The following is a 111586-nucleotide window of genomic DNA, read 5'->3' as shown; positions in this document are numbered from 1 at the left end:
GGGAACTCTTCTCCCCTAGAATGACCGGGATTCTATTTCTTGGCAAGTCCCTAATCAACGTCATGCAGCAAGTCTTCGATCGCCCCCCGCTCCCCTTCGATCCCAATCGGCAATCGCTCAAAGCCTGGACAAAGTACTGCTTACAAGATCGGGGCTTTAGGGTGATTTACGCGCAAAATGCAGACTTTGCGATCGAGACCAACACCGGAGAAAAAGCCTACTTCAAAGTCAGTGACCGTGCTGAAAATCTCGATCCCTCAGTTGGGTGGATTGTAGTTGACCCATCGGGACAGAAGGCGATCGTCATTGCGCCTCAGAGTTAACCAGCCCTTGCTCGACGCGGTTTGACCAGTTTGGGTTTGGCGGATCGTAAGCGTCTGATTCGCAAATCTTCGCGGGGGGCAAAATTGCGGGAACTGAAGGTCAGGATTCCGGTCATCTCTTGCCAAAAGGGACGATCGCTCTGATGCAAATCGAGCAGCACGATCGCCACGCTAAACAGTAAAATCCCCATGCCTCCAATAAAGAACGCCATCGCCACCGAAATGAGCCAGGTGCCCTCGACAACCGTTCTCATGGCTAATGCAAAAGTGCTGGCGACAAAGACCATTAGCGCGTAGTGAAGTGCCAGAATGCCGTTGCGAGAGGATTGAATCTGTTGTTGCAGGTGACGCAGTTGTTTTTTGAGCAGGAGGAGGCGATCGTTCTTGGAGTCATACGCCAAATGCAGCACTTGATAATATTCCAAACTTGTCGTCTGCAACCGATTTTCTAGGGCACTGCGCCGCAGCATCAAGCCCCCCAACACAAACGCACAAGCCACAATCATCAGCACCGAGTTGAGGATTAGCTGAATCAATTGGGTGGTCTGTTCGACACTCATAAGGCTTCCTCTCCACGACTTAGCGTGACATGAGGATAGCATATTTTAGTACAGATTTACTAGATAGAGGGATGAAATGAGGAGACCTTAGACTTTGGACTTCACACCTCACACCTCACTCCTCCTCACCCATTCCAACACTGCCTGAGTCAATCCTGGTAGTGTAAATTCTTGAGCCTCAACATCGACTCTTCCCAATAGCATCTGGCAATCTTTGGAGGTCTGAGGGCCGATCGAGACCACCCCAACGCCTTCTAAATGTGTCAGCCAATCTTGACCAAACTCACCTTCGAGTAGCTGGCAAAAGTGGCGCACCGTTTTGGAACTCGCAAACGTGACGATCTGAATTTCACCATTTTTGAGCGCCTCAAGCGCAACGGGATCGATCGCCGTCGGACAAGCCGATTGGTAAGCCGCAACCTCTGTGACTTGAGCAGCCCGATCGCCAAACTCCTTAATCAACACATCTCGCCCCCCACTCTCGACGCGCGGAAACAGGAACTTTTTGCCCGTCACAGGTTCAGGGAAATTGAGCACCATCGAATCTGCGACAAAATCGGGAGGGATAAAATCGGGCTGTAATCCTCGCTGCTTCAGTCTTTGAGCCGTTTTTTCGCCGACGACTGCAATCTTGATTTCTGACAAGCCTCGCACGTCTTGAAGCTGTGACCCCAACCGTTCAAAAAAGTAATCGACGGCATTCGTTGACGTGAGAATCAGCCAATCAAAATCATTGAGACGCGCGATCGCCTGATCCAATTCTTCCCAGCTTGAAGGCGGCACAATTTCTAACGTCGGCATCTCGACCACCGTCGCGCCCTGACTTTGCAACAATCGGGAAAACTGACTGGATTGAGACACCGATCGCGTCACAAGAACGGTTTTACCAGAAAGGGGAAGGGTAGACACAGGAAACACAGGGGGAACGACGGGGGGCTGAAACGTGGGGAGGAGAAAGGAGCGCAGTCCGACAACCTCGCCAATAACGATCACACAGGGAGAAAGTGAATGGGGATCTGTGTGTGACAGAATTTCTGCTAGAGTGCTGACCCAAATTTGTTGCGCTGGATGCCCCGCCCAACGAATGATGGCGATCGGCGTCTGGGGCGATCGTCCCTGTTTTTGTAATTGTTGCAGAATAATCGGGAGATTTTGTCCACCCATCAGCATCACCAGCGTCTCGATTTGAGCGATCGTTTGCCAGTCCAGACTTTCGGTATCGTGGGCACTCAAAACTGCAAAACAACGGCTCAAAACGGGGTCAGTTAATGGAATTCCTGCCAGAAGAGGGGCGGCCAGCGCCGAAGAAATTCCGGGAATCACCTCAAATGGACAGCCTGCCGCATTCAACGCTTGGATCTCAGAGGACGATCGCCCAAAAATAAACGGATCGCCACTCTTGAGCCGAACGACCTGCTTTCCTTGCTGACACTGCTCAACGAGAAGGCGATCGATTTGGGGCTGTTTCAGGCTGGGCTGTCCCCCACGTTTGCCGACATTTAGTTTGAGACAGGTTTCTGGCACGACTTCTAAGAGTTGTGAATCGACTAGCGCATCGTAGACCAGCACCTCTGCTTGAGTCAGCAACCGATGAGCGCGCACCGTCAGATAGTCAACGCCTCCAGTCCCCGAACCGACGAGATACACCTTTCCATTCATAACTTTCTATTCATAAAGCGTTTGAGTTCTCCTACGATGAGTTTTGCAAAAAAAGTTCGCGAAGTGGCAGCTTATTGGGGGGCAGCCAGAAAGACCTTGGTCTGGTAGGTGAGACAAACGCAGCCCTGCTGATCTGCCCAGCGTTGATGAAGCGCCGTCAATTCTGTGGTTAACCGATCGTAGGCAGTTCCTTGACGAGGCACATAAGAGGCACTGCGCGATCGTCCGATCAGTCCCTCCAGATCTAGAATCTGCTGAGAAGGAAAGACAAACGATTGCACATTGGTAAAGCTGGAAGCAGCGTATAGCGCATCGCTGGCGGTGAATCGCTCTAGTGCAGGATGCTTGTTTGAGACTTCTCTTAACAGGGCTTCGTAGCTTTCTGAGAACTCGTTGGACTGATCACGATCGTTCCACACCAACGCCAGTCGCCCCGATGATTTGAGAATTCGTCGAAACTCTGCCAAAGTCGGCTCTGGATCAAACCAATGAAACGATTGAAAACAAGTAATTAAGTCAACGGAAGCGTCGGGTAAATCGGTCTGTTCTGCGGTGGCGGCGCGATAGGTCACATTGGGATGGACTTCGGCAACCTGACTCATCGCAGCGTTGGGTTCGATCGCCCAGACTTGCAGCCCGCGATCGCCCAACAACCGAGCCGAGATTCCTGTTCCCGCGCCGATGTCAGCCGCCACCAATTGAGACGGCGTACCCAACCCTTCGAGAATCTGGTCGATCGATTCAGCGGGGTAAGTCGGACGATATTTCACATAGTCAGAGGCGCGATCGGAGAACCGATTCAATGGATCAAGCTGATGCAGTGGTGTAGACATAGGCATGAAAACAGCATGAGTGCGATCAAGTTAGATCCAAGTTAGATCAATTATGACCTCATCCTACGTCGCCAACTTTTTCATCCCTCCTCGCGAAGCGGATTACCCCCAAAGGGGGAACAGATCATCGAAGTTCTCCTTCATCCCTCCAATAAAAAACCCCCAACCGAAGTCAGGGGTAATCATCAGGGTGCATCTACCATCCCTATATGCCAAAAAAATTGGACGTTCTCCGGAGAAGATTTGGGGAATTGCATGAAGTTCATATGAACTAGCTGTGAGATTTGCATAAAGGAACGATCGCTTTAACCCTGGCCAGCCGCTTTCCTAATAGGTTCCAGCAGTTCCAGAGGAATATTTAGACTGTTGAGTGACCGATATTCATCCTTCTGAGTTGCCAAATTGGGGCCGTGGTAGTCACTGCCGCCCGTGATCAAAAGCCCGTATTCTGTGCAGAGTTGAGTGAGGCGATCGATACCCGCCGCTGAGTGACTGGGATGAAACACTTCAATTCCCAAAAGTCCCGCTTTCACCAAATCTGGAAGAATTTCCTCAACGGCTCCCCCGCGAAACAAGTAAGGATGCGCCCATACCGGAACCGCCCCACAAGACCGTAACAGCGCCACCCCTTCAGTACTCTCAAACTTTTCGTAATGGACGTAGGCAGGTTGATCATCACCGAGAAAGCGATCGAACGCCTCCCGCGACGAATTGACATAGCCCGCTCTGACCATCGCCGTTGCAATATGAGGTCGCCCTGGAGCCATGCCTTCTCCCATGTCGGGCAGTTGGATGGGATAGCCCAAGTCAGCAAGTTTTTCGACAATCTTTTGAGCGCGGCGTTTGCGACCTTCGAGCCGTTCCATTAGCGGAGCGTGAAGTTTTTGGCGATCGGGATAAAAGCCCAAAATATGTAGAGAGCGATCGTTGCAAACGGTACTCAGCTCCAGTCCAGGGACGATTTCCAGGTGATCAGGAGCCGCCGCAAACGCCTCATCCCAGCCGCTCATCGTGTCGTGATCCGTAATCGCCAACGCCCGCACCCCGACGGAAACCGCCCGATTAACTAGCTCAACGGGTGTCAGCGTCCCATCAGAATAAGTCGTGTGACAGTGTAGTTCTAACATGCTTCTATTCTAAAGAAACGTGAATTCAATGGAATCTTTCGCTACGGTGATTAATCCGGCAGCCCCCTAAATTCTCCAATGCTGGGGGACTTTGAACTGGAAATCTAATCTAAAAGTCGCCCACAATTGGCACTTTGGGGGACAGAAGCGCTAAACAACGCCGTGAAAAAACTTCATCGAATTGACGTTAAAGAAGAGCGTCAATGATAGGGAGTAACAATTTCTGATAAAACGAGCCGCGAACTATCGTAGCGGTAACAAAATAAGAATCAGAAAACGTGCCATGATTTGCACCATGAATTAGCAGAAAAACTAGCAGACAAGGAGCGTGACAGTAATGGGAAAAGGAAGACTAGAAGCCTTTAGCGACGGAGTGATCGCCATCCTTATTACCATTATGGTCTTAGAACTCAAGGTGCCGCACGGGGCTGATTTAGCGGCTCTGCGTCCACTCATTCCAATCTTTCTGAGTTATGTCCTGAGTTTCATCTATCTCGGCATCTATTGGAACAATCACCATCACTTGCTACAAGCAGTCCGACACGTCAACGGGCGCATTCTTTGGGCCAATATGCATTTGCTATTTTGGTTATCGCTCATTCCCTTTGTCACAGGCTGGATGGGTGAAAATTTTGCCCCTGTTCCGGTTGCCTGCTATGGTGTAGTTCTCTTGTTGAATGCCATTGCTTACTTTATTCTCACTCGCGTTCTGATTGCTTATCACGGTCAAGATTCTACCCTGGCGATCGCGATGGGGCGAGACGTTAAAGGCAAGCTATCGTTAGGCTTTTATGTCACAGCGATTCTGTTTACTTGGGTCAATCCATTGATCGCTTGTGCAATTTACGCTTCGGTGGCAGCAATGTGGCTCATCCCCGATCGTCGCATTGAGAAGACGCTAACTTCATAAGCTGAACCATTCATTAATTTAAACAGTCAACGAGGAATTCAAAACTCTTTTCATCCCTCCTCCCTCCTCTCTCCTCCCTGCCCCCATGCCCGAAGGCCCCGAAATCCGACAAGCCGCCGATGAGATTGCCAAAGCATTGGTCGATCGCCCCGTCACTGAGATATTTTTTGCGTTCGATCGCCTCAAGCCGTTTGAAGAAGAACTGATTGGGCAAACCGTAACCGCCATTCGGACGCGGGGCAAGGCGATGGTGATTTGTTTTGAGAAGCCGCTCTACATCTACAGTCACAATCAGCTTTATGGGCGGTGGTATGTCCGCAAGCTGCATTCTTACCCGACCACAAACCGTCAGTTGCGAATGGCAATTCACACCCCCAAACACTCGGCTTTGCTTTACTCTGCGTCAGAGATTCAGGTGTTGAATGAGGAGGAGTTAGCGGTGCATCCGTTTCTCAGCCGAGTTGAAATGGATGTGTTGGATCAAGCGGTGACCGTTGAAGAAGTTGTAGCCCGCTTTCTCGACAAGCGATTTTTTCGTCGTCAACTCACGATTCTGCTGCTCGATCAACATTTCTTAGGCGGATTGGGCAACTATTTGCGGAGCGAAATTCTATTTGTGGCGAAGGTTCATCCCGCTTTGCGTCCGGTTGATTGCACTGTTGAACAAATTCACGCCCTCGCTCAGTCCGTTCTCTCGGTGACGCTGCAATCCTACAGAACAAAAGGCATTACGAACGATTTGCAGATTGTCGATCGCCTCAAAAAACTCGGCTATTCGCGCAGTCGCTATCGTCACTATGTCTTCAATCGAGAGGGACAGGACTGCTTTGTGTGTGGAAGGGCGATCGTCAAAGAAATCTTCGCTGGACGACGGCTCTATTATTGCCCCACTTGCCAAGCTCTCGGTTGATGGCTCTTCGGGGTCTTCAACTGAAGCTGAGAAATTTATCGAATTCACATTGACTTATGATTGTTTGCATTTAGACAATCGCTGTGTTATTCTAAATTTATAGAAAGTACGAGCTAGAACATTTAAGCACCAAACAATCCTCGTACTGCACATTTTCATTTAGGAGGAACTATGTTGACGCTTCGTAAGGCCGAAGATCGAGGACACGCAAACCACGGTTGGCTGGACTCTTACCACACCTTCTCCTTTGCGAATTACTACGACCCTGCTCACATGGGCTTTCGCACGCTGCGGGTGATCAATGAAGACCGCGTAGCCCCCAGCCAGGGATTTGGCCGCCATCCTCACCGCGATATGGAGATCATTACTTATGTGCTAGAAGGGGCGCTGGAGCATCAAGACAGTATGGGCAACCGGGCGGTAATGCTTCCGGGAGAAGTGCAGCGCATGACAGCCGGGACGGGCGTGACCCACAGCGAATATAACCACTCCGATCGCGATCCTGTTCACCTTTTACAAATCTGGATCTTGCCTGAGCAAAGGAATCTGGAGCCTGGATATGAGCAAAAAGCCTATTCAGACGATGAGAAACGGGGCCATCTGCGGCTGATTGCGTCTCAAGACGGGCGAAATGGGTCTGTCACCGTTCACCAGGATTTGAATCTGTACGCGACGGTTTTAAGTGAAGGTGAGAAGGTGAGTTTGACAGAGACCGATCTCTCCGAGTCACCCGCAAGGGGTCGACACTTCTGGGTTCAAGTAGCTCGTGGAGCCGTTTCGCTGAATGGTGAGTTGCTCAATCAAGGTGACGCGGCCGCCTTGGACGGTGAAACACTAGAACTGGTCGGCAAAGAAGACGCTGAAGTGTTGGTGTTTGATCTGGCGTAGAAGGCGAGAGACAGAAGATATGAGTTTTGAGTGATGAGGTTTGAAGGACAGACGCTTAAACTCAAAGCTTGAAACTCATAGTTCAATGTGAATTCGGTTGGATTTTTCGCTTCGTTACCCAATTTTTCAGCCCTCCAACCCCCCAATTCTGGGGGACTTTCGGATAGGATTTTTTGTTCAAAGTCCCCGAAACTTGGGGGATTTAGGGGGCTGCCCAGAGTGATAACCGCAGCCAGGGATTTCATCGGATTCACGTTATCTCAATTCATAGCTTTTTTGGAGGTTCTGATGGCACTTGGAATGATGGTCGATGGCAAGTGGACGACTGAATGGACGGAGCGAGATGAAAGCGGTAAGTTTAACCGGATGCCGACTAAGTTTCGCGATCGCATTACCGCAGATAATTCAAGCAGCTTCAAAGCAGAATCGGGACGCTACCATTTGTATGTTTGTCTAGCCTGTCCTTGGGCCCACCGTACGATGATTATGCGAAGCCTAAAGGGATTAGAAGATGCGATCGGGCTGTCGATCGTCGATCCCATTCTCAGCGACAAAGGTTGGGCGTTTTCTCAAGAACCGGGCACCATTCCTGATTCGGTCAATCATGCTCAGTATTTGCAGGATATTTACCTCAAAGCTGATCCCAAGTACACAGGTCGAATTACCGTTCCAGTGTTGTGGGACAAGCAAACGGGAACGATCGTCAACAACGAGTCTCGTGAGATCATTCGCATGTTCGATTTAGAATTTTCAGAGTTTGCAAAATCTGATATTGATTTGTATCCCACAGCATTAAGAGAAGCGATCGACAAAACGATCGAAGCCATCTACATGCCGATTAACAATGGTGTCTATCGATCGGGTTTCGCCACCACTCAAAAAGCCTACGAAGAAGCGGTAACAGAACTGTTTGAAAACCTCGATCGCTGGGAGTCGGTTTTGAATCTACAACGCTATCTCTGCGGCAATCAACTCACCGAAGCAGATATTTGCATGTTCACGACATTACTCCGGTTTGACTCGGTATATCATGGTCACTTCAAATGTAATCTTCGTAGAATTGCAGACTACCCCAACCTTTGGAATTATCTCAAAGATCTCTACCAGCATCCTGACATCCAAAAAACCTGCAACTTAGATCACATTAAGCGTCACTACTACATGAGTCAGACGCAGATCAATCCAACGCGCATCGTTCCCAAAGGCCCGATCATCAACTTCGACGAACCGCACGATCGCCATCGCTTCGTCGAGTAATTTACGAATCCTTCCATAAAGCAATCCCACCCAAAAGCCCTGAAACATTGGGCACAATCTTGACGTTGGGCGGCAGCGCGATCGTAATCTTATCGGTATTGCCGCCCCCAATATAGAGCGTGTCGTAGTTAAAGAGATTTTGCAGGGATGCGATCGCCTTCTCTAGTCGTCGATTCCACTTTTTCTGACCCACACCATCCAAAGCAGCGCGCCCTAACTGCTGTTCATAGGTGTTGTCATTGCGAAAAGGATGATGGCCCATTTCGAGATTGGGAATCAGCTTGCCGTTGAGAAACAGAGCAGACCCAAACCCAGTGCCCAACGTGATCACCAGTTCGACTCCTTGACCTGCGATCGCGCCCATCCCCTGAATGTCAGCGTCATTAGCCACCCGCACAGGCTTACCCAACCGCTCACTCAAGACCGCTTCTAGATTAAAACCAACCCAGTCAGGGTCAAGATTTACCGCTGTCTCCGTCACGCCCAACCGCACAACCCCCGGAAACCCAACCGAAACGCGATCGAATTCACTTTGTTGACTTACCAACTCTACGATCGCCTCCATCACCGGACTGGGCTTTGCGGGTTGAGGCGTTTCGACACGGGCACGATCGCTGACAGGCGTTCCTTGCTCATCCAAAATCATGACTTTGATGCCACTGCCACCAATGTCGATCGCCAGCGTTTTTTTCATCAGCTCTATCCTTTGTCAGTCGTTCCTCATTCTTTGTAACGTACTAACGGCGGACAACTCAATCAAACCAGCCAATATCTTGTTCAGACAGGCGACTGGGCGCAGGATCGTTGGGGAAAACCGGATGGGCGAGATTGGCGGCTTGTTGGCGGAGGAAGCGATCGTGTTCACTCATTTCGGCCGGAACGGATAGCTGAGAAGCTTTCTTGGCTTCGGGTGGCTGAAGGGTGAGTTGGGAGGCTTTTTTAGAAGATTCGGCCTCGGCGTGGGCGGCTTTGAGCGCTTTGTTTTCGTCAATCAGCTTTTGATTAGACTCAGCTAATTGCAGGGCGGCTTTTTGCGCTTGTTCAAGCTCTGCCTGAATTTTACTCGCCTTTTCTAAACTGGTTTGTAAGCTTTTCGCCAGCGATTTTTGCTCATCCAATTGAGACTGCAATTCATCAATTTTCTGCTGAAGCGACTGTTCTTTTTGATGAGAAGCTTCGAGAGAATTTTTGAGATCGGTGACTTTTGACTCTAATTTTGACTCTAATTCAGAATGAGCGGGTTCAGAAGGGACGGGCGCAGCTTCCTCAGTCGGGGCATCATCCCAAGGTTCAGCTAACACGTCGATCACATCGTCAGTCGAAGCAGGTTCATTATTGTCATGGCCGGTGGCTTGATCCAACGCTTGTTTTGCCTCCTCGATCGCTTCACCCTCCACCACAGGCACCTCCGGCGGCTTACGGGGGCTGGTTTTGCGCGTATTGGCTGTTTGTCTTCTCACCATAACCTTACTCCTGGACGATCGGCCTCATGCCGTGACTATACCGTGTTCTCCAGTGCCAAAATACAGTTTGTTACGGTTTGTTTTCTAATGTTTGCAAGAAGTGAGAACAACCCATCGGCAAGTCAAACATGTGTAATTCAAATTGACGAGATAACTCCTCACAAACTTTAATCCCGCGCACGCTGTTGCCATTCGCATCTAGCGGAGGAGAGAAAACCGCAATGCCAACCTGATTGGGAATGACAGCGAGAATACCACCAGACACGCCACTCTTAGCAGGAATGCCAACCTGATAGGCCCACTGCCCCGCATAGTTATACATTCCGCAAGTGTACATCACAGACAAAACATCGCGAATGCAATGAGCAGGAACGGCCCGATCGCCCGTGATCGGATTTACACCCTTATTGGCCAACGTCGCTGCCATCACTGCCAGATCACGACCATTCACCATCAAAGAACACTGCTGGAAATACAAATCCAACGCTTCATCAATGTTTGCGTCAATCATTCCGAAATGCCGCATCAAATGGGCTATGGCTCGATTGCGGTGTCCCGTCGATCGCTCTGACATAAACACCGACATATCGATATAAACATCATGACCAATGTAGCCACGAAACATCTCCAGCATTCGATTTAAGCGATCGGTTGGATCACTGCCCTGAATCAAACTGGTAGTGGCGATCGCGCCTGCATTCACCATCGGATTGTCGGGTCGTTTGGAGTATTCATCGAGTCGAATAATCGAGTTAAACGGATCGCCCGTCGGCTCAACGCCAACCTTCGACAAGACCTTTTCGCGCCCATGTTCGGCCAGGGCCATGCCATAGACAAACACCTTCGAGATCGACTGGATTGTGAATAGCTGATCAGCATTTCCGACTTCAAAAATTCGCCCATCGACGGTGACAATACAAATGCTAAAGCAGTCTGGATCGGCCTTCGCCAATTCAGGAATATAGCTGGCCAATTTGCCTTCATTCAGCGGCTTATATTTGAGGTAGAGCGTTTCGAGATATGCCTGAAGGGGATGTGCTTCGCCCATGAGTTTTATTTACGTGGGGGATTGGTCGGTGGCTTCTCAGGTGGTGGTGAAATTTCTCCTTCTTTTAGGGCTTTCTTGATCGCCACTTCGATCAAGAAAGCGCCAAAATTCGCGAGCGGTCGCCCTTGTTGATTAGAACATCGTTCCAAAGCTCCGTAAACACAATCTGGCGACGTAACAAATATCGATTGATTGTCCTGTTAGATTACACATATTAAAAGTATTCATTCGTCATGTTTTAACTCATGCAGAATACGGCAAATGAATTGAACCAGGTCGAAGCTGAGAACGGGCGCTAACCTAATATGATCACCACTACAATCGATCGTCTCCGAAGTTGTCAACGGTCAACGCAAACTAACAGTCAATCACATCAAAAAACTGGCTGACTTCTTTCATATTTCTCCCGTTGCTTTTTTCGAGTCCTCTGATAAATGATTGCCAGCAAAAAGCCCTCCCTAATGGTTAGAGAAGGCGTTCACATTGCAATCAAAACTTTTTAGTAACTCTCTTCACCAGGAATACAATCTCCTTGAGATACCCACCAGGGGTCGCCCTCTCGCTCCGGCACAAATTCCTTCAAAGACGCTTCTCGAATCGCTTGCCAATGACGAATCAGTTCTTCACCGCTAAAATCACTCGCCTGAAACTGCTTTACTGCCTCGTCGAGTTCCTGTAGCGTTTGGGGAACGGGGACGGCTGTTAGTTTTAGCATCGGTTATCTCCTACGATCGGGGCATTCCACAATGCCTTGAGTTGATGCCAACTATTGTAGTGAACTCTTTCTATAGAGAGTATTAAATGATACTGAACATTTCAGAAAATCAACAAATTATCACAAAAGTGTAACGGATTGTTGTTTTCATAAATAAGCTCTGGGCTGCTGAAAGGCGTGAACTTCTTTGAGCACCGCGACCCAACCATCCGCCAGCGTTTGTAGAATGCGATCGCCCTTCTCACTTGTCGCCGTCGTCGGATCGCCCAAAACCCCACTCTGGCTCAAATCTCGCGTTGTCCAGGCAAACGGTAGCGCCCCTTCCATACTCAACAGTCCCGCTCTTGGCTCACCCAGGGGATATTCGGCAACGGCGCGATCCATCTTCACCTGATCGGGCAAAATCGACAGCAGCAAACTCGTTTCGCCATCGCCTGCATGAATGCCGAGTTCGAGTTCTTTAGGGGTGAGCAGATCTTTGGCGATCGTTCCAATTCCCGGTACGCGCCAGGTAAAGAGGGGAAACACCATGAAATCCTCATACTTTTGGTGCAAATCTCGCGCAGCGATTTCGATCACTTGCGGCTGTCCCCCATGAGAATTCATAAAAACCAGCTTGCGAAATCCTGCTCGATAGACGCTTTCGGCCACATCAGAGAGAACCGCCAGCAGCGTTTGGGCACTCAGCGTAATCGTTCCGGGAAAGTGCCAGTGTTCGTTTGACTTGCCGTAGTCGAGACAGGGCAGCGCATAGGCGGGAATGCTGGCATCAAGCTGACTCAGCGCCTTTCCCAAGACAGACACACTGATCGCAGCATCGACGACTAGCGGCAAATGAGGGCCATGTTGCTCGATCGCGCCCATCGGTTGCACAATCACCACATTCTCTTTGTCAGGCATCGCTTGAATATCCGTCCAGGTCAGGTAGGGGAAGAAGCGATCGGGGGGAATGAAACCGTGGAGCATAGGAAGGGATGAGGGATGAGTTTGAAATTAATTAACATACGCTAAATCGGGAGGCGAGGGATGATGTTGGGAGTACATTCCTGATGGTTCAAGTCGGAGCGGACACGTAGTGAAGCGATACTCCACTTCAAACAGAAAAATTCTCATCTCAAACAGGAACATTCTCATTTCAAGTAGGAACATTCTCACTTCAAACAGGAACGATCGTGTTCCAAACAGAAAAATTCTGACTTCAAACAGGAATGTTCTTATTTCAAACAAGAACACTCCCATCTCAAACAAGAACGATCGTGTCCCAAACAGAGAAATTTCAGGTTTCAAGGAGAACGAACAGTAGTGAGGCGAAGCTAACCGCTTCCAAAACCCCAACCTTCCTCGCTATGATGACTACTTCATCCCTCCTCGCGAAGCGGATTACCCCCAAAGGGGGAACAGATCATCGAAGTTCTCACTCATCCCTCATCCTTCATCCCTTGAAACAGCGTCTCGACACATTACTGGTAGACCTCGCCCTCTGTGATTCTCGGCAGCAGGCACAGCGATTGATTCAAGCAGGGGAAGTGAGAGTCGATCGCCAACTCATCGACAAACCCGGCACCGAAGTCAACGTAACGGCCCAGATCGAAGTGAAAGCCAGATCGCCCTACGTCTCTCGCGGCGGTGAAAAATTGGCAAAAGCGCTACAAGAATTTGGAATTGAGGTGAGCGATCGCATCTGTCTCGACGGCGGCATCTCTACAGGCGGATTTACAGACTGTCTGCTGCAAACGGGCGCAAAACAGGTGTATGGCATCGATGTCGGCTACGGGCAAGTCGCCTGGACACTGCGCCAAGACCCGCGAGTCATCCTCAAAGAACGCACCAATCTGCGCCACCTTCAGCCAGAAGATCTGTATTCAGTCGAGCGACCGCTTCCCGATTTGGGTGTCGTGGATGTTTCGTTTATTTCACTCACCAAAGTTTTGCCTGCAATGTGGCGACTGCTGCAAGTTCCGCGAGAAATGGTGCTGTTGGTGAAACCCCAGTTTGAAGTGGGTCGCGATCGCGTCGGCAAAAAAGGAGTCGTGCGAGATGTCAAAGATCAAGCAGGGGCGATCGCTCAGGTTCTCACCGCATCTCAACAACTCGGTTGGGGCTATCGGGGGCTTACCTGGTCGCCGCTCGTCGGGCCCGCCGGAAACATTGAATATTTGCTCTGGCTGAGTTTGAATGACACCATTCCTGCCCCAGACTTTACGACAATCAAACAAATCGCCCAATCCGCCGCCAAAGTTTTGAACACTCAATCTGACGGCGGAGTGTAAGGAATACCATCCTCTGTCTCGTAGGCATTATTCCGAGCGACGATCGCCTGCACCGATTCCGTTTCGCTGAGATTGCGCGGCTGATGAGGCACCCCAGGCGGCACAAACATAAAATCTCCAGCTTCATGAATCACAGAATGCTGAAGCCGATCGCCATAGTGCGCTTCGACCCGTCCCTTGAGGATATAGATTGCGGTTTCAAAGCCCTGATGAATGTGAGGTTGGCCAACCCCTCCCGGTGGAATCTCGACCAAACTGAGAGAAAGACCTTTGGTGCCTGCTGTCGCGCCAGAAATCCCGATGAAGTAGGGCAACCCTTGACGAGTCATCGTCTCGATCGTGGGACGCACTGTAATAATCTCGTTTGGGACATCATTGAGGTTAGAAGAATTTAGTTCAGTCATGATAATTGAATTGGAAAAGTGACGACTTAGGACTGTATCTACCTACACGACCGAGCAAATTCCTTTATGCACCGTCCTCATTAGCCTGCAAAATCCTGTAGAAAAATCGCCTTCAATCTCGATCGCTTAACTCGATCTTAAACTAATCAAACCTAGACAGCATCTACAGTTCGGGTACTCTTAGTTCAATCAAAAATTAAGCAATGGAGTGTTGCAGATGCAATCACGTCTTAGCCGTTTTCTAGTCCCAAAAGTTGCTCTGACCTTGATTGGCTTGGGTGCCCTGGTGACATTGGTGAAATCGATCGCCTTCATTCCCACTGGGCAGGTTGGCGTGGTCGATCTGTTTGGGCAGGTATCAAACCAAACGCTTGATCCAGGCGTTCATCTCAGGCATCCGTTTGCCAAAGTCGTCACCTTTTCGACCCAGACCAAAGAAATCAAAGAAACGACTCAGGCTCCTTCCAAAGAAGGCTTAATTGTGAACGTCGATGTCAGCGTTTTGTATCGGCTCGATCCAGCCAAAGCCAAACAAATTTATCAAACGATCGGCACCAATTACGAAGAGGTGATTTTGATTCCTCAAGTGCGATCGCTGATTCGGGCGGCCACTGCCAGCTATGAATCTACGACACTATACACCACCAATCGCGAAAATCTATCTCAACAACTGCGCGATAGTTTGAATAAAGCCTTGAGCGATCGCGGCGTGATCATCGAAGAAACGCCCCTGCGAAATGTCACTCTACCTGAAAGTGTTCAGCAATCGATCCAAGCCCGACTGCAAGCCGAGCAAGACAGCCAGCGCATGGAATTTGTCTTGCAAAAAGAGCGCAAAGAGTCCGATCGCAAACGCATTGAAGCTCAAGGCAACGCCGACTCTCAACGCATTTTGTCTCAAAGCTTGAGTGATCGTGTTCTGCAATTTCGTCAAATCGAAGCCACCCAAAAACTAGCCGAATCGCAAAACGCCAAAGTGATCATTCTCAACGGCGACTCCAAAGGAACACCCATGATCTTGCAGCCTTGATTTGCAGCTTTGATAGAAAAGCGATCGTGCGTCCTATTTGTGTTTTCTAAACTCGTCAAGGGCGGCCAACTCATCTGTTTCGGACATGAGGACGCATCGAGTCAGTAAGTCAATATCCAGGTCTTGCAAGCCAGGTAGCTGACTTTTTTTGACTTGCACATACTGACCCGCAACCAAACGATAAAGCGTAAAGATTCCGTCTTCCCAAAACCAGACTTCGGGGACTGCGATCGCTTGATATCGAGGTAGCTTGCTCTCACCGCCGCTTGTAAAAACAATTTCAATTGACAAGTCAGGAGTCGGCTTAGAACTTCCGATACAGTAAGACTCATCCGCCTGCACTGAGCTGACACCCTCCTTTTCTTGCGTCATCGACCCCGTAGGAATGCAGCGAACGCCTTTCTCAAACAAAAAGGTCATTACCAGATATCCAATAAACCGAGAGAAAAATTCGTGGTCGCGTCCTGGCATGAGAAGTTCGATCGTGCCCTCAAAATAAAACAAGCGAATCCCAGCAGCATTCTCAAATCCTTTCTGAATCTGCTTAAACTGCTCCCAGGTGCGATCGCTCACCAAAATTCGCTGATCCGATTGGCTTTTAACAAGCGTTTGAGTCATGGCAACTAGCGGGTATATTTGCGCGATCGCAGCACTCCAATTTCTCTCAACAATCCTTCTTGCTCTTTGGAGTCGTTGATCGTTTGGGCCACCTTGAATGCCTGCTGATAGTAGCTGTCGGCAGCCGTGTAGTCACCCTTGGCGTTGTAGAATTTTGCCAAATCTTTGAGCGTCAAGATGAGTTGTCTAGAGTCGTTTTGCTCCACTGCGAGAGCCAGCCGTTGATCCAGAGTTGTCGAAGCGTTGGAATTTTGCCCCAGTCCATAGAACGCAAGCGTCAATCCATTGAGGGCCCGAAATTGACTGGGACGATCGACACTATTTTGCGACACAAACAACGCTTGACGATAGCTAACTAGCGCCGATCGATAGTCTTTGACTGCCCGATACGCATCGCCTAAACTGTTGAGCGTGTTGGCTTCGCCGGGGTCGCCTGCCTGTCCGCGAAGGGTTCTAGCTTGCTCGTAGAGGGCGATCGCCTGATTGTAATCACCCAAACTGTAGGCGACGAGTCCCAGATTGCTTAGAGATAGCCCTTCTCCCGCATAAAACCGGGTATCTTTGGCGATCTTCAGCCCGTCTGCAAACGTTTTTTGAGCTTCTGAAATGCTGGCCCGTTGAAGCAAGAGCGTTCCGAGATTGTTGAAGCCAAACACCTGTCCCTGAAAATCTTTGAGGTCACGAGCGATCGCCAGTCTGCGTCTGAGTGCGTCTTCAGCTTCGGTAAACTTGCCCACTTGAGCGTAAGTCTTACCCAGCGCATCGTAGGTTAGCGCCTGAGCCTCCACTTCTCGAATGTCACGGTAGAGACTGAGCGCCTGTAGGTAGGAGTCGATCGCTTTGTCAGAAAATCCGGCTCGTTCTTGCTCTTCACCCTGACGAAAGAGGCGATCGGCTTCCTGTCTAGGAGTGCCCTGAGTGCCGTTGTATTGACGAATCAACAGTTGCGTATTGAGATCTGCATTCAAATCGGCCGCGAGGCTAGAAGGAGCCATCAGCACCATTCCCCCGACTAAGAGTTGAACTGCAACCATCCTTCTCGCCTTCATCCCGCGCATCTCAAAACCTCCGATCGGCAAATAATTCAAAATTAATCCAGGGTAGCCTCTAAAGACGAGGCATCCAAGTTAGCGAACCCAGATTGTCCATTAGCGTTCCCACCCAGATAGATGGCTCTAATATCTTCGGGCAAAGTCGTTTCGAGCAGTTGATAGCTTTCTTGCAGGTGGGCTTTGACTTGAGCAGGCGGAATATGTTCTCCTTCGGCTTGCAGGTAGGCAGAAATCCGGGTTTCGCTCCAGTGAAAGGTTTGCGCCATCAGCACCATCAGACGAGTGATTGGGGGAAGCTGTTCGAGGGCGCGATCGAGGTAGCACCAAAACGGCGGAGAGGCGGCCTTAATGTTGTAGTGAATTTCCTCAACCGGGGGCAACTCGGCCTGATTGATACAGAGCGCCGTGACGTTGATCAGCCAGCTTTGAAAGGTGAGGCCTTCTGATCCAAATGCCCGCAGATCCAACCCGCCTAATTCATGAAAAATATGTCGCCAAATCAGCGCAAACAGATAGTCAGCCTGGACAGGCGATCGCGCCGAATGCTGAATCAGCGTGTAGACCATCGGACTATAGCGACAAAAAACCGCCGTAAAATATTGCCCCACATCAGGATATCGTTGAAACAGCGTCAGCAATTCCTGATCGTTGTAGTGTGACAGTGACTTGATAACCGGATGGTTCGCTTCAGGAAAGGTAGGGATGGGCACGAGTTTAATCCACAGAGGAAAGGTGCTGATAGAGGGCCTCTACCACTATATACAGCGTCTTTGTCTAGTTGCGATCGTTTTTCGTCAAAAAAAGTTATCGATCGAGAAGACTTTGGACAGAAGGGACGTTGGACAGAGGGGACTTTAGACGTTGGACAGAAGGGACGTTGGACTTTGAAAAATGAGCTTTTAGTCTCCCTGTCTCCTGTCTCCCTGTCTCCCTATCTCTTTCCAATTCCCAGAATGTTTACAGACTTTGTTGCGGATTCTCGTCAATCCCTGTTGATAGAATGAATTAGCTTAGTAATACTGAGATCTAAGTTTGTCAATCAGTTTATCAATCGCGATCGTCTACACTTCTTGATTTATGGATAGCTTACTCTCGACTCAGGGCATCATGATTATGCTGCTGGGTGCTTATGCGGCGGCGATGTGGATGTTTTTGACCAGCGCTCCCAAGGTCTACACAGTCATGGTGTCGGATGTGGAGTTGGCACGAGACTTTTATGAAGGCATGTTGAGTCTGGCGGCGGCTGAGGTGCCGTTGCACTATTACTATAACTATGAGCAGTCGTTGGGCACTGCGGGTATCAACCCCATGTATCTGTCTGGCAATGTGGGCAGCACGACGGTACGGGGCACGGCGAATGATGGCTTGTGGTATCAACTCAAGAAAAATACTCAGCTACACATCATTTCGGGCGCTAGTCTCGGAGAAAAAGATCGCCAGCGACATGTGTGTTTCGATCGCGATTGTCTAGACCAAATTCTTTTACGAGTTCAGACGCGCGGCGTTAAGCATAAGATTCGTCGCGAAAAACCGTTGAACTTTTTGGTCAAAGATTTCGCAGGAAATGTCATTGAGTTGTCAGAGGTTTCTAACTAAACGTCAGTTCGATGAACGCTTCGCTTTTAGATCCAGGAACGCCCCCTAAATCCCCCACGAGTGAGGGACTTTGAACCAGAATTCCTCTCTTAAAGTCCCCCAAAATTGGGGGGTTGGGGGGCAGGAGGCGTGAACAACGAAGCGGAAAAACTCTCATCGAATTCACGTTAACTAAAGTTTCTGATTTGTGAGTCAAGTCGATCGAAGGAGTGGATCTAAAAAGTCTGCTCCTTTTGTGTTTGATTTCACGTTTGAGAAGATGAGAAGATAAGCTCAAAAAGATGTGTTTAAGAACACCTATTTAAAAAGAATAGCCCCCTCACGAGAGCTATACAGTTATGGTGATTTGACTCTAGGACACAACTCTATTGTTACGATTCACGCAGATGAAAAACTGTATAAAGGACTGCTTTAACGTAAGATTTACGCAACTTTAAGAATCAATCGGTTGTAACGCTCAAAATTGTTGGAGCGATCGCGCTTTTTCCAGCCCTTTATCAGACATTCAACGGCTTGCTGTGACCGAAACTTATTGCTCATGCAAATCGAAATTTGGCACTCTAGACGATTTTGGGTAATTGCGAGACGATGGAAAGACTAGAGGCAATTTCTTAAGATCGTAGCTGTGCGATCGACAATGAACTTTCATGCAAAATCAAGGCAAAATTGAACCCAACCCAGCGTCGCTCAATAGAGCGTTTGAGATTCCGACCGAGGCGGGGATGGTGTTTCAACTATCAGACGGCACGATCCAGGCGTGTAATGATCAAGCAGAGCAGCTTTTGGGAGTGACCGCCAAACAAATTCAGGGCTGCACCTCGATCGACCTTCACTGGCAGAGTGTGCATCTAGATGGCTCTCCTTTTTTGGGCGAGCATCCCGCGATGGTAGCTTTGCAGACGGGGCAGCCTTGTTTTGATGTGCTGATGAGGATTTGTCGGCCGACCGGAGACGTGATCTGGCTGACGGTGAGTTCAAGTCCGCTGTTTTTAGCCAACAGTGCAACTCCCTACGCAGTGGTGACAACGTTTGTAGAAGCTGCCTCAGAACAGTCAGGCTGTCAGGAACCGAGCCATTCTCAACCGCCTCAAGAAGACCACTATCGATCGCTGTTTGAGTCGATCGACGACGGCTTTTGTCTGATCGAAATGCTGTTTGATGAAAATAATCAGCCGATCGATTACCGCTTTCTAGAAACCAATCCAGCCTTTGAAACGCAAACCGGACTCACTCAGGCAGTTGGCAAAACGGCACGTCAACTTATTCCAACCCTCGAAAATCATTGGGTCGAAATCTACAGCAACGTGGCGCTAACGGGCGAACCCCTGCGGTTTGAGAATGGCTCTGAAGCGATGAACCGTTGGTTTGATGTGTACGCCTTTCGCTTTGGGCCGTCAGATCGAGAAGTCGCCATCTTCTTTAGAGATATTAGCCAACGCAAACAGACCGAACTCGCCCTCCAGAAAGCCAATCAAACCATCAGCCGAATTTTAGAAAGTATTACCGATGCCTTTGTCGCGTTTGATCCTGAATGGCGCTTTACCTATGTCAATCAGGCAGCAGAACGGCTTCTCCAACATTCCAAAGCTGACTTGCTGGGTCAATCAGTCTGGACGCTATTTCCGGCTGAAGAACAGGCCGATTCAATCTCGTATCGAGAACTGCACCGATCACTGGCCGAGCAGGTTCCCGTCAGTTTTGAATATCTGTCGCCAGCGCTCAATCTTTATCTAGAAGCCAACGCTTATCCTTCAACTGAGGGAGTTTCGGTTTATTGGCGCAATACTAGCGATCGCAGACGCATCGAACAAGAACTGCAAGAGAGCGAAGAGCGGTTTCTCAACTTGGCTGACAATATTGCTCAACTGGCATGGATAGCCGACGAGAGCGGCTGGGTCTTTTGGTACAATCAGCGCTGGTTTGACTACACAGCAACCACACTAAAAGAGATGCAGGGTTGGGGTTGGCAAAAGGTACATCATCCCGAATACGTCGATCGCGTGACGGAGAAATTTCGTCAACACGTAGAGGCGGGCGAAGTCTGGGAGGATACGTTTCCGCTGCGCGGTCGAGATGGGCAATATGGCTGGTTTCTCTCGCGAGCGATTCCGATTCGAGATGCCCAAGGTAAGGTCTTACGCTGGTTTGGCACCAATACCGATATTACCGATCGCGTTCGCATTGAGGAAGAACTGCGGCAAAAAAATGCCATTCTCAACGTGATCAATGAATCGGCACCCACGCCCATCTTCGTCAAAGACCGCCAGGGACGCATCATCTACGCCAATCCCGCGACACTCACCGTGTTGGGCAAAACGGCCGAAGAAGTGATCGGGCGATATGACAGCGATCTCTACCCAATTCCTGAAGATGCCGCTAGAGTCATGGAAAACGATCGCCGCATCATGGAATCGGGCAAAACCGAAGTCGTCGAAGAATCCCCCGATGGCATCCGCACCTTTTTGGGCATGAAAGCGCCTTATCGCAACGAAGCTGGCGAAGTAATCGGACTGGTAGGCATCTCAAACGACATTAGCGATCGCATTCAGATTGAGCGCGATCGAGAGCGCATTCTCCAACAAGAACAAGCCGCACGAGAAACCGCCGAACGAGCCAACCGCATCAAAGACGAATTTCTAGCCGTCCTGTCTCACGAATTGCGAACGCCGCTCAATCCCATTTTGGGCTGGTCAAAACTGCTGCAAACGGGCCGCCTTGATGCCGAAAAATCCGCCGCCGCCATCGCCACGATCGAGCGCAACGCCAAACTTCAATCTCAGTTAATTGAGGATTTGCTGGATGTTTCCCGCATTCTCCAGGGCAAGTTGGCGCTCAATCAGGTTCCGGTGAGTTTGGTGGCAACGATCGAGTCCGCGTTAGAAACCATGCGGCTGGCAGCAGAGGCCAAAAATATTCAGATTGAAGCCAGCTTTGATCCGAGTGTGGGGCAGGTTTTTGGCGATGCGGGTCGCTTACAGCAAGTGGTTTGGAATCTTTTATCGAATGCGGTCAAATTTACGTCCACAGGCGGCCGGGTTGAGATTCGATTAACGCAGATCGATCGCGTGGTTCAGATGCAAGTCATCGACACGGGCAAAGGCATCCACGCGGATTTTTTACCTTATGTCTTTGAGCATTTTCGTCAAGAAGACGGAGCGACGACGCGCAAATTTGGCGGACTAGGATTGGGGTTGGCGATCGTCAAACAACTCGTCGAACTCCACGGCGGCACCATTCAAGCAGACAGCCCCGGCGAAGGACAGGGAGCCACATTCACCATCAAGTTGCCCTGTCTCTCGCAAACCAGCGCCCCGATCGAATCGGCTGCTGACTCAACCCTCGATCACTGCCCCCTTTCAGAGCTACACATTTTGGTTGTAGACGATGACGAAGACTCTCGCGAATTTGTGGCCTTTGTGCTGGAGCAAGAAGGAGCCACGGTAAAAATGGCCACAGGAGCGATCGCGGCACTCCAACTGCTCGATCAAGACTCTTTTGATCTGCTAGTCAGCGACATCGGAATGCCCGAAGTAGATGGATATGCATTGATTCAACAGATTCGTCGCCATCCTAAGTATGGGGAAATTCCAGCGATCGCCCTAACAGCCTACGCAGGAGAAGCCAACGAACGCCAGGTCTTACAAGCCGGATTTCAGCAACATTTGGCGAAACCGATCGACCCGACAGAGTTGGTAGCTCGACTGCGACAAGTGATGGGTTAGCCGCTCACCCCTTATCCCGATTAATTAGTTTGGGGATGAATATCTGAGAAGGACAATCGGGGAGACTTTGAGCAATGATTCGCATCAACCAATTAATGATGGGGGTTTCGGTAAGCGTTGGAGTGATGATTTTGACGATTCAAAACGCCCCCAAACTCTGGCACAGTTTTCAGCTTTGGAGAAACCACGGAGTCGTGTGTGAGCGATCGACGATCGACGGTAAGCAAACCCGATACGGCGATGATTGTCAAGGATGAGAGATGAGGGATAGGGATGAGGGATGAGCTTCGCTTCGATTGTTGAGGAATGCCCCTTAAATCCTTCGCAAGTGAGAAACTTTGAGCCAGAACGCTTGTCCGAGAGTTCTCCAGAATGCGGGGTTAACGTGAATTCGATGAAATCTTTCGCTGCGGTTAATCCAGGCAGCCCCCTAAATCCCCCAATTTTGGGGGACTTTGAACCCAAAATCTTGTCTTAAAGTCCCCCAATTTTGGGGGGTTGGGGGGCAGAAGCGCTGAAGAACGAAGCAAAAAAACTTCATCGAATCCACGCGGGGTTGGGGGGCAGAAGCTTGACAACGAAGCGAAAAATTCAACTAGCATCCATCAAATCCGTTCATCAAATCGTCGGCTCAAAATCTAGCGTCTTGACCAAAAACGCCCATTTGTCCGCAATTTCTTCGATCACTTTGGTAGTCGGCTTTCCGGCACCGTGTCCTGCTTTGGTTTCCACCCGAATCAACACAGGCCGATCGCCTGAATGAGCCGCTTGCAAGGCTGCTGAAAATTTGAAACTGTGGGCAGGCACTACGCGATCGTCATGATCCGCCGTCGTCACCAACGTTGCAGGATAAGCCGTTTCCGGTTTCAGATTGTGCAACGGAGAGTAAGCATAGAGTGCCTTGAATTCTTCTGCCTCTTCAGGGGAACCGTATTCAGGCATCCAGGCCCAGCCGATCGTGAATTTGTGAAAGCGCAGCATATCCATCACCCCAACTGCCGGAAGTGCCGCCGCAAACAGATCAGGTCGCTGAGTCATACAAGCTCCGACGAGCAAACCGCCATTACTGCCTCCAGCGATCGCCAGCTTTTTCGACGACGTGTAATTATTGTCAATCAGCCACTCCGCCGCAGAGATGAAGTCATCAAACACATTCTGTTTCTTGAGTTTGGTGCCTGCCTGGTGCCAGTCTTCGCCATACTCACCACCGCCCCGCAAATTGGGAACGGCATACACGCCGCCCAACTCCATCCACACCAAAAGCCCCACCGAAAATGAAGGCGTTAGTGATATGCCAAATCCGCCGTAGCCATAGAGATAAGTCGGATTGCTGCCGTCCAGTTTTAGCCCTTTTTTGTGGGTGATGAACATCGGAATCTGAGTGCCGTCTTTGCTGGCATAAAAAACCTGTCGAATCTCGTAATCATCAGGATTGAAATCGACTTGAGGCTGACGAAACACGGTACTCTCATCGGTCAGCAGGTTGTAGCGATAAATTGTGGTCGGCGTGGTGAAGCTAGTAAAGCTATAGAAGGTTTCCGTCTCGTCGCGCTTGCCCCCAAATCCGCCAGCCGAGCCGATTCCAGGAAGCGCCACTTCACGCACAAAGGCTCCATCGAGTCCAAAAATCTTGACCTGACTGCGAGCATCCTTGAGATAAGACGCAACAAATTGATGATTGAGAATGCCGACTCCTTCCAGTGTTTCAGCCGTTTGAGGAATGACTTCTTGCCAATGGGCCCGCTCGCTCTGCTGCAAGTCGATCGCAATCACCCGTCCCCGTGGCGCATCCAAATCCGTCTGAAACCAGAAGCGATTGTTCTCGTGATCAATAAAGCTAAAACTCGCCTCAAATTCGCCAATCAACTCCACCACAGGCGCGTCAGGTGTTGCCAAATCTTTGTAGAACACGAGATTACGCGGATCAGTGCCCAACCAGACAGAAACGATCAGATAGCGTCCGTCTTCACTCACACTGCCCTGAAAGCCCCATTCTTTGTGATCGGGACGATCGTAGATCAACAGATCTTCAGATTGGTCAGTGCCCAGCCGATGATAGTAAAGCTTTTGGAAATAATTTACGTCTTCTAGCTTAGTCTTTTCATTTGGCTCGTCGTAGCGCGAGTAAAAGAAGCCCTGATGGTCGTGTGTCCAGGATGCGCCCGAAAATTTGATCCATTTGAGATGGTCGATCGTATCCTTACCCGTTTCAATATCTCGCACCCGCCACTCTTGCCAATCTGACCCCGAAGCAGACAGCCCATAAGCCATGTATGCACCATCTTCGCTGATCGATAAGCCAGAGAGGGCGATCGTTCCATCTTCAGAAAGCTTATTAGGATCAAGCAAGACGATCGGCTGGTCATCCAACGACTTCAAGGTATACAAAACGCTTTGATTTTGCAGTCCATCGTTTTTGAAGTAAAAGTAGCGATTACCTTCCTTAAACGGGATGCCATATTTCTCAAAATCCCAGATCTTTGTGAGACGGTTAGCGATCGCTTCTCGACTCGGAATCTGCTGCAAATAGCCAAACGTCACCTGATTTTGCGCTTCGACCCAGGCTTTTGTTTCATCAGAATCGGGATCTTCTAGCCACCGATACGGGTCAGCGATCGCGACACCATGATATTCGTCAACTTGATTCGTTTTTTGGCTGGTGGGATAAGAGGTCATAGAACAATCAGAAATGAGTGAGCAACCCCTCAAGCCTACACATTTCCGAGAGCAGCGATCACTCGATTCCTGCTCACATCAGCCTCGTATTACCCAACCGACCAGCTAAAAGGCTGTCGTATCGTTACACATAACCAGCGTGCAATCTCCTTACCAAATCTTTGCCATCTTCAGCGCAAACATTGGCATCTCAGGTTCGCAACTGACAGACTCAGGGTTGTCCAGAATTTCTGGAGGTCGATCGACTCGATAAACATGAACTTGACAATGCTTTCTGTCGATCAACAACCCCAACCGCACCCCATTTGCAATATATTCCTCCATCTTTTCCTTCAGGCTGAGCAATGTATCGCTACTAGATCGCAATTCCACCACAAAGTCGGGAGCGATCGAGGCAAAAGATGCCTGTTGTTCTGGCGGCAAAGCATTCCAGCGATCGGACAAAACCCAGGCGGCATCAGGCGATCGAGTTGCCCCATTAGCTAAGGTAAAGCCTGAACTAGAATCAAATACCTCTCCAGTCCCATCCGCTTCAGACCAGACATAGAGTTGCCCAAAGACTCTGCCATTGCGGTTTCCAGTATCAGCAAATGCAGGGGGCATTACAACGATTTCTCCGGTGGCGTTCCGCTCGATTCGCAAGTCGGGATTCGTGCGACAAAAACCATAAAACTGCTGATCACTCATCTTCGACAGGGTGATCAGCGAAGAAAGATCGATCGGCATTGACATCTGTGCAGATTTAACCAACAGGCTAGTCATCGGCAACCTAGCTCCATCCAGAAAAGTCTTTTTTCACTATAGCGAATAGCCCTGATTGACTAACAAAACGCCTAAACTCCTTCATCTTCTATAGGTTGGTGTTGAACAATGCGAAACCTTCTAGCGTTAAGTTTTACCAATTTCAACCTCATCCCTCATCCCTCATCCCTCCGATCGCCTCCACCACCTGCCGAGACACAAACGGCAAAATCGCCTCATTGGTGCTGTGGGGTTTGCCTTCGGTGAAGACGACCAGCAGATAGGGGCGAAGGTTGGGCAACTCAATATAAGCGGCATCGTGACGAACTTGACTCGTCAATCCTGCCTTTGACCAGAGTCGAGCCACTTGCGGCAACCCTTCACCCAAAAAGCCCGTCACTTGATTTTCAGGGTTGGCTTTTAAGTCAGTGGGATTAAGCGATCGCCGCATCAAATTCATCATGGACTGCGATCGCGCCGCCGAAACCGTTACTCCACCAATAATGCTGTGCAGCAATCGAGCCGAAGCATTGGTCGTCAACAGGTTGCGATTTTCATAAGCCTCCCCCAAAAAGGCTCGTTCTCGTCCGTATGCGCCATCGCACCAGGTTTTCTGATTCATGTTCACGGTGGCCAGGTCAGGCCAGCCGATCGATTGAAAGTAGCGATTCACAATATTGCGCTGTTGTTTCCACGTCTCAAACGGGGCACTCGGAATCTCTGGGCCGCTCGTCGTTCCCGTCAACACATCCACCACCAGACTCGTCGCGTCATTACTCGAATCGATGATCATGTCAGCGATCGCCCGCTCTAACTCAGTCGAAGTTTGAATCATGCCCTTCTCTAGCCACTCATGAGCCGCCACCAGATAAAACAGCTTGACCACACTAGCCGGGTAAATCCGCTCAACTCCTCGATACTGAAAGCCACGCGGCGATCGTTGCCAAAAATCATCCACATTCACCGCCCCTCCCGTATTCACGAACACTGGCGCATCATAGACAATCCAGGTCATCGCAATCTGATTTTGTGCCAACGCCGGAAACTCACGCCAAGTCGCTTCGAGAATGCGATCGCCCAAAGTTTGCAACGTTTCGTCTTTGTGAAAGAAAGTCATGGTAGAAAGTCTTGAGTTTGAGCTAAAAGCAACAAGGAATTGATCATTAAAGAATCCTAACCCTTACTTCACCCTTCATCCCTCCTCCCTCCTTCCTCCTCCCTCCTCCCTCCCACCATGCAGTATCTCACCAGAACCAACCTCAATCTTTACGATTCTCCTGAACTCAAAAGTCTGGCAACTCAGGCTGCGATCGGACGTTTTTTAAAAATTCTCTCTCCCACGCCGCTCCAGGTCATGCTTTGCGAAGATGACTACTCCGGCTGGCTGGCCGTTGAAGATTTGCAGTATTTGCAGGAAACGAGAACTTCGTATCAAGCGCCGATTCTATCTGAGGCAGAAATCCAGCAGCAAATTCCTCAAGTCATTGAGTTTACAAAAGCGGCGATGAATGTACCCAATCACTATCTTTGGGGAGGAACCGTTGCCCCGAATTATGATTGCTCTGGCTTGATGCAAGCGGCCTTCGCTTCGGCGGGAATTCGTTTACCCAGAGATGCCTATCAGCAAGAAGGCTTTGTAAAAAAGGTTGAAATCGAATGCTTAATTCCCGGTGATCTAATCTTCTTTGGTACACCTGTCAAAGCAACGCATGTCGGCTTGTATTTAGGAAACCAACAATACATTCACAGCTCAGGCAAAGATCAGGGACGCAACGGTATCGGAATTGATATCTTGTCGGCAGAAGGCGACTCCATTAGTCAAACCTACTACGCCCAACTACGAGGAGCCGGACGAGTCACCACCAGCTACCAACCTCAGGAGAAGTAAGCGATCGTCTGTTCGATAAAGTTTTTTCGCTTCGTTGTTTGCATCTTCTGCCCTCCAAGCTGCCAATTCTGGGAGACTTTCGGACAAGCATTTTGATTTAAAGTTCTCCTCCCTCCTCCCTCTCCTCTCCCCTTTGCTGATAGACTAAAAGCCAACTTTTCTCTCGTCCCCATGAGCATTTCTCCTTTTCCTTACGGAACGCCAGCGACTTTTGGCAGTGACCTTCAGCCTGATCTGTCTGTTGTGGTGCCCATCTACAACGAGATTGAGAGCATTCCTGCTTTACTGGACGCGATCGCCCTTCAAATTCAGCATTTACACTACGAAATCATTTGTGTGGATGATGGTTCGCAAGATGGATCTGACCAACTGCTGAAGCAACAGGCTCAGACGCGCCGCGACCTACGAGCCGTGATTTTGAGAAAGAACTATGGACAGACGGCCGCGATCGCCGCAGGATTTAGTCACGCGAGAGGAAGCGCGATCGTCACACTAGACGGCGACTTGCAAAACGACCCGGCAGACATTCCCATCTTGCTGGCCAAACTCGAAGAAGGCTATGACCTGGTAAGCGGCTGGCGCAAACATCGTCAAGACAACTCGCTGACGCGGATTTTGCCCTCCAAAATTGCCAACTGGCTGATCGGATGGGGCACCAGTGTTCATCTTCACGATTACGGTTGCTCACTCAAGGCGTATCGGGCTGAACTGGTGGCGGATATGAATCTCTACGGCGAACTGCATCGATTTCTCCCCGCACTCGCCTTTATTGAGGGAGCCAGAATTACCGAAATTCCCGTCCGCCACCATGCTCGACGATTTGGCAAAAGTAAGTATGGATTAGACCGCACCTTTCGCGTGATCATGGATCTGCTGACGATCGCCTTTATGCGAAAATTTCTCACCCGTCCCATGCACGTTTTTGGTGGAGTTGGCTTGCTCTCTTTGCTAGCAGGCACCGTTTCGGGCGCTTACCTGGCTTATGTCAAATTGGGTTTAGGAGAAGACATTGGGCAACGTCCCTTACTCATTCTCACGGTCTTGCTGCTCTTGTCAGGACTGCACCTGTTTAGCTTTGGACTGCTCGCCGAACTTTCGATGAGAACCTACCACGAATCACAAGGCCGACCCATCTATCGAGTCAGAGAAGTTGTCGGAGACGCAACCAAATTACTCTCGTGACCCCGACGATCGCGAAACCTCAGTCGAGTTGCGTCGAGCCAGCCCCAGCAGCCCATAGACAATCAATAAATAACCCGCAGCCAACACTGGAATAATCAGAGGAATGTCACGATAAACCATAGCGCGATCGACCTATAAAAAACTAAGAAACAGCAAAAATATTGAGGCAAGCCGAAACCTGCCGGACTCTGAGCAATTTAGCCACGTCGAGAACATAAGATGCGTCAGCGCCGATCGACACAAACCCGCGTTCTACACTGTGTTCACATATGATTCAACAATCTGCAACGATGGAGCAGACTTCCTGACTCAGTACAGAGAGGCTTTCTCAAATTGGTGAAAATTAGTAAAAAGCTCTCATAAATGCAGACCTCTCTCTACCCAAAAGCCAAACCTTAGAAAACCTGGCTCAAGAACTCGAAATCGCCTACATTCTCGATTCGTACCGAACGTTATGAAATTTTTGAAATGCCTACAAACTAGACTAACACAGCACTCTAGAGGTTTAGGGACTTTCTGGGAACGAACTTCAAAAATCTATACAATCTTCAGCGATCCGGCTGATCCTTCAGTCTTAAGAAGTGATGAGGAAAAAGCAGTCTCCCTCAGTTCTTCTCATAAATCTGTCATTAGTCAGATAGCTTTTAGCCTAAATTTCTAGTTCTCTTACCCAATAACCGATGATTTGCGCCCAATTCCCAAACTTTTTCTGCGTTTCTATTCCATGTAGAAAACCCTTAGCTTAGAATAAGTTCAGAACCTGTAAAGTTTCTTAACCATGTAGCCCCTTAGTCGGCTTATCCATGACCTCAGCAACATCCCTATTCTCCCCGGTTGAAGCAGACCTCTGTGTGCTGACGGAGAACCTCAAAAATCTCATCGGTGCGCGTCATCCAATTTTGTACGCAGCCGCAGAACACCTCTTTGGAGCCAAGGGGAAACGGGTCAGACCCGCGATCGTCTTCCTGGTTACACGGGCAACGATGCCGGATCAGGGGATTACCGAACGTCACCGACGACTGGCCGAAATCACCGAAATGATCCACACTGCCAGCCTCGTCCATGATGATGTCGTCGATGAATCAGACGTGCGGCGCGGCATTCCCACCGTTCACAGCAGCTTTGGTAGTCGGGTCGCTGTGCTGGCTGGAGACTTTCTCTTTGCTCAGTCTTCCTGGTATCTGGCAAATTTAGACAATCTGCAAGTCGTCAAGCTGTTGTCTGAAGTGATCAAAGACTTTGCAGAGGGCGAGATTCAGCAAGGGTTAAACTGCTTTTCTACAGTCTCGATCGAGGCCTATCTGTCTAAGAGCTATTACAAAACGGCTTCTTTGATGGCCAACAGCGCCAAGGCGGCCGCCGTTCTCAGCGAAGTTTCAGACGCTCAGACTCAAAGCATGTACCACTATGGGCGACATCTCGGTCTCGCCTTTCAGATTGTGGATGATATTTTAGATTTCACTGGCTCGACAGAAGGGCTGGGTAAGCCTGCCGGGTCTGATCTTAAAAGCGGCAATTTGACGGCTCCGGTGCTTTATGCATTAGAAGAAAAGCCTTATTTAGAGGCCTTAATCGAGCGCGAGTTTGCTCAAGAAGATGACTTAGAGCAGGCGTTGGCTCTAGTAAAAGATAGTCGAGGCATTGAGCGATCGCGCGAATTGGCCGCCAGTCATGCGCGGATGGCTGTAGAACATCTGTCTGAGCTTCCCGTCTCGGAGCCTCGGCAGGCACTGATCAAACTAGCTGACTACGTTCTCAGTCGTCTGTATTAGATCGGGTACTCTATCATCAAAATAGTTCTGAAGGGTAGGTGATCATCTGCCCTTGTTTTTCGTGCGATCGTATGAGTGAGAAAAAAGAGAGCTGGAAGGGACGATCGCAGCCAGATTAAACGGCAAAAACTCTACAAAGTGGCAACAACTCAATCGCTTCAAACAGGTTTATTGTCACTCAAAATTTCGTATCCGCTTAAGTATGTACTTTTGTCAACCCTCTAAAGTTAGGCAAGTGGAATAATACTTTGGGGTGATCTAAATTTAGGTAAATCAAATTTTAATTAAACCAAGCAAAATCAAAAACGTAGCTCGTTTGACTATTTAACGTTCCTGAGCCTGATTGAATCGTTGACAGATTGAATGACTCAGATGCAGAAGAGAAAAGGTAAGTTGTTTACTGTTTACTAGAGCGACCTTTTCGATTAGAAGTTCCTCAATGTTGTTAATTTCATCGTTAATTTCATCGATTTGATAGTTCTCTTTCCTAAAGCTTCGCAGGGTAGCGCTTAGTCAAGTCCAACGAGGCTTTTCAGCGATAAATATAACTGGAGCGCAGCAAAAGAAAGCACTTGATCAAGTCATTTTTTAGCCAGTTGTGGCGCTATTTTGCTCATCAAAAATTTCCTGAAAGTAGTTCTACCGATGAGAATAAAGGGCACGTTCTCATCCCAGGGTGGTCAACTTTTTGATCGTCTTTTCTTACCCATGACTGATTAAGGTAAGAAATTTCACCTGTATTCTATGACTTATAAAGCTGTGAAACATTGATTGATTTCAATTTTTAATGTGCCCTCATTCACCGCATCTTGGGAAATAAAACTATGTTTTTTCTAGGTCAAAAGCAGCCTCGCATTGCGTTGATTTCGGAACATGGCGACCCGGCCATTGAGATTGGTAAAGAAGAAGCTGGCGGGCAAAATGTCTATGTGCGTCAAGTCGGAGAAGCACTAGCTCGTCAAGGTTGGCAGGTTGATATGTTTACTCGTCAATCGGATGCAGACCAGCCTGCGATCGTTCAGCACAATCGTCACTGCCGTACCATTCGCTTGACGGCGGGGCCAAAGACGTTTATTCCCAGAGATGATTTGTTTCCCTACATGCCAGAATTTGTTCGAGCATTCCAGCGATTTCAGGCAGAGAACGGCGTTCAATACAAGGCGGCTCACACCCACTATTGGATGTCTAGCTGGGTGGGCATGGAGCTGAGAAAGCACCAATCTCTAAAGCTGTTGCACACTTACCATTCTCTCGGTGCGGTCAAATATCAATCGATCGCTACGATACCAATGATTGCCAAAACTCGACTAGCCACTGAGAAACTCTGCCTGGAAACGGCCGATCGCATCGTGGCCACCAGTCCTCAAGAACGTGACCATATGCGATCGCTGGTCTCGACTCACGGCAACATTGATGTGATTCCTTGTGGCACCGATATTCGTCGCTATGGCTCCGTTTCTCAGTCCGAAGCGAGACGGCAACTAGGCATTCCTCAAGATGAGAAAGTAGTGCTGTATGTGGGGCGATTCGATCGACGCAAAGGCATCGAAACGGCAGTCCGAGCGGTAGCGCAATCTCAACTACGCAGCCAAATTAAACTGATCATCGGGGGCGGCAGTCGGCCTGGTCAGAGCGACGGGATTGAACGCGAACGGATTGAGGGCATCGTCTCAGACGTGGGGCTGCAAAACGCGACTCAGTTTCCGGGTCGCCTGGGCAATGAGAATCTGCACCTGTATTATGCGGCGGCCGATGTCTGTCTGGTGCCGAGTCACTATGAGCCGTTTGGATTGGTGGCGATCGAAGCCATGGCCAGCCATACACCTGTGATTGCCAGCGATGTGGGCGGCTTGCAGTATACGGTGGTTCCTGAAGTGACGGGGCTTTTGGCTCCTCCCAAAAATGATGCCGCCTTTGCAGAGGGTATCGATCGCATTCTCTCTAACCCTGAGTGGCGCAATCAGTTGGGCAAGGCGGGTCGCAAGCGAGTCGAAGAGAAGTTTAGCTGGGATGGCGTTGCGTCTCAGTTGGGTGACCTCTATAGCCAGGTGATGGAAGAGCAGACTGTTGCGGTCAAAAGTCGTTCTGCGGCAGTCAGCGCATAAATTTCAGCAAGTAAAGCAACCGGGCAAATTTGGCTGAGATGAACAACTTGATCTCGGCAAATTTGCCCAATTTTTGTCAGAACCTTTAGTGATATTCACCAAAAGCGGCTCACTGTACTTGCCAATCTTTGATGCGCCACTGATTGTCTTGACGAATCAGAGAATAGCGAACCTTGAGATTGGTGTCTGTTTGGGTATCAAAAAGGCTGCCACCTCTATAGTATTTTCTGACTTCAGACGCGGTGGCGGTGACGATCGCTTGATTGGGATCAGTCGAATTTGCCTCAACAGAATCGACTTTTATAGTATGTTCATACTGAATGTGCAGCCCTTCACGTTTGGCTTCTTCAGAAGAGGCGCGCCATTCTGCGAGTTTGGGTTCTACCAAGATCTGATTGAGTTTAGTCGTTGCATAAGACTCACCCATCGCCTCTTTTTTGGTGTTGAGCCAAAATTCTAAAACTCGTTGAGCCGTCGCCTCATTCATATCACCTGCCAGTGGCGAATCGGGGACGACTTCAGGGATGGCAATTACGGGCTGATCAAGTTGTACCAAAAGCTCATTGCCAGCAGACTGCCCAGTGAGGGCCCGCAAGCCTCGAATGAGCAAAAACCCCAAAGCACCCACGGCAAGAATGCCCAACAGAACTAGGGGAAGGGAAAGCCTCGACTTTCTACGAGTTTTAGCAGGTCTCCCGTCCGATCGTCGCGGCGGCAAATCATCTGCATCTGGAATGCGGTGGCCGTTATTGAGTTCTCCACGGGGGCGATCGACTCTGGGACGAGTGCGCGTTCCCACTGGGGGAGAGGAGTCGGTTTGCAAACTGCCTTCGGGCGAAAGTTGAGAGAGACGCTGGGCAGCAGGCATCGCCAGAACGTCATCAGTGAGTCGATCGTCAGTCGCGATCGTCGCTGTCGAGGCGCGACTCACAGAATGGACGGACTGATCCACTCTGCCATTTTGCCGGGTCGGGGTCGATCGCCCGATGGGATTTGCGCCCCACTCGATCGGTTCAGCTTCGACGGGCAGTTCTTCTAAGTATTCCTGAACCTGGTCATTGGCAAAGTAATCTTTGAGCGCTGCTTTTTGTTGAGCGAGGTCACGAAAATGGGGAAACACCTCATCCTGAAGCCAGCGTTCTGCATAGAGACACAAGCCAGGTAAGAGGTCAGGGGCCCCTTGAGAATTTTCGCGGATGAAGGCGAGCGGCTCGTATTCCTGGCTAAGTTCTAACGCACGGCTGGCTTCTTCGGTCTGCCCCAACAAAAGCGAACAAACAGCCTGCTCTAAATGCACATCTTGCCGACTGCCGAGCCGCACCAGCATCAACTTCGCCCGTCGAATCAGGGCCGGCTGTTGTCGAGCAAACCCACGAGCCATCAGCGCATAAACCGCCAGATAGGTAGCAACGGCCGAGGGACGACGCGCCTCTTCTTCAAAAAGCGTTTGCTGTTCTTCGGCGGTCAGGTAGCCGCGCAGTTGTTGAATAAATCGCAAAAAGTCATCAATGCTTAACCCCGATTGATCGTTGCCCGTGCCATCGATGCCGCCGCGCTCTCGCAGCATATCTTGAAGCAGCCGCAACCCCCGGTGGCGATCGGGTGACTGTTCATCCGGGAGGGCCAACAGTTCCAAAATTCGATAGGGACGCAGCTTAAACAGGTCAGCCTGAATTTCGCCTCGAACGCTGGCAAACAGACCTTCTCTAAGCAACAGTTCTTGCCCCGTTTCGAGGGCTTCGGCGGCGTTTTCATACTGTCCTTGCTGCCACTGTTCTCGACCCAGTTCTAAGCAGGCCAGGGCAACGGTCAGCACGATGTCTGATAGAACAATCTTGGGATCGCCCAGTTTACCGTCTCTGAGATTGGCGCTGCCACTGGTGAGATAAGGTCGGCCGAGTCTGAGAACGAGTTCATATTCGCCCAGTTCTTGCAAAATCAGCAGTGCCCCGATCAGTTGTCTATCTTGAATCTCAATACTAGGGGACGGATCAGCCGCTTCGGGTCGATTGGTGCTTTGTGATACACCAGATGAACTGCTCGCCTCCAGGTCTGACTCATAAGTTTTGGCCAAAAAACCTTCGTCATAGTCCCGGCGTTTTTCTGGACTCGACAACACGGCGTATGCTTCGTCAATCAACTGCCGACGAGTGGCGATCGCTCCCTCCGAGTACTCACGGCGCGGGAGTTGCAGCGTACGATCGCGATGTGCCTGCTTGAGTTGTTCGGCAGTCGCCTGGATGGGCAGACCCAGAATTCGATAATAATCGAGCGGAATACGCACGGTTGACTTCCCCAGCAGTGAGCGACAAGAGCAAAAATTATAACCGCAATCGAATGACTGTCATGATAACCCGTAGATACAAAGTCGGCTGTTTACCTTTAGAAAACTCTAGTTTGGGCGATCGCTTGATTTCTCACAATTTCTCACAATAGAGGTTTCTGGATTGTTGTGGAAGCACTATTCACTTAATAGAGGGTTAAGTTTTCAAGTTTTGCCACCAGACAGCAGAGAATTCTCTAGTTCAGTTGTTTGATCTTTGATCCAACAGGGCGGTATTTTAGATTAAATTGAGGGTGCGATCGGGTTAGCGCTTAACGCTCTGGATGAAACCCTGCCTTGTCCAGTGTCCAAAACCCAGCGTCTAACGTCCCGCATTTAAAGTCCAACGTCTAAAGTTCAACGTCCCCTCTTTTTGGGTATTGCAGCGAGGTTACTACAAGCAAATGGTACAAGAAAGAGCTTTACCGAAAATTCAATCTGCTTCTGCCCAGATCACAAAAGAAGAAGGGCTGGTACTTTATGAGGATATGATCCTGGGGCGCTTTTTTGAAGACAAGTGCGCTGAGATGTATTATCGCGGCAAAATGTTTGGGTTTGTTCACTTGTACAACGGTCAAGAGGCCGTTTCGACGGGTGTGATTCAGGCGATGCGGCCGGGCGAAGATTATGTGTGCAGTACCTATCGCGATCACGTTCATGCGCTGTGTGCGGGGGTTCCGGCTAAAGAGGTGATGGCCGAGCTATTTGGCAAGGCGACGGGCTGTAGTAAGGGTCGCGGCGGCTCAATGCACTTGTTTTCGGAGAAGCATCGGCTGTTGGGGGGCTTTGCGTTTATTGGTGAAGGGATTCCTGTGGCGACGGGGGCGGCCTTTCAGTCTAAGTATCGTCGAGAAGTTATGGGCGATGAAAGCGCAGATCAGGTGACGGCTGCCTTCTTTGGGGACGGGACGACCAACAACGGTCAGTTTTTTGAATGTTTGAATATGGCGGCGCTCTGGAAGTTGCCAATTTTGTTTGTCGTAGAAAACAACAAATGGGCGATCGGGATGGCCCACGATCGAGCCACTTCTCAGCCTGAAATCTACAAAAAAGCCGCCGCCTTTGGGATGCCCGGTTACGAGGTGGATGGAATGGACGTGTTAGCGGTGAGAGCGATCGCTCAAGAGGCGGTGGCTCGTGCCCGTGCGGGAGAAGGGCCGACGCTGATCGAATGCTTGACCTACCGTTTTAGAGGACACTCGCTGGCTGATCCCGATGAGTTGCGATCGAAGGATGAAAAAGAGCGTTGGCTGGCCCGTGATCCGATCAAAAAGCTGGCGGGCTATCTGTTAGAGCAAAATTTGGCGGATCAGTCTGAATTAAAGGCGATCGAGAAGAAGATCCAGGCGATCGTCGATGAAGCGGTCGAGTTTGGCATCAACAGTCCTGAACCCGATCCGAGCGAGTTGTACAAGTACATTTTTGCTGAAGATTAGACCGAAGATTAGGTAATAACAGAAATAGGTAGACAATAAAAAAGGGGGCCTCTGCTCCCTTGCTGTCCGCTTGTCTACGAAAAAATATTGGGATCAAGCGATCGCTCAACTGGCTCGTCTGCGAGGGTTAGTCACAACTAGCTCAAGTTCCCAGTTGGGGATTTCTTCGACCAGTTTGGTCATGCGGCGCAAATCTTCGGCACCGTTGAGGGTCAGAGTGTCTCGGTTACGAACTTCGACGACGATCGTCTTGTTAGAGGTCTTAGCAATCAGGTCAAATCGACATTTTGCTAAAGCAGGCGGCAAGTCTTCAGGGGAAGGGTTAACGATCACAGCATATCCTTGCTCTCGGTATTCTTTAGCCAGCGTTAAAAGTCGCCGATGCTCTAATGGGGTTGGGTTGTTTGAGTGATTCATAGGAACTCAGTGGAGAATCTTAATCTAACTCTTCGGGATTGGGAGCAACTTCTACTCTTATATGTAGAAATTCTACTCCTAGACAAAATCCCTCTGCAAGAACAGGAGAGATGCCCTTTATCCGAAAAGATCCATTAAGACTACGCCGACGACTCACGAAATCCGTGATCTGGTAGTCATCTACATAGATTAGCCCATTCAGAGCGTCTCTCATAGGCTTTACAATATTATCACTGTCGGGAACCCAGTTTTCGTTACCCGGCTCTGCATCGTAGTAATGTGTAATGACCACTCGAACGTAGTTGCCGATCGGGGGTTTGTTTTGCCAACAGGCTTCGGCGGTTCTACGAACGGTTTGCTTCCAGTCTTGAAGGCGCTTTTTGTCTTTTGTTTGATGAGAAACTGGCTTCCCAGTCACGACGAATTCAAAGGGTAGCACTGGAGGTATTCCTTTGCGGAAGTTCTGGCGGATCAGCTACAAAAATTGAGATTAGAAATACACCCCAAAAGGTTCCTACCCATCGGTAGAGACTAATTTCGTCCATCTCCTATAGTAAGTCTGCACTCTATCGTTTGTGTGTGATGCAAGTCAGTAAAATCGCCTGCACTATGCGCTTTGAGCAAAAATTTTGACTGTTGAGATGGCAGACGAGATCTCTGGATTTTAGACGTTGGACGCTAGATTAAAGTTCAAGCCCGATCGCTGGTTCAAAATAAAATATTGAATGCTTTGAATGCTTTTCCGGATGAGGAGGGCTAATTGTGTATAGGGGAATGGTAGATGCACCCTGATATTACCTCTGGCGTTCGCGCTGGGGGTTTTTTATTGAGCGCTCGTTTCCTCCAAAAGGTTCACTCCTCGGTTGGGGCACAAGGTGGATCGAACACAACGTAAAAATTTCCTTGCTTGACGCTGCGGTTTAGAAATCTAGCAAACGCTTCGGCATCCGATCGAGTCACCGTACGAACAATTTCACGAGGTCTGTGTCCTGGAAAGATGGCCACGATCGCCCAAGGTCGGTAGCTCATAAAATATCCTTTATACGCCTTATATGCAAAAAATTATAAGCGTATCAGGCGCATTTGAGATGTGCGCTTCGTAGAAGATAATTGGGACGATATACGCACCTATGAGCTAGAAGTTTTTGTGAGTCCGAGAGCAAGTTCGGGAGCCAGAGGCGAAAACAGAGACAAGCTAAATCTGACCGTGACACCGACCGCAAAAGCAAACCTCTCGGTCATGGCAAGTCAGCGCAATCTCAGCATGTCAGAGCTAATCGAGCAGATTGCACGACAAGAAATCAGCCTCAAGCCTGGAGCAAAAATTAGTGAGAGAGTATTGAGTGAATTGGTTGCAGAAGTGGAAGATCAACTAGCTGATATTGAGGATGACATTCAGGTATTGCAGCAGCAGCGCGATCGATTGAGGGGAAGACGCGATCGATTTAACCGCCTGTTGACCGAGATCCAGCAACAAGTGAACGAACAATCAGAAGAGCGCTAATACACGCTTAAAGTTCCTGACCTGTAGGAGATTTAGGAGGCTGACCTCATACAGAATTAACTTTTTCTAACAGCGCAACGACGGCTAGTTCTTCACACTTCAAAGCGTGAGAATCGGCAATCACGATCGCTCCATATTCTCTCATTACATCATGCAGCGTTTCATCCAAATATGCCTCAAAGACTGCTGGATGTACATAATATTTGCGGCAGGTTGCAGGGCGATTTCCCAGGTGAGCGGAGACTGTTTTTAGGGCTTGCGTAATGTTTTTTTTAGCCCCCGTTTGGGACGTAAACCGACCAATTTCTACCAGGTGAGAGGCCGCAAGAACAGTGCCAGCCCAAGTGCGAAAGTCTTTGGCAGTAAAGTCTTGACCTGTGACTTCTCTTAGATAATCATTCACGTCGGTCGAAGTAATATCCTGCGGCTGTTTGTTTTCGTCTAGATATTGAAACAACTCTTGACCGGGGATTTCTTGACAGCGTTTGACAATTTTGGCGAGACGACGATCGCTCACTTCAATCTCATGATCAACGCCACTTTTTCCGCGAAAACTAAACTCGATTTTTGTCCCTGAAACATTTACATGATCATCTTGAAGCGTCGTCAAACCATAGGAATTGTTTGCTTTAGCGTATTCCTCATTTCCCACTCTAATTCTAGTTAGCTCCATCAATTTGAGAATGGCGGCTAACACTTTTTGTTTGAGCAATCCTGGCAGCGACAAATCGTGATCCAACCGCTTGCGAAGGTCAGGTAACGCTTGACTAAACGCAATCATGCGCGTAAATTTTGTTTGATCACGAATCGATCGCCACAGTGGATGATATCGATATTGTTTGCGTCCCTTGGCATCGCGTCCCGTCGCTTGCAGATGACCATTTTGATAAGGACAAATCCACACTTTTTTGTAAGCAGGTGGGATCGCTAAAGACTCAATGCGACTAATTTCATCGCGATCTCGGATCTGCTTGCCGTCTACACCCAGATAAATAAAACCCTTTTTGCCAGAAGGTTTGCGCTGAATCCCTGGAACATCATCCGTCACATATCGCAGTCCCACCGCCTCAGCAGACTCAACTGGATCAGTTGGAATGACAGACTCGATCGCCTCCTCAACAGAAGCTTGCTCAACCTTAAGCTGCATAATTCACAAGAAGGCTGAAACCGTTCGCAGAAACCTTCTTTTCTCAAAGTAGCGAGTTCTAAACTATTTGTAATCTACACAACAGCCTACTTACAAAGACTGAAATACTTCACAAAGCTAATCCATCAAACTTACTTACAAAACAGACTAGTACTGAGTCCCTGTTTGTCTGCCACATAACAAGTCGTCACCCCATCTCGAAAGCGATAAACTCGCACATTTCCTGTCTGGTAAACCATATCTTGTTGAGTCGCTCTATCTTGACTCACATTAGACATAAAGCGATCGACATTCCCCTTCACAAAAGGATAAAACAGCACCAATCCATAGAAAATCAATGAAAAAAGACCTACCCAACCCAATCCTCTCAGCGCTCTAAGCAAATTCATCTCTTGAGCCTCTCTTTTAGAAATAGGATTATCTACGCAGAGACTTCAGTCAAACTGTAGTAAATTCCATAGGGTATTCGTTCGCCGCTCGACAGTCTAATGGCAAAACTTATCCTGATTCGGCATGGGCAAAGTATCTGGAACGCTGCCAACAAATTTACAGGCTGGGTCGATGTGCCCTTGAGCAAATTGGGGCGACTCGAGGCCGCCAAAGCCGCTTATCGATTGAGAAACTATCAAATCGATGTCTGCTACACCAGTTTGTTGATTAGAGCGATCGAAACCGCCGTCATCTGCCTGACCGAATATCCTGAAGTCTGCGCGGGTCACTCTCCAATCATTCAACATGCTGCCAACGACCCCGACTGGCACGGCTGGGATCAGTACGAAGGCAACTCCGACGAAGAACTGCCGATTTTTCTCAGCCCCGCCCTTGATGAACGCTACTACGGTCAGCTTCAAGGACTCAACAAAGCCCAAACCGCCGAACAATATGGGGCAGACAGGGTGCAACAATGGCGGCGATCGTTTTCCACTCGTCCTCCCCAGGGCGAAAGTCTGCAAGACACCCTGAATCGCACCATTCCCTATTTTCAAAGTCGCATTTTGCCTCACTTGCAGGCAGGCGAAAACGTTTTGGTCGCGGCTCACGGCAATTCTCTACGATCGATCATCATGATTTTGGACAACCTCAACAGTCAAACGATCGCCAATTTAGAACTTATGACAGGTGTACCGATCGTTTACGACCTTGATGAAGCAGCAAAAGTGACAGACAAAATCGTTTTGAATGAATCACTGTAGAGCGATCCTCTATTGATCAGGAAAGGAACTCCGAAATGGAAATCAACCACCCAGACACCTTGACCGAAATCAAAAACGCCTTTGAGCGCTACGAAACGGCCCTCGTCAACAACGATCTCACCGTCCTCAACGAATTATTTTGGGACAGCCCCCACACCATCCGCTTTGGAGTCACCGAAAATCTGTATGGATACGAATCAATTACAGCTTTTCGCAACGCACGGGATATTTCGAGTCTCGATCGCATTCTCAAAAACACCGTAATCACCACCTACAGCCACCACTTTGCCACCACCAACACCGAATTTCAGCGCAAAGGATCGGGTCTGATCGGCAGACAAAGCCAGACCTGGGTACGCACGCCCGATGGTTGGCGAGTCGTCGCGGCTCATGTGTCGCTCATGGCTTGAGCATCTCTGTAAATTTTTGTTAAAATAAGTCGTCAATCAAACCTAGAATTGAGGAGAAAGACAGCATTTCTAGGGATATTGCCCTGAGTCGCTTTGGCATGATCGAGACCCTGTTTCACGCTTACACCCCCTTGCTCGTCTGGACAGGGTTGGGCATTCTCTCTTTTCGCTTTCTACCAGAAAATTTTCCGCGTTTCTTGGGTCGCACCCTCTACTGGGTGGGCGTTCCCTGGCAGATTTTTGCCCTAGCGAGACAGACTGATTTTTCTCATCAAGTAGAGTTAGCTCCCGCCATCACGATCGCCACCCTGGGTACTGGGCTACTCCTCGCCTGGCTCACCCTCCAAATCTTGATCTCATTCACCAGAGATTGGAGCATTCAAGCCAAAGAAGAACTCTCCTTAACGTCTCACGCCTCACTCAGATCCTGGATTCCACCGCTTGATCGCCCTCATCAAGGCACCCTGATCATCGCCAGCACGATCGGCAATACGGGCTTTGTCGGTCTGGGGATTATTCCTGCCCTGTTGACGACGGGCGATATGAGTTGGGCGGTTTTTTTTAGCGTTACCCAAAATCTAATGGGCACTTACGGCGTTGGGGTATTAATTGCCAGCCACTACGGACGACCTGAGCAACCCAACCACGGCTGGCGACTGCTCAAAGATCTGGTCACAGTGCCCTCACTTTGGGCATTTGCGATCGGCTATTCTACCCAGTCAATTCCATTTGTCGGATGGGCAGAGCAGACGATCGACGCTTCTTTACTGTTCGTGATTCCTGCGTCCTTTCTGTTGATGGGAATGCGGCTCAGTCAGCTTCAAGGTCTTCAAAGTCTAAAAGCTGCATTGCTCCCGGTGCTGCTCAAAGTGCTGCTATTGCCCGGTCTGGTTGGCATTGGCACGACGCTATTGGGGTTGTCTGGTGATCCCCGCCTGTCACTCGTCTTGATGGCCGGAATGCCCAGCGCCTTTGCAAGCCTGATTTTGGCGGAAGAATATAACCTTGATCACGACTTGGCAGCCAGCAGCATTGCTTTAAGTACGATCGTGCTACTGGTCATGATTCCGCTATGGCTGGCTCTTTTTGGGCAATGAGTCTGGGCGATCGAGCGGGCTTTCTTAAAGAGACGTGAATTCGCCAGAGATGTTTCGCTTCGTGATTCAGCACTTTCGCCTCCCAATCCCCAAAACTGGGGGCCTTCCGGACGGGATTTTTTGCTTAAAGTCCCCCAAACTTGAGGGATTTAGGGAGCTGCCCGGAGTGATGACCGCAGCGAAGGATTTCATCGGATTCACGTTAAGGAGACAGATGAGAAATAATTAACTGTAGAAAATGTATAAAACCATACTGCGATTTTAATCAATGGTAGAATCATCATGGAAAAGCTCGCCTCCAGCACATGTATGCTATCCACGCCTTCGCTCGAAGTTAAGAAAGTCCAGCCCAACATGAAAATCGGTCGGGTTCTGGTCGTCGAAGATGAAGATTTGATTCGCGACACGATCGCCCTCACCCTCAGCGAGGAAGGCTACGAAGTGCTAACGGCCGCCGACGGTCGCAGTGCTTTAGAGATGATTCAGACGGCGATCGGCAAAGGGAATACTCCCCCGCGATCGTTTCCTTCTGCTGCTCAAGAATCCGCCAAGTTTGATCTGATGATTTTGGATCTGATGTTGCCCTACGTCAACGGTCTAGACTTATGTCGGTTTGTGCGCCGAGAAGGAAACAGCATCCCCATTCTGATGTTGAGCGCTAAAGGGACGGAGACCGATCGCGTCGTCGGGCTAGAAGTCGGGGCCGATGATTATCTCACCAAACCCTTTGGTATGAGAGAGTTAGTCGCTCGCTGTCGAGCCTTGCTGCGGCGGCATCAACAATTTCAGTCTTCGACTCAGGCTCCTACGCTTAAGTTTCAAGACATCACTGTTTTTCCTCAAGAATGTCGCGTCACGGTGCGCGGAGAAGAAGTCAATTTCTCGCCCAAAGAGTTCAAACTGCTCGAACTGTTTATGAGCCACACCAAGCGGGTCTGGTCAAGAGAACAATTGCTAGAACGCATCTGGGGGCCTGACTTTATCGGAGACAGCAAAACGGTCGATGTCCATATTCGCTGGCTCCGAGAAAAGCTGGAGATCGACCCCAGCAACCCTGAGTATCTGGTGACGGTTCGGGGATTTGGCTATCGGTTTGGCTAGATCTGTGTGAGAAGGGTTAAAAATGTGAGAAAGGTTAAAAATACGTCGGTTTGACAGACTTTTCGCGCTTCGTCGGTCTGTTCTTTTGCCCCCAACCTCCCCAATGGGGGACTTTTAGGCAATATTTTTGGAAGGCTCTTACTTAGGGCGAGTTAGGAACGTTTCCAAACCTGTATTTGAGGCCAAGTATTTCGTCGAATTTACGTTAACAGCAGGTAGAACGATCGCTTTATCAAGTTGGTCTACTCGTTTTGGTTGACTTTCTATAGGATCGTGAATTGAATAAGATCGATGATTGCCTGGTTGCTTCGCCCCCTAAATCCCCCATTCTGGGGGACTTTGAGAAAGCAGACATTCTAGAATTTAAGGCAGTTTCGCGGTTCAAAGTCCCCCAAATTTGGGGGATTTAGGGGGCAGAAGCCGAATCAAACGACGCGAAACCGCGAGAATTACAGGTTGTTTAATTCACGATCCTATAGCGTTTCTCAAATGCCACTCCCTGGGTTCGGTTAAGCTAGTAGGCGTTGATCAGTGCAAATTGGTCAATTGCCCCCGTGACCCTGTGGCTAACCTGTGGAATTTTTGTGGTTTCTGCTCGGACTCGCGATCGGACTGCTGCTACTGAGTTGGTTTCGATATCGACTCACTTCAAAACTCAAGCAGTTAACTCAAGACCTGAGTACAGACAATGTGGATGCTGGGCTATCACTGACGTCTCAGTTGACCTTGGCGGTAACTCATCATCAGCGATCAAGCAGACAGCTAGAACGCCGCCTCGAAACCTGGAAACAAATTGTCGATCTAGCCCCGATCGGCTATTTGCAGGTTGACGAAGAAAATCAGCTTATTTGGTGCAACCCCTACGCCTGTCAAACGCTGCATATTCAGTCCCATAATACAAATCAGCCCCGATTATTGTTGGAGCTGGTGCGATCGTATGAGCTAGATTCTCTGATCGAGCAGGCACGAGACAGCCAAAAGCTTTGTCAGCGAGATTGGACGTTTTACGCAGCTTCTGTCGATGCGGTGAATATGTCTGAGCAGCAGGCGATCCCCTTACGGGGGGTAGCGTTTCCCCTGGCAGAAGGAGACGTGGGCGTATATCTAGAAGACCGTCAAGAAGCCTTCACCTTGACTCAACAGCGCGATCGCTGGGCCTCCGATGTGGCCCACGAGCTAAAAACCCCACTCACCTCTATTCGTCTGGTTGCCGAAACCCTTCAATCTCGTCTGGAACCACCTACCCGCAACTGGGTCGATCGCCTGCTCAAAGAAGCGGTGCGTCTAAGTACCTTGGTACAAGAATTGCTCGATCTCGGCCAGTTAGAAATCAGTCCGACTCAACGCTTAAATTTGAAGACGATCGACCTGGTAAATCTGATTCAGGCAGCGTGGCACAGTCTAGAGCCGTTGTCTACCGAAAAGTCAGTCGAGCTGGACTATCAAGGGTTGGATCACTTGCTGATTCGAGGCGATGAGTCTCGCTTACATCGAGTTTTTCTCAACCTATTCGACAACGCCCTCAAATATAGCCAGCCTCAGCATTCGATCGCGGTTCGTCTTGGTCTGCATCCCCTAACTCAACCCTCTAAACAAGCGACCCACGAAATTCAAATCGACATTATCGACGCAGGACAGGGCTTTCCAGACAATTCTCTACCCTTTGTGTTCGATCGCTTTTATCGAGCCGACCCTTCTCGATCGCGCAGTGACACTGAATGGCAACCTAACGCTGACATCGCCTTACAGCCTGTCCAATTAAGTAGCGGCAGCGGGTTGGGACTGGCGATCGTGCGGCAAATCGTCGAAGCTCATCATGGAAAGATTAGTGCCAAAAATGATCCCGGTACCGGAGGCGCGTGGTTACAAATCTTGCTACCTTGGTCAGAGCAGTTTGAATAGTCAGCCCTTATGCTGGACTTTGGGAAACATTGTGCCGCTGATTGAGGGATTGTGCCAATCACCATCTCATGTAATATTTGTACATAATAGTGGTTCTACATAGCTGCTTTGACACTACGGTTTTTGATTCCGCAATTTTAAGGATGTGTGTAGCCTCTGATTTATGTCTGAGAGAGTGCAAAAAATTCTGTCCCAGTGGGGCATCGCCTCCCGTCGTCAAGCCGAGCAACTAATCCTGGAAGGTCGAGTCTTGCTCAACGGGCAAGTCGCTCATCTGGGTGACAAAGCCAGCTTAGGAGTCGATCGCGTTGAAGTAGACGGCAAGCTGGTTCAATCGACCTCCACACCAGCAGGCGACATTTCGCGCCCTAAATCCCTTTATTTTTTGCTTAACAAACCAGCCGGAGTGGTCTCGACCTGCGCTGATCCCCAGGGACGAACCACTGTGATTGACCTACTACCCAACTCCTTGCAGAAGGGTCAGGGGCTTCATCCTGTAGGGCGATTAGATGTAGAATCAACCGGAGCGATCCTCTTGACTAACGATGGTGAATTAACTTACTATCTCACCCACCCCCGTCACATCATTCCTAAGACATATCAAGTCTTGGTAGCAGGCTCACCTTCGTCAGCAGTCTTGCGACAGTGGCAGCAGGGAGTTATGTTAGAAGGTCGAAAGACGTTACCCGCTCAAGTAAAATTTCTTCAGCGTTCAGATGTCCAGACTTTGTTAGAGGTGATTCTCATTGAAGGGAGAAATCGCCAGATTCGCAAAGTTGCAGAACAATTAGGGCATCCAGTGCTACAGCTTCACAGAACCGCGATCGCCACGATCCAAGTCGATCGTCCTCCTGTACGGAGTGGCCAATATCGCCCTCTAAAAAGTTTTGAAGTCCGTTTGTTGAAAGACCGATTTGACCTAACATCGATTAGGTTGCCAGCAGAGATCAAGGAGCAGAGCGTATGAATAAGCAAGTCCTCCAGGCAAACCGAGAGCAAGCAGAACGGCTGGCAGAGTTGGGAATGCGCTTGGCTCAGTTACGTCAGCAGCAAGAAATTTCTCTCGAAGCAGTCGCTCGGATTACTCGCATCCAGCCCAGACTTTTGAGGGCGATCGAGGAAGGCAATCTCAACATTTTGCCTGAGCCTGTCTACATCCAAAGTTTTTTGAGACAGTATGCCGACGCGATCGGACTGGATGGCGTAGAGTTTGCGAGTGCCTTTCCGACTCGGTTTGGTCTGCCCGAAATTCGTCCTTCGTGGCGCAGTTTGCCGGGGGCCCAGTTGCGCCCAATACATTTATATTTGCTTTATATGTTTTTGATCGTCTCTGCGGTCAACGGTCTTTCTTATTTTCTTAATCGTTCGTCAACTCAGGCGCAGCTACCAGAAGTACAGCGATTGCAGTCCGCACCAGGAACGGCGATCGGGCCGGCCAGTCCAATGCGAAACCCAACGACTCCGGTCGCCAACGTAGCCGCCAAACCTGGAACGCAAAAGCCCATTCGAGTCGGGTTAACACTGACTTCTCAATCCTGGGTGCGGGTAGTTGCCGATGGCAAAACTGAGTATGAAGGCGTTTTGTCAGAGGGCGCTCAAAAAACCTGGATGGCTGAGAAGCAGGTTGTCGTCCGCGCAGGAAATGCAGGAGGCGTGATGGTCACTTACAACGATAGTCAGGCAAAACAGTTGGGTCAGCCCGGTGCGATCGAAGAAGTAGCCTTTCCGCCTGATCCCCGCTTTGCTAATTTGCCGCCCGTGGTCAATGAGATGAACGTAGATTCACCCGATCGCGCCTTTTAGACTGATCGAAACAATCCTGGTAAATAGGTAACTAAAGGTCGCAGCTATCCGAACAAATTCCGTCTTCGCAAACTCAAGATTCCTGAGATCTTTGAGCTTGCGGTGGCGTTTGTTCACCTGTCAGGGGGTTCAACCGTCATATCTAGTGACTGTTTGCCGCGATCGCTTCGATACAGTCTGGCTGATCGTGAGTGGGGCGATTGACCAGGGGACTGACCGCATAAGATTGCATCGCTTCCGATTCATAAGGACGAAGCAGGGCTTGTAAAGCATCTGTGTCCTGATTTTGGGGATCGAGCCAGCGATCGTAATCTTCGGGGTGCAGCATCACAGGCATCCGATCATGTACCTGACTCAGAAGTAAGTTGGCATCGGTTGTCAGAATGGTGCAGGTCTGCCATAGATCGCCCTCTGGGGACGACCACTGCTCCCACAAGCCAGCAAATCCAAACGTCTGACCGTTTTCTAGCCGAAAGTAAAAGGGCTGCTTCTTGCCCTGGGTTTTCTGCCATTCATAAAATCCGTCCGCCGTGATTAAACAGCGTCGTTTTTTGAAGGCTGATCGAAAGCTGGGTTTTTCGGTGACGGTTTCCGATCGCGCATTGATCAGTCTCGCGCCGATTGCCGGATCTTTTGCCCAAGTGGGGATCAGCCCCCAGCGTAAGGCTTTGAAGGTACGATCGCCCGATTCGCTCAAGATTGCCGGAACGGTTTGCGTCGGTGCAATGTTGTAGCGGGGTGTCCAGTCAAGGATGTCATCGAGATCAAAGGCGGAGGCGATCGCTTCACCTGTCAAGCTTTGAGTAAATCTGCCACACATAGTTAAAAAAGAGGTTGGTTAAAAAAAGAGGTTTAAGAAAACGACTCAAAAAACTTGTGCAAAAAAGGTAACGAGCCAAGCCTGACCCATTACCTGATAACTAAACCTATAGAAGAACAATCCAATTAAACGCTCTAAACCTGTTGTTTGAACTTACTTAAAGTTGATTTTTTGCGTATCTGCGTGATGCTTCACCTGAGAAACCACATTGTAGGCATGTTCGCCGGGTTCTTCGCGTGCATCAACATTGCCTTCGGTAGACCCGCCGATCGCTCGCCACTGAGCCAGTCCGCCTTTGATTTCTGCAACGCTCTTAAATCCAGCTTCACGAAGTAGTTGAGCAGCCTGAGAAGTTTCTTCAGCGCTGTTTCCGTAAACGTAGATATCGCGCTTTGACTCCAGATTCTTTTGCGCCATGTCCACCAACTCACTCAGGGGGAAATTCATTGCGCCCATGATTTTGCTGTCGTTAAACGCTTCACGGGATCTGACATCCAAAATCGTCAGAGCAGGTTCGCCCCACTCTAAGCGCGACTTGAGATCATGAACTGAAGACTCTCTCTTCAAATCTGGGGGCGTAGGCGTGACATTAGGAAGTGCGTCTTTAGCGTCTTTAATAAGATCTTGTGGGTTTTTCATAATTGCCTCTGTGTCTAATCAATTACTCAGAAACTTTACTGAAAAAGCGATCGGGATCTAATCTTTCTCAGGTGAGAGGAAGTGATTTTCTTTAGGCATAAATGAGCGCGATCACGACAGATCCCCAACTTCAAAATCAGGGATCTGTACCGTCAATTATTCAGAATCACAAGCTTGCTGATCTGCGGTTAGTTAAAGCTTTGAGTTCGCCACGGAGTCGGATCAACTGACAATCCTTGAACGTAGAATCCCCAGTGTAAATGCGGGCCGGTCGCGGCACCCGTCCCCCCTAGGCCCCCGATCGTTTGTCCAGCTTTGACGAAATCGCCTTCTTTGACGTTGATGCGGCTCAGATGGAGATAAATGGTAGAAACGCCCTGACCGTGGTCAATTCCAACACAGTTGCCGTGAATTTTGAAGCCGTTTGCTTCTCGTCCCACTAGCGCCACTCGACCATCCGCAGGCGCGATAATGGCAGATCCAGAATTGCCCGCATAATCCACCCCCCGGTGATAGTAGTCCTGAGCAAACACGCCATTGTAGTAGCGACGTACTCCATACCCTGTGGTCGTTTCACCATTGTTGGGCCGCAGAAACTTACCTGACCAAAACTTTTGAGGACTGACAATTTTTTTGAATTCATCTACGCGATCGAATTCAAAATCGGTGCCGTCGTCACCTTTGCCCGGTGGAAGCCAGATGCGCTGCGTGGGAAACGATCGCTTCTTTAAGTTGACCGTCAAATTTTGAGTTTCACTGCCATCAGTGACCTTAAGAGAGAGGCGACCGGGACGATCAAGGGGAGTCGTCGGTAAGAGGGCGCGAAATTTCTGACTTCCGACCGCAAAGGTGGGATAGGATTTGTTCCCCAGCGTCACCGTCGGCGTAGCGCCTTGAGACTGTACCAAAACCGTGAGCGTATCGCCCAATTGAGGATTAGCAGGTGTGATCTGAGCTTGTAGAGCGCGGGAAGGATGGGCAATCAAAATCGTCGCGATCGCCACACAGCCAGCCAAAATCACTTTTACAGGCGTTGAAAGTTTAAGTAAATTGAACATTCGTGGTGTGAGGAGTTGAGAAGAGGTGACTCAGTATCAGATTCAAGTCATTCTAGAATTGTTTCTCTCTAAAGTCGCATCATCCGCAATCTCGTCTAGAAAAGTTCAACAGTCTGTACGACTAGAGACGGTCGATCGCCCCCTGCATCCCCTAAACTTTTTCTAGCCTCAAGATGTATTTGCATGAAAACATACGACTGGATTGTAGTGGGCGCAGGCATTACAGGAGCCGCCCTGAGCTACGAACTCGCCAAACAAGGATTTTCAACGCTGCTTTTAGAACAGTACGATCCCCTCCAGGGTGCGACTCGCTATAGCTATGGGGGGCTGGCATTTTGGTCAGGCACGACGGACTTAACGCGCCAACTGTTTGCCGAAGGCATTGAGATGCACCGTCAGCTATCGGATGAGTTGGACACAGACACACAGTTTCGAGAAATGGATTTGCTGCTGACGATCGCCGCCCACAACGATCCCCAAAAAATGGCAGAAAATTACACTTCGTTTGCCATCCCACCTCAGTTACTCACCGTTGACGAAGCCTGTGAATTAGAGCCGCTACTAAATCGGGAAGCAATCTCCGGTGCCCTGACGGTCAAACATGGACACATTGAGGCAGAACTGACCACTCAGGGCTATTGTCAAGCCTTTCAAAAATTGGGCGGAGACTTCAAAATTGCTCACGTTACAGGGTTGGTGAGAACCGGGGATCAAGTTTCTGGCGTGACGACTCGTGACCAACCCTTCCACAGCGCCAATGTCGTCATGTGTACTGGGGGGATCAGCCGCCAATTGCTCAAAGAAGCAGGAATCTCCGTCAAGCAATTTTTTACTCACGCAGAATTAATCGAAATGCCGCCCGTCAAAGTCAAGCTTCGCACTCTGGTCATGCCTGCCGAAGGAGAGCGCTTTCAACTTGAAGCAAAATCGACCCAGCCCACCGTCGAAGACCTGTGGAACGAACCTGGACACGAGCCAACCCCAGCTATTCTTGACGCGGGAGCCATTCAGTTTCTCAACGGCACGATTCGTCTGGGACAGGTCAGCCGCACTTTAACTGATCCCCATGCGGCGATCGACCCCCTTCAAAGCGAGTCCGATCTGAGAGCCAAAATCAGAACCATTCTCCCCACACTCGGCGACCTACCAGGAACCTGGCACCATTGTTTGATTGCCTTTAGCAGCGATCGCCTTCCTCTCATCGGCTCAATTCCGGGCACGCGGGGCATCCATGTCTTCTCAGGCTTTAGCAATCCGCTGGTGGTGGTTCCCACAGTCGCCCGACGATTTGCGGCTTGTATGAATGGAAAAACCGACGAGGCGATCGTTCAATTGTCGCCCGGCCGGTTTGATGAGAAGGTCGTGTGAACTCGATAAGATTCTTCACTTCGATATTCAGCGCTTCTGCCCCCAACCCCCATTCTGAAGGACTTTAAGACGAGAGTTCTAGTTCAAAGTCCCTGACTGGTGGGGGATTTAAGGGGCGAAGAAGGCTTGAACGTATCGAAAAATTTCATCGAACCTACGTTAATGTCTAGAAGCTAAACTGCGTTCGGAAGCTGCCCACAAAGATCGTTGGATTGACTTCAAAGTTGTTGGGGTTGAAGATCGCGTAGAACGTCGGCACTACAGCAATATTTTGAGTCAACGGATAAAAATAGGACGCTTCTAACTCATACTGGGTGCCACCGTCGCCACCCCCCGATGCAAAGAATCGCCGCCCCCTTGTGATATCCATCGGCATCAAGAAAGTGACCGTACCCAACGCACCTTTTTTACCCAGATCAGGGAAGCCGACCCCCACCTGGAAGGACTGAGTTCTGACTCTTCCATCCACCGGATTCAGATCAATATTCGCGAAGCTGTAGCGCCCAAATACACCAATCCCAGGAGTCAGCGCCCAGTCAAAGTTTACGCCAAACATGTCTGCTGAGGCGTATCTCAGTCCACCCCCAATTCCCCCCTCTGAGAAACCAGGGCCCGCATCCAGGTAGCCATAGGGAATGGGTTCTCCGATCGCTCCGCCCACCTGTCCGCCGTAGGCCTGAATGCGCGAGTGGTTGTATTGAAAGCGTAGGTTGATCTTGTCGTTGGGCGAGAAGGTGAGTTCTGCGGATGTCGTGTTGGTGCCGCCAAACAAGCCAAACTGGGGATTGCTCGACGTATTAAAGCCAAATTGAGCAGGCAAGAATTCGGTGTTTTCACCCAAATAGCCGAGCGCTAGACGAAACTGTTTGCTCAGATTGATTTCAACGACGGCTCCTGAACCCCGGTCGATCGAATTGGACTGAGTGCTGTTGGAGGTGTCAAAGCTGGCTCCCGAATTGAAGACAAAGTTAAAGCGATTGAAGTCAAAGTGACGATACCAGTTGATGCGAGGGCCAACGGTGACTTTGACATTTTCGCCCACCGGAAAGCTGTAGAAGAGATCGTGAATTACGACATCAGGACGACCGTTGACCGTTCCCGCTGATTGGTCGAAGAAAGGAACACCACTCGCATTAAAAAAGCCAGCCGACGCATATTGGTTGTAAGGAGAAATCGAGTTTCCAGCCGCCAACTGAGTCACCAGCAGATCTTTTCCGCTAAAGGAGGTGTTGAGGGTCAGCCAGGTCAGGAAGCCTAGCGTGATGTTGGGATCGGTGGCGGTTAGGGTCGTAGGCAGTCCTCCAGTTCGGGTTGCAAAAAATCGACCGTTCCCCGGATCGTTGGCTCCAGAAACGGGCCCTTCATACAAGACTCCGCGCCCGGCGGTCGCGCCTGTGATGTTGACCCAGACATTTCCTTGCAGCTTGGTGGTGGTTGAGAACTGCTGCTTTTCTAAGGTGGTGGCTCGCGCTTCGAGGGCATCGACCCGTCCGCGCAGGGTGGCTAACTCGGCGGCAAATTCTTCTTGTAGTTTTTGCAATGTGGCCAGGTCTTCTTTTTTGACCAGATCTGCCGTAGCTGCGGCGATCAGTTCATTGACGCGATCGAGACAAGCATTCAACCCAGCCGCAAACTCATAGCGAGTCATGGCCCGATTGCCGCGATAGGTTTTGTCGGGATAGCCCGCAATACAGCCGTAGCGCTCAACCAGCGACTGAAGTGCCTGAAACGCCCAATCTGTGGGGCGCACATCGCCCAATTGAGAAACAGAAGTCACCTGCGACATGGGGGTTTCTGGAGTCTCTTCGGCTTGATCTAAAGAGGCAATGCTTTCGATCGCATCCAAACTTGAGGTTGTGGGAACCGTCGCATCGGCAACCTTGAGCGGAGAAGCAGGAGCAACCGCAGTCTGAGAAGAATCAGCAACCACCAGATCAACTTTCTCTAGCAGATCTTGGGTATCAGTCGGCTGCGCTGCGGAACCGATCGTAGAGTTGGATACCACTAACGTCGCCCAAACGACTGGAGAAAGCAGCAAGGGCTTCCAGAAATTAGACTTACTCAACATACAGCCTCACACCTATCCGAACATAACTTTGGTGTGTATCGTACCAAACAAGTGTTGTCGAGACTGTAACTTTGTGAACAGAAAAAAGTGAGGAGTGAGGAGTGAGGTGTGGTTTGACACTCCCCGGCGTGAACGCACGGGGATTCTTTAATCTACGAGCCAACTTGCTCAAGCAGGATTGCTCCAGCCAAAGTAGAGGTCGATTCTCCTAAAGCGTTGCTTGGTTCAAGACCAAAGGTTCCGGTATGCCCTACCGTACCCAACCCCCGGCTGAGGATGTTTCTCGCTGCATTATGGTCTCTATCCAACACACACCCACACCGACAAATATGAGTGCGCGTACTCAAAGCTTTCCTGACCACTTCACCGCAGCGAGAGCATTCTTGGCTGGTGTATTGAGGATTCACGGCTATCGTGATTCGTCCAAACACCTTTCCAAAGTATTCAATCCAGACTCGGAACTGATACCAAGATGCGTCGTTAATCGACTTGGCAAGACAATGATTCTTCGCCATATTTTTGATTCTCAAATCTTCGTAGGCGACTACATCGTTAGATGTGATGACGCACCGCGCCAGCTTAATGGCATGGTCTTTACGCTGCCTACTTATTTTGAGATGGCGCTTACCTAAAACCTGTCTTGCTTTCCGCCTGTTGTTTGACCCCTTCACCCTGCGAGAAACACGTTTTTGGGAACGCTTGAGAACTCTTTCACCTTTACGGAGAAAGGTCGGATTCTCAATCATTACACCCTCTGAGTCAGTGTAGTACTCTTTCAAGCCCACATCTAACCCGATAGTGTTTCCCGATGGCTCTAACATCTCTGAACGATTCACATCTACGCAGAACTGAACGTATACGCCATCTGCCCGTTTTACCAATCTCACCCGTTTAATTTGGTCAGGTTGATAGAAATGCAAATCGCGGGTTCCTTTCAGTTTCAAGCGCCCAATGTTCTTTTTGTCCGTGAACGTGATGAACTTCTTATCGTCTGCCAGCTTCCATCCAGAGGTTTTGTACTCAACCGAGCGACAATCTTTTTGGAATTGCGGAAACCCTTTCTGACCGGGGATTCCTTTCTTGCAGGTTTCAAAGAACCGATTGATGGATGACCAGGCTCGTTCTGCACTGGCTTGCCGAGCCATGCTGTTAAGTTCATTTGCAAACGGGAAATTCTTTGCTAACACCGCGCAGTATTTTTGCAAATCGTTTTGTCCTGTCCCCTTAACATCCATCCACAGCCGAATACAGCTATTTCGGATGAATTGGGCAGTGCGAATTGCTTCGTCTACTGCTTTGAACTGGCTTGATTTCCCGTATGTTTTGAACTCTAAGACCAGCATCGTTTTGACCCACCCACGATATTCTTATATTAGCACAGTCAATATAAGATGTATAAGATGTGTTGAAAATCTCTTGGTCTGCTGCCTGAGAGATTGGCGCTATCGCGCCGTTGCTCTGCATCCCCGTCCTCAAGGAGCGGGGCTTTCCGCAAAATCTCGGTAAAGTCGCAACCAGGAACAGCCTCCCGTCGGAGGTTCTCGCCGAATACTCCCGTGCCAATTGCCCAACCAGAGTCCAAGTTTTTCAGACCAGAGCCATCCTTGAGAATTGGGAGTCAAAGGCTGATAACGCTGTGAAGCATCCAAATGCCAACCTTGTAGAGAGGTGGGGTCAAATGGATTGTAGACAAAGTAGTCTGCGGTGCGAAAGGTGCGTTCGTAGAGGTGTCTTTTCTCGTTGAGGTCGATGTTAGCAGTAGATGGGGACATGAATTCGACGATCACATCAGGGTAGCGTCCTTGTTCTTCCCAGGTAATCCAACTGCGCCGCTCTCGATCGCCATCCACCTCCAGAGCCACAAAGTAGTCGGGCCCTCGAAAGTCTCGATTCATGGCTTGGTTTTGGCTGTAGTAGACAAACATGTTGCCGCCTGCAAAGTAGTCTGTCCGGTGACTGAGGGCTTGTAGGGTCGAGTCAATCAACACATTCATGGCGATGCGGTGGCGGTTGCTTTCCAAGGGTTCTCCGTCGTCGTAAGGCAGATCGGTCGGCGGTGACGGAAATTCCCATTCTGGGTCAGGCTCAGGATCAGGCTCATAACCAGCGAGAAGGGGTTCTTGAGGGTTGAGCGGGTTGGTCAGGATGGGGTCGAGTGACATAGCCGTTCTCCTGTGTGTCACAGTCTCTTTTTAGTATAAGAACTGGGTACGCTAAAGCAAATCTTAATTACAGGGCAAAATGTTAGTTCAACAAAAGATGAGAGTTGTTGTTGCAGCGTTATTTTTTGCGATCGCAACCCCTTACTCCGAACGTGGAACTGAGCAGGCTGTAGCGGCTAATGTAAAAGCAGAACTTGCACAACAATCACCCGTTTCTGATAAAGAAGAGTATGTGACTCGTTTATTTGATTTGTCTGGTAAAAAGCTCGCTGAGTTTGAAGGACGGATGTATCGCTTTAGTCCAGATGGGCGGCGACTGGTAACCGAATCAAGATTTGGGCTGGGGCGCTTTTTTTTGTTTGATCTATCTGGTAAAAAGCTGCTGCAACTTGAAGGAAGCACGCTAGAGTTTAGCCCAGACGGACAACGAATTGCTTTAGGCGGTAAAGATTATTTTCAGCTATACGATGCACTAGGGCGCAAACTGGCTCGACTACCAGGAAGAACTGCGTCATCGCCTATGTTCAGTCAAAATAGTCAACGAATTGTTACGCTTACAGATGATAGTGCCTATTTATTTGATGCTTCAGGTTGGCAAATGGCTCGAATGCAAGGGCTATTCCTTGACTTTGTTAGTGGGTTTGATGCGACTGGAGAACGACTAATTCTAAATCGATTAGATTCCACAACTTGTACTTTGTTTAACTCGTCGGGTCAGACGATCGCTCAATTGCCAAAAGCATGTGCGGGTGTTAGTCCCAAAGGACGAAGATTCTTCTCCTCAGTCGGAACTTTGGATGAGCCATCCCTTCACCTGTATGACTTTTCGGGTAAGAGAATGGCTCAACTATCCGGTTTTTTTGGCATCTTCGATCGCAGTGAACAATTCATTCTGACCACTGATTTTAGAGAAGACTCAAGCTACTTATACAATGCGACGGGCAAAAAGATTGCTCAACTGCAAGGAAGAAATGGAAGATTTAGTCCGACTGGTAAGCGGTTGGTGACCGTTTTAGGCAATACAGTTTATCTATATGATGTGTCAGGAAAAGAACTTGCTCGCTTGCCAGGAAATTATGCTGCTTTCCTACCGCAGGGTGATAAATTTGTAACCTTTCTAACTGGAAAGAACAAACAACCCAATGATATTTCTGGTGGACAAAGCCGCTTGTTTGATGGCTCTGGTCGAGAACTTGCCAAAATGACTGGAGATCTTTCTCCGGCTGAGATGGTTTTATATGGGGCTGGTGGCACTCCACTCCCTTCGGAAGCGATCTACAGCAAATCTTTCTCATTCTCAAGCCCGGATGGACAACGTTTAATTACAAGTGATTCTCAAAAAAGCTATCTCTATAATTCATCCGGTAAACAAGTTGCTCAACTACCAGGACTTGCTCCAGAGTTTAATTCAACTGGTCAATTAAGTACTACTTCAAAAGAGAAGATCTACCTATTTAATCGCTCAGGTGTCAAGGTAATGGAAGTTCAGGGCGAGTTTAAAGTTTTTAGTCCTGATGGTCAGCACTTGGCGATCGTCGAAAAAAGGGAAAAGCCGTAACTTCCTCTTGAACGTTTTGAATGGATTATCAACTTGTAAGTTATCAACTTGTAAGCTTCTCAAAGTGCGTTAGCGGTTTCTCAGTTTTACGCCGATGCCAGGGAGATTAGTGGGGACGACGCGACCGTTTTGGAAGGTAGCCCCAATGAAGGGATCGTCTGATAAATTCAAATGACTGTCTAGGTCGAGGTGATCCGCTAACGGCGACAGGTGAGAGAACGCGGTGTTGAGTAACAAACTGTCAGAATAGCAGCCAAACATCACCTTAAAGCCAAAGGCTCTGGCCGCGTGAATCATGCGTAACGCTTCTGACAGACCGCCTGACTTCATGAGTTTGATATTGATGCCGTGAGCGCGATCGACCAACAAAGGCAAATCCCGACTCGTCCAGCAGCTTTCATCCACAAAAATCGGCAACGGTGATTGATAGTAAAGCTTCGCTAGATCAGCTTCTTGTCCTTTGGGCAACGGTTGCTCAATGTAAGTCACGCCTTGATCTGCCAGCCAGAATGCCATTTTTAGCGCGGTTTCTACTGTCCAGCCGCCATTGGCATCGATGCTAATTTGCGAAGTCTGAGGAGCCGCTTCTTTGACGGCCAGCAACATGGCACGATCGGCTTCGATTCCTTCTGGACTGCCCAATTTCACTTTCAAGGCTTGAATTCCGAGAGATGGTTCGGCGACCCCTTGCGGGTAACTCGAAGAGATCGTGCCTTTGCCCAACCAATCTAATACTCGCTGTCTTGCCGCTTCTGGAGAACTGATGCCGATCGTCACTGAAGTCGGAACAATCTTCTCTCTTTCCAAGCCCCACAGTTGCCAGAGCGGGAGGTTGATGGCTTTGCCTACCCAATCATGTAGGGCGACATCGAGCGCGGCACAGGCGGCAGAGGGCAGGTGAGACTGTTGGGCTAGTTGGTTAATGCGGCTACGTTCGAGGGGATGCAAGGATTTGAGCAGGGGTGCGATCGCTTGGAGAGACCGCGCAATTTTCTCGGTGGTTTGGGGCTGTTCTCCGATCGAAAACGGCGACGCTTCTCCCCAGCCTTCGATGCCATCTTGCTCAATTCGGATCAGGACATTTGTGGTTTGGGCAGTGGTTCCGCGACTAATGGTGAGGGCAAACCGCTTATGAACGGTAAAGGTTTGGATCTGAATTTGCATTGTTAGAGAGTTCGATTAAATTGCCGTCAGGGTCACGCAGATAAATCGAGAGAAGGTTGCCCGTTGCGCCTGTTCGCTCAATCGGCTCTCCGAGAATGTCTACCTCGCACGATCGTACATGACGAATGATCTGCTGCATCGGGATTTGGGTGATGAAGCACAAATCAGCAGAACCGGAGGTTGGATGGAGTGCTTTTGGCTCAAATTCTTGACCAACCTGATGTAAATTGATTTTCTGACAACCGAACTTTAGGGCTTTACGATTCTGTCCAAATGTAATGACTTGCATTCCTAAAACTTTTGTATAAAATTCGCAAGTCACTTCAATATCTTGAACAGTGAGAACTAAATGATCGAAGCGATCGACGTTCATAAAATTTTTGTATTACTTAATCACGGCAACTGGATAATCAAGATTCTTTGGATTGGGAATTAATCGCTGTTTTTTGCAATCTGCCAGCAAGTCTAGCTTCTCTAAAATCACTTTACCAATGAGAAGATTATCTTTAATAGATCGATAATGGCTTTAACCTAGCACTCTAGACTCAGAATCTTCTCAAATCAAGGGTTAGACCAGAAGCCGCTATAATCCAACTATCGAGGCGATTTTACGCTAAAGCTTATGAATCTCCCAATCACCAAAAGTCCGAGTCAGCCTACCGTCAAGCGTTTCACTGTAGACGAATATCATCGTTTGAGTGAGCTTGGTTTTTTTGCGGAGGGCGATCGCATCGAATTAATCCGAGGAGAACTGGTCTATATGGCAGCAAAAGGAACTTCTCATGAGGTCTGTTTGACCAAGCTGATTCGAGCGTTGCCTCAACTGCTGTCCGACCGTGCAACTGTAAGATGTCAGTCTCCTATTATTCTCTCTAACAGTGAGCCAGAACCCGACTTTACGATCGTTACAAATCGTTCTGATGACTATTTAGAGTCGCATCCAAAGCCAGAAGATGTATTGTGGTTGATTGAGCTTTCTGACGCTTCTCTGACGTATGACCAGGAGACAAAGCTAAATCTCTATGCAGAACACAATATTCAAGATTATTGGATTTTTAATCTACTCGAAAATGTTCTAGAAACCTATCGTGAGCCTTATCAAAAATCGCAGGGATTTGGTTATCGAGTTAAGCGGGTCTTGTTGCCAAATGAAGGGCTTACTCTTCCTTATTTCCCTGATCTAACGCTGGATTTGTCTAAAGCCTTTCCGACCAAACTCACTTGATCATCGCAACGGGGGAGTCAGGGCGACTTGGCACCAGACGTTGATTTTTGCAATCTGCCAGGAAATCTAATAACTCTAAAACAACCTGACCAATTAAAACTTCATCCCCCACAATTAGCGCAGGAAGGGAAGTTTCGCGGCCCTCACACACGATCGTCACAGGTTCCGAAACGCCAACTTGCTCCTCAAACCCATCGGCATATCGAACAATCTGCTGTCTTTCAATTTGTAAACCTAGTGCTTCTGCAATATCTGGCGGAATCACCAGCGTCAACGCGCCTGTATCGACCAGTCCTTCGCCTTGGTATTCACGAAGATAACGCGGTGCAAGTGATCCACGCTCGACTAATCGTTTATCGATCGCATTAGTAAGACTAATCTTGGCTCGAATCGCTCCCATTGGTTCTGACATATTCCATGACTCCAAACAGAAGTATTCCCAACACTTTCTTCAGTATAGAAAGAAAACAGACAAAAAAGAAAAAGAGACGCAACGAATTACGCCTCTCTTACAAATGATTCAATGATTTGAAATCAAGAATTAGTCACGACCGTTAATCGCAATCAGCAATCGCAGAATGAACACAAACAGATTGATGTAAGTCAAATACATCGACAGCGCAGCAGGGAGATACTGTTCATCGGTGTAAGTGCGCGGCAGAATAAAAAAGTCAACCACCGCAGAACCGACAAATAACAGAACACCGATCGCTGAGATAGCTACTTCTAAGAATCCAGGAGTGTATACCCCAAAGACCGATAGAAGGAACTGACCCAACAGCACTACACACAGCGCGATGATGCCTAGCTGGATCGTTTTTGACAGCGCCATCCCGTCTTTTTCGGACAGATTGGAGCCGATCGGTTTTGCTGCAATAAACGTGACACCACAGCCCAAAGCCGCAAATCCTACTCCTGCAATCCCGACTCCCGAAGTTTGCAGTGCCAAAAAGACCAACCCACTCAGGGTGTAGCCCGACAGCAAACTATAAGTTGCCAACAACGGCAGTGCAACGCTATTGTTTCCTTTTTGGGCAACGCTAGAAGCCACGAAAAACAAAATCAATTCGAGAATAACTGCCCCAATAAACGTGGGCATAAAAATCTGCGGATTGTTGGCAATGACTGTCAGACCGCCGTAAGTGCCCAACGCCGTGAGCATCAGACCGCCGCCCAACCAGGGAAGGGCATTGGCAATCACGTTAGGGCCGACGAGCGCCTGCCCCTTCGCATCGCGGATCGCTTGACGGAAATTACTGGTATTACTCATGTGCTTCCAGGTAAATAGAGTTTGTCATTCTTCTATTTTCCTCCGATTTTTGAGAATCGACCAAAAAGTATCAAGAAAATAAAGGATGTAAGCCTGTTACAGTAATTCTCCTTGCAGCAGCCACAATTGAACTGCTCACTTACATCTATTTTTTGCTGCCTTTGTCTAAATACACCTTATAGATATAGCTATCCTATTTGAGTTGTGAGAACTTAGTTATCAACATTGTTGCTGCCATAAGAAAATTTACCTTTAACCCGCGCCCCCAAACTTGTAGCCCAGCGACGCATTGATGCTACACCTCAGACTAAAGTCAATTTCAACATTGATCGATCGCAGGGTGGTTTGCTTAAAAAATCTGGCGTTTCCACTGACTGCTCCATGCCCGATCGCCGTTGAGCAGATGTAGACGGGAGCGTTTCTAAACTTTGAGCAACCTGTGTCTGAGCCACGATTGGTTGAAGCGCGTCTTGAGTGTGCTGATTCAAATCTAAATAGCTTGTCAGTATTCGTCTGAGTATTACGACTCGCGACGGGTCGAGCTAATTTTGAATTCTAATAAAGGTCTGAAATTCTTAAAGATTTTGTAAAAGCTCCCCTCAACTTTGGGTTTTAGAACTGTCATCCCGTACCATCTCCTGTAAAAGATAGGTCAGTAGAATTGCGGCCGCTTCCCTTTTAGAGTCAGCACTTTTGCTGAGAGAAGTTCGTGGAGTGTGTTGATCTACTGAGCTTTAGCGAATTCAGCCATGTGGCAATTAAAAAGTAGTTGAATAATTAAGCTCTCTATTGAATCGGGAAAGAACTTATGGTGATTCGTCAACCTAAAGAAGCTGATGAATAATTGGCAAATCAAACTGAGAAAAGTAGCGGCTCGTCGCTCCAAATTTCCGCTTCCCCGGTACGTTCACACCCTTGCCGAAATCGAGCCAGACCTTTTGCAGTACCATCGCATCAAAGGAATCATTCTCGACTTAGATAATACAGTGGTGTCAGAAGACGATCGCTACCTCGCCCCTCACGCCGAAACCTGGATTGCTACAGCCCAATCATTGGGATTCAGCTTCTTCATTCTCTCCAACGGTAAACGTCAGCACCGCGTTGATTATTGGTCAGATCGCCTCAAAATGCCCACCCTTAGTCCTGCCCGCAAACCCTTTCCGCGCAGCTTTCGACGCGCCCTGCGATCGATGGGGCTACCCTCCAGTCAGGTTGTGGTGATCGGCGACAGTTTGCATACCGATTTAATTGGGGCGTGGATTGTAGGATGTCGATCGATTCAAGTTGCGTCTCTCCCCCATCCGCCTCGCTGGTGGGAAAAAATTGCGGGCTGGCTGATTCAAAAACCCTACACTCGACCTCAAGAACTATGGAACTTTTCGGAGCAGGAATACGCTCGTAAACAGGTTTGATGACGACGATCGCACCTCAACTTCTCGATCCAGGGTCAACTACTAGAGTCAAGCAAATGATTTCTACCATGCTCAAAGACATCTCAAAACCTCGCCAAGATCTGCTGGCGGTGATGCTGGTTGGAAGTGTGAGCGGGCTGATTACTTATTGGCTGGCTCATCAAATTCCCGCTAATCTTTACAACTTCTTTGATGTTTGGTTTCAAGCTGATCTGCCGCTGCAATTTCAACGGGCTGCCTACCCAGTTCACCAAGCTCACTACACCAAGCTGCACCCCTTGTTTTCGCTGGTTGTCTTTCCGGTGGCTGCGGTGTTTCGACTCATTCCAGGGGTTGACGTGATTGAGTCGATTCGGCTGTTGGTAAGCCTGGTAGCAGGGGTTTGGAGTGGCGTTCTGTTTCTGGTTGTGCGAAATATGGGTTGCCGTTTGCTGGATGCCAGTTTGTTGACCTGTGTGGCGATCGTCAGTGCGACTTCTCTATTTTGGGGAACGATTTTAGAAACCTGTCAGTTTGCTGCGTTGGGATTTTTGCTAACGTTTTGGGTGGCGTTGGTCAGTGAATCTCGTCCCGTTTCGCCCATCTGGTACGTTGTTGCGAATGTCGTTGCGTTAGGATTTACCATCACTAACTGGCTCACAAGTATTATCGCTACGCTGATCTACAAAACCTGGAGACCTGCGCTAGGCATTCTATCAGCAACGGTAGGTCTGGTGCTGGTACTCTATGTGATTAAAGGTCTAATTTTGCCAGTCGGATCGGCAACCATGCCACCTGCGGCTCAAGCTTCATTGACGCCGACAAGTACCGCCTCTTCAGAATCACCCGTCCAAAAAACTCGGCTTAAATTTCTGACCGTCCCTTCTCCTGAGCGCATTGGGCAAGTTTTGGGTGCTGCGATCGCTCACACAATGGTTATGCCAGAGGTTATGCCAGAAATCACAAAGCTCCCCCACGCCAATTCTCCCGAACTGTTGAGCATCCAGCGGTCGCGACCGGGATCAGGCAGTGTTTTGGGCGGAGTCGCTGTCGGGTTGTGGACAGCCATTCTGGGTTTGGGCGTTTGGAATTTCTTTAAGGTCGATCGTAACCCACGATTCAAGCTCGTTCTAGGAGCGTCTGTTGTGACGCAGTTGGGACTCTTTATTCTCTTTGGCGAGGAAACCTTTCTCTATGCGCCTAACTTTTTGGCTCTGTTGCTGCCCGTTGCCGCCCTGAGTACGATCGGTCAAACTCGTAAAGTCGCCCTGGGTTTGATTCTTTGTCTATTGCTGAGTGCAGGTCTCAATAATTTCTGGCAATTTCAAAAGACAACCGCCCTCCTAAACCAGGCTCAATACAACGCCCTTGCGTCACGATCGTCTTTCTAGTCGTCCATCAACAATGCAGTCAACAATGTAGTGAGAAATCTTAATCCCCCCAACCAATAGAAGCAATTCCTTCCTCCCTCCTCCCTCCTCCCTCCTCCCTCCTCCTTCCCCCAAAGTACCAGCATCCTACTTACCCAAAACGCCCATGAACTTCTCACTTATTCTCCTCACAGCCAGCGCCCTGATTTGCGGCATCGTCGATGCAGGCACCCGCCTTCGAGGAGGTTCGTTTAGCATTCAAGCTGGTTGGACAATTTTACTGGGGGTGTTCAGCCTCGCGTTTGTGGTTCTACGAGCCAAGATTCCTAAGCAAGTTATAGGGCCAGGTGCTCTACTGATGGGATTTCTCAGCTTAGGGGTCGCCTCACTTGTATTTGACCCCGCCGCCCTCAATCTTTCTTTGCGCGATCAGGCTCAAAGTCTACTGGTGTATTGTGGCTTTGTTGGGTTGCTGCTGCTGGGGGCGATCGAGACTTATCGAGCAAAAGATCAGCTTTGGTATTTGCACACGGGATTCCATCGAGCTTGTCAGTGTGCTGGGCTGATTTATGCCGCGAGTCTGGTCGCAGGGCCGGGCAGCAATCTATTTATTGGGGCGCGATCGTTTGCGCTGTTTGCTTTGATTGCCGTCTCCTGGTTTTTGGCCAGCGCCCGTTACCGATACTCCAAAGATTTGCTGTGGGCGATTATTTTGATTGCCTTGATTGGCATGAGTTTGTCACGCACCGCTACTGTAATCGCGCTTGTGATCTTTCCGTTCTCACGAATCTCGCCGCACAACTATAAAACCTGGATCAGGTTCTTTTTGTGGGCAGGCTTTATTGCTCTGGTTGCTTATCTAGCCTTCAATTTTGTTGAACCGATTCGGGCACGCTTTACGGAAGTGGGAGACAGCGGTCAAATTGGGGGCATAAGCCTCAACACGTCGGGGCGAGAATATTTATGGCAGGCGGTGCAAAACTCGATCGCCAGAGCGCCGCTGTTTGGGAAAATCATTGGGTTAGGGCCGGGCGCGACCTCACTGGTGATTGAAGGGGGACAACCTCACAATGACTATTTGCGGCTACAGCATGATTTTGGCTATCTGGGACTCAGCTTTTGGGGACTCGGCTACGCTTGGCTCATTGCCATCACGTTCAAATCCTGGCTGTGGGCCGATCGCTACGATCGTGACAATGCCCATGTTCAACTTGCGGCTTTTCTGGCGCTGGTCAGCATTGGGCTTTCGATGGTTACGGACAACGTAATTGTTTATGTGTTTGCGATGTCTCCTCTGGGGCTATTGACCGGAACGGCGATCGGTCTGCAAGCAGCGCACTACAGAATGAGAAATCAATATCTTCAAGAACTGCGATCGCTGCCTGACGAATCTGAGACCGAGGAGTGGACAGTCGCCGAGCAGCCTTAAATGAGTCTTAAATGAGTGCGTATTCAACACAGCAAATTGTGAACCAAAATGCTTGTCTTAACGTGGATTCGATCAAATCTTTCGCTGCGGTTGTGAATCCGGGCAGCCCCCCAAATCCCCCACGAGTGAGGGACTTTGAACCCAAGATCTTGTCTTAAAGTCCCCCAATTTTGGGGGGTTGGGGGGCAGAAGCGCTGAAGAACGAAGCAAAAAACCTCATCGAATTCACGTCAAAATTGGCAGCTTGGAGAGCAGAAGCCGTCAACAACGAGGCGAAAAATTCTCATTGAATTCACGCTGACTTAGGTGAGTCTTGAGAAGCTTGCGTGAGTTCCTGGTAGATTTGGGTGAATCGCTGCTCCTTGCTCTCCAAGCTGTAGGCTTCTCGAATCCGCTGCTGTCCGGCTTGACCCATGCGATCGCGCAACTCTGAATTATGAGCCAGTTTTTTCATCGCCTGCGCTAAATCTTGAATCGCTTGTTCAGGAGATTGAGCCGCCACCTTGATTCCTACTTCATTTGTCACCATCTCACCGGGCCCGCCTAAATTGAGACAGAGGATTGGGCGGCCCGTCGCCATCGCCTCAATGCACACCCATCCACCTGAGTCGTGCAGACTGGGATGCACCAACACATGAGACTGCCCTAACTTTTGCAGGGATTCTTCTCGTGACAGGCGCTCCCAAAACTTAACTCGGTGGGCAATGTTCAAAGATTCTGCTAAATCTTCTAACCGCTGCTGCTCTGGCCCGATACCCAAAATCCAATACTCAGCGTCAGGGAGATTGGCCTCCGCAAAAGCCTGTAAACCCAGGTGAAACCCTTTCCAATGCAGCAATCGACCCATGCTGATAAAGCGGATCGGCGCATCTTTGACCGCAGACTGCTGCTTTAATTGATTGATTTCTAAATCAGGGAGGCTGAGAGCGCTCATCACTTCGACAGACCTGGCCCCCAGCTTGTACAGTCGTTTTGCGGTGTCATCGGTGGTGGCCCAGACGATCGCACTTCTCCGAATCGTCATCTTCACAAATGGGTCAAACTCTCCTATCCGTTGGGCGGCCGCCCGCACAATTTCATAGATTTTATTCTTGAGGCTAAAGTCTTTCCAAAAAGGCTGAGGCGCTAACTCTGCACCACCCACCGGCCCCAACACAAAGGGAATCGGCAGCAGCGATAAAAAACTGGGACTTTGATATTTTCCATAAGTAACATGGTGGACGAGATCAAACTGGATGGCTTGATGCAGCGATCGCCCCACAAAATATGCCCAGATCTGCCACAAATAGTAGTGTAAATGCACCCCCACTAAAGGACGTTTACCTTCTTGACTCCAGTCATAAACCCAGCCCAGCGGATCAAGGTAAGCCACCTTAAGATTGGGAATCGGATTTTTGGCCAATTCTGCTTCGATGGCTGCCCGATGGGTATTGGAGGTCAAAATGCAAACCTGGTGATGCTTGGGGATAGCCTGCGCCATGTTCCAACCGATTCCTGGTTCAGAACCGCGATTTGGTTCACAGGCATAAGCAGATAGCAGAATTTTCATAAACGTGAAAGTTAAATGACTAAAAATCAACTCTGGCAGGCAGATGAGACGGAGACGATTTTGTAGAAGTTTGAGAGGCCGAAAAGCCACAAAGAGACTGATATTGCTCTAGAGCACGGGCGGCGATCTGGTTCCATTGCAGGTACTCTAGCGCATAGCGTCGTCCTCGCAAACCGAGATTCGGCCACTCACCGCGACGCTGAAATAACTGCAAAAGTCCGGCTTTGATTGCCTCAGTTTCTGGTGCAACCACGACTCCACACCCACTCGATTCGACATGGGGCGCAATTCCCGCAACTTCTGACACCAACAAAACGCGACCCGCTAACATCGCCTCCAATGCGGACAAACTGAACCCCTCAAATCGAGAAGTCAAACAAAAGATATCGCGATCGCCCATCAGCATAGAGGGTGAGTTTTGATAGGCTGCTTCTAAGAAGGTGACGCGATCGTGAATGCCGAGTCGAATGGACTGGGTTTGCAGGGAGGCGCGATCGCCCCAGTCTGGCCCCTGAATTTCGAGCGTCGCGTTTGCAACCTGGACAATCTCAGCAAAGGCATTCAGTAAAATATCTAATCCTTTGTTGTAGGCATCTAATCGACCCAAAAAAAACAGTCGAGGCGGGCGATTACTTGTCCAGTTCAGCGTCGCTTCGGGGTGAACATCCTGGGGTGAAAAACCGTTGGGGACTTCCACGATCGTGGTGGCAATGCCCAGGTGTCTCAGCCATTCTCCATGTCGGCAATCCAAAACCTGCACGGCCCTGGCCTGTCTCAAAAGCCGCCGCTCTATCAAATACCAATATGTCCACTTGAGAAAAGACCTGGTGCCAAAGATGGCTGGATGATAGGGATCGTGAGGAGCAACCACATAGGGAATGCGCGATCGCATCAAGCAGCGAGACATCGCATAGACGCTAGGGTGAAAAATGCCGTTGAGAATTACCAGATCTTCAGCATAGATGTGATGTTGAATATATCGCTTGAGGGCAGCGGAAAGGCTCAGAGACGGATGAGTGTTGGGACTTGCAAAACAGCGAATTCGGTAGCCTGCTTCTGTCTGAAAACACCCCGGTGTTGTCCCTTCACAGAGAATCGTCACACTCACCCCACAAGATGCCAAACCTGATGCCAAACCGTGAACTGCCTTAGAAGTGCCCTCATGAGCAGGATTTTCCTGAGCCGGAAAGTGCTTGAGATACAAGTAAAGATTCATTCAATCTGACCCATTTTGCGATCCCTTCCATCCAAGAAAACAGTCTCAGGAAGCAGTTCCAGACACCAACGCCTGTGGTTTCCTCCCTCCTCCCTCCTCCCTTCTCCCTCCTCGCGCAGCTCTCCCTCACCGACCCTTGTGAGCAAATTCCACGACCTGAGTTAGAAACTGGGCAACTCCTTCAGGCTCATAGCTTTCGATGATTTGCTGCGATCGCGCTCCCATCGTTGGCGCAAGATTGGGATCTTTGATAAACCGACTCATCCGTTCTGCTAGTGCTTCGGGGTCATTGGGATCGATCACATAGCCGTTTTCACCGTCTGCTACCATCTCGGCGGCTCCCGCACAGTTTGAGCAGAGGATAGGTTTCCCAAACACCATTGATTCCAAAACGACCATGCCCCAGGTGTCTTCTAGCGTTGGCAAAATAAACACATCGGCGTTGCAGAAATAGGAGCCAAGCTCGTCATAAGCGACCCACCCTTCCCAGCGAACGTTGTCAAGTTCTCGATTGCGGCTGAGGATTTCTAGCTCATCGCGATCGCAGCCATCCCCTACCACGACCAGCGTGTAATCTTGATAGCCCCAGGCTCGCAAAACGGCACAGGCTTCGAGCAACAAATGTAAGCCCTTACGACGAATCAGTTGCCCAACAAACAGAAAAACTGGGCGTGAGGCATCTTTAAAGCTGTCAGGTTCTCGCTCTTTGACGCGACCCAGGAGGGCTTGTGCGTCGGGCACTTCATAGGGTCGAGCAAAAACGCGCTCTGGCGGGGTCTTGAGAACATCAATCAGATAAGTCTGCCCTGCGTCGCTGTTGGTAATGCAGGCATCCGTAAACTGAATCATGCGCCGCCGAAAAAACAGCCGAATCGGATCGTCTAAAAAGTCAAAGGCCGGAGAACAGCCCTCATAAGCAATAATGACGCGCCAGCCCGCGATCGGCTTTAACAACAGGATCAAAAGCGTCCACATTGAGAAGCCACTCGCAAAAATCACATCAGGTCTGAACCGCAGCAACTGGGGAACAATGCGAGGCGAGGCGACGGTGATGTTTCGCACATATTGCCCAGTGTCGGCTTCGGTCGGAATGAACTTTGTCTCTCCAACAATCTCAACCGTAAAGGCGTTCTCAAACCCTGGGGCAAACCCAGTCCAGACTCCTGTAAAAATCTTGGTCTGCTTGATTCGCTTAGTAAACTGAGTAAAAACCGGATGCCAGTAGCTACCCAGAGCCAGCGAAGGAAACACCCACGCCACCTTGAGATTGGCAAGGTCTGACTCGATCGGGGTTTCAGGATGGGGTAGAGGCAAGTGAGTGGGCGACTTTGCTAGAGCGTTTGAGGCTGACCTGTCCATATCGTTTCAAAAATAACGTTGGCGAATCGTTGGGCTGAGTTTTGGGCGGCGAATGTCTGCATTTTTTGGCGATCGCCCATCTGGTCTATGGGGTTTCGCAGTAGAGACGTTATCCCGTTTGCAATGGCGTGAGGGTCAGTAGAATCAACGGCAACTCCTAACTGGTGGCGACGAGTAATCTCGCCCATTAGTCCATAGTTGGAGGCTAAAACAGGCTTTTGAGCCGCGGCTGCTCTGACTAAAATGGCGCTCATTCCTACATGGCGCTGATAAGGTGCCAGTACTGCATCAGCTAGTTGAAAGTAAGGCTGAATGTCGCGATCGATAACAAACTGATGAGACCCCACAATCTGAACGGGCAGCGATCGCCGAAGCGACTCAATCTGACCGTCGAGTTGAGATTTTTCTGCGGGGTCGATCGGGCCGACTAGCAGCAGACAGAGTTGCTGACAATCTTCAGGAGGGAGTTGCGCGATCGCCTCTAGTAGCTGATGGATGCCCTTGCGCCCATCTAATGCACCAAACAACAAAAAGACTTTTCTGTGTGGCTCGATGCCTAAGCTTACTTTCAGGCTATCTGTAACTTCAAGCGGTTGATCATAAATTTGCACGGGATCGGGCAAATAGACAGGCTGCACGTTGGTGTGAAACTGCTCCCAGTGTTCTAGGACAAAGGGATCGAGACAAAACAGGGTTTGCAGTTGAGGATTTGCCAACACGCGGTTCATCAAAACCTTGTCGCGCAACTGTTGTGCCCAATCGTGGCGAGACGAATGATTCTCGAAACTGGGGTAGTGAAACGTGGGACGAAAATAGATTCCAGAAAACGAGCAGGGCAGCGTCGCCCCCAGCGCTAGAGGAAACTGTCGAGTGTCAAAGTAGGGGATCAGACAGTGATCCGATTTCAGCGTTGTTGCATAGTGCCGCAGCAGCTTCCATTCTTGAAAGGCGCGAACGAACCGAGATCGGGCCGACGAGCGAGGACTGAGAACCGCCGCCTCTGAGGGAGCGATCGCCCTAAATTGAATTCTAGAATGGTCTCCCGCTTCCGCTACGACCTCTGAGTGCCGCTCCAAAAATTCTGGCGAAACCACGACATCTAGATGCCCGATCAGCGATCGTTCTCGCCAATAGCGCACGAGATGCTGAATGTATCCCGGATAGTGCCCACCAACCGAAAGCTCAAACATCATCAGCCGCGAATCAGGGGTGCGGTTTGACTGAGTATTCAGAGTTGGGGGTTGAGTGTTGAGCGACCCTAAAGCCTCCCGTTCTTCTGGGCTGCGATCTCCGACTTCAGGCATTAACATAGCGGGATTGCTCCACCGTGACGATTTCTTGCAGAATGTCGGTAACGCTGCGCGTCAGTTGCCAGTTGGGAAAATGGGCTTTAAGCTTTCGCAGGTCGGACATGTAGCAGATGTGATCGCCGATGCGGTTTTCGTCCATGTAGACCCACTTCATTTTGCGATCGGTCAGCTCTTCAACCACGTCAAAGGCTTCGAGAATCGAAATGCTGTTTTCTCGGCCGCCTCCCAGGTTATACACTTCACCCGGACGGGGACTGTTGCGAAACGCTTCAAACGCCTGGATCACGTCGTAGCTGTGAATGTTGTCTCGCACCTGCTTCCCTTTGTAGCCAAATACTTTATAGGTGCCGCCGTTAATTGCGACTTTCACCAGGTAAGAGAGAAACCCATGTAGCTCAACGCCCGAATGAGACGGCCCGGTTAGACAACCCCCACGAAAGATGCCCACATTCATGCCAAAGTAGCGTCCATACTCTTGAGCCACAATGTCGGCTGATGCTTTAGAAGCGCCAAATAGGGAATGGAGACAGCGATCGATGCGACAGGTTTCTGGGATGCCATGATAGTCTGACTGGTTGGCATAGTCGTAGCGCTTTTCGAGTTCTACCATTGGCACTTCGTTAGGAGCGTCGCCGTAGACCTTGTTGGTGCTCATGTGGATGAAGACCGCTTCGGGACAAAACTGGCGAGTCGATTCTAGAAGATTGATGGTGCCGAGGGCGTTAACTTCAAAGTCGAGAATGGGAATCTGGCAGGCTTTGTCGTGGGAGGGTTGGGCCGCACAGTGAATGATCAAGTCAAACTTGTGAGTGCGAAATAGCTCAAACAGACTTTCTCGATCGCGGATGTCGATCGTGTAGTGTTCAAACTGGCTGGTTTTTTGCTGGAGACGGCTTAAATTCCAGGTAGTGTCGCCTTGAGCGCCAAAAAACTCAGCCCTCATATTGTTATCGACTCCGACGACGTGATGCCCCTCCCGATCGTAATATTCCACTGCTTCAGACCCAATCAAACCACTCGAACCCGTCACTAAAACTCGCATCTAAGATCACTCCTGGATTCATTACGGAATAGATTTCACCCTGGGAAGAACGATCTGCCTGATTGAGCCGAGACGCGATCGCTGAGAATCTGCGCCCAGAATTGTTCAGGGATTCGCCAAATGTCTACACCAAGTAACGCTATTAAATCAGCCAGCTTTGTGATTTTGCTAGGGATTGTCGGCGGTTTCACTGCTTCTTTAAGGAATGAACCTGACACTTTCCGGTAAATTCACGAATTCTGAACCCGGCTGACTGTAATATTTGTGACAAAAATAAAGAGAGTGTAAGTGTGATCGCGTAATCAGGTTTGACTTACCCTATCGCTTTTTGTTTAGGGTAGAACTGTGACTGGGTTAACAACCTATTAAATCTTTGACGCTAAAAGGGCTTGAAACAACCGTTGGTAGCGATCGGCTTGCAGCTTGACGCAAAAGGCTCGGAGGGCTTTTTCTCGTGCAGATTGAGAGAGGAGTTGGCGGCGATCGTCCGCTTCTAGCACCCAGGCGATCCCCCGCGACAGATCCTCAATCTCAAACGGTTTTGCCAGATAGCCATTTTGCTCGTGATCCACAATATCTCTCAGCCCGGTCGCGTCAAAAGCCACAACAGGTGTGCCACAGGCTAACGATTCAGAAGCCGTTTGCCCAAAAGACTCTTGCAGCGAAGGCACGACCATCACATCGGCAGCAGAGTAAGCCAGCGCCAAGGTCACATCGTCCGCCAGCTTGCCTAGGTAGTGCGTTTTGAAGTCTAAGCGGGCGGAATCAGACTGAGATGTGCCAAACAAGACCACTTCGCTCTGCGCTGCCCAACCCGACTGACTCAAGTTTTGTAAAGCGGGCAACAAGAGATGAAATCCTTTGCGCTTGTCGGTCATGGCTCCGGGTGCGCCAAACAAGATGAGTTTTTTGTCCTGTGGCAAATTCAGAACTTCACGCGCGATCGACTGAGGAATCGGACGATATTTTTCGGTATCTAATCCGCCGTTGATCACCTCGATTTGCCGCTCTTTAAACAGAGAACTTTTAGCCGCACAGTCGGCAATCCATTGACTGGGAGCGACCAGACTTAAGTTCAACTGTTTCCAGGCACGGGACTTGCGCTGCCAAATCCAGCGAGACAGATCAAATTCTCGATGACTTGCCAACTGAGGGCAACTTCCGCAATTGGACTGGTAACGATCGCACCCTTCGTTGTAGTTACAGCCTCCCGTCATCGGCCACAGGTCGTGCAGCGTCCAGACGAGCGGTTTGTTAAATTGGGCGATCGTTTCGATTTGTAGAAAGCCGTTGCAAACCCAATTGATATTGACCACATCGGGATTGATTTGGCGTACCGCAGACCGCAGATCGTCAGGCAACCACTGGGCTGAAAAAAGTGTCTGAGTTTTGGGATAGAGCTTGAGGGGAATGCCATTTAGGGGCGGCCCAAGCTTAGTCAAGATCGTTTTGTGAGCGGTCACCGTCTGATCACTGCTAAAGCGATCGCGCACCAGCATTGAGGAATTTACGCCGATCGTCTGCAATCCTTGATGAAGCCGATATGCGCCCCGTGCTGCCCCTCCGTTGATATCAGACTCGTTGAGCAGTAGCACCTTCATAATTCTTATTTAACGTTCTCAGTGAATATTTTGATTGATTTTTAATCAGTGGTGGCGGCTTCAGAACTTGGAGCAGAGGGATAGGCGGTTGTTATAGGAATGCTGCGAATCGTTTTTGAGGGTTCTGGAATGAAGGGAGTCCCCCAGGTAAGCTGAAAGTATTTTCGCATCAAGCGACGAAGGCTTCTACGAACCAGGCGATGGGGCACCCAAACCGTCGAGGCGAGAATATACAAAACGCCCTGTTGATGAACCTGAGCATTAAAAATGCCCTGCTCAAACCCCAACGACCAGATTTCCAGCGCTTCTTTTTTGAATCCTTCACTCGCAAGGGGGTCAATAAACCCGAAGTAAAGCCCACCAATTCGGTGTCTGCGCTGTTTGGTTAATAGTCCTGCTCGATCGAGATTTTTCTGCAATTCAATCAGCAATTTTTTGTGAGAGTTGAGATGCGCCGTGCCTCGTGCTTTGTCGCTGACTGATCCAGCGTGACAGACTCGCCAAAAACAATCTGGATAAGGGAATTTTTGATAGTTGAAACCCAACGCAAGCGCACGAATATGATATTCGACATCCTGCCAGCTTGAGAGTGCTTCATGCCAATCCCCCAATCGATTTAGAGCGTCTTTTCTCCAAATTGGACACATGGTTTGCCAGGGCAAATCAAAAGAGAGAAAACGATCGACATCTTCGACTTCTTTATCCACATTCAAAAGTAGCTGTAAGTCGTTAGGATGCTCCCGAAAAATGATGCAGGGAAACACTCCAAAATCAAGTTTGGGTGACATCTCCATACAAGAAAATCTCTTTTCTAAAGCATCTTGGGACAGACAATCGTCTGAGTCTAGATAAATCAAATACTTGCCTTTTGATAATCTCGTTCCCAGGTTGCGACAGGCAGGTGCGCCCGAAGGTGTCTCAGACCGTTTGACATAGCGAATTCTGGGATCAATTTGGTTCAGTTGAAGAACCTGTAATTCGGTGTCATCTTGAGAACCGTCATCAACGACTAATGCCTCCCAGTTTTCAAACGTTTGCTGCTGTAAAGAAGTTAGCGTTTCTAGTAACAGAGTCGCCCGATCGAGGGTGGGGATAATGACAGAAATCTCAGGTGAATTCATGGGCAATTGTCAAGTTTTAAGCAAGTTTTGAACCAGCATTAGGATTGAGCCGAAGCCTGTTTACTCAGCACGACCTCTTGATAGCTTCCTGACTTGGTAATGCGTCCTTTTTCAACTTGATAGATGCGATCGCAATGTTCCAAAGTTGTCAATCGGTGAGCAATGAGAATAATTGTTTTGCTGCCTCCTAATGATTTAACGGCTTCACTGACTAAACTTTCGGTCTCATTATCTAATGCGGCCGTGGCTTCGTCTAAAATGAGCAGTTGGCGATCGTGATAGAGCGCTCTAGCAATTCCAATTCGTTGCCGTTGCCCCCCTGATAACCGAACGCCTCGTTCTCCAATAACGGTGCCGATTCCTTCAGGCAGTTGCTCTACCAACTCAGTTAATTGAGCAACTTGAATGGCTTGAATTAGCTTCTCTTGACTAATGAGATGGTCGGGAACTCCAAAGGCAATGTTTCGCTCTAACGTGTCGTCGATCAAAAAGATAGATTGTGGCACATAGCCAATCAGATTTTGCCAGGCTCTAAGATTGTTGTAAACAGAAACGCCGTCTACTTTGATATCTCCACTTTCTGGCGTTAGCAGTCCTAAAATGACATCGACTAGCGTTGTTTTCCCGGCACCCGATCGCCCAATCAGCCCAATTGATTCTCCTTTTTTTAAGGTTAGAGAAATTCGATCCAGCGCCTCTTCTTCAACGTTGGGATAGCGATAGGTGATCTGATCTAAAACAAGCTGTTCAGAAAATGGCATCGCCTGTTCTTCAGATCTTTCTGGTAACTTTGGTGACTGCTTTTCTAGAGACTGTAGATCAAAGTAGAGCTTGTCCATTGAGTAGCTGGCATATCGCACATCATTGAGCGAGTTAACCACATTGCCAACCGCTGGCAGCAGGCGAATAGAAGCCATCGCAAAGATGCCCAAAACCGAGCTTAAACTTTGACTATTTGCCGGATTAAAGACTAGAAAGATGGCGGTAAAGCCGACTAAGAAAGTGATGAGAAAGGCTTCGATCGCATAGCGAGGCAAATTAGTAAACGACATGTGCGCCGCACTCGAAACGGCAAATCGATCCATCTGAACGCTGGCTTGTTCTTCAAAGTAACCTTCACAACCAATCACCCGAACTTCTTTGAGTCCACCTAAACTGTGATTGATAATTCGCATCATCTCTTCGTAGGACTCCGATCGTTCCTTCCCCCAAAAAACGAGCTTGTGTCTAAACTGATAAAACAACCCAGATGCCAACAACACGATGCCAATAATAATAAACATCGCCATTGAATTGGTGCTAACTAATAGAAAGATGATCGCCAGCGTGACCACACTATTAGAAATTGCAAACAACATCGGCATCACAACTTTGTAGCTAAACAACTCAGTTTCGTTGAGCATGTTTTGCATCAAGGTCGATGAATTTCGAGTGAGGTGATAGGTGTAAGGGGCTGCTGAGTAGGCATGAAGTAACCGAGTACAAAGCTCTCCTCGCTGCTTGAATCCAAACTCAAAAATGTATCTTTGAATGTAAAAACTCAAGAATGACTTTAAGTAGAAGATTCCAACCACCACCAAGCCGACCGCAATCAAAAAATTAAATTCTTGACCTGGTGTAAACCCAAAGCGTTGATAGAGCCAACTCAGTCGCTCATTTTGTTCAATAAACTTCAAATTGGTGGCGATCGAAATGAAAGGGCCAACCAGTCCAATCCCCAGGGTCTCTAATAAAGAAGTAAATATAAATAGAGACACGAGCAGAAATAATTGGTTTCTTCGTTCTCCCAGAAGATAGAAAAACTTGGACAGATAACTCATCATCTGGTCAGCACCTCATTGCTTGTAAAAAATAGTCCTGTTGTGAGTCTCAATTTAGCAGCGGTGTACTGGGGAAAGTTGCCACTTTTCATGGTTCATTTTCTATGAAAGGCCTCTCAATTTGACAAGACTGAGCAGGGTAATTACGGAAGATCTTCAAGGAAGTCAGCATGATTTGTAAGCCACATTTTGGTTGGCGAAAACCTGAGTTTTCAAGACTTTAATCGATTTGATGGCCTTCTAAAAACGTTTCAACAGGCGCAATTGCTTCAAAAATGACTTCACTTGATCTTCATAGAGGGGTGCGCTGCTCAGGGGGTCTGATTGGTTTGCTCAGTATATCAACTACCACAGAGGCAATCGTGTTTTCTTGGAGTAGAAAAGAGGCTTTCTCCAAACATAATGTATTTTTTCGGTAAAGACCCCGTAGAAGCACTGGCTTTTCTCACGCGCTTTTTGATAATCGTGGAAAGCACAGGTCATTCAGTTTCGCGATCGTCCCGTTTCTCAATTTGCGATCGCGCTTGTACTCAAGTTGCATAAATTTTAAGCATAAGTTTTAGCAATCATGCTGCATCAGAAGGATCTCAGATGATGGATCAAACAAATAATCGTACCCGTGTCAGTATTGGCATTCCTGTTTACAACGGGGATAACTATCTGGAAGCGGCAATAGACTCGCTGCTCGCCCAGACTTTCAAGGATTTTGAAATTATTATTTCAGACAATGCTTCGAGCGATCGCACTGAGGAAATCTGTCGATCCTACGCGGCAAAAGATGCCCGAATTCGCTATTACCGCAACGAGGTCAACCTGGGAGCCGCCCCCAACTTCAACTGCCTAATTGACTACGCTCAGGGAGAATATTTCAAATGGGCTGCCCACGACGATGTTCATGAGCCGACCTATCTAGAGCGCTGTGTCGAAATTCTCGATCGCGACCCCGGTGTGATTCTCAGTTATTCATGGACGCGATATATCGACGATCGAGGGCTGCTCTGTCCTGAAGTGTATGCGTTTGACGGCAAGCTGAGACTCAATTCTGAAAAGCCTCACGAGCGGTTTCACGATATTGCCTGCACTCATCAAGAATGCTTTCCGATCTTTGGGCTGATGCGGTTGAGTGCTTTGAGACAAGTGCCTCTCTATGGTTCCTATGGTCACGCAGATGGGGTGTTGCTGGCTCGAATGGCGCTGTTAGGTCGATATTACGAGATTCCAGAATATCTCTTTCTCTCCAGGCAACATGCAGAGCAGTCCTGTAAGGTTTTTGCCAAGGAAGACAGCGACTACGACTACTTTGAGTATGCTGCCTGGTATGACCCCTCCAAGACCGGAAAATTTACCCTGCCGCATTGGATTTTGTTTATCGAATATTGCCGATCGATTTTGCAAGCGCCCATTAGCTTTTCTGAAAAAATTACCTGTTTTCGCCAACTCAAAGTTTGGGTCAACTGCTATTGGACACATATGGTGAGAGACGTTTTGGGCGCGGTCAATTACTCGCTTCATTCTCTCAAGCAGGGCATGAGCCGTCATCAGCCTTCTCAGGCAAATTAGTCCAACCCGTCCGGTGTCGTCAAACAGGTCGATTTGGATGTCTGATTGCGATAGGGGAGTGATGAAAACGATCGCGTAGCCTTCTAAGTCATCAGCCTGGAAGTCACAGAGACCTTAGAAAAAGAAAAGAAAAGAGAATTTTTTGGGCGATCGCTTTCAAGTTGGTCAGAGGATGTTAGCAAGAACGCCCACTTTTCTCAATTGGCTCTGTACAATTTCTCCATAAGATGATCAATTTGGTGTCAAGTTGTTGAAAGCTGCCCCCCTCAGCGATGTGGAGAAAATACCCAGATGACGCAGACAGTTCGTGTAAGCATTGGCATTCCTGTGTATAACGGTGAAAATTACTTGGAGGCAGCGATCGAGTCGTTTCTAGCTCAGACGTTTAGCGACTTTGAACTGATTATTTCGGACAACGCTTCGAGCGATCGCACCCAAGAGATTTGTCGAGAATACCTGACAAAAGATGCGCGAATTCGCTACCACCGCAATGAGACCAATATTGGAGCCGCTCGCAACTATAACGGGCTGGTCGCGCTGGCAAGAGGCAAGTATTTTAAGTGGGCAGCCCATGATGATATGTGTGCGCCAACCTATCTAGAGAAGTGCGTTGAAGTGCTCGATCGCCATCCTGACATCATCAACTGCTATCCGTGGACTCAGTTTGTAGATGCAAAGGGTGACCCTGATGCGCGTCACTATGATTACGATGGCAAGCTGCGACTCAATTCTGAAAAGCCTCACGAGCGGTTTCACGATATTGTCTGCACTCATCAAGAATGTTTTCCGATTTTTGGGGTAATGCGAATCAGTGCGCTCAGGTCAATTCCATTACACGGGTCGTATGGTCACGCAGATGGGGTGCTGCTGGCGCGATTGGCGCTGTTGGGGCGATATTATGAGCTTCCAGAATATTTATTTCTCTCCAGACAACACGCAGAGCAGTCCTGCAAACTGTTTGCCAAAGAGAATAGCGATCAGGATTACTTTGGCTACACGGTTTGGTTTGACCCCTCTAAGTCGGGTAAATTTATGCTGCCGCGCTGGACATTGTTTATTGAATACTGTCGATCGATTCTACAAGCCCCCGTCAGCAGCGCCGAAAAAATGGCCTGCCTGGGTCACATGCGCGAGTGGCTAAACTGCTACTGGAAACACATGGTGAGAGATGTTTTGTCCGCGACGAGTCAATTGTTGCAGGTCGGGAAGCCCGGAAGCAGTCCACCCAGCCCACCGAAACCGTCTCAAGTCAATGTCTAAATCCCAAAATCCAGCAGTGGTGTCGCACGGGTTTCATTAAGTTTGCTATGACAGCGTGCATCGTCAACAGTTTGGCATACCATTTGTGGGAGTTTTCATGAAAGTCGCAATTCTGGCAGGCGGATTGGGTTCTCGTCTTGCCGAAGAAACTGAAACCAGACCGAAGCCAATGATCGAGATTGGGGGCCGTCCGATTCTCTGGCACATTATGATGCACTACTCCACCTATGGCTTCAAGGACTTTGCGATCGCCCTCGGCTACAAAGGCGAAGTCATCAAAAAGTACATGGTGGACTATTGTTCGCTTAACAGCAATCTGACGGTAAATTTGCAAACTGGACAGATTGAAATGCACGGCGGCGTAAAGCCAGACTGGACGATCGACCTGATCGACACCGGACTCTCGACCCAAACAGGTGGACGAATCAAGCGACTGGCTCCCTATGTGGGTAATCAGACCTTTATGCTGACCTGGGGCGATGGCGTGTCTGATGTGGATCTGGGTGCACTGTTGGCGTTTCATCGATCGCACGGAAAATTGGCGACTCTGACGGCGGTGCGGCCTCCGGCGCGGTTTGGCCATCTGCAACTGGATGGAGAGCAAATTGTCGAGTTTTCTGAGAAGCCTCAGATTGGAGAAGGCTGGATCAACGGCGCGTTTTTTGTGTTGGAGCCGGGAATTTTCGACTACATTGATGGCGATACAACCCATTGGGAAAAAGAACCCTTAGAGCGGTTGGCTAGAGATGGGCAGTTGATGGCTTACAAACATACGTCTTTTTGGCAATGTATGGACACCATTCGCGAGAAGAAAATTCTCGAAAGCCTCTGGGAAAGCGGCAAAGCACCTTGGAAAGTTTGGGGAGATCAGAATGCGAGTTTTGTTAACGGGGCACAAAGGCTACATCGGCACAATCATGACACCCCTGCTAATCGCAGCCGGGCATGAAGTCGTCGGATTTGATAGCGACCTCTATCAGCGCTGTACGTTTGGTAGCCGTATCCCAAAAATTCCCTGTCTACAAAAAGACATTCGTGATGCAGAAGCGGCTGATCTGGCAGGATTTGAGGCAGTCATTCACTTAGCGGGCTTGTCGAATGATCCGCTGGGCGATTTGAATCCTGACCTGACTTATGCAATCAACTACGCAGCCTCAGTGCATTTAGCAAAACTGGCAAAATCAGCCGGGGTGGAGCGATTCATTTTCTCGTCGTCTTGCAGCAATTATGGAGCGGCGGGGGATACGCCTGTGAATGAAACTTCTGACTTTAATCCGGTCACGCCCTACGGTTCTTCAAAAGCGATGACCGAGCAGGAAGTGACGAAACTGGCAGACGATCGCTTCTCTCCCACCTTTATGCGAAGTGCGACGGCCTATGGAGTTTCGCCTCGATTGCGCTTTGATCTGGTGTTAAACAATTTAGTCGCCTGGGCCTTTACGACGGGCAAGGTGTTGATCAAAAGTGACGGCACACCCTGGAGACCGATCGTTCACATTGAAGACATTTCTCGCGCCTTTCTCGCGGTACTGCACGCGCCTCGTGAACTGGTTCATAATCAGGCGTTTAACGTGGGACGGACAAGCGAAAATTACCGGATTCGAGACATTGCTGAGATTGTGAAAGCAACCGTTCCGGGATGCGAAGTAGAATACGCCGAGGATGCGGGCCCTGATCTGCGCTGCTACTGTGTGGACTGCGACAAAATCGCTCAAACCCTGCCTGAATATCAGCCCCAGTGGACGGCCCAAAAGGGAGCCGTGGAACTTTACAACACTTACCAAAAGGTGGGGCTAACGCTGGATGAGTTTGAGGGCGAAAAGTATAAGCGGATTGCTCACATCAAGTACTTGATCAACGGTGGAATGCTCGATTCCAATTTGCGGTGGCAGAAGACGACGCTAACTGAGACGGAGTTGTAGAATTCACCCATGAGTCATCCTACTTGCCGTTCCTGTGGCAACCCTGATCTCGATATCATCATTGACTTTGGGCAAACGCCGCTTGCTGACGCGCTACTTACCCATCCCCAACAGCCCGAACTCACCGCACGGCTCGATTTTGCCTTTTGTCCGGTCTGCTCGCTGACGCAGATTACAGAAACGGTGCCGCCAGAAATTCTGTTTTGTCGAGACTATCCTTACTTTTCCTCAGTTTCGCCGTCGCTGATGGAGCATTTTGGGCAGAGTGCCCGATCGCTGATCTCATCCCGGCACCTCAACGCTAACAGTTTGGTGATCGAAGCCGCCAGCAATGACGGTTACATGCTCAAAAATTTTGTAGAACAAGGCATTCCCGTTTTGGGCATCGATCCCGCTGACGGCCCAGCAACGGCTGCTCAAAAGGTAGGAATTCCCACGCTCAACATGTTTTTTAATCAAGAATTGGCGCGAGACCTACGATCGCAAAACAAAGTCGCAGATGTCTTTTTAGCGAATAATGTGTTGGCCCACGTTCCCGATCTCAACGGCTTTGTCGAAGGGATTCGCACGATTCTCAAAAAGACGGGAATTGCCGTAATGGAAGCTCACTATGTTGTTGATCTGGTCGATCACGGTGAATTTGACACCATTTACCATCAGCATTTTTGTTATTTCTCAGTGACAGCGCTCGATCGCTTGTTTCGTCGCCACCACTTATATCTCAATCATGTGCAGCGAGTTTCTGTCCACGGCGGATCGCTGCGCGTCTTTGTCGAGCCTGTAGAAGCGGTGCGCGAATCGGTAAAAATATTATTGGAAGAAGAAAAGAATCGTCACGTCGATCGCCTGGATTATTATTTGAACTTTGCCGATCGTATTCAAACCATCCGTCAAGATCTTCTCGCCATTCTGCGGGATCTGAAGCAACAAAATAAACGAATCGTAGCCTATGGAGCCGCCGCCAAAGCAACCACGCTACTCAGTTATTTTGGCATTGACCAGCAGCTAATTGATTACGTTGTGGATTTGAATCCGTTTAAGCACGGACGATACATGGGTGGAAATCACCTACCGATCTTTCCGACTGCCAAACTGTTAGCAGACCAACCCGATTATGTCCTGATTTTAGCCTGGAACTTTGCCGAAGAAATCATGCGCCAGCAAGCCGATTATCAGCAACAGGGCGGTCAATTTATCATCCCAATTCCATCTCCCAAAATTGTTTAATCGAGAGCAATCGATCGCGGCTTAAACTTGACACTTGTGGGTGTTATTAATCACTAACCCTGTTTGATCAGCACATACTTATCGATCGTAGAAGCCATATAACCAGAGCATTTTAGGCTTTCTCAACGAATAAACTAACGCTTCCTTCGCGCCTGATTTTTCATAAGAAGCTGCCATATCAGCGAAGTGTGGCCGACAAGCCTTTGACACACAAAAGCTCCAGGATCGCCCCTATACTCACCTGAAAAGGAGGCGACAAACATGGATGCGAAAAAGTCAACTCTGGTTTCGATCGTCATTCCCAGCTACAACAATGCGTCATTTATTAGTGAAGCGATCGAGAGCGTCCTTGCCCAAACTTATCGTCCCATTGAAGTGATGGTCATTGACGACGGCTCCACCGACAACACTCGCGAAATTTGTGCCCGCTATCCCTCAGTTGCTTATCACTACCAACCCAATCAAGGGGTCAGCGTTGCCCGCAATCATGGGCTTGAGAAAAGTCGCGGATCGCTCGTACTGTTTCTGGATAGTGACGATCGCCTGCTGCCTGACGCGATCGCCACCAACGTCGCCTACCTGCAAACTCATACGGACGCTGGCTTTGTATTTGGGCTATCGAGACCCGTTGCGGCTGATGGCGCACTAATAGCCGACCCACAAGAGCCTGTTGAGACTGCCAATTATCAAGCACTGCTGCAAGCCAATTTGGGGATTTGCCCCTGTGGAGTTGTGTTGTTTCAGCGTAGCGTTTTTGAAGCGATCGGGCAGTTTAACCCCGCCCTCAGACTGGCTCAAGATTATGATCTCTATTTGAGAGTTGCCAGAGCCTTCCCCATTTATTGTCACAACCAATTAATTGCTGACTATCGCCAACATGCAGAAAATGCTTCAAGCCAGGCCACCCGGATGCTCAAGGCAGTTTTAGGCATCATCGATTCTCAGCAAGACTACATTCAAGCTCACCCCCACTACCAGGAAGACTCCGAAATTGGCAAAAAAAACTGGTCAAAATTTTGGGGATCTGTCCTTGCAGGCAAAGTTGGAAATGAAGCCAGAGCCAAGCGATTTGTACCTGCTATACGCACGATGTTGCTGCTAGTACGCTACCATCCCAGCGCTTTTCTTCAGTATTTAGGAAAGCTGAATCGGCTCATGGCTGTCTCGCTTCAAGTCAAAAACACGAAGAACAAGGTGCTTATCTTTAAATCGTCTGTGGACTACAAACTGAATGGAGTGGAATCCCTAAACTGTTTCCTGACAAGGCATTTTGAACAAGACACGCTAGACATTTTTAACCGTTAACAGAGTGAACCCTTCTAATTTTTCTGCATGTATTTTGAGTAAAGACTGTGCAGACTTGGGTAAAGATTACGTAGAAGTGCCGGACGTTGACTAGAAAATTCAGTAGAAGTACCGCAGACTTTAGACAGATGTTTAGAATCGTCCGAAGTTGTTAACGGACAGCATTGACTCTGGTAAATTAGGCTCGGCAAGTTGAGTCAAAACTTCCTAATTAAACCAGGTGATCTGAATGTTTTCCACTGCAAGGTGCACTGTCTATGAATAGTTCGAGTTGTCGATTTTGCGGATCTCCTCTGCACCACACCTTCGTTGATTTGGGCATGTCGCCGTTGTGTCAGACCCACATCACCCCCGAAGAACTCAACCACATGGAGCCGTTTTATCCGCTTCATACCTATGTTTGTGACAACTGTTTTCTCGTGCAGTTGCAAGAATTCGTCAGTCCCCAGGATATTTTTACTGAGTACGCTTACTTTTCGTCTTATGTAGATGCGCTGCTCAAGAATGCCAGTGACTATGCGGATCTGATGGTCGATCGCTTCCACCTCACCGCCGAGAGTCAGGTCACTGAGATTGCCAGTAATGATGGCTATTTGTTGCAGTATTTTCTCAAAAAAGGAATTCCTGTTCTTGGTGTCGAACCTGCGGTCAATGTGTCTCAGGTGGCGATCGATAAAGGCATTCCCGTTGTCAATCGGTTTTTTGGGAAACAGACGGCGATCAACCTGGCGAATGAGCGCGGCAAAGCTGATTTATTGTTGGGCAACAACGTTTTGGCTCACGTCCCGGATATCAACGATTTTGTCTCTGGGATGAAGGTTTTGCTCAAGTCCGATGGCGTGATCACGATGGAGTTTCCTCATCTGATGCGCCTGATGGCGGAAAACCAGTTCGATACGATTTACCACGAGCATTTCTCTTATCTGTCTTTCACGGTCGTCGAGAAGATCTTCGCGCATCATGGGCTGACGCTGTTTGACGTTCAAGAAATCCCCATTCACGGCGGCTCGTTGCGAATCTATGCCCGTCATGCCGAAGACAGTTCTAAACCTGTGGGAGAGCGCGTTACCGAACTTTTGGCACGAGAAGACGCGGCTGGCTTTAACAAGCTAGAAACCTACTTTACCTTCACCGAGCAAGTCAAAGAAACCAAGCGCAAACTGCTGGAATTTTTGGTCACCGCGAAGCAAAAAGGCAAAACGATCGCAGGCTACGGCGCTCCCGGTAAGGGCAACACGCTACTCAACTACTGCGGCATTCGGACTGACTTTCTCGACTATACGGTCGATCGCAACCCATACAAACAGGGCAAGTTCACGCCAGGAACGCATATTCCCATCCTGTCGCCCGACAAAATTCGAGAAACCAAGCCCGACTATCTGCTGATTTTGCCCTGGAATGTCAAAGACGAAATCATGAATCAGGTTTCCTACATTCGCGAATGGGGCGGACAGTTTGTGATTCCGATTCCTGAAGTCAAAATCTATTCCTAGTCGTCAATTCGTCGCTGTTAATTCAGCAATTTGAACTTACTAATCACTTCATTATCTCCCGGACACCTATGGTTGGAACGAGTAATGTGAGCGTCGATCGCCAATCCACTCTCAACGCCAAAGACATCATCACCCAGGATCTCGATTACATTTGCGCCAATCTGACTGAGGAATTTGGTCAAATGGCAGGCAAAAATCTGCTGATCACAGGCGGCGCTGGCTTTTTGGGCTACTACTTTGTGCAATCCGTTCTCCACTGGAATCAGAAAGCGGCATCTGGACAGCAAATCAACCTCACGGTCTATGACAACTATTCGCGCGGCGTTCCTACTTGGCTGACGGATCTCAAAGGCGATCCGACGCTGACGCTGCTCAAACATGACATGACTCAGCCCCTCCCGCTCGACATGGGAGACTTTCAGTACATCATTCACGCGGCTTCGATCGCTTCTCCCACTTTCTACCGCAGAGACCCGATCGGCACGATGGATGCCAACGTCAACGGTCTGCGAAATCTGCTGGAACACTTCAAAAATCAGCAGACACAGGGCAAAGAAGTCGGCGGCTTTTTGTTTTTCTCTAGCAGCGAGATCTACGGTGATCCGTCTCCAGAGAATATTCCTACGCCCGAAGACTATCGCGGCTATGTGTCTTGTACGGGCCCGCGTGCTTGCTACGACGAAGCCAAACGCTATGGCGAAACACTCTGCGTCAATTTTGCTCAACAGTATGGCTTGCCGATCAAAACCGCGCGTCCGTTTAACAACTATGGGCCTGGGTTAAAGATTACCGATCGTCGTCTCCTGCCTGATTTTGCGCGAGACGTTTTTTCGGGTCGAGATATCACGATGCTGTCGGATGGATCGCCCAAACGCACCTTCTGCTATGCGGCTGACTCGATTACGGGCTACTACAAAGTGTTGGTCAAAGGCCACGCAGGCGAAGCCTACAACATTGGGATTGAGACTCCTGAAATCTCGGTTGCAGAACTGGCGGAGCGCGTCGTTTCCCTGTCTCAAGAATTGTTTGGCTATCAAGGCAAAGTGGTTCGCAAAGTCAGTGAAGACCAGGACTATCTCGTAGACAACCCCAATCGACGCTGCCCGATCATCGAAAAAGCACGAACTCATCTAGGCTACAATCCGACCATCTTTGTCGAAGAAGGACTGAGACGATCGCTGATTTGGTATCACGACAATCAGGAAGCGGAGGACGCATAATGCAAGTTTCGATCATTGGCACAGGCTATGTCGGATTGGTGTCGGGCGTTTGTTTTGCAGAAAAAGGGCATCAAGTCCTCTGCGTCGATATTGACCCCACCAAAGTTGAAAAAATCAACCAGGGCATTTCGCCATTTTACGAACCCGGATTAGACGAACTGCTAGAACGCAACATTCACACTCGTCTCAAAGCCACGACCGAATTTCGGCAAGCGATATTGGAAACCGATGTTTCGTTGATCGCCGTGGGCACTCCATTCGATGGGCGAGAAGTCGATCTGACCTACGTCAAGCAAGCCGCTCAACAAATTGGCGAAGCGCTCAAAGACAAGTCCACGTATCATCTAGTGATTGTCAAAAGTACCGTTGTTCCGGGCACAACCGATCAAGTGGTGTTACCGATTCTGGAAGCGGCTTCTGGCAAAAAAGCGGGCGTTGATTTCGGCGTGGGCATGAACCCAGAATTTCTGACCGAAGGCGAAGCGGTGAGCGACTTTATGTATCCCGATCGCATTGTCTTGGGCGGCATTGATGACCAAAGTATCGATCTGCTGGGCGAACTTTACAGTGGATTTGAAGGAGTCGATCGGCTGAGAACCAACAACTCAACCGCAGAAATGATCAAGTACACCTCGAATTCTCTGCTGGCGCTGCTGATCTCCTTCTCGAATGAAGTGGGGAATTTGTGTGCGGCGATCGGCAATACCGACATCGTAGACGTGATGCAGGGCGTTCATAACAGCCGTTATTTGACCACGATTTTGCCAAATGGCGATCGCGTTGTCCCGCCGATTACAAGCTTTTTGGCGGCTGGCTGTGGTTTTGGAGGAAGTTGTCTGCCCAAAGATGTGAAGGCGCTGATTGCCCACGGTGAAAAGCACAATCGTCCGATGCCCTTGTTAGACGCAGTGATTCAAGTCAATCAGGATCAACCTCAACAGGTGATCGATCGACTTCACAAGCACTTCCCCTCGCTGGAAGGTGTTCGGATTGCCATTTTGGGACTCTCCTTTAGACCCAACACCAACGACATGCGCGAATCTCCAGCGATTCCTTTGATCAAAGATCTGTTGGCGCAAAAGGCAATTCTGAAGGCTTACGATCCCGTTGCCAATCAGGAAGCGGCCCATATACTCGGTTCTGACCAGCTCGATTTTTGTGACAGTTTGGCGCAAGTTCTCGAAAACGTGGATGCGGTTGTGCTGGTGACGCGCTGGGATGAGTTTCGATCGGTGCCCCAAATCCTTTCTCAGACAAATCCACAGCCATTATTTATCGATGGTCGCCGTCTATTGGAGAAGCAGAGCATTGAGCGCTACGAAGGAATTGGGCTGTAACAACCTGTGACCTCAAGAGGCTAAACGCCATGAATATCAGTGATCTCAGACGAGAACTTGATCTAGACCACACGGCACAGGAAATCTATCAGTTTGCGGCGGAGCTGTACCCGATTTGTCGCAGTATCACGGGAAACGGCTTTCGCCAAACGCTGAGTCAGATTCAAGCCCACATTCCTCTGACGCTTTATGAAGTGCCGTCTGGGACGCAGGTATTTGACTGGACAGTGCCCAGAGAGTGGAATATTCGAGATGCTTACGTCAAAAATTCGCAGGGCGATCGCGTCATCGATTTCCAAAAGTCCAATTTGCATGTGGTGAACTACAGCGTCCCCGTTCATCAAACCATGTCGCTGGAAGCTTTGAAATCTCATCTGTTTACGTTGCCCGATCGCCCTGATTGGATTCCCTACCGCACGTCGTACTACAAAGACAGTTGGGGATTTTGTCTGACTCATCAGCAGTTCCTTAACCTTCCAGAAGGTGAGTATGAGGTTTGTATTGACTCCACCTTAGAGCCTGGAAATCTCACTTACGGCGAGTATTATCTGCCTGGAGAAACGTCGGATGAGGTGCTGATTTCCTGTCATGCTTGCCATCCTTCTCTTGCGAATGATAATTTGGCTGGGATTGCGATCGCCACCTTTTTAGCCAAGCAGTTAAGTCAGATTGCGCGTCGCTATTCCTATCGATTTATTTTCATTCCAGCTACCATTGGTTCGATCACCTGGCTCAGTCAAAACGAAGATCGGGTCGCCAGCATTAAGCATGGGTTGGTGTTGAGTTGTTTGGGCGACTCAGGTAAATCAACCTACAAAAAAAGTCGGCGAGGCGATACTGAAATCGATCGAGCAGTTCTTCACGTTTTGCAGCATTCTGGACGGGAATTTGAAGCGATCGAGTTCATTCCCTACGGCTATGATGAGCGGCAATACTGTTCTCCAGGGTTCAATCTTCCAGTCGGTTGTCTGATGAGAACTCCGAATGGTAAGTATCCTGAATATCACACATCGGCTGACAACTTAGAATTTATTCAGCCTGTCTACCTGAAGGATTCTTTTGTCAAATGTTTAGCGGTTTTCTCGGTTCTGGAACACAATAGAACCTACTTAAATCAAAATCCCAAATGTGAACCTCAGCTAGGAAAACGGGGACTTTATCGGGCAGTGGGTGGCACGTCAGAGAGTGGGATTAGCGAAATGGCGATGCTGTGGACGCTCAACTTATCGGATGGTCAACATAGTCTATTGGAGATTGCCGATCGCTCTAATTCTGACTTCGATGCGATCAAAAAAGCTGCCGATGCCCTGATCAAAAACGATTTGTTAAGAGAATTGCTGTGACATCAAAAAACAGGGAATTCTTAGAGAAATTAACGCAAGGAGACTATTCTAATGAAAGTTGTTTTGTTTTGCGGCGGTTTAGGAACAAGACTTAGAGACTATTCCGAAAGTATTCCAAAGCCGATGGTGAATATTGGCTATCGACCGATTCTTTGGCATTTGATGAAATACTATGCCTACTATGGTCACAAAGAATTTATTTTATGTCTTGGCTACAAAGCTGACTTTATCAAAGATTACTTTTTGAACTACAACGAATGTTTGTCAAATGACTTCGTGTTATCGAGCGGTGGTAAAGAAGTTCAAATGTTGAATAGTGACATTCAAGATTGGAAGATTACCTTCGTTGATACAGGGTTACATTCCAACATTGGTCAACGTCTAAGAGCCGTCGAAAAACATATTGGCGATGACGAAATTTTTCTAGCAAACTACAGCGACGGGTTGACCAATCTTCCTTTAGATCATTACATTGACAACTTTATTCGACAAGATAAAACGGCGAGTTTTCTTTGTGTCAAACCAACGCAAACGTTTCATGTCGTCTCGACTCAAGAAAATGGTTTAGTTACCAGCATCCAACACGTAACAAGCTCAGATACACGAATTAATGGTGGCTTCTTTGCCTTTAAAAGAGACATTTTTAGATTCATGGAAAAAGGTGAGGAATTAGTAATCGAACCCTTCCAAAGACTCATCGAAAAAGAAGAACTGATTGCTTATAAATACGACGGCTTCTGGACTTGCATGGACACTTTTAGAGACAAACAAAATTTGGATGATATGTATTCTCAAGGCAAAGCCGTTTGGGAAGTTTGGAAAACGCCTGAAATTTTGTAACGCCACGATTCACGGAGAGCAAAAGTGCTGAAGTTACAGTTTGACCAAACCGACGATTCGACGTATCGAGTTTTGTGTCTCGGTGCCCACTGCGATGATATCGAAATTGGCTGTGGAGGAACGATTCTTAAGCTAATTGAAACCTATCCAAACCTCGTTTTTTACTGGGTTGTCTTTAGCTCTAGTGAAGTACGATCGAAGGAAGCATTTCTCAGCGCCAACCGATTTCTCAAAGATGCAAAGGTTGAGAATATTGTCGTTAAAAACTTCCGAAACAGTTTCTTTCCCTTTGTAGGGACTGAGATTAAGGAATATTTTGAGGAAATTAAGCAGGCATTTTCACCCGATCTGGTCTTCACTCATTATCGAAAGGATGCCCATCAAGATCACCGCTTAATTTCTGATCTGACCTGGAATAGTTTTCGAGATCACTTAATTTTGGAGTATGAAATCCCCAAATATGATGGTGATATTGGTAACCCCAATTTCTTTGTGCCTCTCGGCGAGACGATTTGCCAACGCAAAATTCAAACCATTCTAGATGTCTTTGAAACACAGAAAAAACGACAGTGGTTTACTGAAGATACTTTTCAGGCACTCCTGCGGCTGCGAGGCGTTGAGTCTAATTCCCCCAGCAAATTTGCGGAAGCTTTTCACTGTCGAAAGGTCGTGATGTGATCTGTAGAGCAAACGATCGAAGGTTTCAATTGATTAGCGATTTATTAGCAATTTAGGAGATCTCTGTAGGGGTCTCTTTTTCTTTGAGGGTCGATTTAATATCATCTCTTGATGAAATTTTAGAAATCTTTTATTAGCCTCCATAATACAGAGCAGCTTCACTCAACCTTTAAATTGAAAACTTCGATGAATGCTGAATATAACTGAGTGATCACCCCAAACCTTAAAGAAATTCATCCATAACCATGAAGAGTGCATGAAAGGACTTGCCCGAAGATTTACGGAAGAGATAAGGTTTTTGGAACGATCTAACGCTGGCTCAAGCTGCAAGCCAGAATTTAAGCCTAGCGTTTGAGTCTGATATTGAAGATTGATCAGAGTTTTTCCAGAGAGTTTTTCCACCGAAACGATCGCCAGCCACACCTGTCATTTTGTTGCAATCGCTGAGAGAACCCCTCAATGCATACTGTTTACTTTGATTCTGCTGTCAGTGACTCGGTAAGACGACAACGCCTTTATCAAGGGCAAATCTTCGTCTTTTCGCCGCGCCCTAGCACGTTAGCTCTGTGTCAGCTTGCCCGCGAGATGCTCGAAGCGGCCTTTGCTCCCCTCGATCCCAAAACGGCTCAATATCATCTGTCAGTTGAGGAATACGTGGCGATCGTCGCTCCTCTCAAGCCTCAGTTTATTCATCATCCCAGCACCAAGCAGTTGATTCGGGACGTTTTGACTGATTTGGCGTGCGATTTAGATCAGACTTATTTAGATGTGCCGCGCTTTCGTATGGTGACCTCAGATGGCTATCTGACGAGCGGCGTGGGCTATGCTCACCATCCCCATCGAGATACGTGGTATTCTGCACCGATGTGTCAGCTTAACTGGTGGCTCCCGCTTTATGAGATTGAGTCTGAGAGTTCGATGGCGTTTCACCCTCGTTACTGGAATCAGGCTGTAGAAAACGAATCCAGCAGTTTTAACTACTACGAGTGGAACCAAAACGGACGCAAAAATGCCTCACAGCACATCAAGTCAGACACTCGCAAACAGCCCCACGCAACTGAAACGATCGAGCTAGATCCCCAGGTTCGCGTTGTCTGCCCCGCTGGAGGAATTGTCTTATTTTCGGGCGCACAAATGCACTCAACGGTGCCCAACACGTCGGGTGTGAGTCGCTACAGCCTTGATTTTAGAACGGCACACCTGGACGAAATCCTTTCTAAAGGGGGCGCTCCTAATATTGACTCTGCGCCTACGGGCACTTCGCTGAGAGATTTCATGCGCGGCAGCGATCTTGCTCGGCTTCCTGAAGAAATTGTGTCTCTTTATGATGCGACCCCCAGCGAGGAAGGTTTGATTTTTCAGCCTGAATTAAGTTCGGTTTAAGTTAGTTCAGATAGATTTAGCCAATCCTGCGATCGTCCCATTCACAAACATTTCTCATGAGTCAACCGCCCGTTATTGAACAAGCTAACCCGATCGCACCGCAGACGACCCAGGCTTGCCCAAGCTGCGGACACTCAGCACTTGCGGTCTTTTATGAGGTGAAAAACGTCCCCGTACATAGCTGTTTGATGATGCCGACTCAACAGGAAGCGCTGGATTTTCCCTGTGGGGATGTGGCGTTGGGTGTTTGTTCGCAGTGTGGATTTATTACCAACGTGGCGTTTGATGCCCGCCATTCTGACTACTCGCCGATTTATGAAGATCAGCAGAGCTTTTCACCGACATTCAACTCTTTTGCTTACAAACTGGCAACTCGTCTAATTGAGAAGTTTGACCTGCACGATCAAGAAATTGTCGAAATCGGCTGCGGCAAAGGTGACTTTTTGGTGTTGCTGTGTGAGTTGGGCAACAATCGCGGACTGGGTATCGATCCCACTTCGGTGAGCGGACGAGTCCAGAGTCAGGCAGCCGATCGCATCCAATTTATCCAAGACTATTATTCTGAAAAATATGCCGATCGCTGCGGTGATCTGATCTGCTGTCGTCACACCTTGGAACATATTCACCAAACCGCTGAGTTGATCAAAACAATTCGTCGATCGATTGGCGATCGTCTCGAAACCACCGTCTTTTTTGAAATCCCAGACATGGGACGAGTTCTCAAAGAGCAGGCGTTTGAAGACATTTATTACGAACACTGTTCTTACTTCACCCCTGGATCGCTGGCTAGATTGTTTCGTCATGCAGGATTTGAGGTCGAAGATTTGTATCTGGACTACGGCGATCAGTATTTGATGATCGAAGCGCGTCCTGTCGTCACACCTTCTACCAAAATCCACCCAGCCGAGGAGAGCGTAGACCAACTTTTGCAAGCGGTTCAGCACTTCACAACCTGTATCGCCCCCAAATTAGCCTATTGGAAACAGCACCTAGAGGACATGCGATCGCAGGGAAAACGCATCGCCGTCTGGGGATCTGGCTCTAAATGTGTAGCCTTTCTGACGACATTGGGGACTCAAACCGCGATCGACTGTGTGGTAGACATCAATCCGCATCGTCACGGTCGATTTATTCCAGGTGTGGGGCAAGAGATTCGATCGCCTCAGTCTCTCAAAGAGTATCAGCCCGATGAAGTGATTGTCATGAATGCGATCTACTGTACCGAGATTCAACAAATGCTTGACCAAATGGGCGTTTCAACCCACCTTGTTTCAATTTAACGTCCAAAAAAATAACGAAACACCCTTTTCAATGCTAAGAACGGTTCACCGACGGTCAGGGCTACCTTATGTATGATTTTGCAATTATTGGCGGCGGCATTATCGGCTTATCGACAGCCATGACTTTGGCAACCCGCTATCCCAGCGCTAAGATTTTGCTGCTCGAAAAAGAAAGCCAGTGGGCCCACCACCAGACCGGAAACAACAGCGGTGTGATTCATTCAGGCATCTATTACCCACCCGGCAGTTTCAAGGCCAAATTTTGTCGCGAAGGCAATCGATCGCTGATCCAATTCTGTCGAGAACATCGCCTCGATCACGAAGTCTGCGGCAAAGTCATCGTCGCGACTCAACCCCAAGAACTGCCCCATTTAGAAATCCTCTACCAGCGAGGACTCCAAAACGGTCTGCCCGTCTGTCGTCTCACACCCACTCAAGTTCAAGAAATCGAACCGCATGTGCGCTGTCTGGCTGGCATCCGCGTCACCTCAACGGGAATTGTCAACTATAGACAGGTTTGTCAGAAATATGCAGAACTGGCGATCGCCCAGGGAGCCGATCTGCGCCTCAACACTCAGGTCGAAATGTTGGTCAAAACCAGCGAGGGACACGGCATCGCCACCCCCAACGGCATGTTTAACACTCGATTTTTGATCAACTGTGCGGGACTCCAGAGCGATCGCCTCACTCAACTCACCAAAACCAAACCGCCCGCCAAAATTATTCCATTTAGAGGAGAATATTATGAGCTAAAGCCAGAAAAGCGGCATCTCGTCAAAACGTTGATCTATCCCGTTCCCAATCCCAACTTTCCTTTTTTGGGCGTTCACTTTACTCGAATGATTGACGGTAGCGTTCATGCAGGCCCTAATGCGGTTCTGAGTTTTAAGCGAGAAGGCTATCACAAAACTGATTTCGATCTACGTGACTTTGCTGATGTGGTCACCTACCCTGGCTTCTGGAAGCTTGCCGCCAGACACGCCGATCAAGGGCTGCGAGAAATGGCCCGATCGTTCAGCAAAGCCCTGTTTGTGCGGAGCTTACAGCGATTGATTCCCGACATTCAATCCGACGATCTGATTCCCACTCACGCTGGAGTCAGGGCCCAGGCGCTTCTACCCGCAGGCAAACTGGTGGATGACTTTTTGATCGTGCAATCGGGGAATGCTCTACATGTCTGTAATGCCCCTTCCCCCGCCGCAACAGCCTCGCTGGAAATCGGTCAAGCGATCGCCGCTCAGGTGCCGACTACCCAATTTTCTCCCGTGTTCCTCAGCCCCACCTCGCTCAACGTCAACGCGAATTCTACTTAAAGTAATCGACAAGAAACATAATGATTTGACAAACAACCGCCCCAGACCGTCCAGAATTTACTGAAGCTTTGTTTAATTAGTTCATAGCTTCTTCGTATCTTTGCTGACTCTATCCTGTCGTATTCCGTCAAATCTTTAAATCGCCTTTCAACAACACCCTTTTCGGTCAGATATTCAGAGAGCCTAGTCAGACATGAGACCCTTCCTACCCAAGCCCATCCTTTCCCTTGCTGGATTGACCCTCCTCACCTGGGCCACAGCTTCCCCGCTCAACGCAACTCAACTACCGCCCACTCAGACTCCTGGCACCAGCTCACAAGCCTTTAGCGGCGCGTCAGTGGATGAATCTTACACCCTAGGATCGGGCGATCGCGTGCGAATCGAAGTTTTTCGGCTGCCTCAGTTCAATCTAGAAACTCAGGTGTTGGTCGATGGTTCCCTTAGCTTGCTGCAAGTGGGCAAGATCCCGGTGCGCGGCATGACGCTGACTCAAGCTTCAGAGATCGCTTCTCGACAATACGCAAAACTGCTGAAATACCCGATCGTGACCGTTACCCTGATCGCGCCTCGCCCAGTCAAAGTTGGCGTTTCCGGAGAAGTTAACCGTCGCGGTTCTTACCTGCTGTCAACGGCTGAAGGCGGCTCACAACTGCCCACTATGACACGCGCCATTCAAACCGCAGGGGGCATCACTCAGGCCGCAGACCTCCGACGAGCGCAACTCCGGCGACCCCAACCCAACGGCGGCGAACAGGTGATCAACGTCGATCTGTGGGACTTTGTGCAAACAGGCGATCTGCGAAGAGACATTGTGCTGCGTGACGGCGACTCAATCTATATTCCGACAACCAGCGAAGTCAATTTAGCCGAGTCTTCTCAACTGGCAACCACGAGCTTTTCTTCTGACCGCAACCAGCCGCTCAATATTGCTGTCGTCGGTGAAGTCTATCGCCCCGGCCCTTACACCGTCACCGGAACGGCTCGTACAGGCGCTGCTGGAATTCCGGGTGGAGCCAGTGGCGTGAATACAAACAACAATACGACCGACAACGTGCCCACGATCACTAGGGCCATTCAGGTCGCTGGGGGCATTAAACCAATGGCAGATGTCCGGCAGATTCAAGTCAAGCGCACCACCAAAACCGGAGCCGAACAAACGCTGACGATCGACCTCTGGAAACTGCTCAAAGAAGGCGATCTGCGCCAGGATCTCATTCTGCAAGACCGGGATACGATCATTATTCCCACGGCGACCTCGGTGACGGCTGCGGAGTCTGCTCAGATCGCGTCTGCTAGCTTCTCGCCAGATACGATTCGCGTCAATGTGGTGGGTGAGGTGACCAGACCGGGTGTGGTAGAAGTGCCGCCCAATACGCCGTTGAATAAAGTCATTTTGGCAGCAGGCGGCTTTGACAATCGACGCGCCAAAACCAGCACGGTAGAACTGATTCGCCTTAATCCTGACAGTACAATCTCTCAACGGACGATCGGCATTGACTTCACCAGAGGCATCGATGAAAACAAAAACCCCGCTCTGCGAAATGATGACGTAATTGTGGTCAACCGTTCTGGTATCACCAAAGCCACCGATGTCTTAGGCACAATCTTGAGTCCGTTTAGCAACGTGTTCTCAGTCCTGAACTTTTTCAATATTTTTAGATAGTCTCTATTACTGGACTGAAACACTAAGACTGAGTTAACTTTGGGGGCATTGACAATGACACAATTCAGGACACTCCACTTAAAAGATCCCCCCAGCCTTTCTAAACCCTAGGCAACAGACCTCAAAACACACTGATCAACCTGACTCAAAGGTGTGGCTTCAATCGATTTCTAGAGATACACGATCGTTATTCATCAAGCAAGTTGGAAGAGGTCAAGATGGACGGACAATATCCCCAATCGCTGCCCCCCTTATCGTCAAAAAACGGTAAACGCCCTCACTGGCTCATGACAGGCGGTCAGCCCGAAGAGGATGATGTGTTAGATCTCGGTCAGATCTTCTCGGTGCTGCGCCGCCGGGGGTTGCTGATCGCAGGTGTGGCAACAGTTGTCACCTCACTAGCACTCGTCAAAGCGGTCACAAATCCCACCTATAAGAGTGCCTTCCAGATCTTGACCCGGCCCGTAACGGCCGAATCTCAGGTCGTGACCTCCTTGCCTCAAGCGCTCAATTCCAATGCCAATGCCAGCCGAGATGTCAACAATGTGGTGCGCGGTTTTGACGATACTCGCATGAAGCTGTTGACCAGTTCTAAAATCATTCAGCCGATCGTAGACAAATTCAAACCCCAATACCCCGAACTGACCTACGAAAGCTTGGCGGCGGGTATCAGCATCAAGCCGGTGCCCAACACAGAAATTGTTGAGATTATCTACGAAGACTCCAAGCCCGAAAAAGTCAAAGCCATTCTGGACGAATTAAGCAAAAGCTACCTGGCCTACAGTCTTGACGAGCGACTCGCAGACGTGCGCCAGGGGACAAATTTTATCGAGTCCCAACTGCCTCAACTGCAAAAACAAGTCGAAACGGGTCAACAACGGCTACAACAGTTTCGCCAACAGTACAACCTGTTTGACCCCGAATCGCAGAGCCGTGAACTGTCTGAGCAGATGACCGCCTTTAGACGGCAGCGTTTAGAAAACGAAGTGGCGCTCAATCAGATTCGCTCCGGGTTTTCTGACCTGCAATCTCAGCTTGCTCAAAAGCCAGACGGCGTTGCTGCCACGACTGCTCTCAGTCAAAACGCGCGCTACCAAAGACTACTCGAACAACTGCAAACGGTAGACACTCAGATCGCGGCTGAGTCTTCATTATTTGTAAATGGCAGTCCCAACGTCAGGGTGCTGCAAGACCAGCGATCGAACCTGCTGCCTCTGATTAATAATGAAGCCCAACGGGTGCAAGACGAAGTAGCCAGTCAGATTCGAGATTTGTCTGCTCGTAATCAGGCGCTGGTCAGCACCGAAGGTCAACTCAACGATCGCATGAAGCAACTTTCTGTGATTGCTCGTGAGTACACTCGAATTCAGCGTGAACTCCAGATCGCAACTGATAACCTCAACCAGTTTTTAGCCAAGCGTGAAGCGCTAAGAATTGATGCCGGACAGCGACAAACCCCCTGGCAACTGGTGGCGGCCCCTGGTGAACCGGGACAGTCTCGCTTTAGAACAACCCTCTTGCTAGGAGCCATTTTGGGATTGTTGTTGGGGTCAGCGATCGCCCTTCTGGTCGATAAGTTAAACAACATCTTCTACAGTCCTGATGAAGTCAAAGCAGCCACTCGCCTTCCGATGTTGGGGGTGATTCCGACCAATCAAGAGCTAGACGAAATGGATCGGCTCAATGCATTACCTGATGCGGGTGGAGTCTTTCAACGAGCCAGCCAGTTTATGGGTTTCAAGCCTCGTAAGTTTGGGGCGGTGCCCTTTTTGGAAGCGTTTCGATCGCTCTACACCAATGTTCGGCTTCTGCATTCAGAGATTCCGGTGCGCTCTTTGGTGGTTAGCTCTCCAACCCCTCAAGACGGCAAATCTACGGTCGCACTGTACCTGGCGCAGGTGGCCGCCGCGATGGGGCAGCGGGTCTTATTGGTAGATGCAGAATTACGTCGCCCTCAATTGCATAACCGTCTGGGACTGGTGAATACCAAAGGACTGAGTGATCTGGTTAGCTCAAACTTGGACTACAAGCAAGTGGTGCAGCAGTCTCCTCAAGACGAAAATCTCTTCATTCTGACCGCTGGGCAGGTTTCGCGAGATCCCGTCAGCTTGCTGTCTTCTGTGAAAATGCAGCAGCTTATGGAGCAGTTTAAGTCTGCCTTTGATCTGGTGATTTATGACACGCCTCCTCTGATTGGCCTTGCCGATGCAAATCTGGTTGCTGCTAAAACCGACGGGCTGTTGCTTGTGACGCGGCTAGGTAAGACCAATCGCGATGCTCAAAAGCAAGCGCTAGAAGGGCTGAGAATTTCTCCCACGGTGATCTTGGGGACGGTTGCTAATGATTCCAAACATCATGTTGGCAATTTGCAGATGGCTTACTACTACGACACGGTGCAGACTCAGCAAGCGATCGGAGGCGCAACCCGCAGATAGTCGTATCGAGGGGGTCAAATCTTGAACTTCAAATCGGTCAATTCGTCCCCACATTCATCTCAAAACTGACAAACAGAGAAGGGTGCAGCTAATGCGCTCTTTTTTTATGAGGGTCGTTTTAGATAAAGCGCGTCATCATACACACCCCGCCAAAATCAAGCCAGGTTAGTTTTACGGAAGACTGGGGCATCTTCACTTAGATGAGTTCTACCAACTCTCATAGGAGCAAAAAACTGCATGAGACGGGAAGCTACCCCCAAGCTCAAGCTGATGATCGTAGACGATGAGCCAGATAATCTGGACTTGCTTTATCGCACCTTTCGACGAGATTTTGATGTGGTGAGAGCAGACAGTGCAATTTCGGCGCTAAAACTACTCGATCAGCAGGGCGAGATGGCCGTGATTATTTCTGACCAACGAATGCCTGAAATGCTGGGAACTGAGTTTTTGAGCAAAACGGTCGATCGCTACCCCGATACGATTCGGATTGTGCTGACGGGATATACGGATGTTGAAGATCTGGTCGAGGCAATCAACGCGGGCAAGGTTTTTAAGTACATCACCAAACCGTGGAAACCGCAGCAGCTTCAAGTCGTGGTCGAGCAAGCCGCAGAAACCTATCGAGTTCTCAAACAAAGAACAGAAGATCTGCGTCGGGCACTGCGCCGAGAATCTCTGTTTAATGCAATCACAACGGCGATTCGCGAGTCTCTCGATTACCACAGTATGCTGCAAACCATTGTAGAGACGCTGGGGCAGACCCTAAATGCGGCTTGCTGTATGCTTCATCCCGTCGAGGAATCCAGTCTTCAGCGTCATTCTGCTCGATACTGCGTGTCTCAGGAGTCTAGCCCTAAGAGTCAGGACGATCGCGAGGCTCCCCTAGTGCAAGCGGTTTTGGTAAATCGAAGGACACAAATAGATCCACCCCGCAAATCAGCAGAAAGAGAAACCCATTTAGCAGTTCCGTTGACCTATCAGCAAGATCTATTGGCGATTCTCTCTTTACATCAGGCGGAGGGCGATCGTCCCTGGTCAAAGGAGGACATCGAACTCATCGAAGGTGTCGCAGAGCAGGCAGCCCTGGCGATTTCACAAGCCAAGCTTTACCAGCGAACCCAACAGCAAGCAGAACAGATTCGGGCTGAGTTGGCCGTCGCTCGACAGATTCAAAGCAATCTTTTGCGGCAGACGTTGCCTGTGTTAGAGGGCGTGAAGGTGCAGGCTTGTTGTCACCCTGCGAGAGAGGTGGGCGGCGATTTTTTTGAGGTCTATCATCACCCTCAAGGCGATGTCTGGCTGGCGGTGGGCGATGTGTCAGGAAAGGGCGTTCCGGCGGCGCTGTTTATGGCGAGTGCGATTTCGGTGCTGAGACGAGAATTGTCTCAAGAAGGTGCCCCTGAACCTGATGTCGTCATGCGGAGTCTAAATAGCATTCTGTCTCAGGATTTGATCAGTACAAACTGCTTTATCACAATGGTTATAGCGCGATATACGCCGACTACAAAGCGGTTAGTTTACGCCAATGCGGGGCATATTTATCCGATGGTCTGGTCAAGACAGCCTGATCTCTGTGGGATCGAGCCAACTTATCTCAAAGTGCGTGGCGTTCCGTTGGGGATTTTACCGGATTGGACGGCGATCGCAGGCAGCATTGACCTTCATTCCAAAGAAATCGTTTTGTTAACCAGTGATGGCATTACTGAAGCAACAATTCATTCTGAGAAGCCGACTTGTCCGTCTAGAGCGGCGGGTGAAGGCTCGATGTTAAAACAAGCCGGACTTTGGCAATTGCTGCTACAAGAAGGGGAACGCTTAGACTTGAAACAACTGTTAGCCCAAATCCAATCCCACAATGCTGTTCAAGAAGATGACCAGACGATTTTATCTCTGGAGGTTCTTTAACTATGAGAACTGAGCTTCACATCCCAAGCGACTTAAAGTTTTTGAGCATTGCTGAGAACTGGTTGTTGAGCAGTCTAGAGATTGAGATTGGGGATGAGGTCGATTGGACTCGTCAGTCTTCTCGCTTACGGTTGGCGCTGGTAGAGGCTTACTCCAATGTGGTGCGTCATGCTCATCGCGATCGTCCTAACCTTCCTGTGCTGATTCGCCTTGAGGTCAAGGATCGCGACCTGGCGCTAGAAATTTGGGATTATGGGCAGGGGTATGACCTTTCGACCTATTTGGCTCCCTGTCCAGAGGATAAACAAGAGCATGGATATGGCTGGCTCATTTTGAATCGCCTAATGGATCGCGTGGAGTACCGTTTGCAGGTAGACGGTCGCAATTGTCTCAAGCTAGAGGCGAGTCTGATGGCAGGCATTAAGTAGGGGCGTTTGAAGAGGGAGCCTTGATCAGGATGGTTCTACCTCTGCCCACAGTCTTGTAAGCTGACGTTGCCACGCGGTCAACACCTCTTCGCGAGATTGGGCACTCATGCTTAGTTCGCCCAGCAGTCCTTCTTCATAGAAGCGATCAAGCGTTTGCAGCGTCAGTTCCAAAGATTGCCCCTGGCGTTTGGCGGCTTGAATAATTTGGCGAATTTGCTTTTCGGCGAGTGCACTAAAGCTCTCATCCAACCCTTGCTGATGTAGAAAAATGAGTCGCTCTAAAGCTGCGGTGAAGTCTGCGATCGACAGCCCATGACAACTGTGCTGAAAGACCGTCCACAAAACGCCTTGATGCAGCGCGTATCGGGCTTCTTGCGTCGTGTCAAAATTGGCTTCTAAGAGTTCTTCTAAGTAGGGTTTGGCTTCTTGAGCGGGGGCGATCGGCAATAGCACTCTCAGCCAGGATTGGTCATCTGAAAGCAACACAAGCAGCCTAAATTCAGCAGTTTCGACCTGATAGGAACCAGGCGCAAGCGTTTGAATGGTTTCACCAAACAGAGTGGTAAGGGTTGTGGGAATTTCTTCTGGTGTCATTAGTCCATCTTAATAGGAATGGTGAGGGATGAGGGAGAACTTTGTTCCGCTTCGCGAGGAGGGAGAACTTCGATGATCTGTTCCCCTTTGGGGGTAATCCGCTTTGCGAGGAGGGATGAGGGATGGACGATCGCACAAAAAATCCCCCGACCACGCGAGGGAAAGACTAGGGAGATTTAGAAAAACTAGAAAATAGGCGGAAGAAGAAGGGGATTGAAAGGCTTCATCCCTCATCCCTTCTTAGACCAACCACTCTTGCACTGCTTCTTCTTTGGTGTTGGTGCGACGACTGGGGGTTTCACGCTCAAACTTCATGTGAACTTCGCGGGTCTGTTCGCCATCCACCGCAACGGCCATGATCGGGTAGTCAATCATGCCATCTTGGAAAGACATCTGGAAACGGAACGTGCCGTCGGGGTTGAGTTTGATGGGGCGACCGCCGATCGTTACAGTGGCATCAGGTTCAGTTGCGCCGTAGACAATCAGTTCTGCATCCGCAACTAGCCAAAATTGACGAGGACGAATCGGCGGCATTGAAGCAGAAAAGCCGACTCCCGACATCCCCACGCCCGACATCGTTAAGCCAGAAGTCGTTGGCACTGCCCACATGCCTACACCCGACGGGAAGACGTAGGAACTGATGGCTTCTTCGTGAATGGGAACCTGCTGCATGGAGCCGTAGAGCGACCCGGCGATCCGTTGAGCTTCGATGCTTTGAGCCAATCCAAAAATTTCGTCGTAGATGGGGTTTCTGGTCATCGTGCCTGCGATCGCCGCTTCACCCATCATCATGCGTTTGGCAGGAGGCACCAATTCAAGGAAAGTTTTGTCGCGCAGATCTTCTTCCCACGAGACGGTGATGAACTGATCTTCAATCCAATCAGAGGGGTAGACCGGAGGCACTCGCACCGGAGTAGAACGCGCTAAGACGAGCCAACGACCATCTGCACAGCGATAGCCAATCTCAGCCATGTAATCGCGATCGCTCACCGGAATCGGCAAATACCATTCTCTCGCCAACTCATCTGAGGGATATTCTTGGACGCTGTGGGGGCTTTGAAACTGTAAGGTCAGGTCGGTAACATCGTAGATTCGCAGGGCAAGTTGTTGACCGCCTTGAGAGCGCAGCGCTTCTTTGTGTTCGTTGGAGACATCCCAGTAGGTGTAGGCCCATTGGGGATCGCGGGGCATCAGCACGATGCGGCTCTCACCATAACCCTGGGGTAAGTCTGCCAGGTCTTCATCAACGACAGCTAAAGAACCACCTGTGAGATCACTCTGTCCAACATCAAACTTTGCTGCTTCCACTTCTTCCTGTGCCTCAAGTTTACGGGATGGGTTTGTTGAAAATCGGGTGCGCTGGATTTCTTCGATCGACGCTAAAAGCTGATCTTTACGCATTCGGCTATAGCGGGAGACTCCGTACTCACTTGCAACTCGTCTCAGTTGCCGTAGGGTCATTTCTTCGAGAGGGGGACGTTCGGTTGCCATAATTATTTGCTCCAATCTTTTCTAACCGCATCAATCGTTCCTAACGACTCGTCTAAGTTTACCTTCGTTAACAATCCGGGGATCGCTCTCTACTGAGTCATAGTGCCCAAAAGTCCGGGTTGGGTCAAGGGGTCAAAGCGTTGAGTTTCAGGTCGATCGACGAGTTTTCGGGCAGATCGGGGATCGCAATGTTATGAAGTCATGACATTTCCTCTAACTTGGGGATCGCCAAATCATGCTTACAGAAGGTAAAGATCCCAAAAGAAATCTAAATGTCAGGATTTCTTGACAATCAGCACCCAAAAAAGGAATTTAGCAAAGGCAAAAAGGACGACTGTAGTTTCCTGTATGCTGTAGAGCAACCTACGATCGTCCTTAATGTTGAGGCTGTATGGATTCTTCTCAGTCTGATGTGAACTCAAACCCAGTGGAGGAGCAGACTGATCCCCCAACTCAAAAAAGTCGTCTGATTAGCAAAATTTTGTCTCCGGCGGTGAGGTTGTGGCTACGATCGCAGGTCGAACACGTCGAAGCGTTGCAGCTAGAGATTGCGGCGGGCGATCGACAAATTCTGTCGGGCTGCATTCCCAAGATCACGCTGTCGGCTTGCAAAGCGGTTTACCAGGGTCTGCATCTGAGCGAGATTTTTTTAACAGGAGCAAATATTCGCGTCAATCTAGGTCAGGTGCTGCGAGGTAAGGCTTTGGAGTTGTTGGAACCCATTCCTGTTGAGGGGTGGGTACTGTTGCACCAGGAAGATCTGGATGCGTCTTTGAAGGCTCCTCTATTGGCAAATGGAGTCAAAGAGTTTTTGATTATGCTGCTTAAGTCAGGTGATCTGACCAATTCTCTCTCTGATCCCGATTTGAATTTGCAAAACCTCCAAATTGCCCTCGAAGAGAATCAGGTTCTCATCAGTGCCTCATTAATTTCTGTAAGTGGAGCCGTGAGCGCGATCGCCATTCGCACCGGATTTGAGGTGGCTAGTCCCCATCAGCTAAAACTTGTCAATCCTCAATGGCTCCCCCATGCCAAAGCAAAACGAGGAATGGCGATCGACGACCTCAACGGCTACACGGTCAGCCTCGGAACAGAAACTCAAATTCAACAATTGACGTTGACGGCGGGACAGGTGGTGTGTGAGGCGAGATTGTTGGTGAGTCCTTGAAGAAGGGATGAGGGAGAACTTCGATGATCTGTTCCCCTTTGGGGGTAATCCGCTTCGTGAGGAGGGATGAGGAATGAGGATGAAACAAGTGTGCGGATTGGTTTGGGTGAGCACTCCTGGCTTTGTTTTTGAGGAAATTTGTGATCCGGCAATCTTGCTTAAATTCTGGCGACTCCATCTTCACGAGCGGCTCGTTGAACGGCATCAGCAACGGCAGTGGCCACACGATCGTCAAACACAGACGGAATGATATTTTCTCGGTTTAGATCACTGTCAGCAACTAGACTGGCGATTGCTAGAGCAGCACCCAAGTACATGCTAGTAGTGAAGCCAGAGGCACGACAGTCTAATGCACCGCGAAACACTCCGGGGAACGCTAACACGTTGTTGATTTGATTGGGATAGTCGCTGCGTCCGGTCGCCATCACTGCCACATCATCGTGCACCAGTTCGGGCTGAATTTCGGGGACGGGGTTGGCCATCGCGAAAACGATCGGATCTTTTGCCATCGATCGCACCATTTCAGGCGTAACCACTCCCGGCGCACTCACTCCTAGAAAGACATCAGCAGCTTTCATTGCGTCTGCAAGTTTACCCGGTTGCTCGACTGCAAAAGCACATTTTTGATCGTTTAGATCGGGACGATCGCTTGACAAAATGCCTTTGGAATCACACATTACGATTTGAGTCGCACCCGCTTTGAGGAGGAGATGAGCGATCGCAACCCCGGCGGCCCCGGCTCCATTGATCACAATCTTTACTGTAGATAGGGATTTTTTGACGACTTTTAGGGCGTTGGTCAGAGCGGCCAACGTGACGATCGCCGTTCCGTGTTGGTCGTCGTGAAAGATGGGAATGTTAAGTTCTTTTTGAAGGCGGGCTTCGATCTCAAAACAGCGCGGAGCCGCAATGTCTTCTAAATTTACACCTCCGAAGACGGGAGCAATGTTTTTCACCGCTTCAACGATCGCGTCGGTGTCCTGCGTTGCGAGACAAATCGGAAAAGCGTCCAGTCCGCCAAATTCTTTAAACAGCATGGCTTTGCCTTCCATCACGGGCATGGCGGCTTCGGGGCCCAGATTGCCCAATCCTAAAACAGCGCTGCCATCGGTCACGATCGCCACAGTGTTGCGTTTGATGGTCAATTCGTAAACGCGATCGGGGTTTTGAGCGATGGCCATACAGACGCGACCGACTCCTGGGGTGTAGGCCATGGCCAGATCTGACTGCCTGCTCAGAGGGGCTTTACTACGAACGGTGATTTTGCCGCCTTGATGGAGCGCGAAGGTGCGATCGTAGCTGTTGAGAACTTTAACGTTGGGCAGTGCTTTCACCGCTTGAATGATTTCTTCGGCATGTTCGGTGCTGGCGGTATCGACGACAATTTCTCGTGTGGAGGAGTCGCGGGTTTGTTCGACGACATCGATTTGCCCCATATTGCCGCCGCGATCGGAGACGGCTTGAGTGACGCTAGTAAGCATTCCGGGCTGATTGGGCACTTGAAAGCGGATGGAGAGGCTGTAGCTGGGATTGGGGGTGAGATTTGCCATAGCGGTATTTTAGATTTGGGAGTTTAGATCTTAGATTGAATCGGAATCTAAAGTCCAAATTAATCAATCTTTTGTAGCTTAAAGGAAGGCAAGCAGCAAGATTGTACTCAACTGCACGAATTCAGCACAAAATCGATATGGAAGTTGAATCATTGAATGACAGCAGTTCAATACCACCCATTATTGGATTGCCTTAAAACTACAACTTCATAGCGAGAGAAATACCGGGGATTTTAGCGATCGCTGCTTCAAAAGTACTCCCTAAAGTGCAATGTAGATCTGTCTCTATTTATTCTAGGCGTACTGTAGAAGCGATCGTATGAGCTAGAGTTTGGTAGTGTTTCAAAGAAGAAGTGAGATGATACGACTTTGAAGATTGTAATTATGCAATCTGTTCTCTAAGTGTCTGTTCTCTAAATGAAGGTGAATATATAAACTTTGAGAATGTGGGCGAAGCGGATGAGCAAGTATGGAGACTTAAACTAGCAGAAATCCAGCCTTGTGTTTAATGGAAGCCTCTTGACCAAGAATTTGAATTCTAGGAACTGTACATCACCAATCAAAATAGGCAATATTGCAACTATTGAATCGGTAGTCTAAAGTTTCTCAAACTGATTTCTGTGATATTTGGCATAAACTCACAAAATCTCAAGAGGCTGAAAGTAACTTTTATTCAAAAGCGTTCGGGTTTTCTACAAGCTTTGTTGCCGTCTCGCTTTGAGCTTGAGAAGATCCCAATAAGCTAAAGGCAAAACAAACGATCGTGCTCATCACAACCATTTCGCCGCCGTCTTCTAATAGCCCAATTAGAGAACTTATTTTTGTGAAGTTAAGGACACCATGAATCATGTCGATGACCACCCCAAACAGAACCAAAATAAGCAGTAACAAAGTTAAGCGTTTAGAAGTTCTTCTAAATTTAGAGTCTCCAAACTGATAGGAAACAGCAATAAAGATTAAAAATGTTAACCCAAATGCTCCAGATACAATTAGCTCTCCTAAATCAATGGCTCGTATCCCTAACAAGTCGGAAAACGCAAATCTTATTGAAATAGACTCACCTAATCTCTCATGGATATGTAGCGAATCATCTAGTAATAGATAGACAAATAGTGAAGCCCAGCTTAAATATAGAATTGAGCGTCTTTCTAGTGCAGTCAATCCTAACAAAAGAACAATCCAGTACTCTTTGATATATTGAAAAAATTCTGCATATCCACGATCGGACTCGATCGAGAAGAGATGACTATTTGCGAGGCTCGTTTGCCAGTGGACGATATGAACAAATATAAGACCGACATCTGTCGCTAGACATAAATAAAGTAATCTAGTTGCCCAATTGCTTAGACTGAGTTTTAACCAAAATTTCACTTAAGCATTCTCCAAACAGTTGAGCTAGTGGCGATCGAAACTATCAATCACTCGCCCAAAATCTGCCGCCCAAACGCTTATAGGCTTCGACAGATTAGGTTCAGTAATTGATAACTAAACTATAACCAGACCTTAACTTAATAATACCCAGGATGACAGATCTACACCAGTCTCAGGTTAGATTTTTGAGATCACTTCAGAGAGCAGTAGAGTGACTGTTATTTCTCAATTACTCTTCTCGTTCTCTAGCTGTCTGATCCTCTGTCTTCTATCTCTTCCAAACTTTCGCTGAGAGCTTGGGTCGCCTCAAATCCAGGACAATAGCCGTCGGGTGTCACCTTAAAGTTAAATAAGGGAGAACCTGGATTCCAGCAGCGCTGTCCGCGAAAATGACGACAATTTTGACAGCACTCTCTCAGCGACCAATCGGGAAGTCGATCGCCTCCCTGATTCAATAATTCACGCTGATGTAGCCCTCGCAAAACCAGTTCTTCTCCCTGCCAGCGAGCTTCGACCAGGCCTGTATCGGCTAGCGATCGCCAGCGCGGATCGGCCATCACCGAGTCAGGAAGTGTAATTGTCACCACCGTTCCCAATTCTGCCAGTTCGCCTTCATAGCTATTGTCAGGTGCAACAGGCTGCAAAAAAGTTTCGCCGATCGGCAGTTCTACCAAATTTCCGGCTGATGGCGAATGTAGATGATAGCGATTGTGCAGTTCTTCTAGCCCCGTCAAATCAGCCAAATAATTGGGCGCTCCATGCACAAACACCACATGTTGAGGGCGCAAATTGTGAATTAGCTGAGTGGTACTGGGGCCGTCACAATGTTGGGCCAGAAGATAGGTCTCGATCGCGATTTGAGACGAAGAAACTTCCTCGATCGCTTGCCCTTCTTGCTGACTAACCTGCTGCGGCAACAACACCAGCCACGAATCTTCGGGTTGACAAAACTGGTTCAAATCGACAGTGAGATCAGTGAGAACGATACAGGGATGCGTAATCGTCGATCGCTGTTCGACCTCAAGGTGACGCACATGGGGACGGACTCGCTCATCCCAAAATAGCGGTTGGTGACGGGCAAAATTTTGAACAGCGCTCGGCAAACTAGGCAGCAATTCTAGGTAGGCATCGCAGCCCGCCGCCACCGTTCCATTCACCCAAATGTCGATATTGCGTCCGGTAAACAAATGATGGCTTCGCAACAACATCAACAATTCTTGCCCCAAACCCAACGTCGGCAAGGGTAAGAGAACGGATTGATTATGAGCGATCGCGCTGCTAATTCTTTCGGCAAGCTGGTTTTCTTGTTGTCGTCGATGGGGATATCGGGCCGTGCCATAGCTGCCTTCGACAATCAGCACATCTGGCTGCAAGCTCCGCAGTTCTTCCAGGCGTAGCCCTTCGACGAGGCGAGAGTTAGAGAGAAAGAAATCCCCTGTGTAGAGCACTGTGTAGGAGCGATCGGAAACGGATGGAGGCGGCGTGTACGTCAGCAAAATGACGGCCGCCCCGGGTAGGTGTCCGGCGGGAAACAATTCTGCGGTTAGTCCATCTTGAAACTCAACGGGCGATCGCCACGGTAGGGCATGGCTAAACATCGGTGCACCAGTCCAGTTGAGCGGCAGGAGTTGAGTTGTCACCTCACTGGAATAAATGGGCAGTTTGGGAAATGCTTGATGCAGTGACAGCAATCCTCTTGCATGGTCGGCATGGGCGTGGCTGCACAACACCAAATCGGCAGGACAAACTTCAGCCCCCAAGCCAGTCAGCGCCGAAAGGTCACGCAATCCACAATCGAGCAAAACCCGGTATGGCCCCATCCGGACGAGTAAACACACCCCTTCATCCGCATGGCCCACGCCATAGGGCAAACAATCCAGTTGAATCACAGTCTAACGATCGCAATATCAGGTTATGGAAATCGCTCTTGGCGACCAACGTCCAGCTTTAATCCAAACGACTCGATTAATGGGCTGACCCGTTGCCGTGGTAGTTGTCAGAGTCGTAGAAGCCGTTGCGAGTGCCAAAGAAAAGACACGCGATCGTGAAAACGCCAGTCAGCATTAGTAAAACGAGTTTGACATCCATATGAGTTTCTATGATGAGTTTATCTGAAGTGTACCGTTGATGAGGCAGAAATGCCTGTAACCTTTGGCAGTGATCTTATACTGAACTCTCTGTAATCTTGACAAACCAAAGATTTTTCTCAGATTCTCCTAAAGTGAGAAGTGGAGTTTTGAGTTTTGGATTTTGAGCATTACGCCTTTTATTCAACCGGATTGGCTGTCTCGATCGTCTCTTCTCGTCGCGCCTGATCTGTTGGGCTGTACGATCGTGCGTCGGTTGCCAGATGGGTCACTGATTCGGGGGCTGATTGTGGAGACGGAGGCCTATACGGAGGGCGATCCGGCTTGCCACGCTTACCGCCGTCAGACTCCGCGTAACAAAGTGATGTTTGGCCCGGCGGGGATGACCTATGTGTATCTGATTTATGGGATGTATCACTGTTTGAATGTCGTGACTGATTTGGATGGCATTCCTAGCGCGGTTTTGATTCGGGCGTTGCAGTTGGAGACGATTCCGGTGTGGTGTCCTGCCGAAAAGCCGTCTCGTGTGGGTGCTGGGCCCGGAAAACTCTGTCGTGCGCTTAAAATCGATCTCACTCTAACGGCAAAACCGCTACAGCCTGGAGAGCCTTTGTGGTTGGAGCCTCGCAGCCAGGATTATCAAGATCAGATCGATCGCCACTCGATTTCCTTTGTCCAGACGACGCGCATTGGGTTGACTCAAGGAGCCGACTTGCCGTGGCGATGGTATGTCAAAGATTGTGCGGCGGTGTCGAAGAAGGGATGAAAAGAAAATAACGTAGTCATTGTTACAGTTTGAAGTCGGACACAATTCTATTGATTAGGGTAGCGTTAACGTTGGGCAAGCCGTGAACTTGGACGATTACGAACCTGGTGATTTTTACGATGAGCTTTTCATCACCAAAGGGCAACCTCGGCCCGAAGCCGTTCCTTTGATCAATCGGATTAACTCATTGACGATCGCAGAGCTACAACGCCGTCAGCAAGCGGCCCAAATTGCCCTGTTTAAGATGGGTGTGACATTTAATGTCTACAGTGACAATGAGGGCACCGAGCGAATTTTTCCGTTTGATATCATTCCACGGGTCTTGTCGGGTCAAGATTGGGTCAAGCTTGAGAAGGGGTTGAAGCAGCGAATCTATGCGCTCAATCAGTTTCTTAGAGATATTTACGGCGAGCAGAAGATTATTCGAGACAGCGTGATCCCGGAGGAGTTGATTCTCTCATCTAAGGGATTCATGAAGCAGTGTCTGGGGTTAAAGCCGCCAGAAAATATTTGGTGCCATATTACTGGGACGGATCTGGTGCGCGATCGCGATGGCGAGTGGTATGTGCTCGAAGACAATTTGCGCTGTCCGTCTGGGGTGTCTTATGTCTTAGAAAGTCGGCGCGTGATGAAAAGTACGCTGCCCCTCGTCTTTAATACGATGAAGATTCAGCCTGTGGAGGAGTATCCCAGCCATCTGCTCGAAACGCTCCTGAATCTTGCGCCCAACCATTTGCCCGATCCCACCGTCGTTTTGCTGACACCGGGAATGTATAACTCGGCTTATTTTGAGCATTCTTTTTTGGCGCAGCAGATGGGCGTGGAGTTGGTCGAAGGTCGGGATCTGGTCGTGTCTGATGGCTATTTGCAGATGCGGACGACCAAGGGCTTAAAGCGGGTAGACGTGATTTATCGCCGCATTGATGATGAATACATCGATCCCCTGGCGTTTCGTCCCGATTCGCTGTTGGGGATTCCGGGCTTGATGGAGGTTTATCGTAACGGTCGATTGGGATTGGCGAACGCACTGGGAACCGGGGTCGCTGACGACAAAGTGATTTATGCCTTCGTTCCGGCGATGATTCGCTATTATTTGGGCGAAGAGCCGATTCTTTCAAATGTCCCGACTTATCTCTGTTGGGAGGCACAGCAGCAAAATCACGTTCTTGCCAATTTGGATAAGCTCGTCGTCAAAGCGGCGGATGAGTCAGGCGGTTATGGGATGTTAATCGGCCCACATTCGACCCAGGCGGAGCAAGCTGAGTTTGCCGAGAAGATCAAAGCTAACCCACGCAAGTATATTGCCCAGCCGACTCTCGCACTGTCTCGTGTCCCGTCTCTAATCGGAGATCAGTTTGAGGGTTGTCACGTCGATCTACGCCCTTATGTCCTTTACGGCAAAGAGATTTATGTCAATCCCGGTGGTCTAACTCGCGTCGCGCTCAAAAAAGGCTCTCTCGTCGTCAATTCATCTCAGGGCGGCGGCAGTAAAGATACCTGGGTCGTCTGTCAGTGAAGAGCAGCCCATGACTTGATTTCACCGCTACTGAGTCTGACTGCTACCCTAGATGCCATATTGGTAACAAGATTCGATACCTCTGAGCATTCAGTATGTTGGAATGGTTAATAACGATCGGCGCTGCGGAAATCGGTAAAGCCATCTTTGAGCAAGCTCTGAAGTTGGGGCAATCTGCCGCAGAGGACTACGTGAAGGATTTCTTGAAGGGTTGCCTCAAGGAAGGGATCACGGCTGCCAAACCAGAGGTGGCAAAAAAAGCGGTGGCAATGGCTCTAAAAGAGTTTCTGGCGATCGTGGCAGAAGAACTGGAAGATCAAGAATTATCGAGAGCAGAAATCCGCGATCGCTACGATCCAGTCCTGATTGAGTTTGTGAAAGATGAATCGGTCAAACCTCTTTTGGGCAAAGCGTTTGAAAAAGACTGTGCGGCGATTGACACGACAGCGTTAGAAACTATTTGGAAGCGATCGAGTTTGAGAGACAAGTCGTTTCCAGTTCTGCCACAGAAATTTGACTGGCAGCAAGTCGGCAGTTTGTATCTAGAAAGAGTGCGGCGAATCGTGCGAGAAATGCCGGAACTGCGATCGCTCCTGGAAACTGAACTGCTAGAAGAAATTGTTCATAACACGGCTCAGATTTCACCCGGTTTTGATGTCGCTAAATATCGAGAGAGCTTGCAGTGTAGCTATGGGCATTTGAAGCTGTATGCGATCGACAGCACCGATCGAGGGGATGCGATCAAGCTCTGGAATATGTTCATTGAACAAACAGTAAGTAGCTAGGTGCAATTAAATATAAAACGCTCCAAGGAGTACTCCCCTATTTC

The 111586-nt window shown here is 49.2% G+C and carries 101 protein-coding genes; 53 read left to right on the top strand and 48 right to left on the bottom strand.

The genetic code is table 11. The annotated features are described in order from the left end of the window. Positions 1-323, top strand: a 323-nt coding sequence (locus ACKFKH_RS16690; protein ID WP_446859450.1) for a hypothetical protein, incomplete at its 5' end; no start/stop codon positions are given. Here ACKFKH_RS16690 and ACKFKH_RS16685 read toward each other — a convergent pair. From ACKFKH_RS16685 to ACKFKH_RS16670, 4 genes are all read right to left on the bottom strand, one after another. Further along, a complete protein-coding gene (locus tag ACKFKH_RS16685; protein WP_446859449.1) occupies positions 320-883 on the bottom strand; it encodes a DUF2721 domain-containing protein in 564 nt (187 codons plus the stop codon). The two genes, ACKFKH_RS16690 and ACKFKH_RS16685, sit on opposite strands and share 4 nt — an antisense overlap. A 108-nt stretch (positions 884-991) precedes the next feature. Then, positions 992-2542 (bottom strand): uroporphyrinogen-III C-methyltransferase, encoded by a 1551-nt coding sequence (gene cobA / locus ACKFKH_RS16680; RefSeq protein ID WP_446859448.1) that lies wholly within the window; start codon positions 2540-2542, stop codon positions 992-994. A gap of 71 nt (positions 2543-2613) precedes the next feature. After that, positions 2614-3375 (bottom strand): class I SAM-dependent methyltransferase, encoded by a 762-nt coding sequence (locus ACKFKH_RS16675; protein ID WP_446859447.1) that lies wholly within the window; start codon positions 3373-3375, stop codon positions 2614-2616. 305 nt (positions 3376-3680) lie between these two features. Next, entirely contained in the window at positions 3681-4502 is an 822-nt protein-coding gene (locus ACKFKH_RS16670) for a PHP domain-containing protein (RefSeq protein ID WP_446859446.1), read from the bottom strand. A 337-nt stretch (positions 4503-4839) separates the two neighbouring features. Here ACKFKH_RS16670 and ACKFKH_RS16665 point away from each other — a divergent pair, with 337 nt between their 5' ends. The 4 genes from ACKFKH_RS16665 to ACKFKH_RS16650 all read left to right on the top strand — a co-directional run bounded on the left by ACKFKH_RS16665 (position 4840) and on the right by ACKFKH_RS16650 (position 8467). Beyond that, positions 4840-5412 carry a TMEM175 family protein gene (locus ACKFKH_RS16665; protein ID WP_446859445.1) on the top strand — a complete coding sequence of 191 codons (573 nt, stop codon included), beginning with the start codon at positions 4840-4842 and terminating at the stop codon, positions 5410-5412. Between the two features lie 85 nt (positions 5413-5497). Then, positions 5498-6322: an endonuclease VIII gene (gene nei / locus ACKFKH_RS16660; RefSeq protein ID WP_446859444.1), complete on the top strand. Its 825-nt coding sequence runs from the start codon at positions 5498-5500 to the stop codon at positions 6320-6322. A 171-nt stretch (positions 6323-6493) separates the two neighbouring features. Continuing rightward, entirely contained in the window at positions 6494-7210 is a 717-nt protein-coding gene (locus tag ACKFKH_RS16655) for a pirin family protein (protein WP_446859443.1), read from the top strand. Between the two features lie 288 nt (positions 7211-7498). Next, entirely contained in the window at positions 7499-8467 is a 969-nt protein-coding gene (locus ACKFKH_RS16650; protein WP_446859442.1) for a glutathione S-transferase family protein, read from the top strand. Between the two features lies 1 nt (position 8468). Here the strand turns inward: ACKFKH_RS16650 and ACKFKH_RS16645 are convergent, their stop codons facing one another. From ACKFKH_RS16645 to ACKFKH_RS16625, 5 genes are all read right to left on the bottom strand, one after another. Next, entirely contained in the window at positions 8469-9161 is a 693-nt protein-coding gene (locus ACKFKH_RS16645; protein WP_446859441.1) for an ROK family protein, read from the bottom strand. Positions 9162-9219: 58 nt separating this feature from the next. After that, the gene (locus ACKFKH_RS16640) at positions 9220-9930 is read right to left on the bottom strand and encodes a hypothetical protein (RefSeq protein ID WP_446859440.1); all 711 of its coding nucleotides are present in this window, start codon (positions 9928-9930) and stop codon (positions 9220-9222) included. Positions 9931-10000: 70 nt separating this feature from the next. Then, entirely contained in the window at positions 10001-10978 is a 978-nt protein-coding gene (gene glsA, locus ACKFKH_RS16635; RefSeq protein WP_446859439.1) for a glutaminase A, read from the bottom strand. A gap of 499 nt (positions 10979-11477) precedes the next feature. Beyond that, a complete protein-coding gene (locus ACKFKH_RS16630; protein WP_446859438.1) occupies positions 11478-11693 on the bottom strand; it encodes a hypothetical protein in 216 nt (71 codons plus the stop codon). Positions 11694-11840: 147 nt separating this feature from the next. Beyond that, positions 11841-12659: a creatininase family protein gene (locus tag ACKFKH_RS16625; protein ID WP_446859437.1), complete on the bottom strand. Its 819-nt coding sequence runs from the start codon at positions 12657-12659 to the stop codon at positions 11841-11843. Between the two features lie 473 nt (positions 12660-13132). Between ACKFKH_RS16625 and ACKFKH_RS16620 the strand changes: the two genes are divergently transcribed. Beyond that, on the top strand, positions 13133-13963 hold the full coding sequence (locus ACKFKH_RS16620; RefSeq protein WP_446859436.1) for a TlyA family RNA methyltransferase: 831 nt from the start codon (positions 13133-13135) through the stop codon (positions 13961-13963). On the opposite strand, the gene ACKFKH_RS16615 is transcribed toward ACKFKH_RS16620, so the two are convergent. Continuing rightward, a complete protein-coding gene (locus ACKFKH_RS16615; protein ID WP_446859435.1) occupies positions 13942-14367 on the bottom strand; it encodes a cupin domain-containing protein in 426 nt (141 codons plus the stop codon). The genes ACKFKH_RS16620 and ACKFKH_RS16615 overlap by 22 nt on opposite strands. Positions 14368-14584: 217 nt before the next feature. Between ACKFKH_RS16615 and ACKFKH_RS16610 the strand changes: the two genes are divergently transcribed. Continuing rightward, positions 14585-15397: a prohibitin family protein gene (locus ACKFKH_RS16610; protein WP_446859434.1), complete on the top strand. Its 813-nt coding sequence runs from the start codon at positions 14585-14587 to the stop codon at positions 15395-15397. A 33-nt stretch (positions 15398-15430) separates the two neighbouring features. Here ACKFKH_RS16610 and ACKFKH_RS16605 read toward each other — a convergent pair whose 3' ends face one another. Genes ACKFKH_RS16605 through ACKFKH_RS16595 form a run of 3 tightly spaced genes read right to left on the bottom strand, consistent with a single transcriptional unit; the run spans position 15431 to position 17777 of the window. Further along, entirely contained in the window at positions 15431-16015 is a 585-nt protein-coding gene (locus ACKFKH_RS16605; protein WP_446859433.1) for a Uma2 family endonuclease, read from the bottom strand. Between the two features lie 5 nt (positions 16016-16020). After that, the gene (locus ACKFKH_RS16600; protein ID WP_446859432.1) at positions 16021-17049 is read right to left on the bottom strand and encodes a tetratricopeptide repeat protein; all 1029 of its coding nucleotides are present in this window, start codon (positions 17047-17049) and stop codon (positions 16021-16023) included. A 56-nt stretch (positions 17050-17105) separates the two neighbouring features. Then, positions 17106-17777, bottom strand: a complete 672-nt coding sequence (locus tag ACKFKH_RS16595) for an RNA polymerase sigma factor (RefSeq protein WP_446859431.1) — start codon at positions 17775-17777, stop codon at positions 17106-17108. 367 nt (positions 17778-18144) lie between these two features. Between ACKFKH_RS16595 and ACKFKH_RS16590 the strand changes: the two genes are divergently transcribed. From ACKFKH_RS16590 to ACKFKH_RS16580, 3 genes are all read left to right on the top strand, one after another. Further along, the gene (locus ACKFKH_RS16590; RefSeq protein WP_446859430.1) at positions 18145-18663 is read left to right on the top strand and encodes a glyoxalase-like domain protein; all 519 of its coding nucleotides are present in this window, start codon (positions 18145-18147) and stop codon (positions 18661-18663) included. Positions 18664-19310: 647 nt separating this feature from the next. Next, the gene (locus ACKFKH_RS16585; RefSeq protein ID WP_446859429.1) at positions 19311-22385 is read left to right on the top strand and encodes a PAS domain S-box protein; all 3075 of its coding nucleotides are present in this window, start codon (positions 19311-19313) and stop codon (positions 22383-22385) included. Between the two features lie 74 nt (positions 22386-22459). Next, positions 22460-22642: a hypothetical protein gene (locus tag ACKFKH_RS16580; RefSeq protein ID WP_446859428.1), complete on the top strand. Its 183-nt coding sequence runs from the start codon at positions 22460-22462 to the stop codon at positions 22640-22642. Between the two features lie 361 nt (positions 22643-23003). Here ACKFKH_RS16580 and ACKFKH_RS16575 read toward each other — a convergent pair whose 3' ends face one another. From ACKFKH_RS16575 to ACKFKH_RS16565, 3 genes are all read right to left on the bottom strand, one after another. Next, complete coding sequence (locus ACKFKH_RS16575; protein ID WP_446859427.1) at positions 23004-25061, bottom strand: prolyl oligopeptidase family serine peptidase; 2058 nt, start codon at positions 25059-25061, stop codon at positions 23004-23006. Positions 25062-25211: 150 nt separating this feature from the next. After that, positions 25212-25823: a Uma2 family endonuclease gene (locus ACKFKH_RS16570; RefSeq protein WP_446859426.1), complete on the bottom strand. Its 612-nt coding sequence runs from the start codon at positions 25821-25823 to the stop codon at positions 25212-25214. Between the two features lie 148 nt (positions 25824-25971). Continuing rightward, positions 25972-26919 (bottom strand): serine hydrolase, encoded by a 948-nt coding sequence (locus ACKFKH_RS16565; RefSeq protein WP_446859425.1) that lies wholly within the window; start codon positions 26917-26919, stop codon positions 25972-25974. A gap of 117 nt (positions 26920-27036) precedes the next feature. Between ACKFKH_RS16565 and ACKFKH_RS16560 the strand changes: the two genes are divergently transcribed. Beyond that, positions 27037-27690, top strand: a complete 654-nt coding sequence (locus ACKFKH_RS16560) for a C40 family peptidase (protein WP_446859424.1) — start codon at positions 27037-27039, stop codon at positions 27688-27690. A 171-nt stretch (positions 27691-27861) separates the two neighbouring features. Next, complete coding sequence (locus ACKFKH_RS16555; protein WP_446859423.1) at positions 27862-28872, top strand: glycosyltransferase family 2 protein; 1011 nt, start codon at positions 27862-27864, stop codon at positions 28870-28872. Here the strand turns inward: ACKFKH_RS16555 and ACKFKH_RS16550 are convergent. Beyond that, positions 28861-28992: a hypothetical protein gene (locus ACKFKH_RS16550; RefSeq protein ID WP_446859422.1), complete on the bottom strand. Its 132-nt coding sequence runs from the start codon at positions 28990-28992 to the stop codon at positions 28861-28863. The two genes, ACKFKH_RS16555 and ACKFKH_RS16550, sit on opposite strands and share 12 nt — an antisense overlap. A gap of 683 nt (positions 28993-29675) precedes the next feature. Here ACKFKH_RS16550 and sds point away from each other — a divergent pair. Next, a complete protein-coding gene (gene sds / locus ACKFKH_RS16545; RefSeq protein ID WP_446859421.1) occupies positions 29676-30644 on the top strand; it encodes a solanesyl diphosphate synthase in 969 nt (322 codons plus the stop codon). 824 nt (positions 30645-31468) lie between these two features. Continuing rightward, complete coding sequence (locus tag ACKFKH_RS16540) at positions 31469-32749, top strand: glycosyltransferase family 4 protein (RefSeq protein WP_446859420.1); 1281 nt, start codon at positions 31469-31471, stop codon at positions 32747-32749. 109 nt (positions 32750-32858) lie between these two features. Here the strand turns inward: ACKFKH_RS16540 and ACKFKH_RS16535 are convergent, their stop codons facing one another. Then, complete coding sequence (locus tag ACKFKH_RS16535) at positions 32859-35033, bottom strand: IMS domain-containing protein (protein ID WP_446859419.1); 2175 nt, start codon at positions 35031-35033, stop codon at positions 32859-32861. Between the two features lie 443 nt (positions 35034-35476). Here ACKFKH_RS16535 and pdhA point away from each other — a divergent pair, with 443 nt between their 5' ends. Next, positions 35477-36508, top strand: coding sequence for a pyruvate dehydrogenase (acetyl-transferring) E1 component subunit alpha (gene pdhA / locus ACKFKH_RS16530; protein ID WP_446859418.1), 1032 nt, complete (start codon positions 35477-35479; stop codon positions 36506-36508). Between the two features lie 105 nt (positions 36509-36613). Here pdhA and ACKFKH_RS16525 read toward each other — a convergent pair whose 3' ends face one another. The 3 genes from ACKFKH_RS16525 to ACKFKH_RS16515 form a co-directional block, all read right to left on the bottom strand. Continuing rightward, entirely contained in the window at positions 36614-36925 is a 312-nt protein-coding gene (locus ACKFKH_RS16525; RefSeq protein ID WP_446859417.1) for a hypothetical protein, read from the bottom strand. Between the two features lie 19 nt (positions 36926-36944). After that, complete coding sequence (locus tag ACKFKH_RS16520; RefSeq protein WP_446859416.1) at positions 36945-37364, bottom strand: RusA family crossover junction endodeoxyribonuclease; 420 nt, start codon at positions 37362-37364, stop codon at positions 36945-36947. A 413-nt stretch (positions 37365-37777) separates the two neighbouring features. Next, entirely contained in the window at positions 37778-37954 is a 177-nt protein-coding gene (locus ACKFKH_RS16515) for a hypothetical protein (protein ID WP_446859415.1), read from the bottom strand. 61 nt (positions 37955-38015) lie between these two features. Here ACKFKH_RS16515 and ACKFKH_RS16510 point away from each other — a divergent pair, with 61 nt between their 5' ends. Further along, positions 38016-38429 (top strand): hypothetical protein, encoded by a 414-nt coding sequence (locus tag ACKFKH_RS16510; RefSeq protein WP_446859414.1) that lies wholly within the window; start codon positions 38016-38018, stop codon positions 38427-38429. A 46-nt stretch (positions 38430-38475) separates the two neighbouring features. Here the strand turns inward: ACKFKH_RS16510 and ACKFKH_RS16505 are convergent, their stop codons facing one another. Together ACKFKH_RS16505 and ACKFKH_RS16500 are read right to left on the bottom strand one after the other, a co-directional pair. Next, complete coding sequence (locus ACKFKH_RS16505) at positions 38476-39576, bottom strand: DNA topoisomerase IB (RefSeq protein WP_446859413.1); 1101 nt, start codon at positions 39574-39576, stop codon at positions 38476-38478. A 131-nt stretch (positions 39577-39707) separates the two neighbouring features. Continuing rightward, a complete protein-coding gene (locus tag ACKFKH_RS16500) occupies positions 39708-39965 on the bottom strand; it encodes a hypothetical protein (RefSeq protein ID WP_446859412.1) in 258 nt (85 codons plus the stop codon). A gap of 99 nt (positions 39966-40064) precedes the next feature. Here ACKFKH_RS16500 and ACKFKH_RS16495 point away from each other — a divergent pair, with 99 nt between their 5' ends. The 7 genes from ACKFKH_RS16495 to ACKFKH_RS16465 all read left to right on the top strand — a co-directional run bounded on the left by ACKFKH_RS16495 (position 40065) and on the right by ACKFKH_RS16465 (position 47082). Beyond that, positions 40065-40769, top strand: a complete 705-nt coding sequence (locus ACKFKH_RS16495; protein ID WP_446859411.1) for a 2,3-bisphosphoglycerate-dependent phosphoglycerate mutase — start codon at positions 40065-40067, stop codon at positions 40767-40769. 35 nt (positions 40770-40804) lie between these two features. After that, positions 40805-41179: an oxalurate catabolism protein HpxZ gene (hpxZ, locus tag ACKFKH_RS16490; RefSeq protein ID WP_446859410.1), complete on the top strand. Its 375-nt coding sequence runs from the start codon at positions 40805-40807 to the stop codon at positions 41177-41179. 98 nt (positions 41180-41277) lie between these two features. Continuing rightward, positions 41278-42276 (top strand): AEC family transporter, encoded by a 999-nt coding sequence (locus ACKFKH_RS16485; RefSeq protein ID WP_446859409.1) that lies wholly within the window; start codon positions 41278-41280, stop codon positions 42274-42276. A gap of 309 nt (positions 42277-42585) precedes the next feature. Continuing rightward, positions 42586-43377, top strand: coding sequence for a response regulator transcription factor (locus ACKFKH_RS16480; RefSeq protein WP_446859451.1), 792 nt, complete (start codon positions 42586-42588; stop codon positions 43375-43377). A 573-nt stretch (positions 43378-43950) separates the two neighbouring features. Then, positions 43951-45279 (top strand): ATP-binding protein, encoded by a 1329-nt coding sequence (locus ACKFKH_RS16475; protein WP_446859408.1) that lies wholly within the window; start codon positions 43951-43953, stop codon positions 45277-45279. Positions 45280-45442: 163 nt separating this feature from the next. Continuing rightward, complete coding sequence (locus ACKFKH_RS16470) at positions 45443-46246, top strand: pseudouridine synthase (protein ID WP_446859407.1); 804 nt, start codon at positions 45443-45445, stop codon at positions 46244-46246. Beyond that, positions 46243-47082 (top strand): helix-turn-helix domain-containing protein, encoded by an 840-nt coding sequence (locus tag ACKFKH_RS16465; RefSeq protein ID WP_446859406.1) that lies wholly within the window; start codon positions 46243-46245, stop codon positions 47080-47082. Before ACKFKH_RS16470 ends, ACKFKH_RS16465 begins: the two co-directional genes overlap by 4 nt. Before the next feature lie 142 nt (positions 47083-47224). Here the strand turns inward: ACKFKH_RS16465 and ACKFKH_RS16460 are convergent, their stop codons facing one another. The 3 genes from ACKFKH_RS16460 to ACKFKH_RS16450 form a co-directional block, all read right to left on the bottom strand. Then, positions 47225-47902, bottom strand: coding sequence for an SOS response-associated peptidase (locus ACKFKH_RS16460; RefSeq protein ID WP_446859405.1), 678 nt, complete (start codon positions 47900-47902; stop codon positions 47225-47227). A 153-nt stretch (positions 47903-48055) separates the two neighbouring features. Beyond that, entirely contained in the window at positions 48056-48541 is a 486-nt protein-coding gene (locus tag ACKFKH_RS16455; RefSeq protein ID WP_446859404.1) for a rhodanese-like domain-containing protein, read from the bottom strand. Between the two features lie 188 nt (positions 48542-48729). Continuing rightward, positions 48730-49599 carry a M23 family metallopeptidase gene (locus tag ACKFKH_RS16450; protein ID WP_446859403.1) on the bottom strand — a complete coding sequence of 290 codons (870 nt, stop codon included), beginning with the start codon at positions 49597-49599 and terminating at the stop codon, positions 48730-48732. A 25-nt stretch (positions 49600-49624) separates the two neighbouring features. Between ACKFKH_RS16450 and ACKFKH_RS16445 the strand changes: the two genes are divergently transcribed. Together ACKFKH_RS16445 and ACKFKH_RS16440 are read left to right on the top strand one after the other, a co-directional pair. Beyond that, the gene (locus ACKFKH_RS16445) at positions 49625-49765 is read left to right on the top strand and encodes a hypothetical protein (RefSeq protein WP_446859402.1); all 141 of its coding nucleotides are present in this window, start codon (positions 49625-49627) and stop codon (positions 49763-49765) included. A 17-nt stretch (positions 49766-49782) separates the two neighbouring features. Continuing rightward, the gene (locus tag ACKFKH_RS16440; protein WP_446859401.1) at positions 49783-50967 is read left to right on the top strand and encodes an NAD(P)/FAD-dependent oxidoreductase; all 1185 of its coding nucleotides are present in this window, start codon (positions 49783-49785) and stop codon (positions 50965-50967) included. 166 nt (positions 50968-51133) lie between these two features. On the opposite strand, the gene ACKFKH_RS16435 is transcribed toward ACKFKH_RS16440, so the two are convergent. The 3 genes from ACKFKH_RS16435 to ACKFKH_RS16425 all read right to left on the bottom strand — a co-directional run bounded on the left by ACKFKH_RS16435 (position 51134) and on the right by ACKFKH_RS16425 (position 55197). After that, positions 51134-53035, bottom strand: a complete 1902-nt coding sequence (locus ACKFKH_RS16435) for an iron uptake porin (protein ID WP_446859400.1) — start codon at positions 53033-53035, stop codon at positions 51134-51136. Positions 53036-53187: 152 nt separating this feature from the next. Then, positions 53188-54378 carry an RNA-guided endonuclease InsQ/TnpB family protein gene (locus ACKFKH_RS16430; protein ID WP_446859399.1) on the bottom strand — a complete coding sequence of 397 codons (1191 nt, stop codon included), beginning with the start codon at positions 54376-54378 and terminating at the stop codon, positions 53188-53190. 129 nt (positions 54379-54507) lie between these two features. Continuing rightward, complete coding sequence (locus ACKFKH_RS16425; protein WP_446859398.1) at positions 54508-55197, bottom strand: Uma2 family endonuclease; 690 nt, start codon at positions 55195-55197, stop codon at positions 54508-54510. A 79-nt stretch (positions 55198-55276) separates the two neighbouring features. On the opposite strand from ACKFKH_RS16425, the gene ACKFKH_RS16420 reads away from it, so the two are divergent. Beyond that, positions 55277-56755, top strand: coding sequence for a WD40 repeat domain-containing protein (locus ACKFKH_RS16420; protein WP_446859397.1), 1479 nt, complete (start codon positions 55277-55279; stop codon positions 56753-56755). Positions 56756-56824: 69 nt separating this feature from the next. Here ACKFKH_RS16420 and ACKFKH_RS16415 read toward each other — a convergent pair whose 3' ends face one another. Continuing rightward, entirely contained in the window at positions 56825-57919 is a 1095-nt protein-coding gene (locus tag ACKFKH_RS16415; RefSeq protein WP_446859396.1) for a dipeptide epimerase, read from the bottom strand. Continuing rightward, complete coding sequence (locus tag ACKFKH_RS16410) at positions 57885-58292, bottom strand: VOC family protein (RefSeq protein WP_446859395.1); 408 nt, start codon at positions 58290-58292, stop codon at positions 57885-57887. Before ACKFKH_RS16410 ends, ACKFKH_RS16415 begins: the two co-directional genes overlap by 35 nt. A 249-nt stretch (positions 58293-58541) precedes the next feature. On the opposite strand from ACKFKH_RS16410, the gene ACKFKH_RS16405 reads away from it, so the two are divergent. Beyond that, on the top strand, positions 58542-59144 hold the full coding sequence (locus tag ACKFKH_RS16405; protein ID WP_446859394.1) for a Uma2 family endonuclease: 603 nt from the start codon (positions 58542-58544) through the stop codon (positions 59142-59144). Here ACKFKH_RS16405 and ACKFKH_RS16400 read toward each other — a convergent pair. The 3 genes from ACKFKH_RS16400 to ACKFKH_RS16390 all read right to left on the bottom strand — a co-directional run bounded on the left by ACKFKH_RS16400 (position 59137) and on the right by ACKFKH_RS16390 (position 60902). Then, entirely contained in the window at positions 59137-59556 is a 420-nt protein-coding gene (locus tag ACKFKH_RS16400) for an aspartyl protease family protein (RefSeq protein WP_446859393.1), read from the bottom strand. The two genes, ACKFKH_RS16405 and ACKFKH_RS16400, sit on opposite strands and share 8 nt — an antisense overlap. A 129-nt stretch (positions 59557-59685) precedes the next feature. Next, positions 59686-60414: a Bax inhibitor-1/YccA family protein gene (locus ACKFKH_RS16395; RefSeq protein ID WP_446859392.1), complete on the bottom strand. Its 729-nt coding sequence runs from the start codon at positions 60412-60414 to the stop codon at positions 59686-59688. Between the two features lie 302 nt (positions 60415-60716). Continuing rightward, positions 60717-60902 carry a hypothetical protein gene (locus ACKFKH_RS16390; RefSeq protein WP_446859391.1) on the bottom strand — a complete coding sequence of 62 codons (186 nt, stop codon included), beginning with the start codon at positions 60900-60902 and terminating at the stop codon, positions 60717-60719. Positions 60903-61250: 348 nt separating this feature from the next. On the opposite strand from ACKFKH_RS16390, the gene ACKFKH_RS16385 reads away from it, so the two are divergent. The 3 genes from ACKFKH_RS16385 to ACKFKH_RS16375 all read left to right on the top strand — a co-directional run bounded on the left by ACKFKH_RS16385 (position 61251) and on the right by ACKFKH_RS16375 (position 64604). Continuing rightward, on the top strand, positions 61251-61826 hold the full coding sequence (locus ACKFKH_RS16385) for a YqeG family HAD IIIA-type phosphatase (RefSeq protein WP_446859390.1): 576 nt from the start codon (positions 61251-61253) through the stop codon (positions 61824-61826). Next, the gene (locus ACKFKH_RS16380) at positions 61826-63196 is read left to right on the top strand and encodes a hypothetical protein (RefSeq protein WP_446859389.1); all 1371 of its coding nucleotides are present in this window, start codon (positions 61826-61828) and stop codon (positions 63194-63196) included. The genes ACKFKH_RS16385 and ACKFKH_RS16380 overlap by 1 nt, the downstream gene beginning before the upstream one ends. Positions 63197-63341: 145 nt before the next feature. Beyond that, positions 63342-64604 (top strand): O-antigen ligase family protein, encoded by a 1263-nt coding sequence (locus tag ACKFKH_RS16375; protein WP_446859388.1) that lies wholly within the window; start codon positions 63342-63344, stop codon positions 64602-64604. A gap of 292 nt (positions 64605-64896) precedes the next feature. Here ACKFKH_RS16375 and ACKFKH_RS16370 read toward each other — a convergent pair whose 3' ends face one another. From ACKFKH_RS16370 to ACKFKH_RS16335, 8 genes are all read right to left on the bottom strand, one after another. Continuing rightward, the gene (locus ACKFKH_RS16370; RefSeq protein WP_446859387.1) at positions 64897-66153 is read right to left on the bottom strand and encodes a glycosyltransferase family 4 protein; all 1257 of its coding nucleotides are present in this window, start codon (positions 66151-66153) and stop codon (positions 64897-64899) included. 19 nt (positions 66154-66172) lie between these two features. Next, positions 66173-67369, bottom strand: coding sequence for a glycosyltransferase (locus tag ACKFKH_RS16365; protein WP_446859386.1), 1197 nt, complete (start codon positions 67367-67369; stop codon positions 66173-66175). 126 nt (positions 67370-67495) lie between these two features. After that, positions 67496-68728, bottom strand: coding sequence for a glycosyltransferase family 4 protein (locus ACKFKH_RS16360; RefSeq protein ID WP_446859385.1), 1233 nt, complete (start codon positions 68726-68728; stop codon positions 67496-67498). After that, a complete protein-coding gene (locus tag ACKFKH_RS16355; protein ID WP_446859384.1) occupies positions 68701-70032 on the bottom strand; it encodes a glycosyltransferase family 4 protein in 1332 nt (443 codons plus the stop codon). Before ACKFKH_RS16355 ends, ACKFKH_RS16360 begins: the two co-directional genes overlap by 28 nt. After that, entirely contained in the window at positions 70025-71080 is a 1056-nt protein-coding gene (locus tag ACKFKH_RS16350; RefSeq protein WP_446859383.1) for an NAD-dependent epimerase/dehydratase family protein, read from the bottom strand. Before ACKFKH_RS16350 ends, ACKFKH_RS16355 begins: the two co-directional genes overlap by 8 nt. Before the next feature lie 365 nt (positions 71081-71445). Continuing rightward, positions 71446-72681 (bottom strand): glycosyltransferase family 4 protein, encoded by a 1236-nt coding sequence (locus ACKFKH_RS16345; protein WP_446859382.1) that lies wholly within the window; start codon positions 72679-72681, stop codon positions 71446-71448. A 41-nt stretch (positions 72682-72722) separates the two neighbouring features. Further along, entirely contained in the window at positions 72723-73802 is a 1080-nt protein-coding gene (locus ACKFKH_RS16340) for a glycosyltransferase family 2 protein (RefSeq protein ID WP_446859381.1), read from the bottom strand. Between the two features lie 38 nt (positions 73803-73840). Next, positions 73841-75559, bottom strand: a complete 1719-nt coding sequence (locus ACKFKH_RS16335; protein WP_446859380.1) for an ABC transporter ATP-binding protein — start codon at positions 75557-75559, stop codon at positions 73841-73843. A 657-nt stretch (positions 75560-76216) separates the two neighbouring features. Between ACKFKH_RS16335 and ACKFKH_RS16330 the strand changes: the two genes are divergently transcribed. The 19 genes from ACKFKH_RS16330 (at position 76217) to ACKFKH_RS16240 (ending at position 100214) form a co-directional block, all read left to right on the top strand. Further along, on the top strand, positions 76217-77182 hold the full coding sequence (locus tag ACKFKH_RS16330) for a glycosyltransferase family 2 protein (protein WP_446859379.1): 966 nt from the start codon (positions 76217-76219) through the stop codon (positions 77180-77182). Positions 77183-77473: 291 nt separating this feature from the next. Then, complete coding sequence (locus ACKFKH_RS16325) at positions 77474-78442, top strand: glycosyltransferase family 2 protein (protein WP_446859378.1); 969 nt, start codon at positions 77474-77476, stop codon at positions 78440-78442. A gap of 97 nt (positions 78443-78539) precedes the next feature. Then, on the top strand, positions 78540-79391 hold the full coding sequence (gene rfbF / locus ACKFKH_RS16320; protein ID WP_446859377.1) for a glucose-1-phosphate cytidylyltransferase: 852 nt from the start codon (positions 78540-78542) through the stop codon (positions 79389-79391). Further along, complete coding sequence (locus ACKFKH_RS16315) at positions 79315-80364, top strand: NAD-dependent epimerase/dehydratase family protein (protein WP_446859376.1); 1050 nt, start codon at positions 79315-79317, stop codon at positions 80362-80364. The genes rfbF and ACKFKH_RS16315 overlap by 77 nt, the downstream gene beginning before the upstream one ends. Positions 80365-80373: 9 nt before the next feature. Then, positions 80374-81591 (top strand): methyltransferase domain-containing protein, encoded by a 1218-nt coding sequence (locus tag ACKFKH_RS16310; protein WP_446859375.1) that lies wholly within the window; start codon positions 80374-80376, stop codon positions 81589-81591. A gap of 261 nt (positions 81592-81852) precedes the next feature. Beyond that, a complete protein-coding gene (locus ACKFKH_RS16305; RefSeq protein WP_446859374.1) occupies positions 81853-82896 on the top strand; it encodes a glycosyltransferase in 1044 nt (347 codons plus the stop codon). 257 nt (positions 82897-83153) lie between these two features. After that, positions 83154-84389, top strand: coding sequence for a methyltransferase domain-containing protein (locus ACKFKH_RS16300; protein ID WP_446859373.1), 1236 nt, complete (start codon positions 83154-83156; stop codon positions 84387-84389). Between the two features lie 68 nt (positions 84390-84457). Continuing rightward, positions 84458-85609 carry an NAD-dependent epimerase/dehydratase family protein gene (locus tag ACKFKH_RS16295; RefSeq protein WP_446859372.1) on the top strand — a complete coding sequence of 384 codons (1152 nt, stop codon included), beginning with the start codon at positions 84458-84460 and terminating at the stop codon, positions 85607-85609. Further along, complete coding sequence (locus tag ACKFKH_RS16290; protein ID WP_446859371.1) at positions 85609-86946, top strand: UDP-glucose dehydrogenase family protein; 1338 nt, start codon at positions 85609-85611, stop codon at positions 86944-86946. The genes ACKFKH_RS16295 and ACKFKH_RS16290 overlap by 1 nt, the downstream gene beginning before the upstream one ends. 29 nt (positions 86947-86975) lie before the next feature. Then, complete coding sequence (locus tag ACKFKH_RS16285) at positions 86976-88289, top strand: DUF4910 domain-containing protein (protein WP_446859370.1); 1314 nt, start codon at positions 86976-86978, stop codon at positions 88287-88289. Positions 88290-88340: 51 nt separating this feature from the next. Continuing rightward, entirely contained in the window at positions 88341-89129 is a 789-nt protein-coding gene (locus ACKFKH_RS16280) for a glucose-1-phosphate cytidylyltransferase (protein ID WP_446859369.1), read from the top strand. 24 nt (positions 89130-89153) lie between these two features. Continuing rightward, a complete protein-coding gene (locus ACKFKH_RS16275; protein ID WP_446859368.1) occupies positions 89154-89807 on the top strand; it encodes a PIG-L deacetylase family protein in 654 nt (217 codons plus the stop codon). Positions 89808-90266: 459 nt separating this feature from the next. Then, positions 90267-91190, top strand: coding sequence for a phytanoyl-CoA dioxygenase family protein (locus ACKFKH_RS16270; protein ID WP_446859367.1), 924 nt, complete (start codon positions 90267-90269; stop codon positions 91188-91190). A 56-nt stretch (positions 91191-91246) separates the two neighbouring features. Then, on the top strand, positions 91247-92470 hold the full coding sequence (locus tag ACKFKH_RS16265) for a class I SAM-dependent methyltransferase (RefSeq protein WP_446859366.1): 1224 nt from the start codon (positions 91247-91249) through the stop codon (positions 92468-92470). Positions 92471-92538: 68 nt separating this feature from the next. Continuing rightward, complete coding sequence (gene lhgO / locus ACKFKH_RS16260; protein WP_446859365.1) at positions 92539-93783, top strand: L-2-hydroxyglutarate oxidase; 1245 nt, start codon at positions 92539-92541, stop codon at positions 93781-93783. Between the two features lie 193 nt (positions 93784-93976). Next, positions 93977-95446 (top strand): SLBB domain-containing protein, encoded by a 1470-nt coding sequence (locus tag ACKFKH_RS16255; protein ID WP_446859364.1) that lies wholly within the window; start codon positions 93977-93979, stop codon positions 95444-95446. Positions 95447-95664: 218 nt separating this feature from the next. Further along, entirely contained in the window at positions 95665-97881 is a 2217-nt protein-coding gene (locus ACKFKH_RS16250) for a GumC family protein (protein WP_446859363.1), read from the top strand. A 237-nt stretch (positions 97882-98118) separates the two neighbouring features. After that, positions 98119-99786 (top strand): SpoIIE family protein phosphatase, encoded by a 1668-nt coding sequence (locus ACKFKH_RS16245; protein WP_446859362.1) that lies wholly within the window; start codon positions 98119-98121, stop codon positions 99784-99786. Positions 99787-99788: 2 nt separating this feature from the next. Beyond that, on the top strand, positions 99789-100214 hold the full coding sequence (locus tag ACKFKH_RS16240; protein WP_446859361.1) for an ATP-binding protein: 426 nt from the start codon (positions 99789-99791) through the stop codon (positions 100212-100214). Between the two features lie 24 nt (positions 100215-100238). Here the strand turns inward: ACKFKH_RS16240 and ACKFKH_RS16235 are convergent, their stop codons facing one another. Beyond that, positions 100239-100808 (bottom strand): hypothetical protein, encoded by a 570-nt coding sequence (locus ACKFKH_RS16235; protein WP_446859360.1) that lies wholly within the window; start codon positions 100806-100808, stop codon positions 100239-100241. 240 nt (positions 100809-101048) lie between these two features. Further along, complete coding sequence (locus tag ACKFKH_RS16230; RefSeq protein WP_446859359.1) at positions 101049-102299, bottom strand: DUF4912 domain-containing protein; 1251 nt, start codon at positions 102297-102299, stop codon at positions 101049-101051. A 391-nt stretch (positions 102300-102690) separates the two neighbouring features. Between ACKFKH_RS16230 and ACKFKH_RS16225 the strand changes: the two genes are divergently transcribed. Then, positions 102691-103467, top strand: coding sequence for an LmeA family phospholipid-binding protein (locus ACKFKH_RS16225; RefSeq protein WP_446859358.1), 777 nt, complete (start codon positions 102691-102693; stop codon positions 103465-103467). Between the two features lie 158 nt (positions 103468-103625). On the opposite strand, the gene ACKFKH_RS16220 is transcribed toward ACKFKH_RS16225, so the two are convergent. From ACKFKH_RS16220 to ACKFKH_RS16205, 4 genes are all read right to left on the bottom strand, one after another. Further along, complete coding sequence (locus ACKFKH_RS16220; protein ID WP_446859357.1) at positions 103626-105017, bottom strand: malic enzyme-like NAD(P)-binding protein; 1392 nt, start codon at positions 105015-105017, stop codon at positions 103626-103628. Between the two features lie 669 nt (positions 105018-105686). Then, positions 105687-106388: a hypothetical protein gene (locus ACKFKH_RS16215; protein ID WP_446859356.1), complete on the bottom strand. Its 702-nt coding sequence runs from the start codon at positions 106386-106388 to the stop codon at positions 105687-105689. 245 nt (positions 106389-106633) lie between these two features. Beyond that, entirely contained in the window at positions 106634-108277 is a 1644-nt protein-coding gene (locus tag ACKFKH_RS16210) for an MBL fold metallo-hydrolase (protein ID WP_446859355.1), read from the bottom strand. A gap of 76 nt (positions 108278-108353) precedes the next feature. Next, positions 108354-108476 (bottom strand): hypothetical protein, encoded by a 123-nt coding sequence (locus ACKFKH_RS16205; RefSeq protein WP_446859354.1) that lies wholly within the window; start codon positions 108474-108476, stop codon positions 108354-108356. A gap of 162 nt (positions 108477-108638) precedes the next feature. On the opposite strand from ACKFKH_RS16205, the gene ACKFKH_RS16200 reads away from it, so the two are divergent. From ACKFKH_RS16200 to ACKFKH_RS16190, 3 genes are all read left to right on the top strand, one after another. Beyond that, complete coding sequence (locus ACKFKH_RS16200) at positions 108639-109241, top strand: DNA-3-methyladenine glycosylase (RefSeq protein ID WP_446859353.1); 603 nt, start codon at positions 108639-108641, stop codon at positions 109239-109241. 82 nt (positions 109242-109323) lie between these two features. Continuing rightward, positions 109324-110757, top strand: a complete 1434-nt coding sequence (locus ACKFKH_RS16195) for a circularly permuted type 2 ATP-grasp protein (RefSeq protein ID WP_446859352.1) — start codon at positions 109324-109326, stop codon at positions 110755-110757. Between the two features lie 95 nt (positions 110758-110852). After that, positions 110853-111542: a hypothetical protein gene (locus ACKFKH_RS16190; protein ID WP_446859351.1), complete on the top strand. Its 690-nt coding sequence runs from the start codon at positions 110853-110855 to the stop codon at positions 111540-111542. The last annotated feature ends 44 nt before the right edge of the window (positions 111543-111586 follow it).

The organism is Phormidesmis sp. 146-20 (genome assembly GCF_052939475.1).
This window is presented reverse-complemented; position numbering and strand designations above follow the sequence as displayed.

Bases quoted from the DNA above. Each gene is read 5' to 3' on its own strand.
- ACKFKH_RS16685 (WP_446859449.1), bottom strand. From the start codon at position 883: ATGAGTGTCGAACAGACCACCCAATTGATTCAGCTAATCCTCAACTCG.
- cobA (WP_446859448.1), bottom strand. From the start codon at position 2,542: ATGAATGGAAAGGTGTATCTCGTCGGTTCGGGGACTGGAGGCGTTGAC.
- ACKFKH_RS16675 (WP_446859447.1), bottom strand. From the start codon at position 3,375: ATGTCTACACCACTGCATCAGCTTGATCCATTGAATCGGTTCTCCGAT.
- ACKFKH_RS16670 (WP_446859446.1), bottom strand. From the start codon at position 4,502: ATGTTAGAACTACACTGTCACACGACTTATTCTGATGGGACGCTGACA.
- ACKFKH_RS16665 (WP_446859445.1), top strand. From the start codon at position 4,840: ATGGGAAAAGGAAGACTAGAAGCCTTTAGCGACGGAGTGATCGCCATC.
- nei (WP_446859444.1), top strand. From the start codon at position 5,498: ATGCCCGAAGGCCCCGAAATCCGACAAGCCGCCGATGAGATTGCCAAA.
- ACKFKH_RS16655 (WP_446859443.1), top strand. From the start codon at position 6,494: ATGTTGACGCTTCGTAAGGCCGAAGATCGAGGACACGCAAACCACGGT.
- ACKFKH_RS16650 (WP_446859442.1), top strand. From the start codon at position 7,499: ATGGCACTTGGAATGATGGTCGATGGCAAGTGGACGACTGAATGGACG.
- ACKFKH_RS16645 (WP_446859441.1), bottom strand. From the start codon at position 9,161: ATGAAAAAAACGCTGGCGATCGACATTGGTGGCAGTGGCATCAAAGTC.
- ACKFKH_RS16640 (WP_446859440.1), bottom strand. From the start codon at position 9,930: ATGGTGAGAAGACAAACAGCCAATACGCGCAAAACCAGCCCCCGTAAG.
- glsA (WP_446859439.1), bottom strand. From the start codon at position 10,978: ATGGGCGAAGCACATCCCCTTCAGGCATATCTCGAAACGCTCTACCTC.
- ACKFKH_RS16630 (WP_446859438.1), bottom strand. From the start codon at position 11,693: ATGCTAAAACTAACAGCCGTCCCCGTTCCCCAAACGCTACAGGAACTC.
- ACKFKH_RS16625 (WP_446859437.1), bottom strand. From the start codon at position 12,659: ATGCTCCACGGTTTCATTCCCCCCGATCGCTTCTTCCCCTACCTGACC.
- ACKFKH_RS16615 (WP_446859435.1), bottom strand. From the start codon at position 14,367: ATGACTGAACTAAATTCTTCTAACCTCAATGATGTCCCAAACGAGATT.
- ACKFKH_RS16610 (WP_446859434.1), top strand. From the start codon at position 14,585: ATGCAATCACGTCTTAGCCGTTTTCTAGTCCCAAAAGTTGCTCTGACC.
- ACKFKH_RS16605 (WP_446859433.1), bottom strand. From the start codon at position 16,015: ATGACTCAAACGCTTGTTAAAAGCCAATCGGATCAGCGAATTTTGGTG.
- ACKFKH_RS16600 (WP_446859432.1), bottom strand. From the start codon at position 17,049: ATGGTTGCAGTTCAACTCTTAGTCGGGGGAATGGTGCTGATGGCTCCT.
- ACKFKH_RS16590 (WP_446859430.1), top strand. From the start codon at position 18,145: ATGGATAGCTTACTCTCGACTCAGGGCATCATGATTATGCTGCTGGGT.
- ACKFKH_RS16585 (WP_446859429.1), top strand. From the start codon at position 19,311: ATGCAAAATCAAGGCAAAATTGAACCCAACCCAGCGTCGCTCAATAGA.
- ACKFKH_RS16580 (WP_446859428.1), top strand. From the start codon at position 22,460: ATGATTCGCATCAACCAATTAATGATGGGGGTTTCGGTAAGCGTTGGA.
- ACKFKH_RS16575 (WP_446859427.1), bottom strand. From the start codon at position 25,061: ATGACCTCTTATCCCACCAGCCAAAAAACGAATCAAGTTGACGAATAT.
- ACKFKH_RS16570 (WP_446859426.1), bottom strand. From the start codon at position 25,823: ATGACTAGCCTGTTGGTTAAATCTGCACAGATGTCAATGCCGATCGAT.
- ACKFKH_RS16565 (WP_446859425.1), bottom strand. From the start codon at position 26,919: ATGACTTTCTTTCACAAAGACGAAACGTTGCAAACTTTGGGCGATCGC.
- ACKFKH_RS16560 (WP_446859424.1), top strand. From the start codon at position 27,037: ATGCAGTATCTCACCAGAACCAACCTCAATCTTTACGATTCTCCTGAA.
- ACKFKH_RS16555 (WP_446859423.1), top strand. From the start codon at position 27,862: ATGAGCATTTCTCCTTTTCCTTACGGAACGCCAGCGACTTTTGGCAGT.
- ACKFKH_RS16550 (WP_446859422.1), bottom strand. From the start codon at position 28,992: ATGGTTTATCGTGACATTCCTCTGATTATTCCAGTGTTGGCTGCGGGT.
- sds (WP_446859421.1), top strand. From the start codon at position 29,676: ATGACCTCAGCAACATCCCTATTCTCCCCGGTTGAAGCAGACCTCTGT.
- ACKFKH_RS16540 (WP_446859420.1), top strand. From the start codon at position 31,469: ATGTTTTTTCTAGGTCAAAAGCAGCCTCGCATTGCGTTGATTTCGGAA.
- pdhA (WP_446859418.1), top strand. From the start codon at position 35,477: ATGGTACAAGAAAGAGCTTTACCGAAAATTCAATCTGCTTCTGCCCAG.
- ACKFKH_RS16525 (WP_446859417.1), bottom strand. From the start codon at position 36,925: ATGAATCACTCAAACAACCCAACCCCATTAGAGCATCGGCGACTTTTA.
- ACKFKH_RS16515 (WP_446859415.1), bottom strand. From the start codon at position 37,954: ATGAGCTACCGACCTTGGGCGATCGTGGCCATCTTTCCAGGACACAGA.
- ACKFKH_RS16505 (WP_446859413.1), bottom strand. From the start codon at position 39,576: ATGCAGCTTAAGGTTGAGCAAGCTTCTGTTGAGGAGGCGATCGAGTCT.
- ACKFKH_RS16500 (WP_446859412.1), bottom strand. From the start codon at position 39,965: ATGAATTTGCTTAGAGCGCTGAGAGGATTGGGTTGGGTAGGTCTTTTT.
- ACKFKH_RS16495 (WP_446859411.1), top strand. From the start codon at position 40,065: ATGGCAAAACTTATCCTGATTCGGCATGGGCAAAGTATCTGGAACGCT.
- hpxZ (WP_446859410.1), top strand. From the start codon at position 40,805: ATGGAAATCAACCACCCAGACACCTTGACCGAAATCAAAAACGCCTTT.
- ACKFKH_RS16485 (WP_446859409.1), top strand. From the start codon at position 41,278: ATGATCGAGACCCTGTTTCACGCTTACACCCCCTTGCTCGTCTGGACA.
- ACKFKH_RS16480 (WP_446859451.1), top strand. From the start codon at position 42,586: ATGCTATCCACGCCTTCGCTCGAAGTTAAGAAAGTCCAGCCCAACATG.
- ACKFKH_RS16470 (WP_446859407.1), top strand. From the start codon at position 45,443: ATGTCTGAGAGAGTGCAAAAAATTCTGTCCCAGTGGGGCATCGCCTCC.
- ACKFKH_RS16465 (WP_446859406.1), top strand. From the start codon at position 46,243: ATGAATAAGCAAGTCCTCCAGGCAAACCGAGAGCAAGCAGAACGGCTG.
- ACKFKH_RS16460 (WP_446859405.1), bottom strand. From the start codon at position 47,902: ATGTGTGGCAGATTTACTCAAAGCTTGACAGGTGAAGCGATCGCCTCC.
- ACKFKH_RS16455 (WP_446859404.1), bottom strand. From the start codon at position 48,541: ATGAAAAACCCACAAGATCTTATTAAAGACGCTAAAGACGCACTTCCT.
- ACKFKH_RS16450 (WP_446859403.1), bottom strand. From the start codon at position 49,599: ATGTTCAATTTACTTAAACTTTCAACGCCTGTAAAAGTGATTTTGGCT.
- ACKFKH_RS16440 (WP_446859401.1), top strand. From the start codon at position 49,783: ATGAAAACATACGACTGGATTGTAGTGGGCGCAGGCATTACAGGAGCC.
- ACKFKH_RS16435 (WP_446859400.1), bottom strand. From the start codon at position 53,035: ATGTTGAGTAAGTCTAATTTCTGGAAGCCCTTGCTGCTTTCTCCAGTC.
- ACKFKH_RS16430 (WP_446859399.1), bottom strand. From the start codon at position 54,378: ATGCTGGTCTTAGAGTTCAAAACATACGGGAAATCAAGCCAGTTCAAA.
- ACKFKH_RS16425 (WP_446859398.1), bottom strand. From the start codon at position 55,197: ATGTCACTCGACCCCATCCTGACCAACCCGCTCAACCCTCAAGAACCC.
- ACKFKH_RS16420 (WP_446859397.1), top strand. From the start codon at position 55,277: ATGTTAGTTCAACAAAAGATGAGAGTTGTTGTTGCAGCGTTATTTTTT.
- ACKFKH_RS16415 (WP_446859396.1), bottom strand. From the start codon at position 57,919: ATGCAAATTCAGATCCAAACCTTTACCGTTCATAAGCGGTTTGCCCTC.
- ACKFKH_RS16410 (WP_446859395.1), bottom strand. From the start codon at position 58,292: ATGAACGTCGATCGCTTCGATCATTTAGTTCTCACTGTTCAAGATATT.
- ACKFKH_RS16405 (WP_446859394.1), top strand. From the start codon at position 58,542: ATGAATCTCCCAATCACCAAAAGTCCGAGTCAGCCTACCGTCAAGCGT.
- ACKFKH_RS16400 (WP_446859393.1), bottom strand. From the start codon at position 59,556: ATGTCAGAACCAATGGGAGCGATTCGAGCCAAGATTAGTCTTACTAAT.
- ACKFKH_RS16395 (WP_446859392.1), bottom strand. From the start codon at position 60,414: ATGAGTAATACCAGTAATTTCCGTCAAGCGATCCGCGATGCGAAGGGG.
- ACKFKH_RS16385 (WP_446859390.1), top strand. From the start codon at position 61,251: ATGAATAATTGGCAAATCAAACTGAGAAAAGTAGCGGCTCGTCGCTCC.
- ACKFKH_RS16380 (WP_446859389.1), top strand. From the start codon at position 61,826: ATGACGACGATCGCACCTCAACTTCTCGATCCAGGGTCAACTACTAGA.
- ACKFKH_RS16375 (WP_446859388.1), top strand. From the start codon at position 63,342: ATGAACTTCTCACTTATTCTCCTCACAGCCAGCGCCCTGATTTGCGGC.
- ACKFKH_RS16370 (WP_446859387.1), bottom strand. From the start codon at position 66,153: ATGAAAATTCTGCTATCTGCTTATGCCTGTGAACCAAATCGCGGTTCT.
- ACKFKH_RS16365 (WP_446859386.1), bottom strand. From the start codon at position 67,369: ATGAATCTTTACTTGTATCTCAAGCACTTTCCGGCTCAGGAAAATCCT.
- ACKFKH_RS16360 (WP_446859385.1), bottom strand. From the start codon at position 68,728: ATGGACAGGTCAGCCTCAAACGCTCTAGCAAAGTCGCCCACTCACTTG.
- ACKFKH_RS16355 (WP_446859384.1), bottom strand. From the start codon at position 70,032: ATGCCTGAAGTCGGAGATCGCAGCCCAGAAGAACGGGAGGCTTTAGGG.
- ACKFKH_RS16350 (WP_446859383.1), bottom strand. From the start codon at position 71,080: ATGCGAGTTTTAGTGACGGGTTCGAGTGGTTTGATTGGGTCTGAAGCA.
- ACKFKH_RS16345 (WP_446859382.1), bottom strand. From the start codon at position 72,681: ATGAAGGTGCTACTGCTCAACGAGTCTGATATCAACGGAGGGGCAGCA.
- ACKFKH_RS16340 (WP_446859381.1), bottom strand. From the start codon at position 73,802: ATGAATTCACCTGAGATTTCTGTCATTATCCCCACCCTCGATCGGGCG.
- ACKFKH_RS16330 (WP_446859379.1), top strand. From the start codon at position 76,217: ATGGATCAAACAAATAATCGTACCCGTGTCAGTATTGGCATTCCTGTT.
- ACKFKH_RS16325 (WP_446859378.1), top strand. From the start codon at position 77,474: ATGACGCAGACAGTTCGTGTAAGCATTGGCATTCCTGTGTATAACGGT.
- rfbF (WP_446859377.1), top strand. From the start codon at position 78,540: ATGAAAGTCGCAATTCTGGCAGGCGGATTGGGTTCTCGTCTTGCCGAA.
- ACKFKH_RS16315 (WP_446859376.1), top strand. From the start codon at position 79,315: ATGCGAGTTTTGTTAACGGGGCACAAAGGCTACATCGGCACAATCATG.
- ACKFKH_RS16310 (WP_446859375.1), top strand. From the start codon at position 80,374: ATGAGTCATCCTACTTGCCGTTCCTGTGGCAACCCTGATCTCGATATC.
- ACKFKH_RS16305 (WP_446859374.1), top strand. From the start codon at position 81,853: ATGGATGCGAAAAAGTCAACTCTGGTTTCGATCGTCATTCCCAGCTAC.
- ACKFKH_RS16300 (WP_446859373.1), top strand. From the start codon at position 83,154: ATGAATAGTTCGAGTTGTCGATTTTGCGGATCTCCTCTGCACCACACC.
- ACKFKH_RS16295 (WP_446859372.1), top strand. From the start codon at position 84,458: ATGGTTGGAACGAGTAATGTGAGCGTCGATCGCCAATCCACTCTCAAC.
- ACKFKH_RS16290 (WP_446859371.1), top strand. From the start codon at position 85,609: ATGCAAGTTTCGATCATTGGCACAGGCTATGTCGGATTGGTGTCGGGC.
- ACKFKH_RS16285 (WP_446859370.1), top strand. From the start codon at position 86,976: ATGAATATCAGTGATCTCAGACGAGAACTTGATCTAGACCACACGGCA.
- ACKFKH_RS16280 (WP_446859369.1), top strand. From the start codon at position 88,341: ATGAAAGTTGTTTTGTTTTGCGGCGGTTTAGGAACAAGACTTAGAGAC.
- ACKFKH_RS16270 (WP_446859367.1), top strand. From the start codon at position 90,267: ATGCATACTGTTTACTTTGATTCTGCTGTCAGTGACTCGGTAAGACGA.
- ACKFKH_RS16265 (WP_446859366.1), top strand. From the start codon at position 91,247: ATGAGTCAACCGCCCGTTATTGAACAAGCTAACCCGATCGCACCGCAG.
- lhgO (WP_446859365.1), top strand. From the start codon at position 92,539: ATGTATGATTTTGCAATTATTGGCGGCGGCATTATCGGCTTATCGACA.
- ACKFKH_RS16255 (WP_446859364.1), top strand. From the start codon at position 93,977: ATGAGACCCTTCCTACCCAAGCCCATCCTTTCCCTTGCTGGATTGACC.
- ACKFKH_RS16250 (WP_446859363.1), top strand. From the start codon at position 95,665: ATGGACGGACAATATCCCCAATCGCTGCCCCCCTTATCGTCAAAAAAC.
- ACKFKH_RS16245 (WP_446859362.1), top strand. From the start codon at position 98,119: ATGAGACGGGAAGCTACCCCCAAGCTCAAGCTGATGATCGTAGACGAT.
- ACKFKH_RS16240 (WP_446859361.1), top strand. From the start codon at position 99,789: ATGAGAACTGAGCTTCACATCCCAAGCGACTTAAAGTTTTTGAGCATT.
- ACKFKH_RS16235 (WP_446859360.1), bottom strand. From the start codon at position 100,808: ATGACACCAGAAGAAATTCCCACAACCCTTACCACTCTGTTTGGTGAA.
- ACKFKH_RS16230 (WP_446859359.1), bottom strand. From the start codon at position 102,299: ATGGCAACCGAACGTCCCCCTCTCGAAGAAATGACCCTACGGCAACTG.
- ACKFKH_RS16225 (WP_446859358.1), top strand. From the start codon at position 102,691: ATGGATTCTTCTCAGTCTGATGTGAACTCAAACCCAGTGGAGGAGCAG.
- ACKFKH_RS16220 (WP_446859357.1), bottom strand. From the start codon at position 105,017: ATGGCAAATCTCACCCCCAATCCCAGCTACAGCCTCTCCATCCGCTTT.
- ACKFKH_RS16205 (WP_446859354.1), bottom strand. From the start codon at position 108,476: ATGGATGTCAAACTCGTTTTACTAATGCTGACTGGCGTTTTCACGATC.
- ACKFKH_RS16190 (WP_446859351.1), top strand. From the start codon at position 110,853: ATGTTGGAATGGTTAATAACGATCGGCGCTGCGGAAATCGGTAAAGCC.